Here is a 115,343-nt window from a genome sequence, read left to right as displayed (position 1 = left end):
CTGTGGTGTTCGGCTATTCCAAGTTCTTCTTCCTCTGCGCTCTGCGCCGAAAGCGGCTCCTGCAATCAACACGTAGGCACAAGCAAATGCTGGCACCAGGCATTAGGGTAATTACCTTAGTGTTAAGGACTATAGCTGCCTTACCTGAAAAAGCTAAACAGCTTCTGTTTAATCTAGCCCTGACATATGATCATAGCTGCTTCAGAACAGTTGTACAATAAAAAAGCCCCGGTTATACCGGGGCTTTGTACGTCAGTCTATTTCTGGAAGCTAGCTGTTGATAAACTTCGGATGGATCAGGTTTTCGAGGGAGAACACTTCATTCCATTTCTCCTGCGTGATACGTTCTCTTTCAATTACAACGATATCATGTATAGATTTACCGGTTTGTAGTGCTTCTTTGGCAATAGAGGAGCATTCTTCGTAGCCAAGTATAGGATTAAGCGCTGTAACAATGCCGATGCTGTTCATTACCATGTTCTTGCAGATCTCCTCGTTGGCCGTAATACCATCCACACATTTACTTTGCAAAGTATAGCAGGCATTTTCCATGTAAGTAAAAGAACTGAACAGGCTAAAGGCAATAACTGGCTCCATTACATTAAGCTGGAGCTGGCCGGCTTCGGCTGCCATCGTAATGGTGACATCGGTACCTATAACATAATAAGCGGTCTGGTTTACTACCTCCGGAATAACCGGATTTACTTTGCCAGGCATAATTGAGGAGCCGGGCTGCATCCGGGGCAAATTAATTTCGTTTATACCTGCCCTTGGGCCAGAAGAAAGCAAACGTAGGTCGTTACAGATCTTCGATATCTTTACGGCAGAGCGCTTTAACACACCCGATATCTGCACATAGGCACCTGTGTCACAGGTGGCCTCGATCAGATCTTCTGCCAGAACCAGCGGAATATCCGTTAGCTCCCGTAAATGCTCTGTTACTCTAACAGGGTAATCTGCAGGAGCATTAATAGAAGTACCGATTGCGGTGGCGCCCATGTTGATCTCGCAGATCAGCATTTTAACTTCATGCAGCCGCTGGATATCTTCTTTGATAGTGGTAGAAAAGCCATTGAACTCAGCACCCAGCGTCATTGGAACAGCGTCCTGCAATTGGGTACGGCCCATCTTCAGCACATCCTTAAACTCTTCGGCTTTGCGGGCAAATGCTTGCTGCAAGGCTTCCAGGCTCAGGATGTACCGCTCGATCTTATGGTATAAAGCGATCCGGAAAGCTGTAGGATAGGCATCGTTAGTGGATTGCGAAAAGTTAACGTGGTTATTCGGATGCAGGTAATCGTAAGCTCCTTTTGGGTGGCCAAGTATCTCCAGGCCAATATTGGCAATAACCTCGTTCACGTTCATGTTCACCGATGTGCCCGCGCCACCCTGAATCATATCGGTCACAAACTGGTCCAGGTACTCTCCGGCTATCAGCTGGTCGGCGGCCTGGCAAATAACCTCTGCTATTTTCGGATCAATTACCCCGCAGTCGCGGTTGGCCATGGCAGCTGCTTTCTTTACATACCCAAACGCCTGGATAAAAAGGGGCTCTTTTGAAACAGGTATTCCGGTGATGTGGAAGTTCTCTAAAGCGCGGGCCGTTTGTATGCCATAGTATGCGACATTGGGGATCTGTTTTTCTCCTAAAAAGTCGTGTTCTGTTCTGAATTCACTCATGTGCTGTTTTCTATCTTTTATAGTGCAAACAACTATTTATACTTGCCTACAAGGGTAGGGGTAGGTAAAGGTATACCAAGCTCCTGGGCTGTGTTCATCACAATGTCCGTGGCATATTGCTTGGTGCAGCGCAGTTGGCCTGTCTGGCTATACTCCGTAATCAGGCTTTGGTTGATGATGAGGCGGGAAGTGAACTCGCCATACTTCTCTATGATTGCTTTTTGTACCTGGGTAAGTGCCTCTTTGCGCTGCTCTGTTTCAGGCGTGCGCAGGGGCCGCTGCCAGCGGTTATCTGCAAAGTCGTGCGGAATGTTTAACTCTTGGGCTTCGTGCTGCGCCTGCTCCAGGGTTTCTTTCAACAGTTTCTCGTTACGAGGCTTTTTCAGGCCGCCGTGGATACCTTTGGTATGATGTAGCCATTCGTGTACGGCTACATCCGGTGTGCTGGCCAGCTCTACCAGGGCTTCGTTTCCGATCACGTATGAAGAGGGTTTGTTGAAGGCCTGCGCCATTTCATCCCTGAATGCGAATAACTTCTTCAGAATGAACTGCTGGTAAGTAGTAAGGCGGAAAGCATTGCGGAGCTTGAGGTGCGGGTTTTCCGGCTCTGAATAAGAGATCTGTTCCAACAGATGATCTTCCTCCTCCAGCCACGACAAGCGCCCTTTTTCCGCTAACTGGCTTACCAGGCGTTGCATCACCTGGTGCAGGTAGATCACATCGATGGCGGCGTAGCGGAGTTGCTCTTCGGTAAGCGGGCGCTTGTTCCAGTTGCTGGACTGCTGCGACTTATCAATTTCCTTTTCAAACTCTTCCTTTAAAACCGTGGCCAGCGAGGAGCGTTCGTAGTTCAGCAGTTTTGCCGCTACATCGGTATCCAGCACGCCCTTGATGTTGCAGCCCATCTTATTGAGCAACATAATATCATTATTGGAGTGATGGATGATCTTGGTGATCGCCGGATTTTCCAGCACTGTGTAGAGCGGCGCCAGCGTGGTCAGCGTAAAGGGATCTATGATATAACAGGTGCCACTTTCGTCGGCAATTTGTATCAGGCACAGGTTGAAGCCATACGTAAAGCGGTTCTGGTCAAACTCAAGGTCCAGCGCCAGCACCTTATTCTGCTGCAGCACTTCCACGGTGCGCAGCAAAGCTTTGTCCGACTCAATGAGCTTAATGGCCATGCCGTCGTGCATTAGCGGTGTATTTTCCATTCCTAAAGTTAAAATGTTTACTGCACATAAGCACCCTCTGCACTTTATTCTTTTGTACTCTTCCCACGGCCCTATTCGTTCTGGTGGGCACAAAAAAAGTCTCTGCCCAGGCGGGCAGAGACTTAGGGAATGGTAATGTAAAAACTAGGTTATTCTACAGGAGGCTGCTCCTCTTTAATGTTGTCTATAACGCCATCGTTTACAGTAGAGTCCTGCACCACAGTCGTATCAGAATCCATGTTGCTATCCGTAGTAGTCGTATCTACCTGATCAGTGGATTCCATTGTATCAGATTCGGTTGCATTATTGTTATCGGTGCCACAAGCCGTAAATGCAAAAACTGCAAAGGCGGCAAAGGCTAATTTCCATGTCTTTTTCATAAGAATATCAATTTGTGTACAAATTAATTTTTGTACTCTTTATACTCCCATACGCGTCAGGTAACCCCCGGAAGGAAGTATAACTGTGTTTTTAGAAGTTAACGGTACTTATACTTACGTAAAGGGCCCTTAATTCGGGATGGAAGACATGCGCCGGGCAAACAAGTATAAAGTTATAGTAAAGGCAGGAGTTTACATAGTATAAAAATTTATAATTAAAGTCACAATATGTAACTTGATGATATGCTAAGCCGGGCCGGCAGTATGCCCCGTGAGTTAGCAGTAAATAATTTCGCATCACTTTATAAAATCAAAAGCTATGAAACAACCAATGTACCGCAGTATCTGGGCTTTCTCACTTGCCCTGTTTTTCCTTTCACTGTCTGGCTGCGACAGACTGGATGATGTTATTCCAGGAGGCGACAAGGACCACGCCAGAACTTATTACGGCCCTTCTACTACGGTAGGGGATGGCTATGCCAAAGCCTGGGTTAAGCTGGACAAGGATGGAAAACCGGAAGCGATCGGGATGAACGTATCGGTAAAGGCAGTGGAAAGCCTGGCCAAGCAGCCGGATGCCATGTTTACGCTGCCCTTACCGGAGCAGGGTGCTAAAACGCCTTTTAAAACCATCTCGCTGGATTGGAACAGCATGGGGCACCCGGAAGTATACTTTGTCCCTCACTTTGATGTTCACTTTTACATGATCTCCGATGAAGAAAGGGCGAAGATCACCGGGGGGCCGCAGGAGAATACGGACAGCTTTAAAAAGAACTACATGCCAGAAAACTACTCCTCCGGCATGTTTGCCGTGCCGAATATGGGCGTGCACTGGGAAGACTTGCATGAACCGCAGCACAATGGCGGCGAATTTACAAGAACCTTTATCTATGGCGCAAATAACAACAAGGTGATCTTTTTTGAGCCCATGGTAGCCGTTACCTACCTGCAGCAGTTAGCACCTAACGCCGTGATGAAGATGGATGTGGCCCAAGCCCCAAAAGTGCAGAAGTCCGGCTATTATCCGTTAACCTATACTATTGTGCATAATACAGCAGCCAAGGAGTATAGCGTATCGTTAACCGACCTACGCTATAGAAAAGCAAAGTAAGTATAGCCATAAGTAAAAGAGCCCCTGCATACAGCAAAGTATGCAGGGGCTCTTTTATGAAATAGGCAGGCTACCGGGAAGCGCTGGCGCTATTGGTGCCGGAAAGCGAAGCGTCGCGCTTTGCTTTAAACTCGGTCCCTTCTTTCCATTCAGGATATTTCGGGGTATTTGCCACTCGCAGGCCAACCCGGAAAAAGAGCTGCAGGTCCTCCACGGCGCCGTCCAGGTTCCAGTCGTCCCGCACCTCGTCGCTTACTTTGTGGTAATCTTTGGCTGTATAGTTTTCCTGCCATTTCTTCACATAATCGGCAGGCTGGTTGCGGGCCACTACCCCCGATTCGGCATACAGGGCCGGAACGCCCTGCTTGGCAAACTCGAAATGATCGGAGCGGTAAAAAGAGCCGTTCTCCGGTGAAGACTCCGGCACAATGTGGCGCTTCTGTGATTTTGCTTCCTGCGCCAGCACGTCTTCCAGCGTAGAGTTTCCATAGCCGATCACGGTCACATCCTCTGTCGGGCCATAGGCATTCAGCACATCCATGTTGATATCGGCCAGTGTTTTATTCAGCGGGTACAGCGGGTTAGTGGCGTAATACTTAGAGCCCAGCAATCCTTTTTCCTCGCCGGTTACTGCCAGAAACAGGATGGAGCGCTTAGGCTTCTGAGGCAGCTTGGTGAATGCTTCGGCCAGTTCAAGCAGGCCGGCAGTGCCGCTGGCGTTGTCCAGGGCCCCGTTGTATACCTGATCGCCTTTCAGGGAAGGATCTTTGCCCAGGTGGTCCCAATGGGCAGAATAAACCACATACTCCTCTTTCAGTTTTGGATCAGCGCCTTCGAGCTTGGCAATCACATTGCGGGACTGGATCTCACGCAGCTTGTTTTTAATACTGAAGTTGGCTTTGGCATTTAGCGGCACAGGTTTAAAGTCCTTTTGAAGGGCAGCCTGCTTCAACTGCGCAAAGTTCTTGCCGGCCGCTGTGAAAAGCTGCTGTGCCTTATCCGTAGTGATCCATGCCTCCACTTTGGCGCGATCCATGTTTTTGTTAGGGTTATTGATATCGAAGTTCTCCCGGCTGTGGCTCCCTGAGATCACCTCATAGGGATAGCCGGCCGGGCCCGTTTCATGAATGATGATTGCGGCAGCCGCGCCTTTCTGGGCAGCAATCTCATACTTGTAGGTCCAACGGCCATAGTAGGTCATGGCTTTGCCACCGAAGATGGTGCTGTCCAGTTGCCCTGCATTGCCGGGAGCGGGTACCGGCGGGTCATTGATCAGCATGACGATTGTCTTGCCTTTCACGTCCACATCTTTGTAATCGTCCCAGCCATACTCAGGTGCTACAATGCCATAGCCCACAAACACCATATCGGAGTTCGTTACGTCGATGCTGGGAACAAAACGCCTGGTGAGCGCTACGTAATCTGTGGGGAAGGTAAGGCTGATTGTTTTGCCGCCCGCCTCGAACGATGCCTTGGGCTGCGGGGTAAAACCAACCATGGGTACGTTCTGCACATAGGTGCCATCAGGGTTGCCAGGCTGCAGGCCCAGTTGTTTAAACTGGCGGGTAAGGTAGTTAACCGTCGAATCCTCGCCTGCACTACCCGGTGCCCGGCCTTCAAAGGCATCAGAGGCCAGCACTTTGGTGCGCTTTAAAAGATCCGCAGCCGTTATACTTTGTAACGCGGGCTTTAAAACAGTGCTGGCGACCGTTGTGGTTGCTGCTGCTTCGTCGTTGGTATCGGCTACCTGGCGGGCGCTTTCGTTGCAGCCTATTGCCAGCAGGCCCAGCAGGGTGAGCAGCGGAAGGTTATTTTTCATAGAGCATACTTGTTTAGTCTTGCTGAAGATAAGAACAATTCCCGGACCTGCTGCGCAGGGGCAAACAAGCCACTGCAACCGGCACATGCCGGCAGCAGCTTCAGGACATCCCATCTTATACGTGGAGGCGGTGTGCGGGTATGGCACGGGTAAAAGCCCAGTTTGTTCCGATGATCTTTTACCTGCCGCAAGGGCAGGTAGTTTTCATAACTTGGAGAGGCGGCGCAAAAGGAACATTCTAAGCTTTTACTGGTGCATTAAATACGGTAATAAATGCGTGTCATGGTGTTTTCATAGGGGTCGTAGCCCGGGCGTTTATGGCTAAAGCGGTCATCGAGCAGCTTCAGGTTTTTAATTTTGCTGAACAGAAAACAGCGCCATACTCCTTTTATACCTGTCTCTGCCGTGTTGCTTGTTTGCCAGGCATGCAGGCAGTCTTCGCCATTTTTGTTACAACCCAGCAGGTGTGGCTCTACAATGCAGCTTTCAGCATCATAGTCGAACGCAACAAGTAGCCTTGCTCCAATTGCATTCGATAACTCTTCCAACAGGTAACTATACATAAGTATAAATGGTTAGTCAACAGGAACATCCGCCTACGATTTGAGCACATCGTGCTGGTAAGATCACTTAAGAGTAAGTTAAAGATAGTATGTTGCGGCAGCATTAAACAGGAAACCAAACGTATGAAAGTAACATGCCTTTTTAGCTGATTAGGCCTCCTGCAGCGCAAGTAAACTTAGTATATACAGCGTGAAAGTGTATTGTGTGTTATTTCATACCTAACAAAAGTAACATGGCAGTTATTTTGAAAATGAGGCGATGGCATAACAATGCAGCTTAAAATGCGTTGGCCTGCTGCTGCTCCTGCCTGGCAGAGCGGATTACTTGAGCAGGTAGGAACCTGCGTAGGCAGGTATAATTTCAGCAGGCGATTACGTACACTTTAAGCAAGATGCCCGTTAAGCAAGTAGGTAGCACAGCAGAAGTAGTACCCAATTGGTTGCTATAGTCTTGTTTTTAAGGGTTATTTGCGTATGCGAATACATGAAATTTGATTTGTAAGAAATACTACTAACTTTGCCTTTACACACAGTCGTAATACCTATGGATAAATATAGCTATATCGCCAACGCGCACGGCGACTACATTGATAAGCTGTACAAAGCTTATCAGCAGGATCCGGAATCAGTTGATTTCGGGTGGCGCAAGTTTTTTGAGGGATTTGATTTCTCGGCCGCCTATAACGGCAACGGCCACGAAGCAGCACCAGCGGCAGCTCCTGCTCCGGCCAAAGGCGCGGAAGCCACAGGCGAGTCAGCGAAAGAAGTAGCGGTGCGTAACCTGATCCACGCTTACCGCACCCGTGGCCACCTGCGCTCCAAAACCAACCCGGTGCGTATGCGCAAAGATCGCCGTGCAAGATTAGACCTGGCCGATTTCGGCTTATCAGAAGCAGACCTGGACACCGTGTTCCAGGTAGGCGATGTGATCGGTATCGGGGCGGCTACGCTGCGTGATATTGTTGCTTCGCTGCAAAAGATCTACGAAGGTCCGATTGGGTTTGAGTACATGTACATCCGCGACCCGGAGGTATTGGAGTGGTTCAAGCAGAAAGTGGAAACCGAGTCGCTGAACTTTAACCCCTCCATCGACTTTAAGAAGCGCATTCTCTACAAGCTGAACGAAGCCGTGGTGTTCGAGAATTTCCTGCACACCAAGTTTCTGGGCCAGAAACGCTTTTCACTCGAAGGGGGCGAAACAACCATTCCCGCGCTGGATGCCATCATCGACCGCGGCGCTGAACTGGGCGTAGAGGAAGTGGTGATCGGGATGGCACACCGTGGCCGCCTCAACGTGCTGGCCAACATCATGGGCAAAACCTATGAGCAGATCTTCTCTGAATTTGAAGGCACCGCCGTTCCGGACCTAACCATGGGCGATGGCGACGTGAAATACCACATGGGCTACTCTTCGGAAGTAGTGACGCCATCGGGCCACAAAGTTAATCTGAAACTGGCGCCCAACCCCTCGCACCTCGAGGCGGTAAACCCGGTAGTAGAAGGGTTTGTGCGTGCTAAAATCGATACGCTTTATAACAAAGATGCCGATAAAATATTACCCATCCTTATACATGGCGATGCTGCCCTGGCAGGGCAGGGTATTGTGTATGAGGTAACGCAGATGTCGAATCTGGAGGGGTACAACACGGGCGGTACGATCCACTTTGTGATCAACAACCAGGTAGGCTTTACCACCGATTTTGAAGATGCCCGTTCTTCTATCTATTGTACGGATGTGGCCAAAGTTATTGATGCGCCGGTGCTGCACGTAAACGGCGACGATCCGGAGGCCGTGGTGTTTGCTATGCGCATGGCCATGGAATACCGTCAGCGCTACAACAACGATTTCTTCATTGACATGGTGTGCTACCGCCGCCATGGCCACAACGAGTCGGATGAGCCGAAGTTTACCCAGCCGCAACTTTATAACCTGATCTCCAAGCACGCTAACCCGCGCGAAGTATACAACAAGGAGCTCATCAGCCGCGGCGAGGTAGATGCCGAGCTGGCCAACAACATGGACAAGGAGTTCCGGCAACTGCTGCAGGACCGCCTTGACATGGTAAAGCAGAAGCCGCTGCCTTATAACTACCAGTCGATGGAAATAGAGTGGCAGTCGCTGCGCCGTTCCACGCCGGAAGATTTCAACCAGTCGCCTGAAACCGGCGTGCCGCTACAGGTGATAGAGCAGGTGGGCCAGGCGCTGACCACGTTGCCGCAGGGCTTCAAACCGCTGAAGCAGATCGAGAAACTGCTGAAAGAGCGCAAAGACATGTTCTTTGAAACAAAGCAGCTCAACTGGGCAGCCGGCGAGTTGCTGGCTTACGGTTCGGTGCTGTTAGACGGCCATATCGTTCGCTTCTCGGGCCAGGATGTGCAGCGGGGTACTTTCTCGCACCGCCATGCCGTGTTGCACGATGCCGTGACCAGCGCTCCTTATAACAACCTGAACCACATGGCCGAGAAGCAGGGCTCGTTTGAGATCTACAACTCGCTTTTGTCGGAGTATGGTGTGCTGGGCTTTGAGTTTGGGTATGCCATGGCAAACCCCAATGCGCTGGTTATCTGGGAAGCCCAGTTCGGCGACTTTGCCAACGGCGCTCAGGTCATGATCGACCAGTTCATCACAGCTACCGAATCGAAGTGGCAGCGTATGAACGGCCTGGTGATGCTGCTGCCACATGGCTACGAAGGCCAAGGGCCTGAGCACTCGAATGCCCGTCCGGAGCGCTTCCTGCAGCTGGCTGCCGAGAACAACATCTTTGTGACCTACATTACCACACCGGCAAACTTCTTCCACTTTATGCGTCGCCAGCTCGCGCTGCCGTTCCGCAAGCCGGCAGTTAACATGTCGCCAAAGTCGTTGCTGCGTCATCCGCTGGTGGTTTCTCCGGTAGAAGACTTTACGTCCGGAAGCTTTAAAGAAGTGATCGGAGATGATTATGCAGTTGCCAAATCAGTAACGAAAGTGTTGCTGTGCACCGGCAAAGTATACTTCGATCTGCTGGAAGAGCAGCAGAAAAACAAGCGCAAGGACGTGGCCATCATACGCCTCGAGCAGCTGGCACCTTTCCCGCAGGTGCAGCTGGAGGCAGAACTGCGCAAATATCCTAACGCCAAAGTTTACTGGGTACAGGAAGAGCCTGCCAACATGGGCGCCTGGACGTACATCCTGCGCCTGATGCGTAAGAGCATAGAAGACGTAGTAGCCCGTAAAGCCAGTGCCTCGCCTGCTACCGGTTACATGAAAGTGCATGTAAAAGAGCAGCAGGATATTGTGGACAGAGCATTTGCTGTTTAATCAGAAGTTAAAAATTAGACATTATATAGGAGGGAAGCCATCCAAAGGCAAGTCTTTCATGGTCTCCCTTCTTTATAATTCGTAATTCATAATTCGTAATTCCTAATTGAATAAAATATGAGCTTAGAAGTAAAAGTGCCTGCTGTGGGTGAGTCGATCACCGAGGTAACCATAGCCCAGTGGCTAAAGAAAGACGGCGACCGCGTGGAGATGGATGAGGTGATTGCGGAACTGGAATCTGATAAAGCCACGTTCGAACTGCCCGCCGAAGCTGCAGGAATTTTACGCATTGTAGCCCAGGAAGGCGACACAGTGGATGTGGGGGCTATTATCTGCCGCATCGAAGACAATGGCGCTGCCACCAGCCCAGCCGCTCCCGCAGCTGCTGCCCAGGCATCAGCTCCTGCTGCTCCGGCAGCGGCCGAGCCTGCCCAAGCATCTGCCACGCCAAGCGGTGCCGGCGAGGCCGTGGAAATGAAAGTGCCGACTGTAGGCGAATCGATTACAGAAGTTACCATTGCCAACTGGCTCAAACAAGATGGTGACCATGTAGCCATGGATGAAGTGATCGCGGAGCTGGAGTCTGATAAAGCTACCTTCGAGCTGCCGGCAGAAGCGGCTGGTACCCTGCAGATCGTAGCCAAACAAGGCGATACAATTGAGATCGGTGCCACCATTTGCCGCATACTGCCAGGTGCAGGCGCAGTGCAGGCAAACGCACAGGCTGCTGCCAAGCAGGAGGCGGCTACCCAGCAGGTAGCCGCTGCGCAGCCAGCCGCCGCTACGTCTGGTGCCCAGACTTATGCTTCCGGTACGCCATCGCCGGCGGCCGGTAAGATCCTTTCCGAGAAAGGCATTAACCCCGCTCAGGTACAGGGCACAGGCCGTGATGGCCGCATCACCAAAGAAGATGCCCAGGGCGCGCAGGCCAGACCGGTTGCACAGCCAGCTGCCGCAGCTCCTACTAAACAAGAGGCTGCTGCCCCAGCTGTAGCCGGCGAGCGCAACCAGCGCCGCGAGAAAATGAGCTCGCTGCGCAAAACCGTTTCCCGCCGCCTGGTGCAGGTGAAAAACGAAACGGCCATGCTCACCACCTTCAACGAGGTAGACATGAAGCCGATCATGGACATCCGCGCCAAGTATAAAGACAAGTTCAAGGAGAAGCACGAGGTAGGCTTAGGCTTTATGTCGTTCTTCACCAAGGCGTGTACTGTAGCCCTGCAGGAGTGGCCGGCCGTCAATGCGCAGATCGATGGCAATGACATGATTTTTAATGATTTCTGCGATATTTCCATTGCCGTGTCGTCACCTAAAGGCCTGGTGGTACCGGTTATCCGTAACGCCGAGCAACTGACGCTGGATGGCATCGAAAAAGAAGTAGTGCGCCTTGCCAAAAAAGCCCGCGATGGCAAGTTGTCGATCGAGGAGATGACGGGCGGTACCTTCACTATCACCAATGGTGGTGTGTTCGGTTCCATGATGTCTACGCCGATCATCAACGCGCCGCAGTCGGCTATACTTGGTATGCACAACATCGTGCAGCGCCCGGTTGCCATCAACGGACAAGTAGAGATCCGCCCGATGATGTACCTGGCCCTGTCTTATGACCACCGCATCATCGACGGCCGTGAGTCGGTAAGCTTCCTGGTGCGTGTGAAGGAGCTCATCGAAGATCCGATGCGCTTGTTATTAGGCGTCTAAGCTAAATTATGAATTAGAAATTAGAAATTAGAAATTGTGCGGGAGGAGAAGAAGGAGAATGTCATTTGCGACAAGAGCTATGCTTTTGCCCTTCGTGTAATCAAGCTTTATAAATTCTTAACAGGAGAACATAAAGAGTTTGTACTTGCAAAGCAACTGCTACGAAGTGGTACTTCCATTGGGGCAAATGTAGAGGAAGCCATTGCTGCAAGTTCTAAAGCTGATTTCATTCATAAATTAAACATAGCCGCAAAAGAGGCTAGGGAAACCTCATACTGGCTGCGCCTGCTTAAGGACAGCCAGTACATTCCCGAAAATGCGTTTGATTCCACACATGAGGATTGCATGCAGTTAAGAAAGATCATCAGCAAAATCCTTATCACAATGAAGTCAAACTCATAATTTCTAATTTTTAATTTCTAATTTGAAAGAAATGAAATACGATGTAACCGTAATCGGTTCTGGTCCTGGGGGCTACGTGGCAGCGATCCGTTGCGCGCAGCTGGGCCTGAAAACTGCAATCATAGAGAAGTATAACGTGCTGGGCGGCACCTGCCTTAACGTGGGCTGTATCCCGTCCAAAGCGCTGCTCGATTCGTCGGAGCATTTTCACAATGCCGCGCATTCCTTTAAGGAGCACGGCATCGAGCTGGAAAACCTGCAGGTGAACATGGAGCAGATGATCACGCGCAAAGCAGGCGTGGTAAAGTCGAACAACGATGGCATTGCGTTCCTGATGAAGAAGAACAAGATCGATACCTACTTCGGCCTGGGATCTTTTGTGAACAAGAACACGATCAAAATCACCGACGCCGAAGGCAAAGAGCAGCAGATCGAAACAGACAGAACTATCATCGCAACGGGTTCCAAGCCAACCTCCTTGCCGTTCCTGCCTGTTGATAAAAAGCGCATCATTACGTCTACAGAGGCGCTGACACTCACCGAGGTTCCGAAAAACCTGATCATTATCGGGGGTGGTGTGATCGGCCTGGAGCTGGGTTCGGTGTATGCACGCCTGGGAGCAAAAGTACAGGTGATAGAGTACATGGATTCCATCATCCCGACCATGGACCGCGCCCTGGGCAAAGAGCTGATGCGCATCCTCAAGAAAACACTGGGCTTTGAGTTCTTTATGAGCCACAAAGTGACTGGCGCTACCAACGAAGGCGAAACAGTAAAAGTAACAGCCGAGAATCCGAAAGGTGAGGCTGTGACGTTCGAAGGCGACTATGTGCTAGTATCGGTGGGCCGCAAGCCCTACACCGAAGGCCTGGGCCTGGAGAACGCCGGCGTGCAGATGGGCGAGCGCGGCATGATTGCCGTGAACGATCACCTGGAAACCAACGTACCCGGCATTTTCGCCATCGGCGACGTGATCCGTGGAGCGATGCTGGCGCACAAAGCCGAAGAAGAAGGCGTGCTGGTAGCCGAGTATATGGTGGGGCAGAAGCCGCATATCAATTATAACCTGATCCCAGGGGTGGTGTATACCTGGCCGGAAGTGGCTGGCGTAGGCTTTACCGAAGAGCAGCTGAAGGAGCAGGGCCGCGCTTACAAAACCGGTTCGTTTCCGTTCAAAGCTTCGGGCCGTGCCAAGGCATCCGGCGATACGGATGGCTTTGTGAAAGTGCTGGCCGACCAGGCGACCGATGAGATTCTGGGCGTGCACATGATCGGCCCGCGCATTGCCGACCTGATCGCAGAGGCAGTAACGGCCATGGAGTTCCGGGCTTCTGCCGAAGACGTAGCCCGCATGAGCCACGCGCACCCGACCTACGCCGAAGCCATGAAAGAAGCGTGTCTGGCAGCCACCGAGAATCGCGCCATCCATATATAAGCGGCTATTCACGAGCTATACATGCAGCGCCACCCTCCAACAGGGTGGCGCTGTTTGTTTTTATACCTCCCAAAGTATGGCCTGGCAGGTGCGCGTTTCTGATGCCTGGTTCAAAGCTGCGCGCAGGCCTGTAAGTTGCTGTGACTCTTTGAGTAGCCACAGCTGATGAACTGCCTTTTATACTTGCAACAGCCTCTGTATGACCTCTAAAAAATATTTATACTAAAATAGTTGGTATTTCTGAATCATTATATACATTTGTAGTGTACTAGATAACTAATACACCACACGAATAAAACTATGATAAAACTATCAGACATTCACTTCAGGTATAAAAAGAAGAAGCCGCTCTTCGATAACCTGAATCTAACCCTGCAGCCGGGTTTTATCTATGGCCTGCTGGGAAAAAACGGTGCCGGCAAGTCATCGTTGCTCAAACACATCAGCGGCTTGCTTTACCCCGACAGCGGCCACTGTAATGTGTTTGGGTATGAGGCATCGGCGCGCAAGCCCGAGATGCTGCAGGACGTGTACCTGATTCCGGAGGAGTTTAACCTGCCACCCCTTAGCATGGCCAGCTTTGTAAAGATCAGCGCGGTTTTCTACCCCAAATTCAGCCACAACCAACTGCAGGCCTACCTGGCAGAGTTTGAGCTGGACGAGGCGGCCAGGCTATCGACACTGTCGTACGGGCAGAAGAAGAAGTTCCTGATCGCCTTTGGCCTGGCTACTAATGCCCGCGTGCTGCTCATGGACGAGCCCACCAACGGCCTGGACATTCCTTCCAAAAGCCAGTTCCGCAAAATTATGGCCGCAGCGCTCGACGAAGACAAGATCATCATCATCTCTACCCACCAGGTGCGCGATTTGGAGAACCTGATCGATAACGTGGTGGTGCTGGAGAGCGGCCAGATCATCTTTAACCACAACATTGCCGAGATCTCCGAAAAGCTGGCCTTTGAACACAACCTGGCAGGCATACCGACCGACGAGGTGCTGTATGCTGAAGAGATGCAGGGCCGCAAAGCAGGCATTGTGAAAAACCTGGCCGGTCAGGACAGCCGCATCGACCTAGAGCTGCTGTTTAACGGCATCGTGAAAAACGCAGCAAGTATAAACGACCACTTTGCCAACTACAAGTATGAATACTAAACCACTTCGCTTCAGGCTAAAGCAACTATGGCTGCCTGTCGGTTCGCCGCTTATTGCCGTTATGGCCATTGGCTGTGCCTTGCTGGTAGAGACCCGGCCCGTAGATTATACCCAAACGTTGGAACTGGTGCTGAAAGGCATCGTCAACGATTCCATACTTCTAACCATTCCTACAAAATAGAACGATGACTACTGACCTGAACCTGAAACGGCTGGGCTTCTTTTTAAGAAGGCAGCTATACTTAAATTTTAGCACCATGTGGATGGCGCTGGCAACCATCCTGGGCCTGCTGTTCCTTATCTCGGCCATTGTGCTCTATGCCCGGCCCGCTATCGTAATGGGGCTGCCCGGCCTGATGGGACTGCGCAACTTTTACCTGGTGGTGTTTATGCTGGCTGGCTACGTGTTCACCAGCAAGGTGTTTGACGAAATGCACGCGCCGCAGAAAAGCTACATGTTCCTGACGCTGCCCGTGTCGGCTACAGAAAAGCTGCTGAGCGCCTGGCTCATCACGTCGCCGGTGTATGTACTGTTTTTCGGCCTGGTTATGCTGCTGCTTTCCCTGTTCGCCTCCCTGTTTTCCGGGCAATTGCATGCGCTGCCCTACCTTTTCGACGAGCATTTCTTTAACTGCATCAAAGTATACCTGGTGACGCAAGCTGTATTTTTGCTGGGCGCTACTGCCTTCCGGGGCAACAACTTCCTGAAAACACTGCTGGCCCTGATCGTGGTGGCATTCGCCATTGCTGCCTACACCGGCGGGCTCGGCTACCTGCTGTTTGGGCAAAGCAACTACCGGGGAGGCCCGAGCGATGAGTTTAAAGATACGGCAGAGTACATCTTTAAAAATATTATCCCGCTGCTGTTCTGGTGGCTGCTGGCGCCTTTTATGTTGCTGGTTTCTTATTTCAAACTAAAAGAAAGGCAGGTGTAAGATGGAGTATAAAGAGAATCAAGCCATTTACCTACAGATCGCCAACCGTTTTTTCGAGAACATCCTGCAAAAGAAATGGGACAGCGGCGACAAAATTCCCTCTATCCGCGACATGGCCGTGGAGTTTGAGGTGAACCCCAATACCACGATGCGCACCTTCAATTACCTGCAGGACAAAGGCATTATTTACAACAAACGGGGCATCGGCTACTTTCTGGCAGATGACGGTTTTGAGCGCACCATTGCCATTAAAAAAGAGCAGTTTCTGGAAGAGGAGTTGCCGGTGTTCTTCAAAAATATGCAGTTGCTGGGCCTCTCGCTCGACGACCTGAAAGCCTATCACGAAAAGGTAGCCCCCAGCCCGCAGCAGTAAGTATAAACTTATTTGTTATGACTAAAGCACGAAACACGATGAATACGAGTAATAAACTTTTGCTGGGCCTGTTGCTAACGGTGGTGGCCTTTATAACCGTGATGATCGGTACTGCTAAATTTTACGAACAGGAAAGAAAAGCGCAGGAAGGATCAGGCCGGGAACTTATAGCGCCGCCTGCACCTCCGGCACCACCCGCTACGCCGCCTGCGCCTGCGCTACCGGGAAATTAAACAGCCGGGCCGCACCCAGATTTATAGTGGGGGAAGTATAAATTTAGGTGGGGCCCTGCAACCTTTGCGCTTTTGCTTCCATCTCTTAGGCACAATAAAAGTATAACTCCTAAGAAATAATATGATGAAAAAGCTACCCCTGATACTGGTTATTCTGTTGCTGCCCCTCCTGTCTTTTGCACAAAGCAGTGTGAATGCCGCCGACATTGTGGCAAAGATTAACCGTGGTGAGGCCGTCTCTTATAAGAACGTGGTTATAACGGGCGATCTGAATATGACCAAGCTCAAGAACATGAAACAGAAGGGCAATAATGGCGATAACAGCTCACGGGAATTCCTGAGTGTGGTTACCGTTCCGCTCACGTTTGTGAACTGTACTTTCCGGGGCGATGTGCTGGCTTATTTTAACCCTGATAACGGCCGCAACATGGTACGCTCTATAAACGAAGTATACAACACCGACTTTGCAAAGGAGGTCCGCTTTGAGAATTGCACCTTTGAGCAGGAAAGTGCCTTCAAGTATTCTGCGTTTAAAGGGGGCGCTTCTTTCGCCGGCAGCCGTTTCGCTGAAGAAGCTCTTTTCAAGTATAGTGACTTCGATAAACTGGTAAATTTCAGCCAGGCCCGCTTCAGCGACGACGCAAACTTTAAGTATGTCAGCTTTCCGGTAACGGCCAACTTCAGTGGCGCTGTGTTCGGGGGAGAAGCTAACTTTAAGTATGCCAAATTTGCGGAAGGGGTAAGTTTTCAGAAAGCTGTATTTGATGGACTGGCCAACTTTAAATATGCCAAGCTCTCGGAGCCGTTTAACCTGCGGGGCGCCTCCTTTAAAGGCGACGACGACTTTAAGTATACCAGCCTCAACAACCAGTCTGTCACCCTCTCGAGCCTGCAACAGGACAACCAATAACCTATTTCCTGCTACAAAAGCGCCACCCCACTCAGGTGGCGCTTTTGATTTAGCTACCCTGCAGCATGGCCAGCAGCCTGCCGGTGCCGTCTGCCGGACTATATGCTTTTACCGGCGGTAAGCCCAGCCACGCTGTGCGCACCTCGTTTACCACCGCCAGTGTTACTGGTGGCTTTAAGCGTTCGGTTGCCAGGGCAAGGGCTACAGCCGTTTTCAGCACATTGGCTTTCACCCGGATAGTATGCGCCGCGTAGCGGGCCGGGTGCAGGTGCACATGCCGGCCCGCCACCACGCCCCAGCGCAGCACCCAGGTTGTTGTATCCGACAGCGTAAGGAGCTGGTAAGCGCTTTCGCCTGAAAGAAGGAATTGCTGAAAGGCCTCCGGCGCCAGCAGGTTGTGTTGCTGCAGGTATAAGATCACTTCTTCGGAGATTTGCTGCAGCGAAAGCGGGCCCGTGTACAGATCCAGCTGCGAGGCGGTGCCGATGGTTAAAAGTGCTGCCTGCAGCTCCGGAAACGGCGCCCCGCTACCTTGCCGGACAAACGCCTGCAGGTAGCCCAGGTGGTGTTTGAGCGGGTGCAGGAGAATGGGTTCGGGCAGCTCTGGCAACAGCATCTTATCAACCCTATACTTATACTTGACGGGGTGGGTTGGCGTAATCACTTTCAACAATTTTTTTCCGGACCGCAGGCAACCTGCCGCCGCTTTCCTGCATCTGTCATCGTACAGGCGCCTCTGGAACCCTGGTGGTATTAGGGTGCCAGCAGCGGTTATCCTGCCTTGCCGAAGCATAAGCGCGTTTTTCCGGCTTTAGTAGAGGAAGAAATGCTGTAAGTCGATGGATATACGTTGTAAGTATAATCTTGCCAAGAAATAATTAAACAAGTGGTACCTTGTATAACCTACTAGCGTACACACTAAGTACAGTCACTTTATGCCAGGCCTATGATCCAGTTAAACAACATCCATAAGTATTATGCGATGGGGCACAACAAGTTGCATGTGCTGAAAGGGATTGATGTGCATGTTCGTGAGGGAGAGCTGGTGTCGATCATGGGCTCTTCCGGCTCGGGTAAATCCACGTTGCTCAACATCCTGGGTATTCTGGACGATTACGATGCCGGCGATTATACCTTGGCAGGCACCCCCATCAAAAACCTGTCGGCAACAAAGGCAGCTTATTACCGCAACAAGTTCCTGGGCTTTGTGTTTCAGTCCTTCAACCTGCTTTCATTTAAAAATGCGATGGAGAATGTAGCCCTGCCGCTTTACTACCAGCAGGTGGGCCGCAAACAACGCAACAAGCTGGCGCTGGAGTACCTGGATAGGGTAGGGCTGAAAGACTGGGCAGAGCACTCGCCCAGTGAAATGTCGGGCGGGCAGAAGCAGCGCGTAGCCATTGCCCGGGCCCTGATCTCACAACCCAAATTGATACTTGCCGATGAACCTACCGGTGCCCTCGACACGCAGACTTCTTACGAAGTGATGGACATTTTTAAAGAGGTGAACCGCAAAGGCATGACGGTGGTGATCGTAACGCACGAGAACGACATTGCCGCCCAGACCCACCGCGTCATCCGCCTGAAAGACGGCCTGATCGTGAACGACGACCACGGCTTGCCCGAGCCTGTTGTTACGGAAAGCGAAATTCTAAATGAGCGAATGCGAAATTGAGTGAATTTATACTTCGTGTGCCCAGACATCTATTCCGGAAGAATTCAGAAAGTATAGAATTGTCAGTAATTAACAACCAGCAATTAGCAATTAAGTCATTCAACAGTCAACCCATTCGCGCAATCACTCATTCACCAGTTCATACTTAAAACAGGCAGATGTTCGACATAGATAAATGGCAAGAGATACTGGGCACGATGCAGAAGAACAAGCTGCGCACGTTCCTGACGGCTTTTGGCGTCTTCTGGGGAATCTTTATGCTGGTGCTGCTGCTGGGAGCAGGCAAGGGCCTGGAAAATGGCGTGTATAACCGCTTTGGCGATGGGGCCAAGAACAGCCTTTACCTGTATGGCGGCAAAACGGCACTGGCAAACCGGGGCCTTGCACCGGGCCGCGAAATAACCCTGACCAACGAGGACCTGAAAGCCATCGACCGCCAGATAGCCGACCTGAACATGCTGGCGCCCCGCAACCGCATAATGGGCGAGTATACCATCAACTATAAAAAGCAGAACGGCTCTTTCCAGGTGTTCGGCGCCGAACCGGATTTTCTGGACCTTAATGGCGAGCGGGCTTTCCGGGGCCGGCTGCTGAACAGCTTTGATGAGAAGGAGCGCCGCAAAGTAGTGGTAATAGGCGAGCAGGCGGCGACTGTGCTGTTTGCCGGCGAGGAACCGGTAGGGAAGTATGTGAACATCCGGGGCATTTATTTTAAGGTGGTGGGCACGTTTAAGGTGCGCGGCAACAACGGCAGCCGCCGCGAGGAGCGTGCCTACATCCCGTTTACCACGCTGCAAGCCACCTTTAACCAGCCTAACCAGGTGCAGATGATGGCCTTGGTGGCGCAAAACGGGGTGCCTGCTACTGAGATGGAAGCGCGCCTGCGCAAGCTGCTGGCACAGCGCCACAAGTTCTCGGAAGACGATGACATGGCCCTGGGCATTGAGAACACCGAAACCGAATACCTGAAAGTGCTGGGTTTGTTCAGCGGCATCCGCCTGTTTGTCTGGATCGTGGGCATCGGTACCTTGATAGCGGGCGTAGTGGGCGTGAGCAATATCATGATGATCATTGTAAAGGAGCGCACCCGCGAAATTGGTGTCCGCAAAGCATTGGGGGCCACGCCATTTTCTATCGTGAGCCTTATTCTGCAGGAGTCGGTGGTGATCACGGCTTTCTCGGGCTACCTGGGGCTGCTCACGGGCACGGGCATTCTGGCAATCCTGGAATACCTGATGGCCTCTTCCGGACAAGAGGCGCCTTTCTTTGCAAATCCCGAAGTAGACCCCGGTGTGGCCGTGGCCGCTACGGTGGTGCTGGTGCTATCGGGTGCGTTGGCCGGACTGATGCCTGCCCTGAAAGCCGCCAACATCAAGCCGATCGAGGCGCTAAGGGCGGACTAAGTATAATTTTGAATAAATGAATAACTGAATTCTGAATAAGTGATGCGTGAATACTACTAACCGGTACTGTCATCCTGGAAGGAACTTGTTGGCGAGGTGACAAAGCTTAAATAAGATGAATATTAAGTACTCTCTTATTCAATAGTAAGTTTTTCAAAATTAAAAAGCATGATCGACATCGATAAATGGACCGAGATCTATAACACCGTAAAAAAGCACAAGCTGCGTACGGCGTTAACGGCCTTTGGTGTGTTCTGGGGCATCTTTATGCTGGTGGTGCTTTTGGGTGCCGGCAAAGGCCTGGAGAATGGCATCGTCGGCGAGTTCAACATTGCCAAAAATGCGGTGTTCGTCTGGACGCAACGGACCAGCGTGCCGTATCACGGGTTAAAGGCGGGCCGCTTTATTCAGCTCACCAACGATGACATTGAGGCCATCAAAGCAAATGTGCCCGAGGTAGCCGTCATCGCGCCCCGCAACGAGATTGGCGGCGACTTTGCCGTGACTTTTCAGAATAAAAGTTCCTCCTTCAGCGTGCAGGGCGAAACACCGGCCATGCTGCTGGTGCGCCCTACCAAACTGCTCACCGGCCGCTTTATCAACCAGAAAGACCTGGACGAACGCCGGAAGATAGCTGTTGTGGGGCCGCGCACCCTCGAGCTGCTCTTCAAAGAAAAAGGCGACCCGCTCGGGCAGTACATCAACATCAAAGGAAATTACTTTCAGGTAGTGGGCACTTTTACTCCGGTGGGCAAAGACGAGGACGTAGTGGAGGATGCCAAGGTGATCTATATTCCGAACACCACGCTGCAGCAGACTTTTGATCAGGTAAACCAGATAGGCTTTTTTGCCATGACGCCCCAACCCGGCATAGCCGCCGAGGTGATAGAAACCAAAGTAAAAACGCTGCTGATGAAGCGCCACACAGTAGCCCCGGACGATTTGAAGGCCTTTGGCTCGGCCAACGTGGAGAAAGAGTTTCAGGATGTGCAGGGTATGTTTGCGGGTATTTCGGCATTCAGCTGGCTGGTGAGCATCGGCACTATCCTGGCAGGTATAATCGGGGTAGGCAACATCATGCTGATCGTGGTGAAGGAGCGCACCAAGGAGATCGGGGTGCGCAAGGCACTGGGTGCTACCCCCTGGTCTATCATCAGCCTCATCATTCAGGAGTCGGTGGTGATTACCGGCCTGGCGGGCTACCTGGGGCTGCTGGCAGGCACGGGCGTAGTAGCCCTGATAGAGTACCTGATGCACCGATTTAACATCAAGGCGGGCTTCTTTGGAGCTCCGGAGGTCAGTCTGCCCATTGCGCTGTCGGCCACTATCCTGCTGGTGCTTGCCGGCGCTGTGGCCGGCCTGATCCCGGCGGCCAAAGCGGCCCGCGTAAACCCGGTGGTAGCGCTTCGCGACGAGTAAGGGAGTGGCAAGTATAAACCAGTTCCTTTTATCATCCTGAAAGGATCTTTTGAAGGATAATAACTTTTAAGGATGATAAAAGGAAGTGCAGTGAAGTATGGCAATCGATAAATGTTAATTGATAAATAAAACAGCAATGAAAAAGGTTTTATTAGGACTGTTCGGGTTAGTGTTTGTGGCCTTGTCGGTATGGCTGGGCTACTACTTCTATAAGAAAGCGAATACCGATCCGGTGGTGTACAAGACAGAGGCGCCCTTTACCACGGATATCGTGAAAAAGACGGTGGCTACGGGTTCCATTGTGCCCCGGCGCGAAGTACAGATCAAGTCGCAGGTGTCGGGTATTGTGGAGGAGCTGTATGTAGAAGCCGGGCAGCGCGTAAAAAAAGGACAGCTGCTGGCTAAGATCCGTATCGTGCCTAACATTGTGAGCGTCAACAACGCCGAGAGCAGCGTGCAAACGGCCCGCATCAATTACGAAGAAGCCAAACGCGAGTTTGAACGCTACCAGCAGCTTTATGAGCAGAAAGTGATTGCCGAACAGGAGTACCGCAAGTATAAAGCAGACTTTGACCTGAAGCGCGAGGCGATCCAGTCGGCAGAGAACAACCTGCAACTCGTGCGCGAAGGCGCCTCCAAGCGTAGTGGCCAGTCGTCGAATCTGGTCTACTCCACCATTGATGGCATGCTGCTGGATGTGCCGGTAAAAGTGGGCACCTCCATTATCGAGCGCAACAACTTTAACGAGGGCACCACCATTGCCGCCGTGGCCGACATGGGCAGCCTGGTGTTCGAGGGCAAGATCGACGAATCGGAGGTAGGCAAGCTGAAAGAGAACATGGACCTGCTACTCACCATCGGTGCCATCGAAGGGCGGGTGTTCAATGCCAAGCTGGAGTACATCGCTCCCAAAGGCGTGGAAGAGGAAGGCTCCATCAAGTTTCCGGTACGGGCTAAAGTGATGCTCGACGACAAAGATTTTATACGTGCCGGCTACAGCGCTAACGCCGACATTGTGCTGGACAAGCGCGAGAAAGTGCTGGCCATAAAAGAAAGTATGCTCAAGTTCGACAAAGAAAAGTCCTACGTGGAAGTGGAAACAGCGCCGCAGGTGTTTGAAAAGCGTCAGGTGATAACCGGTCTCTCGGATGGTATTAACATCGAAGTAATTTCCGGTTTAAAGAAAACCGAGAAGCTGAAAGTGCCCGATGCCAACCTGGCGCAGAATATGTAAGCTACAACCCCTTACCTGCTTTGCCGGAGCCTCGTATGCAGCTCGCCCGGCACGAGGCTATACCTGCGTATTTTTCTGATTGGTTAGCTGTTTTTAGTAACTCACGGAATAACAGAACGAAGGAGTAAACTTTTGAAGAGGGCAGCAGTAAACTATACTTACCCAAGTGTATATGTTTATAAACGAGACCTTTTATGAAAGCTAAAAAACTTACTTACCGCAATTTACCTTTGTTCTGCCTGATGCTATTAACCACTTTTATGTGGGGATGTAACCAGGACGATGACGAGATCCAGCTGGACCTGGTGAGCTTTAATAATGTGGCGCTAAGCAGCCACAACGAAGTGCCGGAATTTAACTCCATCGGCACAGGGCAGTTTAACGGCGTCTATAACAGGCAAACCAAAAAGATAACCTACAATGTTACCTGGGTGCTGAGCGACCTGGATGATAACACCGTAGGCATGCACTTCCACGGCCCGGCTTCACCAAATGAAAGTGCGCCAGTTGTGATTCCGGTAACCGGTTTCTCCGATAACAGCGGCGGCACCTTTTCCGGAACTACCCGCGCATTAACCAAAGATGAGGAAGAACAACTGCTGAGCGGCAAATGGTATTTCAACATACATAGTACCACCCACCCAACCGGTGAGCTGCGGGGCAACCTGCTGCGCAAGAAATAACGATACTTATAATTGTAACAGGAACCCCTGCCATAGCAACAACTATGGCAGGGGCTTTTTTATACTTACGGCAGTAAGCCAGGTGGCGCCATGTGCCCTGATTTATTACCTTTGCAGCCTGCTTATACTTTTAGCGCATCCTTATGGCACAGCATTATAACACACCTTCTGCAATACAGATTGTAGATTTCAACCTGTTTTACGCCAAAGCTTTCTACGACCTCAACCACGAGTGGATCTCCAAATACTTTGTGATGGAGGAAGCAGATACCAACTCGCTCAGCGATCCGCAGGGCTATATCATCAACAAAGGCGGTTACATTCTGATGGCGCTTTTTAATGGTGAGCCGGTGGGCACCTGTGCCTTGGTAAAAGAGGAGGAAGGCGTGTTTGAGCTGGCAAAAATGGCTGTAGCGCCTAAAATGCAGGGCATGAAGATCGGCCGCATGTTGGGCGAAGCAGCCCTGGACCGCGCCCGCCGTGCCGGAGCGCACAAAGTATACCTAGTCTCTAACCGGCGCCTGCAAACGGCCCTGAACCTGTACGAGCGCCTGGGTTTTGTAGAAGTGCCCATGCCGCCCAGCATCTATGAGCGTGCCGATATCCGGTTGGAACTGGACTTAACGGAAAAGTAGGCGCGACGCCTTGCCTGCACTTTGTGTCAGGTGAGGCTGGTTTCTGGCTGTGGTGCCATGCGGGCCACTCCTTCGGTCATCCAGCAGCCTTTGTAGCTGCCTTTGCGCTGCCGGGCAAGTATAAACAGGAACGGGGTTTGCTGGCCGTCGCGATCCGTGATCACCACGAGCTGGTAAGCCATATCGCCGGTAACAATCAGTTTGCCTGCCTTGTATTTTCTGAAGTTTAACATGGGGCTGTACGCCGGGTCGCGCACCAGCATCCGGAAATGATTGATGGGCCCTAAGTGCATTTTGTTGACCGGCGAAGAAAAATTAAAGACCGTGATCACGCCACTGTCATCGGGGTCGTTCTGTTGCAGCGCCAGCAGCTGAATACGGATCACTTCGCGCGGGGTGAGAGCCTTGTCTGGCCGGATCTGTGTCCATTTGGCCGTATAACCTGCGCCGGGCTCGGTGGTGATAGCGATCAGGTCCTGGTGCCTGTCCGGGGTGGGAGCCGGCGGAAACTTGGCCCACAACCACACCAGCAACAGAATCCCTGTAGCCAGCATTACTCTATCGAACACCCGATCAAGCCCCTTCATAAAAATATGTACTTTAGATAGGTGCCGAATGTTGTGGTCAGGCCTTGTTTAAGGGTATAACCACCTCCTGGCAAAGGCAAGGGAACGAATAGCGAAACAAATCACCGGCGCTGCGTATATGTTCAGCAGTTAGTCCGCCATGAAAAACATCCTGAGCCATTATGTCCGGCAGTTCCTTGCCTGGTTTCTGCACCTGCGGCCGGTGCAGCGGTTCCGGCAGCGCAATCCCCTTACGTCCAGGTTTATCGCCAACAGGTTTGATCCCAAAGCGTTTACAGGCTTACCCCTGAGCCTTATGATTCTTGCCTTTGGCATCAACATCGCGCTGCTGTCCGAGCTAACAGAGAACGTGTTGGAATCCGAGAGCATCGTAACCATTGATAAGAATTTTACAGCCTTCCTCTTTAGTATGCGTAGTGAGTGGCTCAGCCAGGTACTGTATGTTTTTACGCAGTTAGGCGAGCAGTGGGCGGCCCTGGGAGTAGGAGGCATTTTGTCGCTCATCTTCCTGTTCCGGAAAAAATATGTTGCCCTGATCGCTTTCTGGATAGCGCTGGCCGGTGTGGGCATCACCACCAGGTATGGGAAAACCTATATTGCCCGCGACCGCCCGAGTGAGGTAGCCTATTACAAAGTAGAGCATTTCTCCTTTCCCAGCGGGCACGCCACCACCGTCATGGCTGAGTATGGGCTGATCGCTTATTTTCTTTTCCGCCATTACCGCAAGCGGCGCCAGCGCCGGGTTTTACTTGGGGTCGCCGCCGTGCTGATCCTGATCGTTGGTTTTAGCCGGATATACCTGGGGGTGCATTATCTATCGGATGTGCTGGGAGGTTTTTTGCTGGGCGCACTCTGGCTACTGGTCGGGGTCAGCCTGATGGAATTAATGGCCTACAGGCGGCAGAAGCAGGAGGTAGGCAACCATACATAGTTAAACAAGTATATGGAGCTAAACCTATACTTCTGCGTGCATCGGTACGCAGGTTCTGTGTTATGGAAAAAAAGAGTTGCCGCATCCTCGCTTGTCTTTTCTTTTTAGTGCTGTCAGGCACCTTTGCCGCTCCGGTAGCTGCTGCTTACAGCGTACTTACCCACCAGGCCGTGATCGACGCTGCCTGGGCAAAAGGCCTGCAGCCCTTGTTGCTGCAACGTTTTCCGAAATCGACCGCTGAAGACCTCCGGAAAGCCCATGCCTTTGCCTACGGCGGGGCCATTGTGCAGGACATGGGCTATTATCCTTTCGGCAGCACCTTTTTTACGGATCTGACGCATTATGTCCGTAGCGGCGACTTTGTGGCGCAGCTGCTTCGCCATGCCAAAACCCAGGAGGAATATGCCTTTGCCCTGGGCGCGCTGGCTCATTATAATGCCGATATCTTTGGTCATCCGATCGGTACCAACCACGCAGTGCCGCTGGTGTATCCGAAGATAGGCGCCAAGTATGGCAACACCGTAACCTATGCCGAAGATCCTCTTTCGCATATCAAAACAGAGTTTGGCTTTGATGTGCTGGAAGTGGCGCGTGGCAACTATGCCCCAGAGTCGTATCATGATTTCATCGGTTTTGAAGTAGCGGACGAGCTCCTGGAAAAGGCTTTTTTAGAAACGTATGGCCTGGAACTGAAAGAAGTGTTTGTGAGTCTTCCGCTGGCGGTGGGCACGTACCGTTATACCATCAAAAACATATTTCCGGAGCTGACCAAAGCTGCCTGGCAGGCCAAGAAAAACGAGATACAACAGGCCAAACCTGGCGCCACGCGCCGTGCGTTTGTGTACCGCATGAGCCGGGCCAGCTACCGGCAGCAGTGGGGGCGCGACTACGAGCGGCCCCAGTTCTATGCCCGGGCGCTTGCCTGGGTCATTAAAATGCTGCCTAAAATAGGCCCCCTGCGCCCGCTGGCCTTTGTGCCTCCTACGCCGGCGGCAGAGGAAGTATACTTTAAAAGTTTTAATGCCACGGTAGATGCCTATAGCGCCATGCTGCAGCGCATGCGGAAAACGGATGCTGCGCCACACCTGCGCAACCTGCAACTCGATACCGGGCAACCCACAGCCCCGGGCACCTACAAGCTGGCGGATGAAACATACGCCAAACTACTTGCAAAGCTGTCGGTTGACGAGTTTAAACACCTGACGCCTGCCTTGCGCCACAACATCATGGCTTTTTATAAGCAGGTGCAAACGGCAAAGCAGGTAAACGAGAAAGCAGAAGCCTGGAAGGAAACACAGCAGGCACTTGCCCGCCTGGAGGCCGCAGAGGCATTATAACGCGATGGGAATGGGCCGCAGAAATTGTACAAAATAGATTCTTTTAAACAGCGTGTCAGGTAGTGAAAGAAGCCTGAGGATGAAAAAAATCAGGTGTAATACGCAACTATATACGCTGTTCTGCGATAAAAGAAGTCAGACTACCTCCTAAATAGCCGGTAATTAAGCAAGGCGAGGTATTGTGGTAGAATTGTACTAATATTTTAATTGCACTACAAATTATGGAAAACAACACGAATAAAAACCCGCAATCACAGGCGCAAGCCGGAAACAATACATCTGCTCAGAGTGGCCAGCAAGCGCAAGGTGCAAGCCATACTTCTACCTCCGGAAAAAGCAGCCAGCAAGGCACTTCCGGTAAAGGTGGCTTAAACGATATCACCGGAAACCTGACAAGTAAACTGCAGCAGTTCGGAAGCACAGCTGCTGAGAAAGTAAACAACCTGAGCACTACCCAGAAAGTTGTAGGCGGCTCTTTGCTGGCCCTGGGTGCCGGCTGGATTGCCATGAACCAGATGAACAAAAAGGGCGCTATTGGTTCTTCTTCCAAAAAGATGAAAGGCAGTGGCTCTTACAATGGCCGCTAGAAATATAACGGAATAACGTTAAAAAGCCGGGCTTACCTGTAAGCCCGGCTTTTTTGTTGCCCCAAGGGTGCTGCGCGTACTTATACGGCAGCTGAATCCGGGGCAGGAGCAGCGGCAAATGTAACCTTCTGCCGGGCAACAGGCTATACAGACAAACTGTTCTGACCAACATATAACCTAATACAAACAGACTATGGGAATACTGAGATCAATGGCAGCAGGCTTTGCCGGCGCCTGCGTGCTTACAATGGCACACGAAACGGCAAGAAGACTGTTTTCTGATGCCCCGCGCATGGATATACTTGGCATGCGGGCAATTTCTAAAACAATGGAGAAACTAGGTGAGGAGCCTCCGCAGGAAGATGAATTGCACACCTGGGCCCTGGGCGGCGATATTGTCTCTAACGGGATCTTCTATAGCTTTGTCGGCACCGGCGAGGATGCGCTCTGGAAAGGGGCTTTGTTAGGGGCTGCCGCGGGCGCCGGGGCTATTTACCTTCCCGGCCCGATGGGGCTTGGCGAAATGCCGAGCAACCGCACCCCGGTAACGCAGGCTATGACGGTAGGCCTGTACCTGCTTGGGGGCTTAACGGCTGGTACCGTGGGCCACTTGCTGGCAAAACGCTAGCTGAAAGTAAACGAAAACAAAAAGAGCAGGTATGTATTACCTGCTCTTTTTGTTTTCGAACGGAGCGTTCTCTTAAAACTTAATCGGTTGTGCCACCGCCAGTAGTACCACCTGTTGTCGTGCCGCCAGTCGATCCTGCAGTAGTGCCTGCTGTAGTACCGCTCGTAGTCCCGGTTGTTGTGCCACTAGTGGTAGAGCTTGTTGTCGTTCCCATGGTTGTCGTACCTGAAGTGCTTCCGGCGGTGGTGCTCATTGTGTCAGCGTTCATGGTATCGGTGCCCATGTTGCCCGAATTGTCCATACCAGCGTCATTGCCATTCATGTTTGTTCCTTCGTCCGTAGTAGTTTTGGTATCCGTACCTGTTGTGGAGTCTGATGAACAGCTAACCAGGCACGGCGACAGTAGCAAAGCCCCGGCTACCAGGTATACATAAGTCTTTTTCATAAAGTAAGTGTTTTAATGGTTTAAAGTTTGTTTTAAGTATAGGTAATTGTTTCTGTTTCAGGTCTGAAGCACACTTTGGGTAAGTGTTAATGTTGTTGCGGCTGGTTGGCACAGCCGCAGAGTACCTCGCGGGTGGGCTCGGCTACCTGGTAGTCAGGCAAAGAAGGTTCTTTCATGTAGATCACCTCCAGTTGCCGGATGGGGCGTTGCGGGTGCGCTTCGTTCCAGCGGCGCATCAGGTAATTGCAGTAATACGGGCGCATGTATGCATTTCGCACAAACAGGTAGTTTTCGGAGTATTTACGCCAGCGGTCATTTTTAAAGAGCGATACCACCGAGGCTGGCTTGGTATAAGTGGCCGCTTCTCCTTCGTGGTTGAGGTCGATCGTTTTGCCGCTTGCGGTTTGCCCCTCCAGAATATACCAGCCATCATCTTTAAAAACCACCGGCGCAAACATGCCCCAGTGCTGGTCCAGGCGCAACAGGTATCCAAACCAGCGGCTACTGTCGGGTAATTGGGGTATGCGTAGCGCTGTGCCGCTCAGGTTCCACCAGATGCAATACAGGAGCACCACGCTTACAAACCCGTTGCGAAACTGGGGCCACAAATGCCGCGGCACCAGTGGCCTGTGCAGGCGCACCTGTATGCTGACCAGCGAAGGCCTGCGGATCTGCTCAAAGAGGCGCTTAAAGTGCCCCGTATACGGCCGTCGGAAAGAGGCAAGCAGCCGCCTGTCCAGCCAGTCCATGACGGGGCGTGGAAGCAAACCTGCTATCGAGGCGATGTTGATCAGGTAAAATAAGCCTACAAACAACGTCAGGCTGATGCCGATATGAAAACCAAGGAGCACCGCTACCACCACCATCCGGAAAAAATTATTGTAAAAAGGGATGAGCAGCAGGAAGGGCAGCAGCAACTCTACATAATAAGTGGTGAGGGTGAGGGTATGGAGTAGTTCCGGGTAAGGGTAGATCAGCCGTCCGCCGGGCATTAGGATCTGGTCCAGGCTGAGGGCATAGTATAAAGCGGTGCCTTCGGTGCGCCATTCCGGCGAGTTTTTCAGCAGGGCGGTACAAAAGTATACGAGGCAGATCTGCAGAATGTAGGCAACTGTGGCAGCGCTGAAATAAGTCGTGTCTGCTGCTAGCGGTTGCTTCTGTTGCGTGGCATCGTAAGCGTAATAGCGGCCCCAGGGCAGAAACATGCCCCAGAAAAGCAGCATCCGCAGCAGATCATCGCCCCCTTGTGTAATGAGCGTGTTGCGGTTTTGTAACGAGACCAGCAGCAGCCAGCTAATAACCGTTGCAAGCCGTGTTTTATACCCTATCAGCAGGCAGCCTGCAAACGCGGCTGCAATGATAAACAGCAGCACTTCGAACTGCCACATACCGCTCAGGGCATGAAAGGAAAAAAATTGCGCAGGCCAGAGGTACTCGTGCAGGACATACAGGGGCAGCACGCCCATATTGGAGTAATGGGCCTCCAGGTCGGTGGCTCTGATGGCCAGATCGGTTAAGATGATGCCCGCCAGCCAGATCCGCATGATAGCGAGTGCCCGTAAATCGACGGTAAACACTTTCCGGAAGTATAGCTCAACGTACGTCATCATTTCCTAACTAGTAGCATGTATAAAAACAAAAAGGCAATTACCAGTGGGTGGTGCTTGCCTTTTTGCTTTTCAGTTGCACATAATGCGCTTATACTACATCGTAGTTGTTCCGGTTGTAGTACCGCTAGTGGTTGTTCCGGTAGTAGTACCGCTGGTAGTACCAGAAGTAGTGCCCGAGGTTGTACCGCTTGTAGTGCCGGAAGTAGTGCCTGATGTGGTACCGGATGTAGTGGTTCCGGTTGTTGTACCAGAGGTAGTGCCGGAGGTGGTACCGTAAGTGGTAGTACCAGTTGTAGTGCCGCTGGTGGTTGTTCCTGTAGTGGTACCGGTTGTAGTACCAGTTGTTGTACCGTAGGTGGTCGTGCCGGTGGTGGATTCTGTTGTTGTACCTGTCGTAGTGCCGCTGGTCGTGCCTTCCGTGGTGGTACCTGTTGTTGTGCCGCTCGTTGTACCGTCATCCATGGTGTCGGTTCCATTGTCCATGGTGTCACTGCCCGTAGCAGTATCAGACGTAGAGCAGCTTGCCAATAAGCCTGCTACAATAAATGCCGAGGCGCAAATGTTTACAAATGTCTTTTTCATCGCTTTCAAGTTTGTTTAGAGAGTAAAAATTCTAACTCTAGATGTCTTTTACGGGGCAGGCATAAAAATGTCACAAAAAAAATCGTTAATCGCTGATAAACAAGTATAAACGCCTCTTTGGCAGGTATAAATACATGGTGTAAATACAAAGCAGAATGGCTTTTTTTACCTGTGCGGGAGGTACAAAAGCCACCTTGTATTATGCAATTAGCTAAGCAGCAGGATGGTTATGAAACAGGCTTTTGTCTTTCCTGCAGGTATTCCAGCCGGCCCTGCTCCAGTGTTTCCCTGATTGCCTGCCGCTGGTGCAGCAGGCGGTTTACCAGCGGTTGGCGCTGAAAGAACAGGCGCAGCAGGGCCAGGTGCTCCTGCGTGTGCACAAGCTTATGCCAATAGTGCAGCGCGAAAAAACCCGAAGCCGGAAGGCTCAGCCCATAAAGCAACAGCACCACAAGGGAGGGATGCAACACCTCAGAGCACAGCCACAGCGACAGGGCATACGCCAGCGGAAACGTAAAAATGCCCACCGTCAGCATAATGGGCGCATACCATTCTTCTTCGTGGGTTGCCGCCCGGGCTACTTTAGCCGGTAGTATGTAGGGCACATAGTTGTGCAGCAGCCCGAACGCATAGACCGGCAGGCCGGCCACCAGGTATAACAAGGAGAGAATACTCTGCTGCAGCACCACGCGCTTGCCCTGCCCCAGCAAGGCATCGTGCAGGTGCAGGCGCTGCAATTGCCGGCTGTAAGCTTTGATTCTTTGCTGCAAAGCGGCAATCCGTTCCGGCTGGGTCTGGCTAAAGTAATGGATACTTTTCACGATGCCTTTGGTCAGCAAAAACTCCTGTTCGTGGGTCGCTTTGGGGGCGTTGGCCAGCAACTCTTCTTTATATAAGCCCTCGATGAGGCGGGCCAGCTCGTCTTCCTCCTCCGTCGGCGTGTTGATGATCAGGTGCTCGAGGCGGTGGCGGATCTCCTCGGTAAGCGCCAGCACGGCGGCCGTACCATCAGCAGCATAGGCGTCCATGTAAGCTGCCACGCTGATGGGCTGGCCGACATTCACAAACACGCTGCTCCGGAAGCGGGTGGGTGCTGTATAGTTAAGCCCTACGGGTAGTATCTGCACCCCCAGGCGGGCGGTTGCTTCGGCGCTGAGGGCAATGCGGGCTGCACCGGTTTTTATTTTGCGCAGCCGGCGCTCGTTAAAGCTGTTGCCTTCCGGAAAAATAAGGAGCGTTTTTTTCTGCGCCAGCGCCTTAAAGCTGGCTGCAAAGGCTTCCTCGTTGCTGATGGGCTGGTCGGGGTTGTCTTCGCGGCGGTGAATGGGGATGAGGTGCATCTTGCGGAGCATCCAGTTGCGGAAGCGGGAGCCGAAAACTGTTCCTTTGGCGATAAAGTAGGCTGGTTGTTTCAGCTGGGCAGCAATCACGACCGGGTCCATAAAAGTATTGGGGTGGTTTGCTACGATCAGGAGCGGTCCCTGCTGCGGCAACAATCCCTGGTTATGGACTTCCTGCTTTCGAAAAAATACCCGCAGGCCAATTAGGTAAATCACTTTAAGGATGGCGTAGAGCATGTATGGACGTTGTTAAGCAGCAACTGCGTGTTTGCACAATGCGGCTTCTAATATATACTAATTGGCTGAGTTTTGTGCTGTGCCGGCAAGCAGCTATAGTTTATGGTATACTTAAGTATAAACAGCCGGCTCAGTGTGCGGCCCGAGAAGCACTGCTGCTGCCGGGGCAAGACCCGGGCAGCCCATGTTATTACAACGATAGTTTCAGGGCATGAGCCGGTAACTGTGCTATACTTCCCTAACGGCGGTAGCTTTTGGCGGCAATGCGGCTTATACCTGTAAATACCGGAAGCCGGCAGTTTTGCCTGCCAGAACTGCACAACGGGAAACGTGGTTTGCCCCTAGGCTGCTTTGGCTTCTACCAGCCAGTCGTACGCAGAGGTCAGGTCCTCAAACAGGTGGGTCTCAAAAGGAAGTGGCGGCGAGGGGTTATACAGGAATTGCCTGGTCTGCTCCACTGCCTGGTCGTTAAAAGAGTTGATGATGGCAAAGCGCCGGAGGGGCATCTTGCAGAAAATATCGCGAAAGTGATGTTGTGTCCAGTCGTTGTCTTCCGGCGAAAGTTGCGGCAGCAGGCGTCTGTCCGAAATAACGTAATTGATGGTATGCTCCTGGATAATGTCCACTATAAAAAGCATGGCATCACGGTACTGTTTGCTGCTGCATTTATCAAACCACTGCGACACGAGCACGCCGGTGGCAGTATAATACTCTACATGCAGATATTCTGTATGGAAGCAAACCATCTCTCCGCAACATTTAAGGTGAACTGTAGAGTAAGTATACTCACTTATTGTTGATAATCAAAGTCTTTGGCTAAATATAACAAAAAATTAACAAGATAAAAGGCTATTACTCTCGGGCATCCAAAATAGAGCAGGATCAGCGCTTGGCTGCTGTAGCGGATAAGGGTTTACAGTATCCTTGCTAAAGCCGCCAAAATGGGCCCGGCAAGGTGAAAAACCTTGCCGGGCTTAAGTATAGCCGGTTATTTGGTGCGCAGGTTGTTGGCATTGCTACCATCCAGCTTACGGGTATCTTCCTCATTTTTAGCCCCCACGTTGCCCGCTTTCTCTTTGCCCTCATACTCGGTGTCATTTATATCTACTTCCTGTTTCTTCACGCCGGTAAGGGGTTCTGGGTTTTCGTCGGGCAGGCGCTTGCTCTCGTCTGCATTCGTAATAAAGTCATCTTCTTTGGGCGTTTCCATAAGTGTGTGTCGTTAGGTTATACCTGTACTTACGGATGCCGCGCCTGTTTTGCTGTTATTTTGTCTGGCTGCGCACAAACTCGGGCAGCTTCTGCTGGTCGGCCGCTTTCTCCATCTTTTCCAGCAGCTTGTTTCTGGCCTGGCTGTCTTTTGCCTTGATCTGCTTGTAGAGCGTTACCATACTTTGCACGCCACGCAGGTTGGCCTCGTACTCGTTCTGCTCGCCCTTGTGTTGGATCAGGTACAAGCCTTTGCCAAAAAGAAACTGCGGCACCATCATATCTTTGTAGGCAAACTTTTTATCAGCTACGATGCCCTGCAGAAATGTGGCGTCGATGTTGACCATATAAGGTGCTCCTTCCAGCCATTTAAAGGCATAAGCTGCTTTCTCCTCGCGTTCGCTGAAAGGCTCGGGAAAGGGATGTTGCTCGAGCCATAAAATAGTTTGCGCCACCTGGGCGGTGTCGCGCAGGTAATCTTCTTTTGTTTTCCAGTCGGTGCTTTGGGCAGCGGCCGTGAGGGTGAGCAGCACCAGGGTGCAGAGTATGTAAAGTTTTTTCATGGTATAATAAGGTTAAATTATATAGAAATATAGCTTTTTATTCTGACTAACCAGCACGTTTCTCCCGGAAAAAATAGCTTTAGGCAAGCGGGAATTCTGAACATTTTGTGCAATCCGGTCAATTTTAGGTTGTAGCCCTTAACATTTAGCCTTAACTTTGGGCAATTTATACTTACCACAACATGCCGAAAGACAATAGCATTAAATCCGTTCTCATTATTGGCTCCGGTCCCATCATCATCGGCCAGGCCTGCGAATTCGATTATTCCGGCTCTCAGGCCGCCCGTTCTCTCCGGGAAGAGGGTATCGAGGTAACCCTCATCAACTCCAACCCCGCCACCATCATGACGGACCCCGTGACGGCAGATAATGTTTATCTGAAACCGCTGGAGAAGAAGTACATCGTTGAGATACTGGAGAAACATAAAATTGATGCGGTGCTGCCAACCATGGGCGGACAGACGGCGCTGAACCTGGCCATTGACTGCGAGAAAGCAGGCATCTGGAAGAAGTATGGCGTGCGCATTATCGGGGTGGATATCAAAGCCATCGAAACCACCGAAGACCGCGAGCAGTTTCGTCTGAAAATGCTGGAGCTGGATGTAAATGTGTGTAAAGGCGAAACGGCCACCTCGTTTCTGGAAGGGAAAGAAATAGCCCAGGAGATCGGGTTTCCGCTTGTGATTCGCCCCTCGTTTACGCTGGGCGGCTACGGCGGCGGCTTTGTGAACACGCCTGAAGAGTTTGATGCGGCGCTGACGCGCGGCCTGCATGCTTCGCCTACGCACGAAGTGCTGGTGGAGCAAAGCATCATGGGCTGGAAGGAGTATGAGCTGGAGCTGCTGCGCGACAACCTGGGCAACATCATCATCATCTGCTCGATCGAGAACTTCGACCCGATGGGCGTGCACACCGGCGACTCGATCACGGTAGCGCCGGCCATGACGCTGCCCGACACCGTGTACCAGAAAATGCGCGACCTGGCCATCAAAATGATGAACGGCATCGGGCAGTTTGCCGGCGGTTGCAACGTGCAGTTCTCGGTAAACCCGCTGGACGATACCATTATTGCCATCGAGATCAACCCGCGGGTGTCTCGCTCGTCGGCGCTGGCCTCTAAAGCTACCGGTTACCCCATTGCCAAAATTGCCGCCAAGCTGGCCATTGGGTATAACCTGGATGAGCTGAAGAACGCCATCACGAAAACCACCTCGGCTTACTTTGAGCCTGCGCTGGATTATGTGATCGTGAAGATACCGCGCTGGAACTTTGATAAGTTTCCGGGAGCCGACCGCCGACTTGGCCTGCAGATGAAATCAGTGGGCGAAGTAATGGGTATTGGCCGCACGTTCCAGGAGGCGCTGCAGAAAGCCTGCCAGAGCCTGGAAATCAAGCGCAACGGCATTGGCGCCGACGGCAAAGAAAAAACGAACTATGACGAGCTGATCGACAGCCTGGCCAACCCGAGCTGGAACCGCCTGTTCAGTATAAAAGATGCCATGCGCATCGGCATTCCGACCAGCACCATCCAGAAACTCACCAAGGTCGACCCCTGGTTCCTGGCGCAGATCGAAGAGCTGGACGTGATGGAAAAGGAGATCGAGAAGTATACCCTGGCTACCATCCCAGCCGAGCTGCTGCGCGAAGCCAAGGTAAAAGGCTATGCTGACCGCCAGATCGCCCACCTGCTGCGCTGCAAGGAAAGCGAAGTGCACAGCGTCCGCACAGAGCTGGGCATCCGCCGCGGCTATAAAATGGTGGATACCTGTGCTGCCGAGTTTGAGGCAAGCACCCCTTACTATTACAGCACCTTTGATGGCGAGAACGAAAGCATCGTTTCCGATAAGAAAAAGGTGGTGGTGCTGGGTTCGGGGCCTAACCGCATTGGCCAGGGCATCGAGTTCGACTACAGCTGCGTGCATGGCGTGCTGGCTGCAAAGGAGTGTGGCTACGAAACCATCATGATCAACTGCAACCCCGAAACGGTGAGTACGGATTTTGATATTTCGGACAAGCTATACTTTGAGCCGGTATTCTGGGAGCATATCTACGACATCATTCTGCACGAGAAGCCCGAAGGCGTGATTGTGCAGCTGGGTGGTCAGACCGCCCTGAAGCTGGCCGAGAAGCTGGAGCGCTACGGTATCAAGATCATGGGAACGAGCTACAAAGCGCTGGATCTAGCCGAAGACCGTGGCTCTTTCTCCGCTTTGCTGCGCGACCTGAACATCCCATACCCTCCTTTTGCGGTGATCGAAACAGCCGAAGAAGCACTGGAACTTAGCAAAGAGCTTAAATTCCCGCTGCTGGTGCGGCCAAGCTATGTGCTGGGCGGCCAGAACATGAAGATCGTGATCAACGACAAGGAGCTGGAAGCCCACGTGATCGACCTGCTGAAAGACCACCCGGGTAACAAGGTGCTGTTAGACCACTTCCTCGACAACGCCATCGAAGCCGAAGCCGATGCTATCTGCGATGGCGAGGACGTGCACATCTGCGGTATTATGGAGCACATCGAGCCGGCCGGCATCCACTCCGGCGACTCGTACGCCGTGCTGCCGCCCTTTGACCTGAGCGAGAACGTGCTCCGCCAGATAGAGGAATACACTAAGCGCATTGCCGTAGCCCTCGAAACAGTAGGTGTGATCAACATCCAGTTTGCGATTAAGAACGAGATTGTCTACATTATCGAGGCCAACCCGCGTGCTTCGCGTACCTTCCCGTTCATTGCCAAAGCGTACCGGGAGCCTTACATTAACTACGCGACCAAGATCATGCTGGGCGCCAAGAAGGTGAAGGACTTCAACTTCAACCCCTACAAGCACGGCTATGCCATCAAGGTGCCGGTATTCTCTTACAACAAGTTCCCGGAAGTGAACAAGGAGCTCGGGCCAGAAATGAAATCCACCGGCGAGGCGATCTACTTTATCGATGACCTGGAAGATGACTACTTCACCAAAGTATACTCCGAACGGAATTTATACCTGAGCAAGTAAGCCCTTCAACTAACCCCTTCTTGGCAACAGGAGGGGGTTTTTGTTTTTAGAAGAATTTTGCAGCACCGGTTCCAACCACCCCTGACTCCTCCTTGGTTAAGGAGGGGCAGGAGGTGGTTGGTTCTTTTTGAAGTATAGGCGTTGTAGTTTTGGATTGAACAGCTTACTCACAAGATTCTTTCAGGATGACAAAAGGAAAAGCGAGCTGTTTTAACAGAGACAAGTATAAGCAGCATAGTTTAGGTGATAACATCCCCCTACCCCCTTCAAAGGGGACTTTGGGCTGATGGAGGAAGAGAACGCTTGCATAGCAAAAGCTTAACCTCCCTTCCACCAAGATCCTTTCAGGATGACAAAAAAATGAAGAGGCACGGAGAGGAGGATCATGCTTATACTTATACTGAAGCTTCATAGCGGGCGCCATTGCGCGGACAGGTCGCGACCTGTCCCTACAGGGGATCCACAAGCAAAGGCAGCAGCTATCGAAATCTTCCCAGTCCTTGGGTTGAGCGCCTTGGTGTGTTGCGGTGCCGCGCATGCGGCAGCCCGCTAGGGCAGCTTCACGCCACAGTGCGATGCCCAAGGACGAGGCCCCGCGGGCTTGGAGCGCTCCAAAGTATAAGATGAAACTAGACAAGTATAAAACTGAGGAATACAAGTATCTAGTAAGTATAGCCGCAAGTATAGAGAGCATCTACAGCAGCTACTAAGTATAGCCAAAGTATAAGCCCGAGCATCAACCAAGTATAGCTGGATTATTATACTTGAAGAACAGGCGCACCCAAGTATAGCCAAGTATAGATCGAACATTTACGACACCTACCAAGCATAACCTAAATATAAAACACACAATAAAGCCACTATCAGCTATAGCTCAAAGTTATAAACCAGTAGAAAGAAGTATAACTGAACTAAAGTCCGAATAACCCCACTGCAAACAAGTATAACCGTTTTAGTCCCCTGCCCGGCAACATGACTTTCTAACCGGAACTAACCCGATCCCTTCAGCATTTACCAAGTATACTCCCTATCTTTGCACTACTCCGGCCAGAACGTCATACAACAAAACGTTGGCAAACGAGTTGATTAGAAGTATAGGTACTGTTTTTGCAGGTACATTATTAAGCAAGAAAGCATTAACATGATCAAATTCATATTCACCACACTCCTCATTATCTTTATTATGCGCACCATTGCGCCGGTACTTTTCCGCTGGCTGCTGGGGGCTTTTGTGAAAAAAAGCATGCGCAACGGCACCTTCTTTTATCCCAACCAGCAACAGCAGCAGCGCCCCTACCAGGAGCCTGGCCGAAGCAACGGGCAGCCCAACGGCCGCAGCACGGGCCACGTCAAAATCGATTACATTCCGGACCAGCCGGGGCAGCGGCATTTCGATGGCGGCGAGTACGTGGATTATGAAGAAGTAAAATAAAACCGCTATCTTTCAAGCTCTATTTGGGTTTTTGAAAGATATGACAACTACGCTCAATTTCAGGCGCGATGTGTTGCCGCACATCGTGGCGGTCGTGATTTTCCTGCTTTTAACGGCAGTATACTTTGCCCCGGTGCTCTTCGAAAACAAAGGCATGTCGCAGCACGACATCCAGCAGTTTCAGGGGGGCGCCAAAGAGATACAGGACTACCGCGACAAAACCGGCGAGGAAGCCCTCTGGACCAATTCCATGTTCAGCGGCATGCCCTCTTACCTCATCAACACGCACTATTCCGGCGACTGGTCGGGGGCCATCCACTCTGTTTTAACCCTGGATATGCCTGCGCTAGCCGGCAATATCTTTATCACACTACTCTGTGCTTACATCCTTTTGGTGGCCTTAGGCATGAGCCCGTGGCTGGCGACCATCGGGGCTATTGCCTTTGGGTTCAGCTCCTACAACATTATTATCCTGGAGGCAGGGCACAACACCAAATCCCTTTCCATTGCTTACATCCCGATGGTGCTAGCCGGCATGCTGGTCGCGCTGCGGCGCAATGTATGGCTGGGCGCTGCCCTCTTTGCACTGGGTCTCGCGCTAAACCTGCACTTCAACCATCTGCAGATGACCTACTACATGCTGCTGCTGGTGCTGGTGTTTGCTGTGGTAGAGATCATCTTTGCTTTTAAGAACGGCACTCTAGCCGACCTGCTGAAGCGGGGGGCGGTGCTGCTGGTAGCTGCCATTCTGGCGGTGGGCGTCAACTTTGGCCGTTTGTATACCACTGCCGAATACAGCCAGTACAGCATCCGCGGAAAATCGGAGCTTACCACCAAAAACAGCGGCGATAAAACCAGCAGTGGCTTGGACCGCGGATATGCTTTTAACTGGAGCTACGGCGTAGGTGAAACCATCACCCTGCTGATCCCGGATTTTTACGGCGGCAGCAGCTCAGCCTCCCTCGGCACCGACTCCGAAACCTATAATGCCTTTCTGAAGATGGGTGCTGCACCGGCCCAGGCCGAGCAGATCATCAGCCAGGGCTTGCCGTTATATTGGGGGCCGCAGCCCATGACCAGCGGACCGGTATACGTAGGCGCCATCATCTGCTTTTTGTTTGTTCTGGGCATCTTTATCGTCGATCGCCGCTGGACGAGCTGGCTGGTAGCTGCTACTATTCTTTCGGTTGTGCTGGCCTGGGGCAAGAACTTCGAGGCGTTCAACTATTTCATGTTCGACCACTTTCCGGCCTATAATAAATTCCGGGCGGTTTCTTCGGCGCTGGTTATTGCGCAGATCACTATGCCGCTGCTGGCTATGCTGGCCCTCTGGAAACTGCTCAAAGAAAAAGGACACATACAGGACCTGGAGAAAAAACTGCTGCTTTCGGGCGGTATTACAGCCGGTATCTGCCTGCTGGTATGGCTATTTGCGGGCATGGCCAGCTTCACCTCGGCTACCGACCTGCAACTGGTGCAGGCGCAATTCCCGATCGATGCCATCCGTGCCGACCGCGAAGGCCTGATGCGCTCTGATGCACTCCGCTCGCTGGTGTTTATCGTGCTGGCGGCAGGCGTGCTATACTTCTATCTGAAAAATAAACTAAGCGCCACGGTGGTGATGGCGGCTATTGGCGTGCTGGTACTCGTGGATCTCTGGTCGGTGGACAAGCGCTACCTGAACAACAGCGATTTCCAGGCCCAGGTGGTCGCCACGCATTTTGCCCCTACCAAAGCCGACCAGGCCATCTTACAGGACAAAGACCCGAGCTACCGGGTGCTCTACCTGCCAAACCCGTTTAACGATGCGCGCTCGTCTTATTTCCACAAATCCATTGGTGGTTACCATGGTGCCAAGTTGCGCCGTTACCAGGACGTGATTGACAGCGTGATGAGCAACGAACTGCAAGCCCTAATCAACACGTTCCAGAATAATCCGACATCCGAATCGGTTGCGCTGGCGCTGCAGAATGCCCCGGTGCTGAACATGCTCAACACGCGCTACATTATTTACAACGATGAAGCCGCGCCGCTGAAGAACCCGGCGGCGTTGGGCAATGCCTGGTTTGTGGAAGATGTGCGCAAGGTGAACACGCCGGATGAGGCGCTGCTTGCCCTCCGCAATTTTGATCCGTCCACCACCGCGATTGTAGAAGCTCCGAAATTCCAGGTACCGGCTACTTCCTTCAGCCCGGGCAGCTCTACCATTAAGCTAACTGCTTACAGTCCCAATGAGCTGACCTATGAGGCAAATGCTATCGGAAATGAACTGGCGGTGTTCTCTGAGATCTACTATGCCGAAGGCTGGCAGGCGTACCTGGACGGCCACCCGGTCGATCATATCCGGGTGAACTACCTGTTGCGGGCCTTGCCGGTACCGGCGGGCAAGCATACCATCCGGTTCGAATTTGCACCTAATTCATACACCCTAGGCAATACCATTTCCATGATTTCGTCTGTTCTGCTGTTGCTGGTGATCATCGGGGCCGTGGTATATGTTGTAAAGCGACACCCCCAGGCAGCGCCAGCCGAAGTATAGCTGGAGTTAAGAGTTAAAAGTTAAGAGTTTAAAGTATAACTCAGAAGTATAAACCGGAGCCTCAGCCCATGCTGGGGCTTCTTTTTGAACAATGGAGGCACCGCTGCAACAACTTTACGACCCGCTGCTGCAAGCGCAGGAAATTACGCTTTGGCTGAAGCGCGAAGACCTGCTGCACCCGCATATTTCGGGCAATAAGTGGCGCAAGCTCACCTATAACCTGCAGGAGGCAAAACGGCTTCAACACCATGCCTTGCTTACCTTCGGCGGGGCTTACTCCAACCACATTGCCGCCACGGCAGCCGCCGGAAAGGAATATGGCTTCCAGACGATCGGCATCATCCGGGGTGAAGAACACCTGCCCCTGAACCCGACGCTGGCCTTTGCCACTTCCTGCGGCATGCAGCTGCACTACATCAGCCGGGAAGCGTATAAGCAGAAAGATGATCCGGCTTTTCTGGAACAACTACGGCAGCAGTATAAGCAGCCCTACATACTTCCCGAAGGCGGCACGAACCTGCTGGCCGTAAAAGGCTGCACCGAAATCGTGCAGGACATAGCGGTGGACTATGATTACGTATGCTGCGCAGCAGGCACGGGCGGCACCGCGGCAGGCCTAATTGCCGCGTTGGCAGGAGAGAAGCAGGTGCTGGTATTCCCGGCGCTGAAAGGCGGCGAGTTTCTGCAGCCGGAGATCGAAGAACTGGTTTTACAGTACAGCGGCCGCACATATAGCAACTGGCAATTAGTTACGGCATATCATTTTGGCGGCTATGCCAAAGTAAAGCCGGAACTACTCGCGTTTATCCAGGGCTTTCAGCAGCAGCACCACATCCCGTTGGAGCCCATCTATACCGGTAAGATGCTGTATGGCCTGTTCGACATGATCCGGCAGGGGTATTTCCCGAAAGGGAGCCGAGTGGTGGCCGTGCATACGGGTGGGTTGCAGGGCAATGCCGGTTTTAAAGAACGGCTGGGGCTGCAAGTATGATCAGGCGATGGCGTGCTGTTTCCGGGCCGCCTGCTTCAGTAGGAGCCAACTCAGGCCCACACTGCCGAACATAAACACAAAAGCGATTACGCTCATTAGAAAACGTCCGATGGGGTCTTCGCTGGTCACCGTGGTGATAAACGCCTGTTGCAGCAATAAGAAGGCTACAAAGGCGCGCAAAGGCAATCGGATCCGGCCCTTCAGCATCGCTGCTCCCGTGAAAAAATAAAGCGGATAAAGGACCACAACGACCACCAGGTTGTGCAGCACCGAGAAGTATGGCTTCACATTACCCCAGAACAAAAAGAAACGCCAGCCCGACATCCGGAAGAAATATGTAGGGTTATCGTGCACAAACAAGTATAACTTGGTGAGCGGCGAGGCATCGGCTAGCGGCATGAGCACCTGCTTGTCAGCAGATATAAGCAGGCCTTTATAGCCGAAGATTACTTCTCCTTTGGCATACGTTTGCACAATATCGAATTCCTGCAGCAGGTATTGGTCTACGAGCAGCAGCGTAGCCAGCGGCACCAGTATTACCGGCAGTACAAGTATAACTTTGGCGCGTGGGCTAGGAGCGGCAGTATAGGCCCCAAAAAATAGGTAGCCCAGGTAAGCCACAACCGCAATAAAGCCATTGGGCCGCACCAGCGCCACCACCAGCAGCAGCGGCAGTGCCCACAACGATTGCCTGACCGTTCGGGCCTTCACCAGCAGATAAAAAGCAAGCAGCAGCAAACTTATGTACAGCGATTCGGTCAGGATAAAGGCATGATACATCTGCAGGTCGTACCAGCCGATGAGCAGGAAAGTAGCCAGCAGAGGGGCAAACACATTGCCTGCGAGCAGCCGTGTCGCTTTATAAAAGTAAATAGTTGCGATGCCGGAAAGCAACGTTTGCACAACTACAATGCCTTTCAATCCGAAGCCTATTTTAAACAGCAAAGCCAGAAAGGTAGGATAGCCTGCATACTTGAGCCGGTAATCCGCGGCAAAATGGAAGTTGTCCAGAATAGCAGCAGCATACGTAAGATAGCTTTCTGAGTCGCTGGTATGGCGCACGCCATGAATAGAGAACAGCACCGTGTGCAGCGCCAGCCATGCCAGTGCCAGCATCACCTGCGCCCTGCGCTCATACATCGGACTGATCTTTGCTGGTATAGAAAGCATCTGCAACTAAATAAACCTGAACTGAGTTTTGATAGCGTAAATTAACCAGATTAATCTTCTTATCAAGCTCACCAACCAAGCGAACTCATGCCCTTACTCCGTTTCCTGCTCAAGCTGCTTCCCTGGATACTTGTACTTACTGCCGGCCTCTACATCTGGCGCACCGTGAAAGATTTTTTGAAAGAACCCGAAGCGAAGAAGGCGCCCGAAGTGGTGGTGAACTATAACACGATCCTCACTTCGGTGGAGGAACTGGGGCGTATGGAGCTGGTGCGCTATAATTTTAAGGATGTGGTGGAGTATGAAAAGAATGTGTCGCGGTTTGTGCCCAACTCTAAATTAGTGCTGATCGTGGCCGGAGAGGCGGTGGGCTGCCTGGACTTTTCTAAAATAACCCAATCCGATATCCAGTTCCTGGGCGACTCGCTGGTGCAGGTAGCCCTGCCCGCGCCGCAGATCTGTTACTACAAAGTAGACCACAGCAAATCGAAGGTCTTCAGCAAAGAAAATACCTATTTCCAGGATGCCGAACTGGTAGAAGAAGCGTACCGCTATGCCGAGCAGAACGTGAAAAAGGCCGCCCTGAATTCGGGCATCCTGCGGCAAACACAGGTAAATGCCGAGAAAATTCTAAAGCCTATGCTGGAAGAGATAACCGGCAAGCGCGTGGTGCTGGTGCCGCATCGCCGCATCCAGAACCCGGCGCTGCCGCCGAAACGCTAGTTGTGGATTGTTGATCGTTGTTTGTTAAAGACCTATTTCTAGTAATGCCTGTTGTGCATAGTTCCAGACACCCTTACTTTAAAAACCAAGTATAAGCTAATCATTCAGCAAGGCTAAGTTGTTAGTCAGAATATACATCGAAAGCATCCTATACGCACCATTCGTAATTCGTAATTCTTCATTCGTAATTCTTTAAAGCATCCTGCACCAGGTCGTTTTCATAGCCTTTGCTCTGCAGGAAATAGCTAAGCTTCTGGCGGCGGGCGAAGGGGTTCTTTTCTTTTTCGGTGGCGTTCTTTTTCTCCAGCAGCTGCAGCAGGTGTTGCTCGTATATGTCCGGATCAATCTCTTTCAGGCCTTGCTTAATGCAATAATCAGAAATGCCTTTGCTCTTGAGGCCCTGCATTATTTTGCGGCGGCCCCACTTCTTCAGGCCATACTTGCCCCGCACGTAGCTTTGGGCGTACCGCTCCTCGTCCAGTAACTTTTCCTGGCCCAGGCGCACGATCAGTTCCTCCACATCATCCGGCTCCAGTCCATAAGAGTAGAGCTTGGTGCGTACCTCCTGGTGGGTACGTTCCTGGTAGGCGCAGTAGGCCGCTATTTTCACTAAGGCTTCTTTGGGAGTATAAAATTTCTGTTTCTTTTGTCGCTCCAAAATGATGGTTGTTGATGTTCTAGTATAACAAGTATACGCAAAGGAGAGTTGCTTTAGAAAGGCGGGCATAAGAAAGTTAAAAGCAGGTTTGGTGGTTATACTTTGACGTATGTATAGTGCACCCAACCAGCCATGGCGGCAGGTAAGCCTAAAATATAGTAATTAAAATATATTTAAGTGATATCATATTGTGTTAGCTTTAACGTTAGCTGGTTAAATTGCAAGAATATACGGATGAAGTATAAGCCCTGGCACATGCGCTACCCTCTTCTTTTGCTGTTGCTGCTTCTGTTTTTGCCTGCGCTAAGTATGGCCGGGGCCCTGCATGGCCGCATTACCGACGAAAACAACAAGGGTCTGCCGTTTGCCAGCATTTACATCAAAGAAACGGCCAGCGGCACCGCTTCCAACGAGCAGGGCAGCTACCAGCTGCAGCTCAGCCCCGGCACCTATACGCTGGAGTTTAAGTATGTGGGCTACCGCGCCCGCACCGAAACCGTGACGATTGGCGAGGCCCCGCAGGAGCTTAATGTACAGTTGCTGCCCGAAGTGCTGAACCTGAAGGAAGTGGTGGTGCGTGCCGCCGACGAGGATCCGGCTTATGCTATTATGCGGCAGGCCATCCGGCTGCGCAAGTATCACCGCGACGAGGTAAATGCCTGGAGCGCCCGCGTATACATGAAAGCCGTGGGCCGCATGGACAAAGTGCCTTCCAAGGTGCTGGGCATAAAAATGGTAGATGTGGACACGGGCATCGTATACTTGTCGGAATCGGTGTCGGAGCTGCGCTTTAAAAAGCCCGACAAGGTGCACGAACGCATGATCTCGAGCCGGGTGAGTGGCCAGAAGAAAGGCTTCAGCTTTAACCAGGCCTCGGAAATGGACATCAGCTTTTACGATAACCTGCTCAAGGTGCAGGGCCTCAGCGAGCGCGGGTTTGTGTCGCCGCTAGCTAACAATGCCTTCTTTTATTACCGCTTCGAGTATCTGGGCACTTTCCAGGAAAACGGCCGCACCATCAACAAAATAAAAGTCATTCCGCGCCGCGCCCACGACCCGGTCTTTGCGGGCAGCATCTACATTGTGGACGGCAGCTGGCGCATCCATAGCACCGACCTGAAACTGACAAAAGCGGCCGGTATCGATTTTGTGGATTTTATACGCGTACGGCAGGTGTATGCGCCAGTAGCCAAAGAAGTATGGATGCCCGTATCGCAGCGGTTCAGTTTTGAAGGGGCTGGGCTGGGCTTTAAAGGCAGCGGTTACGTTACGGGCGTATACTCTAATTATAGCGTGCAGCCGGCCTATACCACGCCGCCCAGGGTAGAAGAAATAGCGCCTGAGCCGGCGCCGGATGCGACGCTGGCCGATGCACGGCCTGCCAAAAAGCCAAAGCTCAAAGTGATAAAGCCCCGCGAGGCAGCGCCTGAAGCTCAGCCGCAGGCCTCCAACGACAAGATGTTCAGCAAAGAGATTTTGGTGGTAGAGAGAGAAGCCAACAAGCGGGACTCTGCTTACTGGGCGGCCATTCGGCCCGTGCCGCTCACCCAGGAAGAAGTAACTGATTATCACAAAAAAGACAGCCTGGAGGTCATCAAAAATTCACGGCCTTACCAGGACTCGCTGGACCGGGTGCGTAACAAGCCTTCTTTTGGCAGTTTCCTGGTAGGCGGCTATACCTATTCCAATTCCTTCCAAAACAGGTACTTCAGTTTCGATCCGCTCCTGAGTTTAACAGGTGGCTCCAGCATCCTGCAGTATAATACTGTGGAAGGTGTGGTGGCCGACCTGCGCGTAGCCTATAGCAAACGCTTTGAAGACCGCCGCAGGTATAGTATAGCACCGGCCGTGCGCTACGGCTTCTCTAACCAGAAATTAAACGCCCGGCTGCAGCTCAGCTATCTTTACGAGCCGTTTAAGAACAGCACCATTTCGGTGGAAGGCGGCCGTTACGTAGAGCAGATCAATAACCTGAACCCGATCTCGCCTTTTGTAAATACCGTGTACACGCTGGTGGCCGGGCAAAACTACATGAAGCTATACCAGCGCGACTATGGCCGTGTAAACTGGCGAAGCGAGCTGTGGAATGGCGTCTCGCTTAGCGGTATCCTGGATTATGCCCACCGCCTGCCGTTGCAGAACACGGCCGAGTATACTTTGCGCGATGCTTCGGGGACTCATTTTACCTCCAACGTGCCGGTAAACGCCGAATTGACCGATGCCACTTTCCTGCCGCACCAGGCGCTTACGCTCGCCCTCAACCTTAGCCTGCGGCCAGGGCAGGAGTACATGAGCCGGCCGGATGACAAAATTAACCTGGGCTCGCGCTACCCTACCATAGCGTTGGGCTACCGCGCAGGTATAAACGCGTTGGGCGGCGATACCAGGTTCAGCACGGCGGCCATCCGGGTGAGCGACGATATGGGTTTTGGCCTTTTGGGCAGCAGCAGGTATAGCCTGGGAGGCGGCACCTTCTTTAGCCGCGACAAGATGTACCTGATGGATTACAAGCATTTTAATGGCAACCGCACCCTGTTTGCCGGCACCTACGAGGGCTTCCAGCTACTGGATTATTACCGCTACAGCACCAGTCACAGCTACCTGGAGGGGCACTACGAACATCATTTCAACGGCTTTGTGTTCAACAAGATCCCGCTGTTCCGGCGGCTGAAGTGGCAGGAAGTGGTCAGCCTCAATTACCTCAACACCCGCGCATCGGGCAATTACCTGGAGCTGGGGCTGGGCATCGAGCACATCTTTAAAGTAATGCGCATCGATTTTATTACCTCGTTTCAGGAGGGTAACCGCGCCCGAACAGGCCTGATGGTGGGAGTTGGCTTCTGAGTTTTCATACCGCGGCAGGATTAGTAAAAGCAGGTGCGGCCTTGAAATTGCACCGGAATGAGGCCGGGCACAAAGTGGCATTGCCTACGCGGGATAACCATAACGCCTTGCTGGCCGTTAAAAATAGCTCAGGACTAAACTTAAAACAGACATGAAAACAACAGCACATATACTTAAAACCGGCGTAGCAGTGGCTTTTGCAGCTGTGGTTGGCTTTGGCTGCAATGGCGGCGAACGACCTGAATCGAACCCGACAGACGATACCAGCACTTCCGAAGCCATTGTAGACGAAACCGATGCGGAGCATTTAAATGAGCCACGTCCGGCAGCCATTGGCGATACATCGGTTACCGGCGAGCAGGCCGACCAGTTTGGCAACGAGATGAAGTCCAACCAGGACTCAGCTAACCGGGCCATGCACGAACTGGATGAGCAGAAAGCGAAAGAGAACAGCCAGCAGCCTAAGCCAAAGCAGTAAAAGACAACTAAAAGCAAAAATCCCCGCCAGCATACGTTGGCGGGGATTTTTTATGGCCGGATGGCGGTTGTGCCCACAGGCGGGATCACCAACCCGTCGCCGCTTTTCTTGCGGCCTTTCAGGTTAATATTATAGAGGATCACCGAGATGAAGATGAGCACATAAGCAGCCACTTTTGTTGTCGTGGTATGTTCATTAAAGTATAAAAAGGCCATCACAAAGTTCAGGATCGGGTTGATATACATCAAAATGCCAATGGAGCCGGAGGTAAGCTCTTTGAGCGCAAACAGGTTCAAAAACAGCGGCAGCACGGTAAAGACTAGGCTCAGCATACCGATGTTCAGGAAAAAATGAGTATCTAACATGACCATGCTATCGCCTTTGAAGTAGCTGTAAAAAGGGCCGATCAGGGCGAAGGAAAGCAACAGCTGCAGGGTAAGCAGCACAATTTTATCGTAGTTCTTCAGAATACGCTGCGTGATGAGGTAAAAGGCATAACTGAAGGCGGTCAGCAAACTAAACACCAGGCTTGTCAGCTCGCCGGAGCCTATCAGGGCGCAGCTCAGCGCACTCAGGCCGATGGCCAGCCACTGGTTTAGCCGCAGCTTCTCTTTTAGCAGCAAAAAGCCCAGCACCGCCGTGATAATAGGGCAGAGCAGGTAGGAAAAAGAGCCGGTCTGGATGTTGATGTGGTTGATTATGTAAATGAACGTAAGCCAGTTAATTGTCAGCAGCAGGCCGCCCAGCAAAGTATAACCTATAAAGGTGCGCTTCTCCCGCGGGCCGGCGGTTTGCAGCGCGGCAAAGGTACTCAGCAGCTTACGGCGGCGGAAAACCAGCGAAATAACCAGCAGCACGACCAACGCGGAGGCTACCCGGAAGTATAAGATCTGCCCGCTGGGGTAAGCAGCCAGGGCCTTCAGCGGAAACGGGATAAAGCCCCAGATAACGAATGCCGCAATGCCCGCTGCAAAGTAGGGTCGGGTGTCTGTTGGTTTCATAGGTAAAAATGCAGGTAAAAGGTGTGCAAAGGTAGAGAATTGCCGGTTGTTAATTGTTGCGGTTAGCTAAATTGCTGAAAGGTTGCCTGGCTGGCTACTTGCCCGTAACAGTTCGTATAGCTCAAGGGTAATCCCTGTTACATTGCCTCTGTTTCACTTCTCACCTGCTAACTTTTTAACTTTCTAACTTCTTAACTTTCTAACTTTGTAGCTCCCCCGCCTATCTTTGGCGCAGGAATAAATCCGTAGCCATGCTCTCTTTTCAGCAGCTTTCATCTATTACACAGGGCCGGGAGGTGCAGGTGGTGCAGCCCCAGCCGGTGGTGCATCTGCTCACCGACAGCCGCAAGCTCTCGCAGCCGGCGGGCACGGTGTTTTTTGCCATCCGGGGCAAGTATAACGACGGGCATAAGTACTTGTCGCAGCTATACCGGCAGGGCGTGCGCACCTTTGTGGTGGAGCAGGGCGAGCCTGCAGCGCTAACGCACCTATACCCCGAAGCATCCATTTTGCTGGTGAAGGATAGCCTGCAGGCGCTGCAGCAGGTAGCCGCCTGGCACCGGCAGCAGTTCCAAATCCCGGTGATCGGGGTAACAGGCAGCAACGGCAAAACGATCGTAAAGGAGTGGCTTGCACAATTGCTGAGCCCCGATGAGCTGGTGGTAAAAAGCCCGCGCAGTTACAACTCGCAGCTGGGCGTGCCGCTGAGTGTGTGGCAGCTCAATGCCAATCATACCCTGGCTATTTTTGAAGCCGGCATTTCGCTGCCCGGCGAGATGGAAAAGCTGCAGCAGATCATCCGGCCTACCCTGGGCCTATTTACCAACATTGGCAGCGCCCACAACGAAGGCTTTGCTTCTCTGGAGCAGAAGGTAGCTGAAAAGCTGAAGCTGTTTGCCCACGTGGAGCTGCTCTTTTACTGTGCCGATCATACGCTCGTGCACCAGGCCGTGCAGCGCCAAAGTATAAATACCTTTACCTGGGGACGCCGGCAGGAGGCAGACGTCACGATAAATGCCACGACTACTGCCGGCCACCGCACCATTGTGGTGTATACTTACCTGGGCCAAAAACAGCGGCTGGCCCTCCCGTTCACCGACGAAGCCTCGGTGGAGAATGCCCTGCACTGCCTGGCGGTGCTGCTGCAGCGGAGCCTGCCGCTCTCCGAAATACAGGACCGCCTCGACCGCCTGCACCCGGTGGCCATGCGCCTGGAAATGAAAGAAGCCATTAACGGCTGCTACCTCATCGACGATACCTATAACAACGACCTGGGAGGCCTGGCCATCGCCCTGAACCTGCAGGCCAGCCAGCCGCAGCGCGGCGCTCATACGCTCATACTTTCGGATCTGCTAGAGTCGGGCCTGGCGGAGGAAGCCTTGTATAAGCAGGTAGCGGAGTTGGTGCAGCCGCACCGCGTGCAACGCCTGATTGGCATCGGCCCGGTCATCAGCAAGTATAGGCACCTTTTCGGGGAGGCCGTTTTTTATACTTCCACAGCTGATTTTTTGAAAGCCTTTGATTCAGCGAACTTCCGCAATGAGGTGATCCTGGTGAAAGGCGCGCGCGTGTTCGGGTTTGAGAAGATCGTGCAGGCGTTTCAGCAGAAGGTGCACGGCACGGTGCTGGAAGTAAACCTGGATGCGCTGGTGCATAACCTGAACTTTTACCGCTCCAGGCTAATGCCCGATACCAAACTGATGGTGATGGTCAAAGCCTTTGCTTATGGCAGCGGCAGCTTCGAAGTGGCCAACCTGCTGCAGTTCCACCGTGTGGATTACCTGGCCGTGGCTTACGCCGATGAAGGCGTGATGCTGCGCGAGCACGGAATCACGCTCCCCATCATGGTCATGAACCCCGCGCCCGACAGCTTTGCCAAGCTGCAGCAGTATACCCTGGAGCCGGAAATATATGCCCTGGAGCAACTGCAGGCCTTTGTGGCGTCGCTGGAGGAGGGCAACAAGTATAAGATCCACCTGAAGCTCGACACGGGCATGCACCGGCTGGGATTTGTCAGCGAGGATTTCGAAGCCCTTTTTGACTTGCTGCAGCAGTACCCGCAGGTACAGGTGGTGAGCGCCTTCAGCCACCTGGCCGGTGCCGACGAAGCCCTGCACAACGATTTTTCGCAGCAGCAGATTGCCACTTTCAGAAGTATGGCTACGGAAGTGGAGGCAAGGCTGGGGTATTCGGTCACGAAGCACATTCTAAATTCGGCAGGCATTGTGCGCTTTCCGGAACACCAGCTGGACATGGTGCGGCTGGGCATCGGCCTGTACGGCGTGGAGGCAACCGGTTCGGAACAGGAGGCGCTGCGGCCGGTCAGCACACTCAAAACCACCGTATCGCAAGTGAAAAGTATAAACGCCGGTGAAACAGTGGGCTATAGCCGCAAAGGCATTGCTGATGTGGCTAAAACCATTGCTACCATCGCCATCGGGTATGCTGATGGCTACGACCGCCGTTTCAGCAATGGCGTGGGTCAAGTACTTGTGCAGGGGCAGCGCCGCCCGCTTATCGGCAATGTGTGCATGGATATGTGTATGGTAGATGTTACCGGGCTACAAGTAAAAGCCGGCGATGAGGTGATCGTGTTCGGGCCACAGCTCACGCTGGTAGAGCTGGCCAACGCTATTGGCACCATTCCCTACGAGCTGCTCACCAACGTGAGCACCCGCGTAAAACGGGTGTTTTTCGCAGAGTAGCGGTTTTCAGATTTGAAGATGTGAAAATGATTTCCTCCTTGGTGCAAGCAGAGGCTCGCGCCAGGAGAGAGTTATACTGCTATAGGGCCTCGTTTTCAGTTTATACTTACTACATCGGCACATTATCCCATTAACCCCTCAGTACATTAACTTAAAACTTTTGCTTTAAAGGTGAACACCTTGTAACTTGCAGTTGTTTATAAACAGTCTAAATAAAAACAACGAGCGGTGCGAAAAAGGGCAGAAGAGCAAAAAGAACAGAAAAGCGTGCGCGACCTCAAGATCGGGGAACGCGGTGTGATCTGTTGTCTAAGCGACCCGGAAATGGGTCTTAAGCTTTTGGAAATGGGCTGTATTCCTGGTACGGAAGTAAAACTGAACAGCCGCGCTCCTTTTGGTGATCCCATCACCATTATTGTTAACGATTATACCCTGTCGTTGCGTTTAGACGAAGCCGAAACCATTTTGCTGAAGAAGTAATCCCCCGCGCCTCATGACCACTGCCACGATCCAGCCACAAGAAGTGCAGGCCAAGCAGGCTGCAGTTCCTCCTTTAGTCTCCAAAGTAGCGCTGATCGGGAACCCGAACTCCGGTAAATCGTCTCTTTTTAACCAACTGACGGGCCTTAACCAGAAGGTGGGCAACTTTCCGGGGGTAACGGTAGATAAAAAAACAGGCTATTGCCAGCTTTCGCCTACCCACAAAGTGCAGATCATTGACCTGCCGGGCACCTATAGCTTATACCCTAAGTCGCTGGATGAGCGCGTGATCATTGACCTGCTTTATGATCCGGCCTCGCGCCATTTTCCAGACCTGGTCATCGTAACGGCCGACGCCTCTAACCTGAAGCGCAACCTGCTGCTGTACACCCAGCTAGCTGATCTGAAGATTCCGGTGGTGCTGGCGCTGAACATGGTGGATGTGGCCGAGAGCGAAGGCGTTAAGATCGACGTGCCTGCCCTGCACCGTGAGCTGGGCGTGCCCATCATCCCGATGAATGCCCGCAAGGGAATAGGCATTGCCGCCCTCAAGATCATCATGTCGCAGCAGCTGGAAGCCTCCCGGGTTAGCTTTTATGAAATCCCCGACGAGCTGATTCCTGTGGTGCAAAGCATACGTCAGCGGTTTCAGCTCCGCAACGATTACCAGGCCCTGCACTACGCCCATCAGTATAAAAGCCTTAAATTTTTATCGGAAGAGGATGTCGCCTGGATCGCGGGTGTGCTGGAGGCCGTGGATTTCCACTCGCATGCTCAGCAGGCCAACGAAACCATTGCCCGTTATACCCGCATCAACGAGCTGCTGCTGGATGTGGTGCGCGTGGAGAAAGTAGACAAGGACGAGAAGTTCAGCAACCGCCTCGACCAGGTGCTCACGCACAAGGTATTTGGGTACCTGATCTTTTTTGCCATCCTGTTCCTGATCTTCCAGGCTATCTTTGCCTGGGCCAGCTATCCCATGGACCTGATCGACCGGGGAATTACCAGCCTTAATGGCCTGATACAGGATAACTTTGATGGCCCGCTTATTAACCTGCTGACCGAAGGCGTAATTGCCGGACTGGGCGGTGTGCTGGTATTTGTGCCGCAGATCGCCATTCTGTTCGCGTTTATATCCATTCTGGAGGAAACCGGCTATATGGCGCGCGTGACGTTTATGATGGACAAGATCATGCGCAAATTTGGCCTGAACGGCAAAAGTGTGGTGCCGCTGATCTCGGGGGTAGCCTGTGCGGTGCCCGCCATCATGTCGGCGCGTACCATCGAGAACTGGAAAGACCGCATGATCACCATCTTTGTGACGCCGCTGATGAGCTGTTCGGCCCGCATTCCGGTATACACGGTGCTGATTGCCCTGGTAGTGCCCGACAAATACTACTTCGGGTTTATGAACCTGCAGGGCCTGGTACTGATGGGGCTTTACCTGATCGGCTTTCTAGCGGCTATTTTCTCCGCGCTGCTGCTCAAAACCATTCTCAAAGCCCGGGAACGCAGCTACTTCATTATGGAGTTCCCGGTCTACAAAATGCCGCGCTGGAAGAATGTGGGCATCACGATCATAGAGAAATCCAAAGCTTTTGTTTTTGAAGCAGGTAAGGTCATTGTGGCTATTTCGGTTATACTTTGGGTGCTGGCCTCTTATGGGCCTGGCAACAATTTTGAGCAGGCCAGAGTGCAGGCGATAGCCGAAGCCAAAGCAAACAACCTGACCCCACTACAGACCGAGAATAAGATAGCCTCTTACCAGCTCGAGAGTTCCTATGCCGGTATCATTGGCCGTACCATAGAGCCTGCTATCCGCCCGCTGGGTTACGACTGGAAGATCGGAATTGCCCTGCTTACTTCTTTTGCTGCCCGCGAGGTGTTTGTGGGCACGATCTCGACCATTTATAGTATAGGCGAGGAGGAGAACGTGAGCACGATAAAGGAAAAGCTGATGTCGGAGAAAGATGCCAACGGCGATCCTTTCTTCACCCCGGCCCGTAGTTTCTCGCTGATGATCTTTTACCTTTTTGCCATGCAGTGCGTGAGCACGCTGGCCATTGTGCGCCGCGAAACAAAGAGCTGGACCTGGCCTGCGGCGCAGCTCTTATACATGAGTGGCCTTGCCTATGTGATGGCTTTTATCACCTACCATATTTTTAGCTAGCCCACCCGTTTTATACTTTATGCAATAAACCCTTGTGCCTTGTCAGGCACAAGGGTTTATTGGTATGTGCCTGCCAGGTGTTTTTTAATGCTGACTTCCGGTACAGGTTCCTAATTCTTTATTTCCGGTCGCTTACTCATTCTTCATAAGTATAACCAAAAATAATCTGCAAAATTTTATACCTACTACGGGTTTATACTCGTAACAAACATACAGTCTGATATTTTCTGAAAATACATAAGTATGTTAATATTGAAGGTCGTGTTTATAGGCTCTTTATAAGGGCTTAATCGCCTTTAAAGCCCTGTAGTATCTGACAAATTTTATATCATTATATAGGTTATGTTGAATTATATAAAGAATAAATAGTTGTAAATACTTGATAAACATAGTATTAGTTTTTATATTTAATAAGTGTACAACTTTAAACGTGTTGTTGAATGATAAAAATTGTACTATTTATAGTTGTCTTGCATAAGCGTGGTATGCCTACTGATCTGCTGTGTTAAAGCTTGCCTTTTAATACAAAAAGTTTTCACCACATCTCTCCAGGTTACTGCACACTGTAAGGTTTTGCCTTGCTAAGTGACTGATTATAAAGGCTTCTTCTTTAATTGTGCGCATCTCTTCATAAGCGTAAGTTTTACAGGAAGCCAAGCAAAAGCGTCCGCTAAAATCGCAGGGTTTCACATCTCCACCGCATACTTACTTCCCCGCCCAGGAATGCCACCGGCTACCTGCACTTTAATTCTTAACCATACACTTACCTTAAACAAACAGCACAATGAAGAAAATTCTATTTCTTAGTTTCTTGCTGGTGACCGCCCTGCTGCAGCAGGCGATGGCCCAAGTAAGAGCCGTCTCCGGCACGGTGACGGATGCTTCCACAAAACAGCCCCTGCCTGGGGTTACGGTACTGGTAAAAGGTACTACTGTTGGCACTGCTACCGGTGCAGACGGTACTTATTCAGTTGGCGTGCCCGATGGCAGCAACACGCTCGTTTTTAGTTTTGTTGGCTACGCTACCACGGAACGGGCTGTTGGTAATGCCACAACCATTGATGTTGCCCTGCCGCTGGATACCAAGCAGCTCAGCGAAGTAGTGGTAACAGCCCTGGGTATTGAAAAGACAAAGAATGAACTTCCGTATGCCGCCCAGAAAGTGGGGGGTGATGAAGTGAGCAAAACAAGAGAGACAAACTTTGTGAATGCCTTGTCAGGCAAAGTATCGGGTGTTCAGATCCAGCGCAACAACAACCTGGGTGGCTCTACCAACGTGGTAATCCGGGGCTCCAAATCCATTGGGGGTAGTAACCAGGCGCTGTTTGTGGTAGATGGGGTGCCTATTGATAACTCGAATACAAATAGCAACGGTGCCGCTGACCCGCTCCGTAACCAGCAAACCGGCCGTGGTGGCTACGACTACGGTAATGCTGCAGCCGATATTAACCCGGATGATATTGCTTCGATCACAGTGCTGAAAGGAGCTGCGGCCTCGGCGCTTTACGGCTCCCGTGCTGGTAATGGTGTGATCATGATCACTACCAAAAAAGGCTCCAAGAATAAAGGCATCGGTGTTACCGTAAATGCAGGCGCTAACTGGGGCATTATTGATAACAGCACCTTTGTGGATTATCAGAAACAATATGGTGCCGGTTATGGTCCTTTTTATGGTCCTAACAGCGACGCCTACTTTAACGAGGCTGATATTGATGGCGATGGTGTGGTGGATTTTCTGCCTCCTTACCAGGAAGATGCCTCTTTTGGTGGCGCATATGATCCTAATATCCAATATTACCCGTGGTCGGCATTTGATCCGACAGCCCCGAATTACCTTCAGAAAAGACCTTGGGTGGCCGCCGAAAATGACCCGAGAACTTTTTTCAGAAACTCGCATGGTACGGCTAGCAGTGTAACAATTGATGGCGGAGGAGAGCAGGGTTACTTTAAATTGGGCTATTCCAGAAATACAGATTATGGCATTCTGCCAAACAGCCGCATCCTGAAGGACTATGTGAACTTTGCCGCATCTTATAACCTGAACACCAAGCTCACGGCTTCGGCTTCCATCAACTATACTGATATAACCGGAAAAGGCCGCTACGGAACAGGGTATGATGACAAGAACGTGGCAACCAACTTCCGGCAGTGGTGGCAGACAAACGTGGATATCCAGGAACAGGAGGATGCCTACCGAAGAACAGGCCGCAACATGACCTGGAACATCAAGAGTGCCACAAACCTGTCGCCAGCCTATTGGGATAACCCCTACTTTACCCGCTATAAGAACTATGAGAACGACAACAGGGGCCGCTTTTTTGGTAACGTAAGGCTGGATTACAAATTTGCAGAATGGCTGAATGTGATGGGGCGCATATCATTGGATACCTATGAAGAGCTGCAGGAAGAGCGCTATGCGGTCGGATCGCTTTCGCCATCCGAATACTCCAGGTTTAACCGTAATTTCAGCGAGTATAACTACGACCTGATGGCGAATTTCAACAAGGACCTGTCAGAGTTGTTCAATCTGAAAGCTACCATTGGTACCAACATCAGGAAAACGCATACCCAGTCCATTTTTGCTGTTACAAATGGCGGTTTGGTGGTGCCGGACTTATACTCACTGTCTAACTCCTTGAACCCTTTAAATGCGCCCTACGAAACGGATGAGCCGCTTCAGGTGAATGGTTATTTTGCAAGCGTTACACTAGGCTACAAGCAGCTGGCTTTCGTGGACGCCTCTTACCGGGTAGACCAGGCCTCAACCCTGCCGTCGAATAACAACACATTTACCTACCCGTCCATTTCCGGTAGCTTTGTGTTTTCTGAGCTGATGGAACCCAATTACTGGTTAACCAGTGGTAAGATCAGGGCAAACTATGCAGAAGTAGGCCAGGGTGCTCCGTTTGCCTATACCCGGGATGCGTACTTTAAGCCGGACCCTTTTGGTGGCAACACCCTGTTCTCTGTGCCCGGAACCAAGTCTAACCCAGACCTGAAGCCGGAGCGCTCCAAGAGCTATGAAATTGGTACGGAGATGTCGTTTATGGATGGCCGGGCCGGTTTTGATCTGAGCTACTATAAAACTAACAGCGTAGACCAGATCCTGCCAGTGCCGGTGTCCCGCTCCACCGGGTATGACTTCCTGGTGATCAACGCCGGGGACGTGGAGAACAAAGGTTTTGAGCTGTCCGTGTATGGTACGCCGGTAAAAACAGATGCCTTCTCCTGGACCATCAATGCCAACTGGACCCGCAACCGAAACCTGGTAAAAGACTTAGGTCCGATCCAGAATTACCAGATCGGCGCATTTCAGGGTGGCGTATCCATCAACGCTGCTGTTGGGGAGTCTTACGGTACCATTAAAGGCCGCAGCTTTGTTTACAACGACCAGGGACAGCGGGTGGTGGACGAGGATGGCTACTACCTGACAACCGCCACCTCCAACAACATTATTGGCGACCTGAATCCGGACTGGATCGGAGGCATTAGTAACACTTTCCAGTTCAAAGGGGTTTCGCTGGGCTTTTTGATCGATGTGAAGCATGGCGGCGATGTGTTCTCGCTTGATCAGTACTATGGCCAGGGTACCGGGGTGAGTAAACTGACGGCCTTTACCAACGACCTGGGTAACCCGGTCAGGAATCCTGTAGTTATAAATGCCGATGGTACTTATGCCCCAAATAGTGGGGGTTACATCTTTCCGGGTGTAAAAGAGGATGGCACGCCAAACGATACCAGAGTAGAGGCTTATACGGCCTTTGGTTACAACAGCCTGCCGCCCGCAGAATTTGTGTACGATGCAGGCTTTGTGAAACTCAGAGAAGCGACGCTTTCTTATAGTTTGCCCGAGTCTGTGGTGTCTAAATTCGGTTTGATCAAAGGCATCGATATATCCGCCTATGGAAGAAACCTGTGGATAATCCATAAGAACCTGCCGTATGCCGATCCGGAAGATGGCCTGAGCTCTGGTAACCTGACAGGCGGCTACCAAGTGGGTAGTTATCCTACCACCCGAAACATTGGTTTTAATGTTAGAGCAAGATTTTAACCCGTATCAAAATGAAAAAGCTATTTATATTCCTAGGGATCGCGCTTGCTATAGCGGCCTGTACGGATAACTTCGAGGAGATGAACATCAACAAGAAGCAGGCCACGGAAGTGCCTGCAGCCACCTTGTTATCGAATGCGCAGCGCAACCTGGTAGATGCCTTAACCACGCCCAACGTGAACAGCGGTATTTTCAGACTGCTGGCCCAACAGTGGACGGAAACTACTTATACCGAGGAATCGAACTACGATTTTGCTACTCGCAACATTCCGCAGTTCTTCTGGCATTCGCTCTACCGGGATGTATTAAGAGACCTGAAAGAGTCGAAAGACATCATTGCTGCAGACGAGTCCTTTACGGATCCGGCCTTGCAGAAGAATCAGCTGGCGATAGTAGAAATCATGGAAGTATATACCTGGACGGTCTTAGTAGATACGTATGGGGACATCCCTTATTTTGAAGCGCTGGATTATAAAAATGTGGCCCCGAAGTATGATGATGATGCTGCTATTTATGCCGACCTGTTTACCCGGCTAGATAACGCCTTGGCTTCGCTGGATACAGCCGGTTCGGGCAGCTTTACGCCTGGCGCCGACCTGTATTATAATGGTGATGTAGCGCAGTGGATCAAGTTTGGAAATTCTCTTAAACTTAAAATGGGGATGACCATTGCCGATGTGGACCCCGCAAAAGCGCAGGCCGCTGTAACTGCAGCAGCTCCGAATGTGTTTACCTCCAATGCCGACAATGCCACCCTGGATTACCAGGAAACAACCCCGAACACGAATCCCGTGTGGGTGAACCTGGTGCAAAGCGGCAGGGATGACTTTGTTCCGGCAAATACCCTGGTAGACAGGATGAATGAGCTCAAAGATCCGCGTCGGGCAGCTTACTTTACCGAATTCGGGGGTGCCGGCCAGTATAAAGGAGGGGTTTATGGGGCAAGTAACAACTTTGCCAACTTCTCGCATGTAAGCGATGCCATTCAGGCACCCGGCTACGATGCTACTATTCTGTCGTATTCAGACGTAGAGTTTTACCTGGCTGAAGCAGCTGCAAGAGGCTTTATATCAGATGATGCGGCTAGCCATTACAATGCTGCCATAACCGCTTCGATGGAAGAATGGGGCATACCTGAGGCGCAGGTAAAAACTTATCTGGCGCAACCCTCCGTTGCCTATAACCCGGGAGGGGATTTCAGGCAGCAGATCGGGTTACAGAAATGGATAGCCCTATATAACCGCGGCTTTGAAGCATGGACCGAGTATAGGAGATTGGATTATCCGCAACTTGTAGCACCCAGTACTGCCGAGTTTGATGTAGTGCCAACCCGATTCCCTTACCCGGCAAATGAGTCTCAGCTTAATAGCAGCAATTATACTACCGCCGCCTCCGCCATGGGGGGCGACCTGGCGACAGTAAAGGTGTTCTGGGACGTAAACTAACAACGCTTCTTAGCAAAGAAAAGCAGATAGATAAGAAAATACTAGGTAGTAGTCTTCTTCATTGGATAAAGGCCCCCGGTTTCCGGAGGCCTTTTCTTTTTTAAAACCATGCGTACTAGGCCTTTTACCAGAGCGAAGCCGAGAAGTATGTAAGTGCTTTTAAGAAGGAGAGGCAGAGGCCTCATATAGTTATTGATCAGAGCAGCCTTTTTCTTCTAAACAGTAGGAGCTGAAGAATATATGACAGTCATTCAAAGCAAGTAGTATGAGGTAGCGGAGGCTAAACTTCGCATGTTATTTATTTGACAAAGCGAAAGACGTGAGAAAGCATTAAATTTTATTTTTTTACAAAGCGCTGATAATTAATCGACTATATATTAAAATTTCGATTTTGTATTATGAGAATTATTTGGTGCAATTTTTTTTTGAAGGATAGGCTTGGTAATATTTTTATTATTGATTAATCTTGGTTTAAGTATTACCCTATACAGATAATATATGATAAGAATTATACCTCTTTTTACCTCTCTCCAGGTTCCCTGCTTACATGCATTCACGTCAGTTTCAGTGGCTTCTTAGATGATTCTTTTCATTACCGCTGCTTAGTAGCAGTCCAAAATTCTGGTATTTGGGTGCAAAAACCTGCTCATTTTCTGATGAATTCAAGTATGGGTGTGCATCCTGCATTATTACTTTTAGCTACTGGAAAGCGGCAGTAGTAAAGGTGCAACGTACCAGAATTTCTTTATAAAAAGCCAAAGTCATAATATGCTGCCATTATATTCAGAATGCTATGAAATGTTTATTGCGAACATCTATTGGCAGGTAGTTTTTTCCAAAATTTTCTCCATACCTGAGTTCAAGTGCTTATAATATTCATTTGCAACTGCCGGTTCATATGCTTTGCCAACAAGGTGGCCTTTGGTTACCTGTGTTTTTTTATTAATAATTTTTAACACTTACCTTAAACTAACAGCACAATGAAGAAAATTCTATTACTATGCTTCTTGCTGGTGACAGCCCTGCTGCAGCAGGCCATGGCACAAGTAAGAACCATCACCGGTAAGGTGACGGATGCCTCCACAAGTCAGCCCTTGCCCGGGGTAACGGTACTCGTTAAAGGCACAACGGTGGGTACAGCCACAGGCGGTGACGGGTCGTATACTGTTAATGTGCCACAAGGCGGTACGACTCTCGTTTTTCGTTTTATTGGTTATGCTACAACAGAACGTGAAATTGGAAATGCTACAACTGTAAATGTTGGTTTAGGTGTAGATTCAAAGCAACTAAGTGAAGTTGTTATTGTTGGAGCAGGTGGTATTGAGCGACAGGTAAAAGAGCAGGGTTATAATACAACCACAATCAAAACCCAGGAGCTAACGCAAGGTAAAACTCCAAACATTGCTACTGGCTTAACAGGTAAAGTTGCTGGTTTACAGATCAACGCGATCGGCAGTGGTGTAAATCCAAACGTTCGGGTTACCCTACGTGGTATGCGTTCATTGACTGGTAACAACGAAGCTCTCATCGTATTGGACAATGTAATTGTGCCAAACGAAGTTCTGGGAAATCTAAACCCAGAGGATATCGACGCTGTTACTGTGCTTAACGGTGGTAATGCTGCCGCTCTTTATGGTTCTGATGCATCCAATGGTGCAATTCTGATCACTACTAAGAAAGGAAAAGCAGGCGTAAACAGCGTGACGGTTTCTCACACTACTACGTTAGAAGAAATAAGCTTCTTCCCTAAACTGCAAAATAAGTTTGGATCAGGTTCTGCTGGTGGTGAGCAGACGTATGTACCTTACGAAAACCAGCAGTATGGTCCTGCTTTCGATGGTTCAATGGTACAGATCGGTAAGCCATTAGCAGATGGATCAATTCAAACTGTCCCTTACTCTGCACGAAATGATAAATACGATTTCTGGGATACAGGTGTGCAGAATCAAACAGACTTCTCACTTTCTTCTGGGAATGACAAATCTACGTTCTATGTTGCCGGACAACGCCTGGATGTAACAGGTACTACACCCGGAGACAAGTTTGATCGTACTTCCGTTCGTATCAATGCAAGCCATGATCTGGGTAACAAATTAAAGTTAAACTTTAATAGTAACTATACTCAGAACAACTATGATATAACTACGCAAACAGCAAACATGTTCGATGCGTTGTTACAGACACCTGCACACATTCCTCTTACTCAGTATAAGGATTGGAGAAATAATCCTTATGCAAACCCTAACGGTTATTACAATGAATATTATGATAACCCTTATTTCCTGATTGATAATTACCGTCAGGATGTGCGCAATAATTACCTGATTGGAAATGCAGAGCTAAAGTATGCCCCCCTCAACTGGTTGGACTTAACTTACCGTGTTGGTATAACAAACAGAGTATCCAATACCAAAAATAAGGTGGATATGTTTACGCTTTCCGATTATACAAAGGGTATCTCTTCAAGTAAGTATGATGAAGCCGGTTCTGTGTCTGATAATACTTACAACTCAACCCAGCTTAACTCAGACTTCCTGGCCCAGTTCACAAAGGATGTTAATGACTTCTCTTTCAAAGTGATTCTTGGACAGAGTATCCGATCAAACTATTCTAAGTCAATAGGCATCTATGGTAATGGCTTAGTAAACCCAGGTCTGTTCAACATAAGCAATCGTGTTGGTGAACCAGGGGCTTCCGAGGGTAACTATGAGGCTCGCCAGATAGGTGTTTTCGGAGATGCAACTATTGGATTTAAAGATTATTTGTTCCTGCACTTTACAGGACGTAATGACTGGACTTCTATTCTTGCAAAAGAAAACAGATCTTTCTTCTACCCTTCCGTTGACATTGCTTTCACCGCAACAGAAGCAATTTCTGCTTTACGAGACAATGAGATCTTAAATCACTTAAAGTTAAGAGCCGGCTGGTCTAAAGTAGGTCAGGTGAACTTAACTTCTTCAAGAACCACATTTGGTGCTTACCAGTTACAGCCTACATTTGCTCCAACAGGAGGTTTCCCATACGGAAGCCTAACCGGCTATTCACTTGATGATAGAATTGTTTCTCCTAACCTGAAGCCAGAAATGACGACAGGGTATGAGTATGGTTTTGATGCTTCATTCCTGAATGATCTTGTTTCAACAAAGTTTACTTATTATCAAACAAATACAGTAGATCAGACTGTTGCGACAGGAGTGTCAAGGGCTACAGGTTACTCCAGCTACCTTGTAAACACTGGTGAGACGCAAAACAGAGGTGTAGAAGCTTCCTTAAATGTAACTCCGATTAATACTGAAACTTGGGGACTTACTTTAGGTGGTAACTATACTTATAACAAGGGAGAAGTGCTTTCAATCTCTTCCGACCTAGATAATATCCAGTTATCCACCGGTGGAAATGCTCAAGTTTATGCCGTTGCTGGTCAGGCTTTCCCTGTTATTATGGGTACTGACTATGTGCGCGATGAGCAGGGTAGAATTATTGTAGACCGTGTTACTGGTTATCCTACAGCAGCAACGGGGTTGAAGATGCTTGGACATACCGAACCGTTGCATCGTTTAGGCCTTAATATTGAGGCAAGATTTAAAAGCTTCCGCTTTACTTCCCTTTTTGAGCACAGAGGTAACTTCTACAGATACCACAATGGTGGCTCAACATTTGACTTTTCAGGTTCTTCCGCCAGAAGTGCGCAGTATAACCGTGACCGCTTTGTAATCCCTAATTCTTCTTTCTTAAATCCTGAAACTGGGCAGTATGAAGCTAATACAAACATAACTGTACAGGATGGTGGTGCCGGGTTCTTCGCAAATGGTGACTACAACATGTCTGTAGCTTCAAACTATGTGACCAGAGGTGATTATTGGAGATGGCGTGAAGCTTCCCTGTCTTATGATTTACCAACCAGCATATTGGGAGCTGTAAAGTTCGTAAAAGCTGCCAGCATCAGTGTACAAGCTCGTAACTTAAAACTTTGGTTACCTGAATCTAACCAGTATACAGACCCTGACTACAACTTCTCAGATGGTAATGCCATTGGTATCACCACTTTGGGTCAAACGCCGCCAACACGTTACTATGGCGCAACAGTTTCAGTAACATTCTAATTAGAAGACTATCATGAAGAGAATATTTAAATTTTTTATACTAGGAACGATAGCTCTGTCAACGGTTTCATGTGAGCATTTTTTAGATATCAACGAGAACCCAAATCAGGCTATTGAATCTACACCGCAGCAGGTACTTCCTAATGCATTAACAAATACTGCTGCTACAACGGTTACTTATAATGACTATGGCTCATGGCATGTAGGTTACATCGTGAATGCTGGTGGTTTTGGTGGTTGGGGATCTGTACTAACCTACAATTATACTACAAGCGACTATAATAACCTTTGGAGTACAGCGTACGATAATTTGAATGACTACAAGTATATCGAAACTACGTCTCAAGGTAAAGAAGAGCTAGCTTATTATGATGCAATTGCTAAAATCATGATTGCATATAATTATCAACTTCTGGTTGATACTTATGGGGATGTTCCTTATACAGAAGCACTGCAAGGGAGTAATAAAGTTACTCCTGCGTATGATAAAGCTGATGCCATTTATCAGGATCTTATTGCAAATAAATTAGATTCGGCACTTTATCTAATCAATAACTCCGAGAATGCAGGTGCTATCAAATCAGGCGATGTAATGTTTGGAGGAGATATGCAAGAATGGGAGCGTTTTGCCAATACATTGAAGCTAAAGGCATTGGTTCGTATTTCAGAAGTACCTTCTTTAGCCTCTTTTGTTAATCAGGAGTTTGCTTCATTCAACGCAACTACTAAATTCCTGGAGGAGGATGCAATTGTAAACCCTGGCTATGCTGCTAGTGCAGGAAAGCAGAACCCGATGTGGGAACGCTACCATAGCAGCGCAACCGGTACTGCAGCAGGTAGCGGGCGCTCACGCATCCCAAGCAATTTTGTGTTGGATTTCTATGATGGCACCAAAATAGAGGATGAGGCTAGAGGTGCTGTAACGTACATTAACTTCCCAAAGCCACCAACCAATACGCTGGGCGATGAAGATGCTGATGCTCCAACAGCGCCTTCTAATAATATTGCATGGTTTGTAGGGGCTGGTACAGGTAGCAACGCAGCTAATACAGTCGGTATCTTTAAAGGCCGGTCCATGGGGCAGCCTTTGATGTTAGCTGCTGAAAGCTACTTCTTGTTAGCGGAAGCCTATGCAAGAGGCCTGTTAACAGGTGATGACCAGGCTGCTTTCAACACAGGAATTGAGCGCTCTTTTGAATATCTTTATAAGAACGTGAACGGAAATGTGGAAAGTGGGTATGATCCTGCTGGTGATGCTGCGGCCTACATTGCGGCTAACGCTGGCGAGCCGTTAGTGGATTATACAGCTGCAGGATCTGTGGAGAAGAAAATTGAGGCTATTATAACACAGAAGTATATAGCGCTTAATTTTATTCATGGCCATGAAGCCTGGAATGAGTATAGAAGAACAGGATATCCTGCAGTAACTACTGGTTCTACATTCGCTTCTATTAAATCTGCTTCATCAAGAGCTGATAAACTTCCAGTGCGTGTATTGTATCCAGCTTCAGAGTACCAGGTAAACCCTAAAAATGCTCCTTCTGGTGTTAACGCATTCAATACTCCAATCTTCTGGGATTTAGATTAACCAAATTAAGATCTATCAAAATGAAAAAATTCAAAAATATATTCTTAGTTCTGCTGGCTGTAATAGGACTTTCATCCTGTGTTGATGAAGATCCTGTGTTCAATCCTGACGATTCAGCTAATGTAGTAGAGTTTTATAGCGCTACTCCAATCAAATCGTCATTAGGAGCTGTACATCCATTGTATGTGAACTCCTTTGAAATAAAGCCAGAGGTGGACTTTCCTGTAGTGATCAGTTATTCCGGTGCTGAAGTGGCATCAACAGATATTACAGTTAATTTGACTGTTGATCCTGCAGCGTTAGACCGTTACAATGCATGGGATAATGAAACCAATGACCCTGATGATGAAGCTCTGGATTTCGAGGTATTGCCGGCAAATTTTTATAGTATGCCAACCACAACGGTTACCATACCTAAAGGTGAGCGCAGAGTTACCCTTAATATCAAGCTAAAGACCGATCAGTTTGACTTGACTAAAAAGTATGCTTTGCCACTTACTATCTCAGCAACTAACCATGGAATAATAAGCGGTAATCACCAGACTGCAATTTATTCAGTTGGGGCGAAAAATAAGTATGATGGTGTATATGCTGTAACTGGAACAATGGTGGATGCAACCAATGCGGCCTTTGTTGGATATTATCCCAAAGAGGTTGAATTGATCACAGTAGATGCAAACACAGTAGAATATAATGACTCAGGAGAACATCTCGCGGGACATATATTCGATACAGGAGCTGGTGCAAGCTATTATGGAAGCTTCTTGGCACAGTTTAACTTCGATGCACAGGATAATGTGGAAAGCGTTGTAAATGCTTATGGACAAGGCGCCGGAGCTAACCTAAGAGCTGGTAAAGTAGGTGTTGGTGTGAATAAAATGACATTCAAAGCCGATGGTACTCCTGATAAATTAGAGGTAACCTATATCATGGTTCAACGCGGAGCGGATAGAACCACCTGGACTGAAACGTATAAATACCTAGGGCCTAGAAAATAAGCTCTAAGTACATTCCCTTAAAAGAAACTGCCCAGCATGGGCAGTTTCTTTTTGTATACTAACTAATAAGTCTCTGCAGGATATATGCCTGACTTGCATTCACTGAGTTAAACCTACAAAGGAGGTTGCTTGTGTAGGTCGGGTCGTTGATGTTTACAGTCGGCAGTGGTTTTGATTATAATGAGTTAACAGAGGCTAATGTATGGAGACAGAAGATCGGTGCACAAAAATGGATCGCTCTTTAAAATAGAGGGTATGATGCCTGGACTGAGAAGATTAGATGCACTAACTTTATTACCTCCAATTGCTGATCTCATAGTTCCTACCAGAGTAATCTATCCAATCAATGAGTAGGCTCTTAATGGTGCTAGCCGTTCTGCAGCTGCTTCAGCGGTTGGTGGTTATGCAAGCGCTACAAAGCTGTTCTGGGATGTTTAGTAGATAAAATTAAAGTAGATAGATAAGATTACTAGGTAGTAGTTTTCTTCAATGGACAAAGGCCCCCGGTTTCCGGGGGCCTTTTCTTTTTTGAAACAGAATGGGAGCTATGCTAAAACCTAAGTCAGGCTATCTTAGAGAAAGAACGCTTGCAGAGATAGGATTCGCAAAGGAGGATAAGCGCAAATGACCTGCCTATAAAGAAGCTCTTTTCTACACCTTTTGTTTATAAAGTCAAAAAAATATTATCTAAATTATACTTATTCTCGTACAAGCTACCAAAATTTACCGCCGGGTTGCTTTCTGTTAATATCCTTTGCCTAGCAAATATTAACAAAATTGCTTTCATGATTTAAAGATCTAACAGTCAATAGGTTGCATTTTATAAAAAAGATTTACTGTAGCTATATTCGCTTTTCAGGATATTTTTTTTTGGTTTATTGGCTTGGTAATAATTTTTTTATTGATTAATCTTGGTTTATATCTCACCTTAAACAAATAACTCATGAACAGAATTATACTCCTTTCCACCGCTCTCCGAGTCCACTGTTTTCAGTCATTTCAAGGACTTTTTAGCTAATTCTTTTTCACGTTTGCTGCGCAACAGCATGCTGATGTTCTATTTTCCTGGTGCATAACATCTGTTCATTTTCCTGTTCAGGAAGGAATGGCTGCTATCCCGAAATACGACTTTAACGGCCTGAAAGCAGCAACAAAAGGACAAACTAACCGCATTCTTATAAAGCCATTTCAAAGACCGCTATTAATTAGTAAAGGGTGCTAAAAACTGCAGTTTAGCTGCAGGAATCCTTTTGCCTGGCAGCCTTTGATGCTTGATTCTCCCTGTTTAAATACAGGGGAGGATACCTGTTTGTACCTACCTGTTCACATGCTTTGCCAACAAGGTAGCCTTTGGCTGCCTGTGTTTTAATAACCTTAACACTTACCTTAAACAAACAGCACAATGAAGAAAATTCTATTATTATGCTTCTTGCTGGTGACCGCCCTGCTGCAGCAGGCCATGGCACAAGTAAGAACCATCACCGGTAAGGTGACGGATGCTTCCACAAGTCAACCGTTGCCCGGGGTAACGGTACTGGTAAAAGGAACTACGGTGGGTACTGCCACCGGGGCTGACGGTACATATTCTGTTAACGCGCCGGAAAATAGTACCACGCTGGTATTCCGTTTTATCGGTTATACTACTACTGAGCGGGCTATTGGCAATCAGACAAACGTTAACGTAGCGCTGCCACTGGACTCCAAGCAACTGGAAGAGGTTGTGGTAACAGCCTTGGGCGTAAAGCGCGAAGCCAGAACCATTACTTATGCTACGCAGGAGGTAAAGGCGTCTGACCTGAACATCACCCAGGATGCCAACATCAAGAATGCCCTTGCCGGTAAAGTGGCGGGTGTTCAGATCAATGGCCAGGCCGGCTCCAAGCTGGGCGAATTTGGCAAGATCCGTATTAGAGGTGCTATCTCGCTTACCAGCGATGCTGACCCGCTGTATGTAGTGGATGGTGTGCCAACCGCTGACCCGAACGACATTGACATGAACAACGTGGAGTCGGTGAACGTGCTCAAAGGCCCGAACGCAACTTCGCTTTACGGCCAGCGTGCAGAAGCCGGTGTGGTCGTAATTACCACCAAAAAAGGTACTGGCGCCCTTTCTGTAGAGCTTACCAATGCAACTACCTGGGACAAAGTAGCTTACCTGCCAAAATATCAGAACCTGTACGGACAGGGATATGAAGGAGAAGGCTCTTTCGGAACTTTTGATTTTAATGCAGGTGCAGTATATGATCCTGATGAACCAGCTATACCTTATCCATCTGAATGGAGTGTTTTTGATGGAGCGCGATATGTTCTGTGGGATAACAACTACGCAGACGAAAGCTGGGGCCCTAAATTTGACGGACAGGATTATGTGCCTTGGTATGCCTGGTGGCCGGGAACAGCTGAAAACCCAAACCCTTATTTTGGAAAAACTGTTAAGTATGAGGCGCAGCCTGATAACATTAAGAACTTCTACAACACAGGCCTGACCAAAAAGAACGGCATCTCTATTAGTGGTGGCGGCGAGAAGTTTAACGCCCGTTTAGCTTATACAAACCTGCAGCAGGACGGTATTACGCCTTCTACAGATTTAACAAAGCATTTTATCAACACGAACTTTGAGTTTAATGCTACTCAGAAGCTGAAAGTTTCTTCTAACATTCGCTTTACTACCTCTGAGATCACAGGTGATTATGACGACGATTATGGCAACCAGACATCCGGTTCATTCAACTCCTGGTTTGGCCGTAACGTTGACTCGGATAAATTAAGAGAGTTAAAGAACCTGACCACACCGGACGGTTACTCGACCTCCTGGAACTGGTGGGGACCTGATTACTATACTGCTTACGGATTGCTTTCTACAGAAGGGTACTATAAACCAGCTTTCTGGTTCAACCCTTATACGTTCATGGATCAGTATCAACAAACCAGAACGAACAATAACCTGTCCGGTAACTTAACGGCTACCTACCAGTTCGACGATCATTGGGATCTGTCTGTTACCGGTTCCAGAAACCAGACAGAATACAGATATAGTTTCCAACTTCCGTTCTTTCTTTCCAACTCTGCGGCGCCAGAGCTGTACAACGCCTGGTCTAACAGTTTTGGTAAATACAACAGATCGCAGGCGGAGAATAACTTCAGTTCTGTGTTGAAGTACCAGAATGAATTCGGCGAATTTGATGTGACTGCTTTTGTAGGTGGCAACATCAGAAAGAACGATTACAAAGTGCTGTCTGCAGAGATGAACCCTGGCGCAAAAACAGGAGGCCTTATTATTCCGGACCTGTATGACTTCTCTAACGCCGGCCAGGTGCCAACGCCTTCTACTTACATGTATAACAAAGAAGTACGAAGCCTTTATGGTAACGTATCGCTTGGCTTCAGAGACATGCTTTATGTAGATGCGAGCTACAGAAAAGACTGGAGCTCGGCTCTGCCAGCTGATAAGAACGGTTATGGTTACCCATCCATCGGTACCAGCTTTATCTTCACTGAGCTGATCGACAACCATAACATCCTTTCTTTTGGTAAACTGAGAGCCGGTTGGGCCCAGGTTGGTAACGATGTGGATGCCCTTCGTATCAACCCGATCTTCCCGATCGCGGCTAAGCCATTTGAGGGGACCAGAGTGCTGATGTATCGTCCGACTATTCTGGTTGACCCGAACATTGTGCCATCCAAGAACACGTCTGTTGAAGCGGGTGTGGATCTGAAGTTTATCGACAACAGAATTGGCCTGAGCTTGACGTACTACGACGAAAGCCGAAAGAATGAGATCATTCCGGTAAGTATCTCCCGGGCTTCCGGTTACGACCAATACCTGACCAACGCGGGCGAGTCATCCAGAAAAGGTGTTGAAGTTGCGCTGGATGGTGACATCTTCCGCTCGGAGGATGGCTTTAACTGGAATGCTGCTATCAACTTTGCGAAAAATAATACCACTGTTGAGGCGCTTCCTGGCGACCTGAAGGCGATCACTGCCCCAGGCGGATCGGATGCCTATGGCTTTGCCACTGTTATTCATGAGTTAGGAAATGAATGGGGCCAGCTGAGAGGAACCGGTTTTGCACGAGATGAGAACGGTAACAAAATTCTGCAGCCAAACGGATTGTACCAGACACAGGTAAACACGTATTTCGGTAGCGTGCTGCCAGACTTTACAGGTGGCTTCCTGAACAGATTCAGCTACAAAGGCGCAACTTTAACAGCTGCTTTCGACTTCCAGAAAGGTGGCAAGTTCTTCTCCCTGACAGAAATGTGGGGCGAGTCTTCCGGCCTTTTAGAAGAGACTGCTGACCTGAACGACAAAGGAAACAATGTGCGTGATGCTGTTGCCGATGGCGGTGGTGTGCATGTGGTAGGTGTTGATGAGAACGGCGAAGCAGTAGATACTTATGTAGAAGGATACGATTACTTCACTCAGTTCTACGGTAACAGATTAGCAGAGCCATTCATCCATGACGCCAGCTACCTGAAGTTGCGTGATGTGAGCTTGTCTTATGATGTTTCTAAACTCATCAACAACAAGTATCTGAAAGGCGCAACGATAGGCGTAGTAGGTAGAAACCTGTGGCTGATGGCGGTATCCGGTGATAACAGACACCGTTGGGACCCCTCTGAAATGTCGCATACTTTTGGCGAGAACGGCCAGTTGCCAGGTACCAAGAGCTACGGCGTAAATGTTAAGCTTACTTTTTAATTAAAGAATAATGAAAAAGATACTATATGTACTACTAAGCGTTTTGCTGGTGCAAAGTCTTGTTGCCTGCGAAACCGTAGATTTCGATGATATCAACGCGAACCGGAACGGGGCTACAAAACCTTCTCCTGCGGGCTTGTTGTCGAGTGCGATCATGTCGTTCTCTAACATAACGGGAAGAGACGGTTTGATGCGGCCAACGCTGGCTGTGCAGTACCAGGCGCAGGTAACGTATACCGACGAAATGCTTTACTCAGAAGCTCCCTCTTCGTGGTATACTTACTACATCAATGTGATGGCTCCTTTGGACCAGGTTATCAAGTATAATCAGGACGAAGCCAACCAGGGCGCTGAACTGAACGCGCAGGGCGCACCAAACAACCAGATCGGAGTGGCCATGATCTTCAAAGCCATTGCCATGAAGCGCGTAACCGATACTTGGGGCGATGCACCGTATTCGCAGGCTTTCCAGGGTTTGGAAGGTATCTCACCTGCTTACGACAAGCAGGAGGATATCTATAAGACGCTGATCGAGGAACTGAAAGCAGGCCGCGATATGCTGGATGCAGGAAATGCGCTTCCTACAGGTGACATTCTTTATAATGGGGATGTAACGAAGTGGAAGCAACTGGCTAACTCGGTTCTGTTGCAAATGTCGCTACAACTGTCCAAGCGTTACCCTGAACCTTCTGGCTATGCAGCTACAGAGTTCAACAGCGCCTTAGCTGATGCGAACGGTGTAATTGATGATGTGGCCGAAGAGGCTTGGTTCCGTTTCGAAGATCAGGTAGGTTTTACAAACCCCTGGAATGCGAACAGAACGCGTGACTACTTCCTGACTGCAGAATTTGTTGATGCCATGCAAGGTGATCCGAAGGCCACTTCGTATAACCCAACCTCCAATACTACGCCGGATGCGCGTATCAATGTGTATGCTAAATCTGCTACACTAGAAGGTGTTCCTTATGGCTTCAGAAATGGCTCCGGTTCCGGTAAAAACCAGGTTTCTACCAAGAACTACTGGAATAACACCTCCACACTGCCATTGATGACTGCCTCTTATACTTACCTGAACAGAGCCGACGCTGCTGCCATGGGTTGGACAACGGAAGATGCGAAAGTGATGCTGACAAAAGGTATTGAAGCATCTTTTGCAACCTTAGAGGCACATTACGAAGTGGCAATTGCCGACAAAGCGGCTGCTTACGCAGCTAAAAGAGTTGCCGATGCTACTACAGTAGGAATCGGACAGGTAATAGCGGAAGAAAAATGGGTAAGCTTGTTCGGAATGGGCTTTGATGCCTGGGCCGAGTGGAGAAGAACCGGTATTCCGACCCTGAAGCCTGCCGCTGACTATCAGAATGCCGGCCAGATACCAAGAAGATACCTGTACCCGGTAGAGGAAGCTACCTTGAACGGAGGCGCTTATCAGTCCGGAGTAGCGGGCTTAGCGCCAGCAACAGATAACAACACCGCCAGAGTTTGGTGGGATGTTGAATAGTCTGTCCTGTTGCTAGACCTTACAAAGTAATTGGTTAATTAAAGTAGATAAACAAGAATACTAGGTAGTAGTCTTCTTCATTGGATAAAGGCCCCCGGTTTCCGGGGGCCTTTTCTTTTGTAAGAAATAAAGTTGTTCCTGCGGATAAGTTATAAAGTACAGAAAGCCTGTAAAGTGTCTAGGAGAGTGGGAAAAAGAAAGTATATGAAAGTGTAATGTTTTAAAAATCAGAAATATATTATATATTAGAGAACTATCTCACCTTAAATAACTAATACATGGCAAAACCATTACTATTTATCCTTTCCAAGGAATACTGCTAAAGCAGCAACTGGCTTACTATAAACCTGAAAGCCACCTCATCTATATTTCTGATATGATTTGAATGGGAATGCCTGTAAGCATTATGCTTTATGGCCTTGTACATTTTATTGCCTTTTGTAGGGGCATTATCTCTAGGTTCTTCAAACATAGTAGCTGAGGCAGGACGCTTGTTGCCTATAGAATACTTTCTAAAGGCACACGCAGATGTTTATACATCAAAATTAAGCCAAAAAATTTGCTCCCCTGAACGGCAGCGAGAAGCCGGGCATTTTACTCTTACTCATCTCAAACAAAGCTTACCTTAAACAAACAGCTAAATGAAAAAACTTTTAATGCTAAGTTTCTTGCTGCTCACGGCCTTGATTAATGAGGCCGTTGCGCAGGTAAGGACTATCACCGGTAAGGTGATCGATGCGACCTCTAACCAGCCTTTGCCGGGTGTTACAGTCTTGGTCAAAGGCACTACAGTAGGTACTGCGACCGGGGCAGATGGTACGTATACTGTTAACGCGCCGGAAAACAGTACCACGCTGGTGTTCCGCTTTATCGGGTATACCACCATAGAGCAGGCAGTTGGTACACGCTCCGTTATAAATGTAGCGTTACCGCTGGATAACCAGCAACTGGAGGAAGTAGTGGTAACAGCACTGGGCTTTAAAGAGGACAAAGACAAGGTTGGTTCCTCTACCAGCCAGGTATCTGGCGCTCGCGTGGCACAATCAGGTGAAACAAGTGCTGTAACCGGTCTGTCTGGTAAAGCTTCCGGTGTTCAGATCACAAGATCATCCGGTGACCCGGGTGCCGCTGCTTACATTCAGATTCGCGGCCAAAGTACCATTACAAACTCTGTGCAACCACTGGTTATCATCGACGGTGTACCAGTAAGCAACAGCTCGCTAGGCTCAGGCGTTGGAGGTGTTGTGCAGCAGTCTCGCTTGAATGATATCAACCCGAACGATATTGCTTCTGTTCAGATCCTGAAAGGAGCATCTGCCGCGGCTCTCTGGGGATCGCGTGCGGCTAATGGTGTGATGGTAATCACTACTAAAAAAGGGGCCTCCGGTAAAGGCAAGATCAATATCGGGTATGATGCGACCTACTCCCTTGATAAGATCAGCTACACGCATGACCTGCAGGACACTTACGGACAGGGATTCGGAGGGGCATATTCCCCAACGTCAGCGTACTCTTTCGGCGACAAGATCGCTAACAGAGCCGGAGGTGCTGACGTAGTGGACATGACAGGCCAAAAATTTGTGGCACAGGACGGTACGGAGTATTACCCTATCACACAAAGAAACGATCGCTCTTCTTATCTGGACGAGAACTTCGATGCTGTATTTCAGGACGGACACTTCTTTGAGCAGAACCTTAGCTTCAGTGGTGGAGACCAAGACGGCAACTTCTTTGCCAGTATTTCTGATCTGAACCAGGAAGGTATTATCCGCAATAACAGCGACTACCGCAGAACAACTGCCCGTATCAATGCTGAGAAAAGACTTGCCCCAACATTTAAGGCAAGTGGTAACGTTACCTACTCCAAAATTGGCTCTAATCGAATACAGCAGGGGTCAAACACTTCTGGTTTATACTTAGGTTACCTGCGCAATGCACCGGACTTCGATATCAGAGACTACAAGGGTACCTACTTTAGCGCGAATGGGGATGCTTTTTTAGGTAGACATCGCTCCTACAGAAGATATCTCGGACAAGGAACGGATACCTATGCAAATCCGGTTTATAACAACCCGCTCTGGACAATTAATGAGCAGCATAACACAAGTGATGTTGACCGTGTGTTAGGTTCATTTGAGTTGAACTATGAGCCTTCCACCTGGCTTAACTTTATTGCCCGCGCAGGTGCTGACCATTACACTGACCAGCGTTTAACTTTCTTCCCGGTTAACTCTGCAGAAAACGCAGGTAACGGATTGGGCACAGAGCAAACCATTGCTGAGACGCAGTTGAATGCAGACTTCATTGCGCGTGCCAACCATTCATTTGGTGAAAAATTCACCGGATCTTTCCTGCTAGGTATGAACCTGAACCAGCGTACGTACAATGAAGTTGGTGGTACATACCGTAACTTTATTCTGGGGCAGGACATCAGTAACTTCTCTAATGCCACAAACGAGAATACAACACCATTCGATTTTGAATCTACCCGCCGTAACTCTGCCGGTTATGCCACCGCTACATTTGGATTTAATGACATGTTATACCTGAATGCATCGGGCAGACTGGAAGCGGCTTCTACGTTTGGTTCACAGGCAAAAAGCGCATTTTTCTACCCTTCTGCTGATGTTGCCTTCCAGTTCAGCAAACTTGCCCCTTTTGCAGACAGTAAGTTCCTGAGCTTTGGTAAATTACGTGCCGGCTATGGTGAAGTGGGTGTGGAGCCCGGCCCGTACCTGACCACAGACGACTGGGTGCCTGCTTTCTTTGGTGAGAGCTGGGGACCTGGTTTGGATGCCAATGCCTATGCAGGTGCATTTATCAGAAATGATGTGCAAGGCAACCCCGAACTTAAGCCGGAGCGTAAGAAAGAACTGGAATTTGGTACCGATCTACGCTTCTTCGCTGACCGCTTGACCCTGAGTGCCACTTATTACAAAAATGAGACAGTAGATGCCATCTTTAACCTCCCTGTTTCTCCTTCTTCTGGTTACTTGTTCAAAACTGCCAATGCAGCGACGCTGGAGAACAGAGGTGTCGAATTAGATTTTAATGGCATTGTTTTAAAATCAGAAGACTTTTCCTGGAACATCGGTGGTAACTGGTCCAGAAACCGAAACGAGGTAACAGACTTGAGAGGAGTGGAGTCCCTGTTCCTTGCTGGTTTTACCGGTGTGTCTTCCAGAGCTGTTGAAGGCCAGCCGGTAGGTGTGTTGTGGGGCGGCAGATACGAGCGCAACGAAGATGGCAGCATCGCTACCGATGAGTTCGGCTTCCCGCTTACGGCTGCTACCGAAGGTGTGATTGGTGATCCGAACCCGGACTGGAGAGGAGGCCTGAACACAAGATTGAACTACAAAGGGTTTAGCTTCTATACCTTGTTTGAGTTCTCGCAGGGAGGTGATATCTGGGCAGGTACAGAGGGCGTGCTGCGCAACTTTGGTACTTCCGCCTACACCGATGTTGAGACTACCTTATCTGCACAGGATGCTGGCGCTACCTACTTATATGGTGGCAGCTTAGTGTCTGATGTATACACGCCTAATGCTGATGGTAGCTATACGTTCCGTGGCAAAATAGATGATTTTGGAGGAGGGCCGGTAGCACTGGATCAGAGTTACTTTACATCTATTGGTGGTGGCTTTGCCGCTAATGGGGAACAGTTTATCCAGGATGCCTCCTGGTCCCGCATCAGAGAAATGACCCTTTCTTATACCCTGAACAGCGAAGGCTTCAGAAACTTCACCAAGCTGCAATCTGTGCAGTTCTCTTTGACTGGCCGTAACCTGGCCATCTGGTCTAAAGAGTTTAAAGGCGTAGACCCCGAAACCAACCTGACCGGTACGGGTAATGGCCGCGGTCTGGAGTACTTCAACAACCCGGGTACAAAGTCGTTCCTGGCATCGATCAGGCTTAATTTCTAATACATCAATTAAAGACATTTATGAAAAAGATATTTAGATATATTTCCATCTTCTCTCTGGCCGTGTCTGTGATGGGATGCAAGAGCTTTGTGGATGATTTAGAGGAAGATCCAAATAACCCCAGCGGGAAATCTGTTGATGTAAACAACATGATCCAGGGGGTGATGCTTGCCGATGCACTGCTTCATGAAGGTGAAATGGCGCGTATGGCCGGTATGTGGACGAACCAGTTTACCGGTGTTGACAGACAGTACGTGAACTTGAACCAGTACCTGGTTACTGCCGGTGATTTTGACAGCCCGTGGTCTACCATGTATTACGGTACCATTACGCAGGCTCGTTTAGCTAAGAAAAAAGCGAAAGCAGAGTTAAATCCGAAAGTCGAAGGGGTGGCGCAAGTGCTGGAAGCGCATGCTGCCGGTACGGCTGCCGCTTTGTTTGGGGATGTACCGTTTTCAGAGGTAACAGTATCAGAAACTCCTGCTTTTGATCCGCAGGAGGAAGTATATGCCGACCTGCAGGTACTCCTGGACTCCGCCGTTGCAAACCTTGAGCTGAACAAAGGTATACTTAAAGGAGAAAAGGACCTTTACTATACAGGGGGGGCACAGCAGTGGGCCCGGGTTGCTTATACTTTAAAAGCGCGCTATTACATGCATACCGGCGACTATGCGAAGGCAGAAGAAGCAGCCTTAAAAGGTATAGCTTCTCCTGAAGGAAACATGGTAACTCCGCATGGTGAAGCTTATTACAGTCTGAATGTTTACTATTCGTTCGGGCAGTCTGAGCGGGTGGGGTATATGACGGCCGAAAATGCATTTGCTCCGATGTTGATCGACCCGGCTCAGGAAGGGGCGTTTGCTCAAAACCGTAATAACGCAAAAACGGATGAGTCAGCTCGTTTCAACTATTACTATACTGGCGAGGCAGGCGCTTATGACCTTAATTATGCGGATGAAGCAGCTTTTGGTTATAACATGGGCTTCCCGATGGTGACTTATGCAGAAACGCAGCTTATCCTTGCAGAGGCTCGTGCCAGACAGGATAACTTAGCGGGTGCAATCGAGGCACTAAACGCCCACAGAAGCAAACTCAATGAGCAGTTTGGAGAGGGGGCATATCAGCCATACCTGATTACTGACTTTGCCATCGGTGGTATAGAAAACAATGGTTCGCTTGCGGCTAAAGATGCTCTGTTAACCGAAATTCTGGAGGAACGTTACGTAACATTTATTGGTAATATAGAAGCTTTCAACGACGCCAGAAGAACGGATAACCTGCTTGGTATTCCGGTTAAAGGAACGGCCAGCAAATTGCCGGAGCGTTTCCTGTATCCACAGGATGAGGTGAACTCCAACCCAAATACGCCAAACCCGCTACCTGATTTGTACGAGCCGACTGCGGTGAACAAGTAGCGGTTGTTAATAGCCGGAAAGATTAAAGTGAAAGATTTTAATAGGTAGTAGTATTTTTCTTCATAGCGAAAAGGCCCCCGGTTTGCGGGGGCCTTTTCTTTTAGCATCAAACAAAGAAAAGCCGCAACTATAAGTATAGCTGCGGCTTTCGCTGTTTGATATTGGATATTTACTTATAGATTAAAAATACGGCGGGCTGTTTATGGATATCAGGTAGTTTGCCGCGCCATTGCTGTATGGTTTTGGTCTGGATAAACTCGTGCTCGGGCGAGGTGATGTTGGCGGCAATGCAAAGCTTTGTGTCCGGGTGCAGCGTGGCCAGCAAATCTTCGAGCAGCTTGTTGTTGCGGTAAGGCGTTTCCATAAAGATCTGTGTGCGGCTTTGCTGCTGCATTTCTTTCTCCAGCTGGCGCAGCGCCTGCACGCGGGGGCCACGTTCGATGGGCAGGTACCCGTGAAAGCAGAACTGCTGCCCGTTAAAGCCGCTGGCCATCAAACTCAGCAGTATGGCCGAAGGACCGGCAAAAGGCACTACCCTGATTCCTTTCTGGTGTGCATACTTTACCACCTCGGCCCCAGGGTCGGCCACACCGGGGCAGCCCGCTTCAGAGATAATGCCGGCATCTTTGCCTTTTTCCAGCAGCGGCTTAAGCGAGGCCTGCACCTGGGCAGCGGGCGTGTCTTTGTCTACCTGCACAAACGTAAGCTGCTCGATCACCAGCTCCGGGCAAATGCTTTTCACAAAGCGGCGCGCCGTGCGTAGGTTTTCCACAATAAAATAGGTCAGATGGCGCACGGTTTCCTTTACCTGCGGTGAGATAACCTGATCAGCTGTTTCTTCTGCCAGTATAGTAGGAATGAGGTATAAAGTGCCGGTCTGTTTCATAAATGCAAAAGTATGAAGTATAACGCAGGTATAAACAAAAAGCTGCCGGCACTATACTAGCGGCGGCAGCTTTTTGGCCTTTCACGTGGCCTGAATACGAAACAGCGTTAAACGCTAATCAGTTATACTTATACTTAGTGCGCCAGAAAAGTGCTTACCAGCTCGTATACTTTATCGGGCGCCTCGGCATGTACCCAGTGGCCCGCCTCGGGTATGGTTTCGATCTCCACGAGCGTAAACAGGTGCTCGATAGAGCCAAACAGGTCTTCGGGTTTGATGTAGCCGGACCTGCCGCCTTTTATAAATAAAGTGCTTTTCTTGAAAGGCACATCCGATGTGACCGCGGCAGCCACCTGTGCATAATTTCTTTCGATAGCATCCAGGTTCATACGCCAGCCAAATGTGCTGTCCTCTTTGCGGTACAGATTCTTCATCAGGAACTGGCGCACGGCCTCTTCCTTGATGGTTTTGGCCAGCTGCGCATCCACTTCGCTACGACTGGTTACAGTGCCCAGGTCCACCGACTGCAACGCATCAATGATCTCATCGTGATGCGGCGGGTAAGCTTTGGGAGCGATATCCACCACGATCAGCTTGGTCAGGCGGGTAGGGTACCGAAGCGCATAGGTCATGGCTACTTTGCCACCCATCGAGTGGCCCATGATAGCTGGGGTAGGTATGTTGAGGTGATCTACCAGTTCCAACACATCAGCCGCCATGGCCTCGTAGTTATGCTCCTCGGAGTGCGGTGAGCGGCCATGGTTGCGCAGGTCCACCAAAAATACGTTATAATGTTCGGCAAGCCGTTTTGCCAGCGTCTGCCAGTTATCCAATGTGCCAAACAGCCCGTGCAAAATCAGCAGCGGCTGGCCATGGCCCATTTCCTTGTAGTGTAGTTTCATATCTTGATGCTTGTATCAATTAACAATATCAGGTTTACCTTACGTAAGTATGGCGAAGGTGATTTTATACTTTGTAATGTTTACCTGGCTTTAGCATGGTGCGAGTTTTCAAACTCGTGTCTTTAATGGATGGAGTCACCAGCTTCACTGAAGCCACTGGCTTTAAACGGATGGCTGCGGCAAAGAACGGAAGCGACAGTACTTCAGTACAAGTATAACTCCGTGGTTAGCAGTTCCCGTCCTATGGGCGCAGTGAAGTCTCCTCAAGTCCTAGGTCGTGGACCCGCGCCAGATGGGGTAGATGGAGAAAGTATTAGTCTGCATACTTTCATTTCCAAATCGCCACATCCTCACATCCCTACATCTTCCAATCTCCAAATCTTCAAATCACCCACATCTCCACATTCTCACATCACCTTTATCAGCTGCTCTCCGTTTTCACGCTCCTTCAGCACACCGAACGGCTCCAACTGCAAGCCATACTTGGCAAACACCGCCAGCACTGCCTCGCGACCGGCCGGGTCTACGGCTACCAGCAGGCCGCCGCTGGTTTGCGGGTCGCAGAGCAGGTGCTTCTGGACGGGCGTGAGGGCAGCAATCTTGTGGCCGTAGCTGTCGAAGTTGCGGTGCGTACCGCCCGGAATGGCTTTCTGCGCCAGGTATGTCCGTGCTTCGGGTAGTACGGGTACTTTATCGAAGTATACCTCCGCGGCCAGGTTGCTGCCTTCACACATTTCGGAAAGGTGGCCCAACAAGCCGAAACCGGTCACGTCGGTCATGGCTTTTACCTGCGGCAGCTGTCCCAGTTCCGCGCCTATTTTGTTCAGTTGCATCATTTGCTGCGGCGCCAGGTGCGCGTGCTCCGGCTGCAGAATCGCTTTCTTCTGCGAGGTAGTCAGGATGCCCACGCCCAGCGGCTTGGTCAGGTATAGCTCGCAGCCGGCAGTGGCAGTGTCGTTCTGCTTTAAATTTTTGATATCCACCATACCCGTTACTGCCAGCCCAAAAATCGGCTCGGGGCTGTCGATGCTGTGGCCGCCGGCCAGCGGAATGCCCGCTTCGTGGCAGATGCTACGACTTCCTTCCATCACGCGTCGGGCTACTTCGGGGGGTAGCTTATCAATTGGCCAGCCAAGTATGGCAATAGCCATCATCGGCGTGCCGCCCATGGCATACACATCCGAAATGGCGTTGGCCGAGGCAATGCGCCCAAAGTCATAGGCATCATCCACGATGGGCATAAAAAAATCGGTGGTACTGATCAGCGCGCGGCCCTGGCCAATGTCGTAAACGGCGGCGTCGTCGCGGGAATGGTTGCCCACCAGCAGGTTTTTGTCTTCGGGGTAGCTGATATGTGAGTGCAGGATGGAATCCAGCACTTTAGGCGATATTTTGCAGCCGCAGCCGGCGCCGTGGCTGTATTGGGTTAATTTTATGTCTTGGATAAGAGGTTCTTCCATGGTTATAGTAAATTATGTTGTTTGGCGAACTGCAGCACTTGCGCCGCATTTTCTTCAGGGTCTAATTGTTGTAGCGGAAGCGGGAGCACCTGCTGTTTTTTAACTATTTCGAAAGTATAGGCTTTGTCGTAATAGGTGAGGGCGATCGCCACCATCTTTTCCATATCGCCTTCGGCAATGGCAGCCAGGGCCTGGTTGGTAGCTAGTCCGCCCAGGCGTTTCTTTATTTTGAGGATGGACGTGGCAAGCAGCGCTTCGTCGGTGTGGCAATACTCTTCGGCCAGCTTCCGGATGCGCAGCTTTAGTGGCACCTGCAGCACGATCGTGGGCGAGGCCTGCATCTGGTCGTACAGCGGTTTGGGCATCACCACGCGCCCGATGGTTATACTTTCATCTTCCAGCCACAGGGGCAGTTGCTCGTCCAGTTGCAGCAGCGCCATGCCCAGCAGGTTCTCGAAATGCTCGGTGCTGGGTTGCGGCGCCATGCCGATGCTCCCGAAAGCGGAGCCTTTGTGGCTGGCCAGTCCTTCCAGGTCGATGGTTTGCTGCCCCAGTCCCTGCAGGTAGGGCAGCAGGTCTGTTTTTCCGGTGCCCGTCAGGCCGCCAAGTATAAGCAGCTTGCGGGGTTTGGCAAACTGCTGCTGCATCAGGTGGCGGTAGGTTTTGTAGCCGCCTTCCAGCAGGTATACTTTAAATCCTGCAAAGTCGAGTAGCCAGGCCATGGCCCCGCTGCGCATGCCGCCGCGCCAGCAGTGCACCAGCAACTCCTTGTTCCGGGCCAGCTTTTTGGCTTCTTTCACAAAGCCGGCCATGCGCGGGCCAAACGAATCCAGCCCAAGCAGCACGGCCGGGTCGTGGCCCTGCTGCTTATAAGCCGTGCCGATTAGGGCGCGTTGGGTGTCATCAAAAATAGGGAAAGAATGCGCTGCCGGAATGTGACCCACAGCATACTCCTGGGGGGCACGTACATCCAGCACCGGCAGTTGTGCTGCCCGCTGCAAAAATTCCTCTATACGTATGGTATGTACCATTTATTTAAGTTGACGCAGGTATAGCTGTATCGTGTTTTCCAGGCCAAAGTAGAGTGCATCGCAGATCAAGGCGTGACCAATGCTCACCTCATCAAGCTGCGGCAGGCTGTCTTTCAGGTACTTGAGGTTGTCCAGGTCCAGGTCGTGGCCGGCGTTTATACCCAGGGCAAACTCCTGCGCCCGCTTCACTGCCCGGATGTAGGGCGCAATAGCCTGTTCTTTATTCTGGTGATAGCCCTTTGCGTAGGCTTCGGTGTACAGCTCGATGCGGTCAGTTTCTACCAGCGCAGCGCCTTCCACCAACCCTTCGTCCGGGTCTACAAAAATAGAAACGCGGATGCCGTGGGATTTCAGCTCCAGGATGGTCTGCGTCAGGAAGTCCTTGTGGTGGATGGTGTCCCAGCCGGCATTGGAAGTGATGGCATCCGGGGCATCGGGCACCAGCGTTACCTGCTCGGGCTTTATTTCGGTGACTAACTTTATGAATTCCGGCGTAGGATTCCCTTCAATGTTGAATTCGGTAGTTACGACTTCTTTCAGCTCATATACATCGCGGTAGCGGATGTGGCGCTGGTCGGGGCGCGGATGTACCGTAATACCTTGTGCGCCGAAGCGCTCGCAATCTTTCGCCGCTTGCACTACATTTGGTCGGTCGCCGCCCCGAGCGTTCCGAAGCGTGGCTATTTTGTTTATATTTACACTCAGTTTGGTCATTGGTGTGAGGTTTAACGTGTCTATAAAGTAGGTATACGTTACTTTCTAAATGACTAAATTAGTGTAATTTTAGTTAGGATGTAAAACAATAGCGCGGGCGCCGGCAGCGTATACTACCGTAGCTGCCGGCTAACGGGCAGCCATTCAAACCATAAACTTCTAGCAATTCAGAAACTATGACATTAAAAGAAAGCGTTGACGCCGGTATTAAACAAGCCATGCTGGCCAAAGATAAAGCACGTCTGCAAGCCCTGCGAAGTATAAAGTCGCAGGTACTGCTGGCCGAAACAGAAAAGGGCGGTGCTGATGGCCTCTCGCAGGACACCGAAATAAAGCTGCTCACCAAAGCGGCCAAGCAGCGGCGCGAATCAGCGGAACTGTATGCCGCCCAGGGCCGCACCGACCTGGAAGAAGTGGAACTGGCCGAGCTGGCTGTAATCGAGGAATTTCTGCCCCAGCAGCTCGACGAAGGTGATCTTCGCGCGCGCCTGGTCGAGATCATTCAGCGCGTGGGCGCCACCGGCCCTTCGGACCTGGGTAAAGTGATGGGTATCGCCTCGCGCGAGCTGGCCGGCCAGGCTGATGGCCGTGCCATATCGCAGACCGTAGGCGCGCTGCTGAACAATACCGATTTTTAAAGTATATCATCAACTATTGCAAGCCGGAGCAGCTTAGTAACTGCTGCCCTGGTTTACCCTTAAGCAAAAAGTATAACCGGATGTAAGAAGCAAAAGTCTTGTATCTTGCATCTTACATCCGGTTTCTTAAAATACATGAGTACGTTTGATTTTTTTCTGGCCATTCCGATCGCTTTCGGTGCTTTTATGGGGTTTAGAAAAGGGCTGTTGCTGGAATTGGTATCGTTGGTGGCGCTGGTGCTGGCCATACTTGGCGGCCTGAAGCTGCTGAACACGGCCCTGCCCGTAATGGAAGGTTTTATAGGCGATGTGCATGGCCTGCTGCCGTTCGTCACGTTTCTGGTCGTATTTGTCGGGATCATTCTGCTGGTGCGCCTGGTCGGGCTGCTGCTCAAAAAGGTCATCGACTTTACCCCTTTCGGCTTGTTCGACAATGTGCTGGGCGCCATACTTGGCGCGCTGAAGTGGTGCGTGGCCCTGAGCCTGTTGCTTTATGTGGCCAGCCTGGCGGGGATCAGTATTTCAAAAGAGACCGCCGATGCATCGGTAGTATACCCGGTGGTGCTTAAAACCACGCCTTATGCCCTGGATATCCTGAGCTATGTGCTCCCGTTCGTAAAAGCGCTCATCTTCTCGCTAAAACAAAACTTTTAGCAGTTAGAAAGTTAGAACGTTAAAGAGTTAGAAAGTTGACAGTGTAAGGACGCAGTAAGTAACTCTCTAACTCTTTAACTCCTAAACTCTCTAACTCCCAAACTCTCTAACTTTTTACAGTTGCTTCTGCTGCTCGATAATTTTGATTCCTTTACCTATAACCTGGTTGATTACTTTGGGCAATTGGGAATAGCGGCCACGGTGGTGCGCAACGATGTGCCGCTGCACGAGATTACCCGCTTGCCTGTAAAAGCGGTGGTGCTCTCGCCGGGACCCGGGGCACCGCAACAGGCAGGCAACCTGATGGCCGTGATCGAGCATTACCACCAGCAGGTGCCTATGCTGGGTATTTGCCTGGGGCACCAGGCGCTGGGGCAGTACTTCGGGGCCACGCTGGCGAAAGGGCTGAAGCCCATGCACGGTAAACTATCAGAAATATGCTGCCAAAAAGATGCAATTTTTGAAGGCCTGCCAACCACGATGCCGGTGGTGCGTTATCATTCATTGGTGCTGCAGCAGCTGCCCGAAAGCCTTAAAGCGCTGGCACATACCCCGGAAGGGGAGCTGATGGCCTTCCGCCACCGAGAACTGCCGCTGTATGCGCTGCAGTTTCACCCGGAGGCGGCCTTAACCACTTATGGGTTGCACATGCTCCGAAATTGGGTTAGTATTGCTAATATTGCAGTGTAAAGTACGGTTTACTTTTAAATTACGATTCTTTTACATAGCTTCTCATATCAAATGGATCTACAGATAAAACAAGAAGGCGATTTTCAATATATAGACGAAGGTGAAGGTGATGTATTGTTGCTGCTGCACGGCTTATTTGGTGCGCTCAGTAACTGGAACGGTGTAGTAGATCATTTTTCAAGCAAATACCGCGTGATCATACCCCTGATGCCGATCTATGAAATGGCCCTGCACAAGGCCGGCGTGCCGGGGCTGGTCTCGTTTGTAGAAGATTTTGTAGCCCTGAAGAACCTGTCCAGGCTCACGTTGCTGGGCAATTCGCTGGGCGGCCACGTGGCGCTGGTGTATACCCTGAAAAATGCTGCCAAGGTAAAACGGCTGGTGTTAACGGGAAGCTCCGGGCTGTTTGAAGATTCCATGGGCGGATCTTTTCCGAAGCGAGGCAACTATGAATATGTAAAAGAACGTGTAGGGTATACGTTCTATGATCCGAACACCGCCACCCAGGAACTGGTAGACGAGGTGTTTGGCATCACCAACAGCAACGCCAAGTGTCTGCGCATCATTGCCATTGCTAAATCCGCCCAGCGGCACAACATGGCCAAAGATATTACAAACATCCAGGTACCAACGTTGTTAATATGGGGACTGAACGATACCATAACGCCGCCGTTGGTTGGGCATGAGTTTAACCGGCTGATGCCTAACTCTGAGTTATACTTTATCGACCACTGTGGGCACGCGCCCATGATGGAACATCCGGAGAAGTTTAACAGTATCTTAGAGAAGTTTCTAGAGAAAACACCTATAACCGAACACGTCACATGATCGCAGAAGAACTCATCAACCAAATGATTCCGCCGCTGAAGTTGTATGATACCGTGGAGAAGGCTTTGCGTTGGATGGATGAGTTCCGTGTAAACGAGCTGCCGGTGGTTAGCAACCGCAAGTACCTGGGCCTGGCAACCGAGCTGAGCCTGATCGAGCTGAGCGACCGCGCACAGCAGCTGAAAGAAATTCCGCTGGAGTACCAGGACGTGCATGTGCAGCAGCACCAGCACTTTTACGATGTGATGGAGGCGGCCATCAAAAACAAGATTCAGGTAGTGCCCGTGCTCGACGAAGAGCATGATTATATAGGCATCATCACCATAAACGATACCCTAGCAGCCTTTGGCCAGATGTCGGCTTTGCAGGGGCAAGGCAGCATTCTGGTGCTGTCGATGGCCGAGCGCGATTATTCACTGAGCCAGATCAGCCGCCTCATTGAGGAGGAGAACGTCAAGATCCTCAGCGCCTATGTATCGCCTGACGAGCTGGACCCATACCAGATCAAGCTCACCTTGAAGCTCAATGCCAGCGACCTTACCCGAATCATCGCCACCCTCGAGCGCTTCGAATACCGCATTACAGCCCAGTTTAACGATGGCAGCAATTACGATGTGGGCCGCGACCGGCTGGACATGCTCTTAAAATACCTAGATATTTAACCTGCCAGGCCGCGTGGTGCAACTGCGTTCCGTTTTGCTTATTGGGTTGCTGTTGCTCTGCCGCATCGCCGCAGCGGATCCCTGCCAGGTGCCGGCCGTTGTGATGGCGGGCGTAACGCTGCAAGGCAACGAAACCACCCGCGACCAGGTATTGCTGCAGGAGCTGACCTTTGCCCCCGGCGATACGGTGGCAGCCGCTGCGCTGGAACCCCTGCTGGAAGACAACCGGAAGCGCCTCTATAACCTGCGTCTTTTTCATCACGTCACCTATACCTATACTTGCCAGGAGGGGCGGGTGCAGGTTACCTACCAGGTGCAGGAGCGGTTTTACCTTTATCCCATCCCTGTGTTTGATTATGCCGACCGCAACTTTAACGCCTGGCTGGAGAAGAAAGACTGGCACCGCATTGATTATGGCGTAAACCTGATCAGGCGCAATTTCAGGGGCCGTAACGAAGATGTGCGCCTGCGGGTGCAGCAGGGCTTTAACCGCCGCCTGGAACTGGTATACCGTGTGCCGTATATCAGCCGCAGCAAGGGGCTGGGCCTGGAAGTAGGCGCTTTTGATTACCGCAGCCGCACCATCAACTATACCAACAGGCAAAACAAACAGGCTTTTTACGAGCAGCAGGAAGGCTTGCCGATCCGGCGTACCTCTTTTGCTGTGGCGCTGCTGCAGCGGCAAAGCGTACAGCGGCAGCAGGCCCTCACCCTGGGCTATGGTACCGAGCACATCTCTGACTCGGTGGCGCACCTGAACCCGGCATACTATGGCAAAGGGCTGCACGAGCGGCAATACCTGCGGCTGGAGCTCTCTAAAGTGATCAATCTACGCAATACGTTTGCTTATCCGTTATCGGGCAGCTACTTTGAGGCAGCCCTTGGCCATACTTTTTTCCTGCACAACAGCGGCACGCCTTATACTACGCTGCGGGCCAAGTATGTCAATTATACCCGCCTGGCCGATAAGCTATTTTATACCGTAGGGGCAGAGGGACAACTGCGGCTGGCCCGCCAGTATGCCTTTGCCGATAATGTGGCACTTGGCTTCCGGTCGCTGGTGCGGGGCTACCAGCTTTATGTGGTAGGCGGCCAGCACTACGGTTTGTTTAAACAGGGTTTGTCGCGGCAGCTGGTGGATATTAAAAGCATAAAGCTTAACTTTATCGATAATCCGAAGATTAACAGTCTGCCGCTGGCCGTATACCTCAATGCCTTTACAGATGCCGGCTATGTGGTGGATAAGGCCTTTGAGGAACACAACCCGCTTACCAACCGCCTGTTAGTGGGCGGCGGCCTGGGCCTGCATGTGGTCACTTTTTACGACCTGGTGCTGCGGATGGAGTATGCGGTGAACCGCGAAGGAGACCGCGGCCTTTACCTGGGTGGGCGTTTCCCGTTCTAACACAATCAGTACTTATGAAGATAGCTATACTTGGCAAGCCTTTCAGCGACAACATCGCTCCATTTATACAGTCCCTGTTCGATGAGCTGCACAACCGCGGCGCTGACCTGATCGTGGTAGAGCATTTTTACCTTTACCTGCGGAACACCATCAGCCTGCCGGCAGGCATTCAGACCTTTAACCGGGGCGATAAGCTGGTGGGCGTAGATGTGGTGCTCAGCATTGGCGGCGACGGTACCCTGCTGGATACGGTGACGTATGTGGGCGCCCAGGAGCTGCCTATACTTGGTATTAACACCGGGCGTCTGGGCTTTCTGGCCACCATTCCGTTCGACAGCATTCCGGTAGCGCTCGATGCGTTCTACAAAGGCCATTATACGCTGGACGACAGGGCGCTGATCCGGGTAGATGCGGACCAGGAAATCTTTGATGGCATTAATTTTGGCCTCAATGAGTTTAGCCTGCAAAAACGGGACACCTCGTCCATGATTGTGGTGCATACGTACCTCGACGGCGAATACCTTAACTCTTACTGGGCCGATGGCCTGGTAGTGGCTACTCCTACGGGGTCTACCGGCTATTCGCTTAGTTGCGGGGGGCCGCTTGTGCTGCCACAAACCAACAACTTTGTTATTTCCCCCGTCTGCCCGCATAACCTTAATGTGCGGCCCATGATCGTATCAGACAAAAGCGTAATCTCCTTCGAAGTGGAAGGCCGCAGCAGCAGTTATCTAGCTTCTCTGGATTCCCGGTCCATCCCCATTGACATGCATGTGCAGCTTGCCGTACGGCGCGAAAGCTTTGTGGCCCGCCTGGTAAAGCTTAACCATGTCAACTTTTTATCTACGTTGCGAAATAAATTGAATTGGGGCTTAGATAAACGCAATAATTTATTAACGTAATACAGAAAATACCGTAGATACAGTTTCTTTAATACAGGATTATCTTTATTTTTGTCCCAGTTTAACTTGGGATAAGTATAAATCCGGTAGGGCGCCATCCTTTTAGATTCCTTTGCTTATGAAGCGATTAGTTACTCATGTGCTGCTGATGACGTTTGTGCTCAGCTTCGTTGCCATTCAGGCAGATGCACAACGCTATACCGCTAAAAAGCGCTACGGCTCGTGGGGAATAACCATTGGCGCTATCAATTACTTTGGCGACATTGTGCCGCAACCGGATTTTACCAGCCTGCGCTTTAAGTCTACCCGGCCCAATGTAGGCATCAACTATACGTACCGCTATGCGCCGCGGGTGTCTTTTCGCGGGGCGCTGCAATGGGGCCGCCTTTTAGGTTCCGATGCCCTGAGTGCCTCCGTGAACGAAGGCGAGAACATCGGCCGTTTTAAGCGCAACCTCTCGTTCCGGAACGATCTGAAAGAAGTAAGCGCCGTAGCTATCATCGACCTGTTCGAGAACCGCCAAACTTACCTGCGCCGCCCTGATTTTGTGCCTTATGGCTTTGTGGGCATCGCAGTCTTTCATCATAATCCCCAAGCTTACTATGAGAACGGTTCGCGCCCCGGCCTGGACCCTGCCTACGATATCCCCACGGGCTGGTATGAGCTGCAGCCGCTTGGCACCGAGGGCCAATATGCCAGCAGTGGCGGCGACTACCCCGAAGCCTACAAGCGGGTGCAGATTTCAATCCCGTTTGGCCTGGGCGTTAGGTATAAACTGAACCGCCACTGGGACATGAGCCTGGAAGTAGGGTGGCGCAAGACGTTTACCGATTACCTGGACGATGCCAGCTCGGCGTGGGTAGATAAAAGCGTGTTTCTGAACGAATATGGCGGCAGTAACCCTATTGCAGCGGTTATACTTTCGGACCGTAGTGCGGAGAGCGGGTTTAATACGCAGCCCGATCCCAGCGGCACGGTCTATGATATTGTGCCCGGCTATGGCACTTCGGCCAACAAGAAGCGGGGTACCAAATCAGATATGGACTGGTATATTACCAGCAACCTGAGCCTGAATTATATCATACAACCAAGAGTCAGAAGTCCGAAGTTTAGATAATAGAATAACGAACTCATCGTTGTTGACTAAACTCCGTATAAGCGTTCCATGACATTACAGCATATCAAGCAGGCACTCCTTATTTGTTGCATACTACAAATCGGGGGTGTTTTTTTTAGCGGTTCTACTTACGCCCAAAGTTCCATGACCACCAGCGAGCTGGGTCTGGGCCTGGGGGGCGCCAATTACAAAGGTGATCTGGCCCCGGATTACCGATTTCTGAGCAACCAGCCGGCCCTGACGATCTTCTATCGCCGGGATATCTCTAACCCGATTACCCTACGCGGCGGACTGATGCTAAGCCACCGCATTCTGGACGATAATACCCTGGGCGACCCCGCCTACGATTTACCTTACCCTAACTACCGGCAGGCCGAGCTGCGCCTGAGTATGGGCGAACTATCAGCGGTGATGGAGTACAACTTCCTGGATTATTATGACCTGAAGCAGCGCCCGCGCTTCTCGCCTTATTTCTTTGCCGGCGTAGCAGGCCTGGTGTACGGTGCCCGGCTCTCTTCAGAAAACGTAACGCTGCAGCCAGAGCTCGACAAGCCTTCTGACACACGCCTGGCCCTGGCCATTCCGTTTGGCGTGGGTATAAAGTATGCCCTGAGCAAGCACTGGAACCTGGGCCTTGAGTTCGGAGCCCGCAAAGTGCTGACCGATAAGCTGGATTACCTCACCGAACAGGACAGCAAGCGCCTGGCCAATCCCAACGACAAAGACTGGTATTACTACAATGGTGTAAGTATTTCTTATACTTTCTACCGAATTAATTGCCCTCCAGGGTATAAAGCCACGCCCGGCATTTTAGATTAGATAAGGAATGTTAGCTAAATTTATCTTGCTTTTTGTAACTTGCAAGGAAATTGTGGTTTAATGAATCTTAGGGAGCAAGTAGATTTAGACAATTTACCCAAACACATTGCCGTTATCATGGACGGCAACGGGCGTTGGGCAAAGCAGCGGGGCGGGTTACGGATATTTGGCCACCAGAATGCCATTAAAGCAGTACGCGACACAGTAGAAGGCGCCGCTGAACTGGGGGTGGAGTATTTAACACTTTATGCATTCTCGACAGAGAACTGGAAACGACCTGCCGGCGAGGTAACTGCTCTGATGCAGCTGCTGGTATCCACTATCCGCAAAGAAACCGCTACCCTCAACAAAAATAACATCCGGTTAAAAACCATTGGCAATACCGCCAGCCTGCCCGGGGCTTGCCAGCGCGAGCTGCAGGAGGCCATGGACATGACCAAAGACAATACCCGCATGACACTGGTGCTGGCGCTTAGCTACAGTGGCCGCTGGGATATTACGCAGGCCATGCAACGGCTGGCAGAGGATGTGGGTCAGCATAAAGTAGAGGCCGGTGCCATTAACGAAACCGCTATCAGCCAATACCTTTCTACGGCAGGTATGCCGGATCCGGAACTGCTTATCCGCACCAGCGGCGAACAGCGCATCAGCAACTTTCTGCTTTGGCAGTTAGCTTACACCGAGCTGTATATAACCGAGTTGCTGTGGCCGGATTTTCGGAAAGAGCACCTTTACCAGGCTATTGTAGCTTACCAGCGCCGCGAGCGCCGGTTTGGCAAGACAAGTGAACAACTAATAAAGTAACCATATTAATGACAAGATGCATCTGGGTGCTTGTGTTGCTGCTTTGGGCAGGCACAGCTTCGGCTCAAATTCTGAATAACCCTTCCCAATCGAACCCTGTCGACTATTCGCAGCCGAAACAGTACCGCATTGGGGACATCAAGGTGACCGGCACAAACTTTCTGGACCCCAATGCCCTGATCTCAGTAACAGGACTGAAAGTGGGCGATGAAATCACGGTGCCTGGCGAGGATATCAGCCGTGCTATCCAGAAGCTCTGGGACCAGGGCATCCTGGGCGATGTGGAAGTATACGTGACCAAGATAGAGGGCAACGAGATCTTCCTGAACTTTGAGTTGAAAGAGCGTCCGCGTCTTTCCCGCTTTACCATTACGGGTGTCAGCAAATCGCAGCAGGAAGCGCTACAGGGCAAAATCAGCCTGCAGCGCGGCAAGGTGGTGACTGATGCCGTGCTGAACAGCACCCGCAACGTGATCCGGAACTATTACCTGGAGAAGAGCTACCTCAACGTAAAAACCAATATCACCCAACGCCCCGACTCCCTGCTGCCTAACAGCGTGGTGCTGAATGTGGCCATTGATAAAGGGAATAAAGTAAAGATTGCCAACATTGATATTGTGGGCAATGAGGCATTCCCGGATAAAAAACTGAAGCGCCAGCTGAAAAAGACGAAAGAGAAACGCTTCTACAAGATCTTTACCTCCTCTAAATACCAGAAGAGCGAGTACGAGGCCGATAAACAAAAGCTGATCGACTTCTACAACACGCAGGGTTACCGCGACGCGACCATTGTTTCTGATTCTGTTTACAAAGTGAGCGATGACCGCCTGGCAATCCAGATCACAGTGGATGAAGGCCAGCGCTATTACTACCGCAACATTACCTGGAAAGGCAACTACATCTACGACGATGCTTACCTGTCCAGGGTGCTGGGCATTGAGAAAGGCGATGTTTACAACAAGGAAGAATTGGACAAGCGCCTGAACTATAACCCGACTGGCATCGACGTATCGGCGCTGTATCAGAATGACGGTTACCTGTTCCAAAGTATAGACCCGGTAGAAGTAGCCGTGGTAGGCGACTCGATTGACATCGAGATGCGCGTATTTGAAGGCGCGCAGGCTACGATCGATAAAGTAACGGTAACCGGCAACGATAAGACGAGCGATTACGTGATTCTGCGCGAGTTGCGTACGCTGCCTGGCCAGAAGTATAGCCGCGACGATCTGATCAGATCACGCAACGAGCTGGCTGCCTTAGGCTATTTCGACCCGGAATCGATCGGCCTGAATCCGGTACCAAACCCGGTAGAGGGCACAGTAGACATTAACTACAGCGTGGTGGAAAAACCAAACGACCAGATCAGCTTATCCGGTGGTTGGGGTGGCCCGATCGGCGCGGTAGGTACCGTTGGCCTTACGCTCAACAACTTCTCTACCCGTAAGTTCTTCGATTGGAGTGCCTGGCGGCCAATACCAAGCGGCGATGGGCAGCGCCTGTCGCTTAACGTGCAGGCCAACGGTAAGTATTACCAGTCGTACTCGTTGTCATTCACAGAGCCGTGGCTGGGTGGCCGTAAGCCAAACTCCTTAACGGTGAGTTTGTACAAAACTGTCCGCACCATTCCGGATGTAGAGCAGGAGCAGCGCCTGAACGTGGATGGCGCCTCTGTAAGTTTGGGCCGTCGCCTGAACTGGCCGGACAACTACTTCCAGATGAGCCACTCGCTGTCGTACAACCGCTATAACTTGAACAACTTCCCGTTATATCCCGGCTTTACCGATGGTACTTCAAACAGTATCTCTTTTATTAACACCATCGCCCGCTCCAGCATTGATAACCCGACATTCCCAAGAAGTGGGTCGTCGCTGTCGCTGAGCCTGAACTTAACCCCGCCTTACTCGCTGTTTACAGACAAGAAGAACAACTTTGAGTATGTGGAATTTAACAAATGGATGTTTGATGCCTCGTACTTTGTAAATCTGGCAGGGAATTTGGTATTAAATGCCCGGGCACACTTTGGCTTCCTGGGGTCTTATGGTTCTGCTAACGTAGGTCCGTTCGAGCGCTTTAAGATGGGTGGTTCCGGCCTGGGAGGTGGTAACATCCTGGTAGGTACCGAATACATTGGCCTGCGTGGCTACGATGATGAAAGCGTGGTGAACACGGCGAATCAGACATTGCGCTCAGCTGGTGGTGTGGCCTACGACAAGTATGTGCTTGAAGCGCGCTACTTGATATCGCCTAACCCGGCAGCTACCATCTATGGCCTGACGTTCCTGGAAGCTGGTAACAGCTTTGGCTCGCTGCAGGAGTACAGTCCTTTTAAGCTGTATCGTTCGGCGGGTGTGGGTGCCCGTATCTTTATGGCCGCTTTTGGCTTGCTGGGCTTTGACTATGGCTGGCGATTGGATGATGTACCGGGGCAACCAGATATGAAGCGTGGTCAGTTCCACTTTATCATTGGCCAGCAGATACGCTAAGTGAGGAATTAGTATGAAAAAGTTTTTGTTCATCTTTGTAACCGGCTTTTTGCTTGCAACTGTTTCGCAAGCACAGAAGATTGGTTATATTGACTCAAATTTTATCCTGAGCAAGCTGCCCGACTATAATAAAGTGCAGCAGGAGATGGATAAGTATGCCGAGAACTGGCAGCGCGAAATTGAGGGAATGCAGAAAGACCTGGACAAACTTAAACAGGATTACAAAGCCGAAGAGGTACTGCTGACCGAGGAGATGAAGCAAAAGCGGCAGGCCGAGATAGCTAAAAAAGAAAACGAAGTACGCGATTACCAGCGGAAAGTGTTTGGCTACCAGGGCATGATGTTTAAGCGGCGCCAGGATCTAATGCGTCCTATCCAGGACAAGGTTTTTACAGCGGTAGAAAAAGTGTCCAAAGCCAAGGGGGTGCAGATCATGTTTGATAAATCCGGCGACCTGGTGATGATCTATACCAACCCGGTGCACGATTATACTGAGTATGTGCTCGAAGAGCTGGGATTGGCACCAGAGCAGAATACAGCAGGAAAACAGGCAGGCGGCACGCTGGTTGATAAGCCGGAAGATCTGCCGCAAACAGATTCGTTAGATCAGCAACAAGAGAGTGCGCCGGAGCCGCAGCAGAAAACAAAGCCAAAACCGGCATCAAAAAAGAAGTCTAATAACTAAACCCTGAATTATAATTAACCAACCAATGATGAACAAAATCAAAACCTTAGTAGCAGCGTTTCTACTGATCAGCTTTGCGTCTTTTGCACAAAGCGGTGGCCAGCCTCTAAAATTTGGTTATACGAACGTAGAGTACATCCTGCTGCAGATGCCAGAGAGCAAGCAGATAGAGTCTGAGCTGAAAACACACAGCACCCAGCTGGAGAACCAGCTCCAGACCAAGTATACGGAGTACCAAGGCAAAGTAGACGCGTATCAGAAAAGCGCTGCTACCATGGACAAAACCATCCGTGACGACAAAGAGAAAGAGTTGATGAACCTCAACAACTCTATCCAGGAGTTCCAGCGTAATGCGCAGGCTTCTTTGCAGGCAAAAGAAAAGTCGCTGGTAGATCCGGTTATTGCTAAAATCGACAAAGCCATCAAAGATGTGGCCAAAGAGAATGGCTATACTTACGTGATCAGCAACCAGGCTTTACTGGCTGGTCCTGAGGATGGTGATATCTCGCCGCTTGTACTGAAGAAGCTGGGCGTAGACCCAACAAAAGTACAGCCTGAGCCAGCTCCGGCAGCATCAAACCCGGCCGCTTCGCCAGCGAAAACGCCTGCTAAGTCGCCAGCTAAAACACCGGCCAAGTCTTCTAAGAAGAAGAACTAAGCAAACATCACCTTCATAAGTATGAGAAAGCCGTTGTTTCTACTACGGCTTTCTTTTTTGTTTAAATTTTAGAGTAGTGCCGTGATTGAGAATACCGATCTGGAACAAGATAGCGCCGAAGACTCAGACGACCTGTACGAGCACCACCGCATTGTGGTAGATAAAGGCCAGGCCCTGTTGCGGCTGGACAAGTTTCTGATGGACCGGCTGCCAAATGTTACGCGTAATAAGCTGCAAAGCGCCATTCGCTCTGAATCGGTGCAGGTAAATCAGCAGCCCGTAAAGGTAAGCTACAAGGTAAAGCCGCAGGATGTGATCACCATCACCCTGGCCGAACCCCCGCGTGACACCAATGTTGTCCCTGAGAACATCCCGCTTAACATACTGTATGAAGACGACGAGCTGCTGGTCGTAAACAAAGAAGCGGGCATGGTGGTGCACCCGGCCTATAATAACTGGAATGGTACCCTGGTAAATGCCCTCACCTATTACCTGCAGAACCTGCCCACAGCGCGCAACGGCGAAGGACGGCCCGGCCTGGTGCATCGGATTGACAAAGATACTTCCGGCTTGCTGGTGATAGCGAAAACAGAGTATAGTATGGCTTACCTGGCCAGGCAGTTCTTTGATCACAGCATCGAGCGGACCTACATAGCCCTGGTATGGGGCTCTCCAAAAGAAGATGCCGGCACGATTACAGGCCATGTAGGACGCAGTGCAAAAGACCGCAAGGTCATGACGGTCTATCCGGAAGGTGATTATGGCAAGCATGCTGTGACGCATTATAAAGTGCTGCGGCGCTTTAAGTATGTCTCGCTGCTGCAATGTAACCTGGAAACCGGGCGTACGCACCAGATCCGGGCGCATATGAAATACCTGGGCCACCCGCTTTTTGCTGATGCTACCTATGGCGGGGATAAGATCCTGCAGGGCATGCCCACTGGCAGCTATAAAACCTTTGTAGAAAATGCTTTTAAGCTGATGCCGCGGCAGGCACTACATGCCAGGTCGCTGGGATTTATACATCCTGCAACAAAAGCGTTCATCCAGTTTGATTCCGAACTGCCCGAAGACTTCAGGAATGTGCTTGAAAAGTGGGCTCTTTACGAAGAGCAATAGCAAACCTGTCTACATTTATTCTTTAAGGCAGATAACAGGCATAAAAAAGGGCCGCTCTTTGAAGAGCGGCCCTTTTCTTATTCGGAAGGAGAAAGAATTACTTCTTTTTCTTATTAGACTTATTGATTTCAGCGAGTGCAGTAGCTGCCTGCTCGTTGGCAGGGTCCAGCGTCTTTACGGACGTCCAGTACTTAACCGCGTTGGCTCTGTCGCCTTTCAGGTAATAATAGTAACCTAAGTAAGAGTTCGCCTCAATCAGGTCACGCTTATACTTGTCGGGCTCAGCAGAGGCAAGTTTAATAAACTCCTCGTAGTATGGCTTAGCCAAGCCTTGCGTAGTTTCAGGGTCCTGGCTGGCGCTGGCACGTGCTCTCCAAAGGAAACCGTAAGCGTACGTCGGGTTACTCTTAGTAACGTTCGCATACGTCTCGTCGGCCTTCTGGAAGTACTCGTTCGCTTTCTGCGTATTGTTGGCTTTCGCCATATCCTCACCGGCCATCATATAGATGTTACCCATGTAGTAGAAGTCAGCATTAGATGGCTCAACCGCTTCACGCTTTTTGTTAAGCACATCAATCGCCTGGTCATACTTGCCATTCTTGGCTAAGGAAGTGGCCAGCTCCTGGTACAGCTCTACTTTAGTTGGGTCCATCTGCAGGGCTTTCTGCAGGTTTTCAACAGCTTTGTCAGGCTGGTTGTTCTTAGACAGGATTCTGCCATAGTACTCATAGTCCTGAGCGATCATCTTGTTCGGGCCAACGGTCTGCAGGTACTGCTCCATGGCTTGCAGCGCTTTCTCAGGTTGTCCCAGCTCCAGGTATGAATAAGCACGCAGACGGTTCATGGTTACGTTGCCTGGGTCTTTCTGTAACACCTGCTCTACTTCCTGCAAGGTCTGATCATAATTTTTGGTCAGGAACAGGAAGGAAGCATACTTCGCTCTGGTCTCCGGCGTATTCTCAGCCATGTCCACATACTTCTTGAAAGTAGAGAGGGCTTTGTCGTACTGGCCTGCAAAGTAGTATAGCTCGCCCAAATCACGGTAAACCGGAGCAAAGTTCGGATCTATCTCAATGGCTTTGTTGAAAGCAGCCTCTGCCTCCGGGAAGTTACGGGAGCTGGTAAACAACTGACCTTTTTTCAAATAGGCAACAGCATACTTATCATCCAGCTGCAGCGCTCTGTCATAAGCTGACATGGCCTCGCCACCTTTTTTAATCTTCAGGTACGCATCGCCCAGAATAACATTGGCTACAGCATTTTTGCTGTCACGCTCCAGTGCCTGCTTCAGGTATTCGATGCCTTTGGTAACCTGTGCTTCTGTTGCATTTGGCGCATCCGCATAAGCCTCCCCAATCATGGTAAGCACATAAGGATCTTTTTTGCCCTTGCCTTTGGTTGCCTGGTCAAAGTAGCCTTGCGCTTTCGCCTCATCGCCACTTTGCAGGGCAAGCTTTCCTAAACCAACATAGTTGATATAAGATTTAGAGTCGTTGGAAATACCCTGGTTAAAATAGTAAGCGGCTGAATCAGGCTTGTCTGTTCTCAGATAAATATCACCCAAAGCAAAATAAGCGTTGTCAGCTTGTTTTTTGTTGTTCAGCTGCGCTTTATAAATGGACTTTGCTTGTTGGTATCGCTCTAAATCAACGGCTTTTCTGCCTGCATCACCTGACTGCGCCAGCGCTGCTGTCGTAGGCAAAGCTACCCCCATTAGCACGATGTACTTCCAGTTATTCGTCATTGTAATTAAAGTTTAGTTGGTTGCAATTTAAATTAGTCGAAGAAAAAGAATTTAGTTACTCAATCCGATCACGCGTATGGGCATTGTTGCCGGTACCAGACCAGATTTTAAAAATATACGTTGTCCTTTGTCTCCTGCAACAAAGGATGCAAAACCTGTGCCAAGTCCTGCACGGCCCTCTGTACTAATGATATAGATAAAACGCAGCAGGGGATAAGTGCCCTGGGCAATATAAGCCTGGTAGGGTTGGTAATAGCTCTCTGTTGAGGTAGGGTTGGGCTCTTTGCTGATACCCATTACTTTTACCTTGTCCAGGAAACCGACAGCGGTGGAGTCGTCCAGGTCACTGATCCAGTTTACGCCGATCACTCCCAACGCATTCTTATTTTGCGATACGTAATCTATCAGGGCTTCATGCGAGTTAGAGGCAAAGGTATTGGACGGCAATTTATGGTCCGCCGCTAATGAATCCCTTACGTAACGACTGGTGCTAGAGTTATTATTGTCGAATACGATGGTGATATCTTTTAAGCTGCTTGCTTTGTTCAGTTCCTGCCAGCTTTTAACTTTTCCGCTGAAGATCGCTTTTACCTGGTCAAGCGTCAGAAGAGAATCCGGGTTATCGTTATTCACAATCAGAGCCACAGCATCAATCGCAATTTTGGTAATCCGCGGTATTATTTTGCGCTTATCAAAAATGGCCTTTTCCTGGGGCGTCAGTTCCCGTGCTACTACGGCAATCCTAGTGCTGTCTTTTGTCAGATCATCAAACACAGCGCCTTCGGATTTATAAGAAGGATCTATTTGCGCATACTTATAAATGCCTTCAAAGGTATTGACCTGGCTTTCGATTATGGGCTTAAAGGACTCATCCGCGCTTACCGTAATATGGCCTGAAGTAGGCGTATCCGCTATCTCGCCGGATCGGTTACAAGCCATGAGCGTTACCAGGCCTAAGGCCGCAAAAATATTGAGCGCATTAATCTTCATACCTTTTCTTTTGTTTTGAGCCCTGGTAAACCCGCACAAAGCGCAGCACACCATAAAGTATCAGTATTCCTCCCAGAATAGTTTTTACCGTTTCCGGAATCGTCAGGTTTAGTCGTTGTTCGTCAGCCAGTAAAATAAACAAGCCCAGGGCCACATATAGCAGCGTCATGAGCAAAGCAAAACCCCGTGCGAACTTATTGAAGAACTTCACGGACGAATTCTCCTCTCTTCGTCTCTGCATGGTGTATCCTTTCTGATTTAGTGTTTAACCCTTAAAAATAAGTCTATTGCTACAAAAAAGAAAGCAGAAGCTTACAAAACTCATTTGCCGCTTCTGCCTTCTCCTCCCATAAATTAAATATTACTGCATATTAAACCTGATAGGTAAGGTATAGCGCACCGGTACGGCCCGCCCGTTTTGGCGGCCAGGGCTCCAGGAGGGCATTTTCCGGATAACTCTTACCGCTTCTTCTTCCGTGCCATATCCGAGGCCTTTTAAAACCGTCACATCCTGTATCTCACCGGTTACGGCTACTACAAACGTAACAATCACCAGTCCTTCCACATTAGCTTGCCTGGCCCGGACTGGGTACGTAATATTCTGGCTCAAAAATTTAAACAGCGCTTTTTCGCCACCGGCAAACTCGGGCATTTTTTCTACACTTACATACGGCTCGTCTGGCTTTGCAGGTGCAGTTGTTCCCAGCTCGGCAGGTGGCGCATCAGGAAGCGTTATACTTGGCACCTCCGGTGCTATTCCTTCTATATCCGCAGTGCCGATATTCGCATTTTTCAGATCATCCTGCGTGGCTAGCTGTTTTACCGGGTCGGGTGCATTGTCCGGAATTACCTTTGTAGTAGCATAAGCTTTGGTTTTAACCGGGGCTTTGGGTTGCGCCACGGGCTGCGCGGCTTCTTTGGGCTTTGCTGCCGGTGGGGCAGGAGGTAACTCCAGTACGAAAGGTTCATAAATATCATAAACTGGCTTTTCATAAGGTACGGCCTTCCCAAACAGCTTCTCCTGGAGCAGCGGCGCGACCAGGGCACCTGAAAAAGTAGCGGTTGCAAGTATGGCGGCCAACGTCAGGTTTCTACCATACTTCATGCGTAACTCATAAGCGCCGTAAGCTTTGTTGCGGCCTTTAAACACCACATTATTAAAGGTGGTGCTGAATAAGTAGCTCTTTTCCATGGGCTGTTTGGATTTAGGTTTATGATCTAACTGTACTGCATTCGGGTATAAGGGCTTTAGTTTGTATATGATTTGGTATAAGTATTTTAATATACGATTTTATACTTAGATAGTATGCATGCTTACTATTTAATTTATCATGTAAACAAAAAAGCCCCGCCAGTACTGGCAGGGCTTTTTTGTTTTGCAGTGTTGCTTACTTAATCGTGAAGCGAACTGGTAAAGTATAGCGTACAGGTACAGCTCTACCGTTTTGCTTACCGGGCGTCCACTTTGGCATTGATTTTACAACGCGCATTGCTTCTTCGTCGGTACCAGCTCCCAGGTTTTTGATAACCTGGATCTCGGAGATCTCGCCTGTTTTACCTACTACGAACGATAAAACTACCAGACCTTCCACGCCGGCACGCTGTGCAGCGGCTGGGTAGCGAATGTTTTTGGCCAGGTACTTCAGCATTTCCGTCTCACCACCAGGGAAAGTCGGCATCTGCTCTACGTATGTGTAAGGCTTTTCTTCTACTACTTCGGCTACTACGTCGCTTGTTCCGTCAATATCGCCAAGGTCAGGTGGTGCGTTCTTATCGCCTTCCACAGTTTTAACACCGGCGTCTATTTCTTCCAGCTTTTCAACGTCCGGAACTTCTTCTTCTGTTCTAACCTCCTCGTCACGCTTAACAACCGGCGGGGTATACTTTACAGTAGAGCGCACGGGTGGCGGTGGTGGTGGCAGATCAGGCGGCGGTGGCGGCGGTGGCGCTTGTTCTTCAAGCGGTGGTGGTGGTGCCAGGTCTACTTCGGTTACAATTCGTTCAACCACTTCTTCCTTCTCATCGCCTACGATCATTTTTCGGATCAGCGGAATGCTGATAAAAAGGAAAAACAAAAGGGTAGCAATAATTGCGGCCTTAATGATATGCGAGTTGTAAATCCGGCGAAGTAGGTAGGCGCCGTATGCTTTGTTCCGTCCGTCAAAGACGATATCGTCAAGCGATGCGTTTGCTAACTTACTTGCGTCCATATTTTATTGTCCGATTTTGTTCTGTACCAATTGCTTGTCGTTGTCGGTAATTTCAACAAGGGCAAACTTCTTGGTATCTGTGATTTTCAGTTCATCCAGAATGTCTACTACGTTCTTGTAGCGCGAATCAGCCATTGGCTTGATCATAATGGTCATCTTATCGTTGCCTTTAATCTTTGGAGATGTAAGCACTTTACGAATACCATTTGAGGAATAATCAGACTCTACTACTTCCGGGTTATCGGCAGGGTTGCCAAGGCCGTAGTAGTAAAAGATCTTATCATCCTTTGCCAGGATAATTGTCATCGCGTTACTGGCTTTCAATTCAATTTGCTCTTCTTCCTTGTCAGGTTTCACAGGCATGTTAATTTCCATGGTCTGTGGCTTTGCAAATGTGGTTGTAAGCATAAAGAAGGTCAATAGAAGGAAGGCAAGGTCTACCATCGGCGTCATGTCGATTTTGGTAGACATTTTCTTGGCGCGTTTCTTACCTCCCTTACCGGAGTCAGCTTGCTGTTGTACTTCTGCCATTTCTTTTTCCTTTCTTTTAGAGGTTCTTTGGTTTGGCTTCCATGTCGGTAATCAGGTTAAACCTGTTTACCTTCTTATCCTGAAGCGTTTCAATAACCTTCTGTACAGTCTCATAATTGACGTCTACGTCTCCTTTGATGGCAATAATTACCTTCGGATTAGTAAGACGCGTCTGTAGTACCCAGTCTCCCAGCTCATTGCCAACCGAGTCGATTGGAATACCAGGGGCTCTTTTGTCATAGTCTTTACGCTGCTTAGACGACATGTCTAAGTATTGCTTTAACTGCGCCACCGGTACGCCGAACTCACTTAGCAGAGAGAAAGTCTTTTTCTCCTCTTCGTTAAAACCAACGCCGTACTTGCCCGCTATCTTGTCTAGTACTGCTGCTTTCGTATTCTGCCCATCTACTCCGAAAAATACCCGGTTGTCTTTGTCAATGGTGATCGTGATCACATTGGAATCCGGAATTTTTAACTGTGATACAGACGAAGGGGTATCAACGATAACCGCCTTGTCTGGCGTCATGGTAGCAGTCAGCATAAAGAAAGTAACTAGCAAGAAGCCCAAGTCCACCATTGGCGTCATGTCCAACGAAGGGTTGTTTCTTTTTACTTTTACTTTAGGCATTTTCTTGAATTAAATTCAATTATACAGTTTGTTGTCTTACCGGAGCGGCATCGTGCTGTGCTGCAAAGGTAGAGATGATGCTGAAACCAGCTTCGTCGATGCTGTAGGTCAACTCGTCAATCTTGCTTGTGAAGTAGTTGTAAGCAATAATGGCAAGTGCAGAACCTGTAATACCGATCGCTGTGTTGATCAAGGCCTCAGAGATACCGTTAGAAAGCGCTGTTGCATCTGGGTTACCTGATGTTGCAAGGGCCGCAAACGCTTTGATCATACCAAGTACCGTACCGATCAAACCTGTCAGGGTAGAGATAGAAGCGATAGTAGAGATAACAACCAGGTTTTTCTCCAGCATTGGAAGCTCCAAAGAAGTAGATTCTTCGATTTCTTTCTGGATAGCAGCAACTTTCTCAGCTTTCAGCAGCTCAGGCTCGTTCTGCATTTCTTTGTACTTCAGCAGACCAGACTTTACCACGTTTGCAACAGAACCTTTTTGTGCGTCGCAGGCAGCCAGAGCGCCGTTGATGTCACGCTGGTTCAGTTTAGCAGAGATTGTACGTACGAACGCTGTTACGCTCTTAGTACCTTTTGCTTTGCTGATCGTCAGCACACGCTCGATAGAGAAGATAAACACCATAAGTACAAGCGCCATCAGAATTGGCACCACAAATCCTCCTTTATATACAATGCCCAGGTAGTTGCCTGGCAGCGGGTGGCCTTCATTGCTACCGCCTTCAAAGTTGTTGGGGTTACCCAGAACAAAGATATAAATCAAGACACACGCAATTACCGCCAGTGGAATTACGATAGTGGCAAATAAGGAGCCAGCAGTGCCGCTCTTTGCTTCTACATTAGCATTTTTGCTTACTACTGCAGTCTTTTTTTCCATTTTTTTAAAGTTTAAAGTTTAGTTGTTTGTGTTGTAATTTAAATTGTTTGTGTTACTGTAAATGTTATGGTTTTAATTTTAGTTCTTTATTGAATTTGCAATTTCTGCTTTTTCTACAATTTTCAAATATAACGAATACGAAATTTTTGTAATTCCTGCTGAAATGTGACCCGTTATAGACGTTTTTATTTTACTTAAAACTGCATAAGCGACAGACTCCTCTTTACAAACATATCAGTTTTACCCCTTTATTCAAAGTTAAAACAATCTAAACAGCCTTTATTATTCTCTTGTACGCACTCATTTCAATACGGATAGCAAGGTTTCGCGGCTTTTTGCAGCTTCGTATACACGTAGGTTCCAACAAAAAAGCCTGTTTGTTTACTACTTGCGGGCACTGTTATTACGGATGCGGGAAAGAGTAGCAGTTAAATAAAAAGTGTTTGTAACCTGCATCTGATCCTGAATTTCAGAAAAAGTGGTTTAAATATAGCGAAGTTTCATTCAGGTTGTATGCGTTTTTACAGCTTTTTTGCCTCGTTCCAGTAGAAGTCCATTTCTTTCAGGCTCATGTCCTGTAATGACTTGCCGTCTTTGGCTGCCTGTTGCTCTATGTATTGGAAACGGGCTATAAACTTGAGGTTAGTACGTTCAAGGGCCTCTTCCGGGTTTATCTCAATAAAGCGGGCGAAATTTATAAGCGAGAAAAGCAGGTCGCCAAACTCGGCCATTGCCAGGGATTTGTTTATGCTGGCTGTGTCTTGCTGGTTAAACTCTGATTCGAATTCGGCCAGTTCCTCCTGCACTTTCTCCCACACCTGTGCTTTCTCCTCCCAGTCGAAACCGGCTCCGCGGGCCTTTTCCTGAATGCGCATGGCTTTTACCAGGGCAGGCAACGAACCGGGAACGCCGCCCAATACAGATTTATTGCCTTCTTTGAGCTTCAGCTTCTCCCAGTTTTGCTTTACTTCTTCTTCTGTTTCGGCTTTGGTGTCGCCGTAAATGTGCGGGTGCCGGAAAATGAGCTTCTCACATTGGGCATTCAGCACGTCGGCAATATCAAAGGCGTTTTGCTCGGACGCAATCTTGGCATAAAAGATCAGGTGCAGCATCACATCCCCTAATTCTTTTTTTATTTCAGGCAGGTCATTTTTAAGAATAGCGTCCGAGAGCTCATAGGTTTCTTCTATGGTTAGGTGGCGCAGGCTTTCCAGTGTTTGTTTGCGGTCCCAGGGGCATTTGGCGCGCAGATCATCCATCACATCCAACAAGCGGTTAAATGCCTGCAACTGTTTGCCGCGGGGGCTATCGTCAAATACTATGTTGTTTTCCATACAGGCAAATATACTAAAAGGAAGCCACTGCTGTTTTAATTGCGCAATACTGAAACCTTTAAGTATATATATAAGTAAATATTCGATAACTACAACGCCCTGCATCAAGAGGAGAAAATTGCTATAAGTAAAACTTAAATCACTACTTTTGTCAGGCTTAAACATTACAGCGAGTGACTCTAATAAAATCAATTTCAGGAATACGAGGAACAATAGGCGGCAAGGTGGGAGAGGGTTTCACGCCTGTCGATATTGTGAAATATGCCGCGGCCTTTGGCACCTGGGTGCTGCAGACAACCGGCAACAATGTGTTGGTAGTAGGCCGCGATGCCCGCCTCTCCGGCGAAATGGTAAACAAGCTGGTATGTGCTACCCTGCAGGGGTTGGGCGTTAACGTAATTGACGTAGGCCTCTCGACTACCCCGACCGTGGAAATGGCGGTGGTAGATAAAAAAGCCGGCGGCGGCATTATACTTACGGCCAGCCACAACCCCAAGCAATGGAACGCGCTAAAGCTGCTTAACCAGCACGGCGAGTTTATTTCGGATGAAGAGGGCAAACAGGTGCTGGAGATTGCCGATCAGGAAAGCTTTGCTTTTGCGCAGGTAACAGAACTGGGCAAGTATAAGCAGAGCGAAAACGCCATCAAAAAACATATCAAAGCTATTCTGGAACTGCCCCTGGTAGATAAAGCGGCTATCAAAGCCCGCAACTATAGTGTGGCCATCGACTGTGTGAACTCTACCGGAGGAATTGCCGTGCCGATGCTGCTGGAAGCCTTGGGTGTGACCAAAATCGAAAAGCTCTACTGCGAGCCGGACGGCAACTTTGCCCATAACCCCGAGCCGCTGCCCGAGAACCTGCGCGAGATCTCGAAAGTGATCGAAAAAGGCAAGTTTGACCTGGGCATTGTAGTGGATCCGGATGTGGACCGTTTGGCACTGATAAATGAAGATGGCAGCATGTTCGGCGAAGAATATACGCTGGTAGCCGTAGCGGATTATGTGCTGCAGCATAAAGTGGGCAACACCGTTTCGAACCTGTCTTCTACCCGTGCGCTGCGCGACGTGACTGAGAAGGCTGGAGGCGAATACAATGCCGCTGCCGTAGGCGAGGTGAACGTGGTAAACAAAATGAAGGAAACCAACGCGGTGATAGGCGGCGAGGGCAACGGGGGTATTATTTACCCTGAACTGCACTATGGCCGCGACGCGCTGGTGGGTATCGCGTTGTTTCTGTCGCACCTGGCTAAATCAGGCAATAGTATGACGCGCCTGCGGGCTACTTACCCGAGCTACTACATCTCTAAAAATAAAATAGAACTGACGCCGGAGGTGAACGTAGACGAGGTGCTGCGCCAGATGCAGGAACGGTATGCCAAGCAGCCGATCAATACCATTGATGGGGTAAAGATAGAGTTTGATAAAGAGTGGGTGCACCTGCGCAAATCAAACACCGAACCTATTATCCGCATCTACGCAGAGTCGGACAGCAATGCCACGGCCGAGCACCTGGCCAATAAAATCATTGCCGATATTAAAGAGATTATCTCTGTTAAAGCATAAATATATGTGTTGTTGTAGCAATACGTACAAACCATAGCACAAGCAGTTGCGCCACAGGAAATGAGAGCTTCTCGTCCTTTGGCGCAACTTTTTTTTATACTTTAGCAGTTGAGTTAAAACAGAACTACTATTAAAGCTTACCCAATGCGTGTTTATTTAGATAATGCTGCCACTACGCCTCTGGACAAAGAGGTTTTTGATGCCATGGCTCCTTTTATGCTGGAGCACTTCGGTAACCCCTCTTCCATTCACTCTCATGGGCGCGAAGTAAGGGCGGCTATTGAAAAAGCGCGCCGTACCGTGGCGACCCTTTTAAATACCTCGCCTGCCGAGGTCTTTTTTACCTCGGGCGGAACAGAGGCTGATAATGCGGCCATCCTTTGCACCTGCCGTACCCTGGGCATCAGACACGCCATTACCACCCAACTGGAGCACCATGCGGTGCTGCATACCATGGAACTGTTGGAGAAGCAGGACGGCGTGCAGGTAAGTTACCTGCGCCATGATGAGCGTGGCAACCTGGACCTGGCGCACCTGGAAGAACTGCTAAGCAGCCAGCCGCAGACGCTAGTTTCGATCATGCACGCCAACAACGAGATCGGCAACCTGAACAACATCGAGGCGATCGGGGCGCTGTGTAAGAAGTATAACGCCATTTTCCATTCGGATACGGTGCAGACCATGGGCCATTACAAACACGACCTGCAGCAGCTGGGCGCTAACTTTATCGTGGGTTCGGCACATAAATTTCATGGCCCCAAAGGCGTTGGCTTTTTATATTGCGATGCCAACGTTAAAATTCAGCCCCTGATCCAGGGTGGAGCGCAGGAGCGCAACATGCGGGGCGGCACCGAGAACGTTTATGGCATTATCGGGCTGGCCAAAGCGCTGGAAATTGCCTACCGCGATATGGAAGAGCACACCCGCTATATTCAGGGGCTCAAAGACAGGATGATCTATCAATTGAAAGAGCAGCTGGAGGACGTGCACTTCAACGGCATGTCGGCTACAGCCGATAAGAGCCTTTACACGGTGCTTAACGTGAGTCTGCCGGCTTCGGACATTAATGAGATGCTGCTCTTCAGCCTGGATATAAATAAAATTTCGGCTTCGGGAGGCAGTGCCTGCAGCAGTGGCGCCAACACCGGCTCGCATGTGCTGCGTGCCCTTGACGTGGATCCTACGCGCGGCTCTGTGCGCTTTTCGTTCAGCAAGTATAATACGCCCGAAGAAATTGATTTTGCCGCTGAAACACTGGCCAAGCTCTATAAAAAAGTATCGGCCTAGCCATAGCAGTGATAACAGCAGTAAAAAGGCTCCAGCAGCAAGGTTGGAGCCTTTGTTTTTTACGCCTGTTTTGGTGTTCAATAAGTATATAAAGTATAAGTATAGATCGGAGAGAGAACAAGTAACGATGAAAAGTATAGGTGTTTTTTGTGGCGCAAATACAGGTGTGAATGAAGTATACAGCCAGTTTGCCGCGCAACTCGGGGAGATGATGGCTGCCCAGCGGGTGAAGTTGGTATATGGTGGCGGCAACGTAGGCCTGATGGGCGTGATTGCCGATGCCGTGCTGGCAGGCGGTGGCGAAGCCATTGGTGTTATTCCGCAGAGCCTGGTAGACCGCGAGGTGGCCCACAGAGGAGTGCAGGAACTGGTGGTGGTGGAAACCATGCACGAGCGCAAAGCCATTATGGCGGCCCGCTCCGACGCGTTTGTGGCCATGCCCGGTGGTTTCGGTACCTTCGATGAGATTTGCGAGATCATTACCTGGAATCAGTTGGGCATCATCCGAAAGCCTGTTGCCTTTTTCAACATCAACGGCTACTACGACCGATTCTTTGATATGATCGACCACACGGTAAGCGAAGGGTTTGTAAAGAAAGATCAGCGGAACAACATTATCGTGGAAAGTGATCCGGCTATACTGCTGGAGAAACTCAGAGCCTATTCCGACGCTACCTCCGATTACTGGATCGACTTCAAACGGATCTAAGTCAGTAACGATATATGTATACACCCCATAATGCGGCATCCCATCCTGGATGGAAGAAGCTGCTGTTGTTATTGCTCCTGTGCTTTATAGGTATAGTAGAAGCTCGCGCGCAGGATGTTTTTTCAGCTGGCCCTATGCTGCACTATAACTTCGGAGACAAGAAGCCAAAGATCAGTTGGGGTGTAGAAGCCGCCGTGTGGTGGTATGAAGGTGGTTTCCCGATAAGTGCCAACATCGGTTTTGACCGCAGAAAAGGCAGCACCATACTTTACACGCAGGCACAGACAGGTATCGCGGTGGCGGGTTTATCTGCGGGGCCCTACCTGGAGTTACTTAAAGATGAACCTGCTGTCCTTGGTCTGCAAACCGATTACTGGATCAACAATTACCTGGGCTTGAACTATAGGATAAGGTTTGGCGGCGGGCAAAAGCAGAAAGCATTGGGAGGGTATGTAAAGCTACCGGTTTCCCTGATTCCAGAGGAGGAGCGAGAGGATGATGATTTTGACTGGGATTGGGACTGATCCTAAAGTACAAAGTATAAAGTATAAATAAAGGAGCCGCTATGATCATAGCGGCTCCTTTATTTATACTTCTGCTGATATGACTTTTAGATTTTTAGTGTTGCAGTACCAAGTCCTTTACCGCTTCCACCCAGGTGTCGCTGGAGTTTAGGCTTTCTACCAGTTGCCATTTCTCGCCGCCGGCATGCTCAAACATCTCCTTAAATTCCACGCCAACTTCGATGGTGGTCTCGAGGCAGTCGGCCACAAAGGCAGGGCTGTAGGCCAGCACTTTCTTGATGCCTTTGGCAGGCAATGTTTTCAGCACTTCGTCGGTGTAAGGCTGCAGCCACGGGTCTTTCAATAGCCTGGATTGGAAGGTGACAGTGTATTGATCTTCGCGCAAGCCTAGTTGCTCGGCTAGCAAACGCGAGGTAGCAAAACAGGCCGCACGGTAGCAGTATTTGTTACGCTTGTTATATGTGTTGCAGCAGGCGCCCAGCTGGCAGTAGCCTTTGTCACTTCCTTTCAGCACCTGGCGCTCCGGCAAACCATGGTAACTGAAGATCACGTGGTCATAGCTGTCCTGTGCCATGTGCTGTTTGCCCAGTTCCGCAAAAGCTTTGATAAAGCCGGGATCGTCGCAGAAGGAAGAGATGAAATTTATACTTGGGATCACCCACCAATCCTTCACGATCTCCATGATCTTGTCCTGCACCGAACCGGTTGAAGCCGAGGCATACTGCGGGAACAGCGGCAATACGATGATGCGGTCCACGCTTTGCTCGCGCAGTTCTTCTAGCGCATTTTTTATACTTGGGCTCTGGTAGCGCATGCCAAACGCCACGTGGTAGCCGTTGCCCAACGCCTGCTGCAGCTTTTGCTGCAGGTCCAGGCCGTGGTAAAGCAGCGGCGAGCCGCGGTCTGTCCAGAGTTGCTGGTATATTTTGGCAGATTTAGGCGCGCGGAACGGCGCGATAATGCCGTTAATCAGGCCGTAGCGGGCCACAGGATGTATGTCGATCACGCGCTTGTCCAGCAGGAACTCGCGCAGGTATTTCCGGACGTCAGGCGTGTTAGGCGTATCCGGCGTACCGAGGTTTACCAGCAGCACCCCTATCTTACCAGTGTTTTTTTTGCTCATTTAAACTGTCTGTGCTTTTCTACAGGCAAATATACAAAGTATAAACAGTACTTGTTGATTGATACTATCTATCAGGCCATAGCGGGTTAACGGAGTGTAAAGCAATAAGTAGGAAAAATGTTTTGAGCTGCCGGGGCCAACCACCCCTAAACATCCTTGGCTAAGGAGGGGAGCTAGTTATTGCTGCTGGTGAAGTATAAGCGGTGTAGGTTTTATACCGGTGATAAAAGCGTTACTCTCTCCTTATTATCATCTCGACGCAAGGAGAGATATGTTCAGGATAAAGCAAGAAGAGAAAATTTATACTTGAAATGAAGTATAAGCTGTGTGATTTAGTAGGAAGAAGAACATCCCCCAATCCTCTGCAAAGCGGGGCTTTGAGCTGATGGAAGAGCAGCAGCATGCTTGCAAAAGCTTAACCTCCCTTCCACCAAGATCCTTTCAGGATAACAAAAAGGGGCAATAAGAGGAGAATAAAGGAAATCGGATTACAGAAGGATTTATACTTAAACTGAAGTATAAACATTAGCTATCGAATTGATCCCAGTCCTTGGGTTGAGCGCCTTGGTGTGTTGCGGTGCTGAGTTTACTCAGCAGCCCGCAGCGCCAGCGAGGAGCAGCTTCACGCCACAGCGCGATGCCCTTGTCGGGGGCCCCTGCACCCCCAGGACGAGCCCCCGCGGGCTTGGAGCGCACCAAAGTATAAGATAAAACAAGGCAAGTATAAGACTAAGGAATACAGCCAGCTACCAAGTATAGCCGGAATATCTTTCTTAAAGAACATCCACTACCAAGTATAACATCAAGTATAAAATAGCGCCTTATAACAGCTGGTAAGTAGTACCAAACATAAACCGCAAACAGCTATGGAACTCTACCTGAAAAGCACAAGGGGACGCTTGCGCCAGGAATACCTCCATCGCCATAAAAAAATTTTTAAGGAAGTATAACCCTGTTTCTTTCTTTCCTCATTCACAAATAATTAGACATTCCGCCGCCGTCTCGTAAAAAAGAAGTAATTTTGCAACCTCAAATTTAAACCTATGGCCGAGACACCGCATAAAGCCGGATTTGTAAGTATCGTGGGCAAGCCAAATGTGGGCAAGTCTACGCTGATGAACGCCTTGGTGGGGGAGAAGCTCTCTATCATTACCTCCAAAGCACAAACCACGCGCCACCGCATCATGGGCATCCTGAACGGTGACGACTTCCAGATCGTCTACTCCGACACGCCCGGCATCATCAAACCGCAGTATGCGCTGCACGAATCAATGATGAGCTTTGTGCGCACCTCGCTCGAGGACGCGGATGTGATCCTGTTTGTGACCGACATCTATGAGAAGCACGACGAAGAAGATGTGATCAAGCGCCTGCAGTATGCACAGGTGCCGGTATTGCTGCTCATTAACAAGATAGACCAGGCCACGGAAGAGGAGCTGAACGAAAAGGTAGCTTACTGGCAGGAGAAAATGAACCCGACGGAAATACTGCCTATTTCGGCGCTGCATGGCTTCGGACTGGAACATTTGTTCTCGCGCCTGCTGCATTTCCTGCCCGAGCATCCGGCTTATTTCCCGAAAGATGAACTGACCGACAAGCCCGAGCGTTTCTTCGTGTCGGAGATGATCCGCGAGAAGATCTTCCTCAACTATAAAAAGGAGATCCCTTACAGCTGCGAAGTAGTGGTAGAGGAATTTAAAGAAGAAGAAGAGATCATCCGTATCCGGGCCGAGATCAGCGTGGAGCGCAAAAGCCAGAAAGGCATTGTGATCGGCCACAAAGGCGAAGCCCTGAAAAAAGTTGGCACGCAGGCCCGTGTGGATATGGAAGAGTTCTTCCAGAAAAAAATATTTCTTGATTTATACGTGCGCGTGAACGAGAACTGGCGAACCGACCAGAAGCTGTTACGCCGATTCGGCTACAGCGAGTAAGTATAAATCTGAACACAATATTGTAAATCCTGAACAGCCGGTAAGAAGATAGCTTTTGCCAGGTGCAGTATTTGACGATTCGATGTTTGAGCGTTCAGCGAGTTTCGAATTGTCTTGATTCTTTTGCTTCCTTTTCTCATCAAGGAGAAAAGGAAGGCCCAGCCGGCGAGGCGAAAACTGGCAGAAAGTTAAAGCCATAAAGTTCGCTAAGGTACTGGCAAAGTATAAAAATTATTTTAGCGGTACTGGAGTTTAGTACCGCATAAAGCTTCGGGGCAAGGTGCTCCGGGGGCACTTTAACTATTTTTACCAAGTATAGATGTCAAACATCATTGCTATTGTAGGCCGCCCCAACGTGGGCAAGTCTACCCTTTTTAACCGCCTTGTGGGCCATCGGCAAGCCATCATGGACAATGAGAGCGGCGTTACCCGCGACAGAAGCTATGGCCATGGCGACTGGTGCGGCAAGTATTTTACCGTGATCGACACCGGCGGCTACGTGCACGGCTCCGACGATATTTTTGAAGGCGAGATAAACAAGCAGGTGCAGCTAGCCATACAGGAGGCTGACGTGATCCTGTTTATGGTAGACGTGGATGCCGGCCTGACCGGGCTCGACGAGGAGTTTGCCAACGTGCTGCGCCGCTCGGACAAGCCTATTCTGCTGGTAGCCAACAAATCCGACTCTACGGCGCGCATGCACCAGATGGGCGAGTTTTATTCGCTGGGTATAGGCGAGGAAATTTTCCCGATCTCGTCGCAAAGCGGCTCCGGCACCGGCGAGTTGCTGGACGAAGTGGTGAAGCATTTTAAAGACGAAGGCGTAGAAGACCCGGATGCCGGCATTCCGAAGATTGCCGTGCTGGGCCGCCCGAATGCGGGCAAGTCGTCGTTTGTGAACCTGCTGCTGGGTGTGGAGCGCAACATCGTAACCGAAATTGCCGGCACGACCCGCGACGCGATCCACTCGCGCTACAACGCCTTTGGCAAAGAGTTTATACTAGTGGATACGGCCGGATTGCGCCGCAAAAGCAAAGTGAACGAAGACATTGAGTTTTACTCGGTTATGCGCTCGGTGCGCGCTCTGGAAGATGCGGACGTGTGTATTGTAATGCTGGACGCCACTCGTGGCATTGAAGCACAGGATGTGAACATCATTACGCTGGCTGAAAAAAACCGCAAAGGCATTGTTATTCTGGTAAACAAGTGGGACCTGGTGGAGAAAGACACCAACTCTACCAAAGAGTTTGAGGAGATGATCCTGGACCGCATTGCCCCGATCAAGTATGTGCCTGTTGTCTTTACATCGGTAATAACCAAGCAGCGTATCCACAAGGCTGTGGAGAAAGCCATGGAGGTGTATGAGAACAAGACCCGGAAAATCTCGACATCCAAGCTCAACGACCAGTTGCTGCCCGATATCGAGCGCTATCCGCCGCCCGCTATCAAAGGCAAGCTTGTTAAGATTAAATACATTACGCAGCTGCCTACGCACAACCCGACCTTTGCCTTTTTCTGTAACCTGCCGCAGTACATCAAGGAGTCGTATACGCGCTACCTGGAAAACAGATTACGGGAGCACTTTGGCTTTGAGGGCGTGCCGATAAAACTGGTATTCCGTAAAAAATAAATTTATAAAAAATAGGGAATTCAAATATAGTAGTATATTTGCCCCTCATTTAAAAACATCAAAACAACATGAAAAAAGTATTTGGTTTACTTTTCGTTGCTGGTCTTTTCGTTTTCGCATCTTGCAACAACACTGAAGAAGCAGCTACTGAGTCTGAAACTACTGAAACTACAGTAGACGAAACTACAACAACTGTTGACACTACTGCTGTAGAAGTTGATTCTACTGCTGCGCCAGTTGATTCTGTTCAGTAATCAGCAACAAAAAACCACCCGGCGTATGGCCGGGATCTGAAAGAGGCACCTGCATAAGGTGCCTCTTTTATTTTATTATAAGTAAACTATATTCAGCTATACCCGTATTTGTTCGCATGCATTCGGTGCCACGGGTTTATACTTACCGGCACTGCGTGTAAAACCTTAAAACAAATACATCATGAAAAAACCAATTTATCTCTTCCTGACGGCTGGCCTGCTGACATTTGGTATGGCAACTTTCTCTTCCTGTGATTCTGCCGCTGAAAACCAGGCAGAAGAAAATGCCGACCAAGTAGAAGAAGCCGGCGAAGCACAAGGTGAAGCCGTAGAAGATGCTGCTGAAAACAAAGCTGATGCAATGGAAGAAGCTGCAGACAATGCAGACACAACTACTGTTGTAGAATAGGCGAACAGCTATACTTTAAAATAAAACGAGCCCGGGATACTTCCGGGCTCGTTTTATTTAAGCCCCGAGGCGCTTCTGGATCATGCCGTTTACATGGGTAAAAAGGCGTTTGGGCGTATAAGTGCGCCAGGGAATCTCGTCGAGGCTGCCGCCATAGTTAATGTAATAATCCAGGTTGTAGCTGCGCATCTCGCTGAGCACAAAGTCCTGGAAGCTGAGCGCTGCGATCCAGCCATCCTCCACGTCCTCAAACCATTCTTCGTAATAATCGTCTTCCGAGCCGTGGAAGTTAAACACATTTTCGCCGATGAGGATAAAGTGCTTAATGCCCTCGTGGATGAGCGGGTCGATGATGTTGCGCTTCAGCATCATGATGTCGTTGTGCAGCGCATCGTTCCACTCGCCAATGAATTCTATTACCGTAAAGTGGAGGTTATAGTCGGTGAACAGGATCTTGAGGAAGAGCGTTTCCGAATCCATGTCGTCCCACTGCGGATGGATGTAGTAGCCGTAGATGGTGTTGGTATACTGGGTGAGGCTGTTCTCGGCACCATACAGCGGCGAGCGCGGGTCTTCGGAGGCGGTATAGTGCTCCAGCCAGTTATAAAAGGGTTCTATGGTATGCATATCAAAGGTAGGTCTGAAGTAAAGGACTATAGCCGCCGGTTTTCTGTACTAAAAAGCCTGCGCAAAGTTGGCACTTTTAGCCGGAAAAAGCAGGAGCGCCTTACCTGAACAGCAAGTGCCGCTAATCGATTCCAACCAAAGCCGTTTTTTAAAGTATAGGTGCTGAAACAGCAGCTTTTGCAAACTGCTTTGTAGCTTACCATGTATTTTATCGCCTCACTTATACGTTATACTTGCAGCGCATACGTTTATAAACCATGTTCTTGTCCTCTTTTCA

Annotated in this window: 98 protein-coding genes (1 of these 98 running past the window's edge); 65 read left to right on the top strand and 33 right to left on the bottom strand. The window is 50.1% G+C overall.

Features of this window, described 5'->3' with window-relative positions; genetic code table 11:
- Window positions 1–270 precede the first annotated feature (270 nt).
- The 3 genes from aspA to LWL52_RS20440 form a co-directional block, all read right to left on the bottom strand.
- The gene (gene aspA, locus LWL52_RS20450; RefSeq protein ID WP_242923813.1) at window positions 271–1,680 is read right to left on the bottom strand and encodes an aspartate ammonia-lyase; all 1,410 of its coding nucleotides are present in this window, start codon (window positions 1,678–1,680) and stop codon (window positions 271–273) included.
- A gap of 32 nt (window positions 1,681–1,712) precedes the next feature.
- Window positions 1,713–2,894, bottom strand: coding sequence for a ribonuclease D (locus LWL52_RS20445; protein ID WP_242923812.1), 1,182 nt, complete (start codon window positions 2,892–2,894; stop codon window positions 1,713–1,715).
- 149 nt (window positions 2,895–3,043) lie between these two features.
- Complete coding sequence (locus LWL52_RS20440; protein WP_242923811.1) at window positions 3,044–3,274, bottom strand: hypothetical protein; 231 nt, start codon at window positions 3,272–3,274, stop codon at window positions 3,044–3,046.
- Between the two features lie 319 nt (window positions 3,275–3,593).
- On the opposite strand from LWL52_RS20440, the gene LWL52_RS20435 reads away from it, so the two are divergent.
- Window positions 3,594–4,385 carry a DUF5602 domain-containing protein gene (locus tag LWL52_RS20435; protein WP_242923810.1) on the top strand — a complete coding sequence of 264 codons (792 nt, stop codon included), beginning with the start codon at window positions 3,594–3,596 and terminating at the stop codon, window positions 4,383–4,385.
- Between the two features lie 70 nt (window positions 4,386–4,455).
- Here LWL52_RS20435 and LWL52_RS20430 read toward each other — a convergent pair whose 3' ends face one another.
- Window positions 4,456–6,204, bottom strand: a complete 1,749-nt coding sequence (locus LWL52_RS20430; RefSeq protein WP_242923809.1) for a M28 family metallopeptidase — start codon at window positions 6,202–6,204, stop codon at window positions 4,456–4,458.
- A 257-nt stretch (window positions 6,205–6,461) separates the two neighbouring features.
- Window positions 6,462–6,767 (bottom strand): WYL domain-containing protein, encoded by a 306-nt coding sequence (locus LWL52_RS20425; RefSeq protein ID WP_242923808.1) that lies wholly within the window; start codon window positions 6,765–6,767, stop codon window positions 6,462–6,464.
- 544 nt (window positions 6,768–7,311) lie between these two features.
- On the opposite strand from LWL52_RS20425, the gene LWL52_RS20420 reads away from it, so the two are divergent.
- From LWL52_RS20420 to LWL52_RS20375, 10 genes are all read left to right on the top strand, one after another.
- Window positions 7,312–10,068, top strand: coding sequence for a 2-oxoglutarate dehydrogenase E1 component (locus LWL52_RS20420; RefSeq protein WP_242923807.1), 2,757 nt, complete (start codon window positions 7,312–7,314; stop codon window positions 10,066–10,068).
- A 117-nt stretch (window positions 10,069–10,185) separates the two neighbouring features.
- A complete protein-coding gene (gene odhB / locus LWL52_RS20415) occupies window positions 10,186–11,769 on the top strand; it encodes a 2-oxoglutarate dehydrogenase complex dihydrolipoyllysine-residue succinyltransferase (RefSeq protein ID WP_242923806.1) in 1,584 nt (527 codons plus the stop codon).
- 36 nt (window positions 11,770–11,805) lie between these two features.
- Complete coding sequence (locus tag LWL52_RS20410; protein ID WP_242923805.1) at window positions 11,806–12,171, top strand: four helix bundle protein; 366 nt, start codon at window positions 11,806–11,808, stop codon at window positions 12,169–12,171.
- Between the two features lie 31 nt (window positions 12,172–12,202).
- Window positions 12,203–13,606, top strand: coding sequence for a dihydrolipoyl dehydrogenase (gene lpdA, locus LWL52_RS20405; RefSeq protein ID WP_242923804.1), 1,404 nt, complete (start codon window positions 12,203–12,205; stop codon window positions 13,604–13,606).
- 300 nt (window positions 13,607–13,906) lie between these two features.
- On the top strand, window positions 13,907–14,758 hold the full coding sequence (locus tag LWL52_RS20400; protein WP_242923803.1) for an ABC transporter ATP-binding protein: 852 nt from the start codon (window positions 13,907–13,909) through the stop codon (window positions 14,756–14,758).
- Window positions 14,748–14,939 carry a hypothetical protein gene (locus LWL52_RS20395; protein WP_242923802.1) on the top strand — a complete coding sequence of 64 codons (192 nt, stop codon included), beginning with the start codon at window positions 14,748–14,750 and terminating at the stop codon, window positions 14,937–14,939. Before LWL52_RS20400 ends, LWL52_RS20395 begins: the two co-directional genes overlap by 11 nt.
- A gap of 4 nt (window positions 14,940–14,943) precedes the next feature.
- Window positions 14,944–15,693, top strand: coding sequence for a hypothetical protein (locus tag LWL52_RS20390; protein ID WP_242923801.1), 750 nt, complete (start codon window positions 14,944–14,946; stop codon window positions 15,691–15,693).
- A 1-nt stretch (window position 15,694) separates the two neighbouring features.
- Entirely contained in the window at window positions 15,695–16,066 is a 372-nt protein-coding gene (locus LWL52_RS20385; RefSeq protein WP_242923800.1) for a GntR family transcriptional regulator, read from the top strand.
- A gap of 38 nt (window positions 16,067–16,104) precedes the next feature.
- A complete protein-coding gene (locus LWL52_RS20380; RefSeq protein WP_242923799.1) occupies window positions 16,105–16,299 on the top strand; it encodes a hypothetical protein in 195 nt (64 codons plus the stop codon).
- Window positions 16,300–16,420: 121 nt separating this feature from the next.
- Window positions 16,421–17,209, top strand: coding sequence for a pentapeptide repeat-containing protein (locus tag LWL52_RS20375; RefSeq protein ID WP_242923798.1), 789 nt, complete (start codon window positions 16,421–16,423; stop codon window positions 17,207–17,209).
- Window positions 17,210–17,258: 49 nt separating this feature from the next.
- On the opposite strand, the gene LWL52_RS20370 is transcribed toward LWL52_RS20375, so the two are convergent.
- On the bottom strand, window positions 17,259–17,873 hold the full coding sequence (locus LWL52_RS20370; protein WP_242923797.1) for a hypothetical protein: 615 nt from the start codon (window positions 17,871–17,873) through the stop codon (window positions 17,259–17,261).
- Between the two features lie 282 nt (window positions 17,874–18,155).
- Between LWL52_RS20370 and LWL52_RS20365 the strand changes: the two genes are divergently transcribed.
- From LWL52_RS20365 to LWL52_RS20340, 6 genes are all read left to right on the top strand, one after another.
- Entirely contained in the window at window positions 18,156–18,884 is a 729-nt protein-coding gene (locus LWL52_RS20365; RefSeq protein WP_242923796.1) for an ABC transporter ATP-binding protein, read from the top strand.
- A gap of 158 nt (window positions 18,885–19,042) precedes the next feature.
- Entirely contained in the window at window positions 19,043–20,287 is a 1,245-nt protein-coding gene (locus LWL52_RS20360) for an ABC transporter permease (protein ID WP_242923795.1), read from the top strand.
- 168 nt (window positions 20,288–20,455) lie between these two features.
- The gene (locus LWL52_RS20355) at window positions 20,456–21,706 is read left to right on the top strand and encodes an ABC transporter permease (protein WP_242923794.1); all 1,251 of its coding nucleotides are present in this window, start codon (window positions 20,456–20,458) and stop codon (window positions 21,704–21,706) included.
- 136 nt (window positions 21,707–21,842) lie between these two features.
- A complete protein-coding gene (locus tag LWL52_RS20350; RefSeq protein WP_242923793.1) occupies window positions 21,843–22,940 on the top strand; it encodes an efflux RND transporter periplasmic adaptor subunit in 1,098 nt (365 codons plus the stop codon).
- A 194-nt stretch (window positions 22,941–23,134) separates the two neighbouring features.
- Window positions 23,135–23,623 (top strand): CHRD domain-containing protein, encoded by a 489-nt coding sequence (locus LWL52_RS20345; protein ID WP_242923792.1) that lies wholly within the window; start codon window positions 23,135–23,137, stop codon window positions 23,621–23,623.
- Between the two features lie 143 nt (window positions 23,624–23,766).
- Window positions 23,767–24,258, top strand: coding sequence for a GNAT family N-acetyltransferase (locus LWL52_RS20340; RefSeq protein ID WP_242923791.1), 492 nt, complete (start codon window positions 23,767–23,769; stop codon window positions 24,256–24,258).
- 26 nt (window positions 24,259–24,284) lie between these two features.
- Here the strand turns inward: LWL52_RS20340 and LWL52_RS20335 are convergent, their stop codons facing one another.
- A complete protein-coding gene (locus tag LWL52_RS20335) occupies window positions 24,285–24,845 on the bottom strand; it encodes a DUF4864 domain-containing protein (protein WP_242923790.1) in 561 nt (186 codons plus the stop codon).
- Between the two features lie 139 nt (window positions 24,846–24,984).
- On the opposite strand from LWL52_RS20335, the gene LWL52_RS20330 reads away from it, so the two are divergent.
- The 4 genes from LWL52_RS20330 to LWL52_RS20315 all read left to right on the top strand — a co-directional run bounded on the left by LWL52_RS20330 (window position 24,985) and on the right by LWL52_RS20315 (window position 28,328).
- Complete coding sequence (locus LWL52_RS20330) at window positions 24,985–25,776, top strand: phosphatase PAP2 family protein (protein ID WP_242923789.1); 792 nt, start codon at window positions 24,985–24,987, stop codon at window positions 25,774–25,776.
- A 62-nt stretch (window positions 25,777–25,838) separates the two neighbouring features.
- Entirely contained in the window at window positions 25,839–27,113 is a 1,275-nt protein-coding gene (locus LWL52_RS20325; RefSeq protein WP_242923788.1) for a zinc dependent phospholipase C family protein, read from the top strand.
- 221 nt (window positions 27,114–27,334) lie between these two features.
- Window positions 27,335–27,700, top strand: coding sequence for a hypothetical protein (locus LWL52_RS20320; RefSeq protein ID WP_242923787.1), 366 nt, complete (start codon window positions 27,335–27,337; stop codon window positions 27,698–27,700).
- Between the two features lie 193 nt (window positions 27,701–27,893).
- Window positions 27,894–28,328, top strand: a complete 435-nt coding sequence (locus LWL52_RS20315) for a hypothetical protein (RefSeq protein WP_242923786.1) — start codon at window positions 27,894–27,896, stop codon at window positions 28,326–28,328.
- A 79-nt stretch (window positions 28,329–28,407) separates the two neighbouring features.
- On the opposite strand, the gene LWL52_RS20310 is transcribed toward LWL52_RS20315, so the two are convergent.
- From LWL52_RS20310 to LWL52_RS20280, 7 genes are all read right to left on the bottom strand, one after another.
- Window positions 28,408–28,773: a hypothetical protein gene (locus LWL52_RS20310; RefSeq protein ID WP_242923785.1), complete on the bottom strand. Its 366-nt coding sequence runs from the start codon at window positions 28,771–28,773 to the stop codon at window positions 28,408–28,410.
- Window positions 28,774–28,859: 86 nt separating this feature from the next.
- Window positions 28,860–30,383 (bottom strand): HTTM domain-containing protein, encoded by a 1,524-nt coding sequence (locus tag LWL52_RS20305; protein ID WP_242923784.1) that lies wholly within the window; start codon window positions 30,381–30,383, stop codon window positions 28,860–28,862.
- Window positions 30,384–30,476: 93 nt separating this feature from the next.
- Entirely contained in the window at window positions 30,477–30,965 is a 489-nt protein-coding gene (locus LWL52_RS20300; protein ID WP_242923783.1) for a hypothetical protein, read from the bottom strand.
- 227 nt (window positions 30,966–31,192) lie between these two features.
- A complete protein-coding gene (locus LWL52_RS20295; protein ID WP_242923782.1) occupies window positions 31,193–32,542 on the bottom strand; it encodes a lysophospholipid acyltransferase family protein in 1,350 nt (449 codons plus the stop codon).
- A gap of 341 nt (window positions 32,543–32,883) precedes the next feature.
- Window positions 32,884–33,288: a hypothetical protein gene (locus tag LWL52_RS20290; RefSeq protein ID WP_242923781.1), complete on the bottom strand. Its 405-nt coding sequence runs from the start codon at window positions 33,286–33,288 to the stop codon at window positions 32,884–32,886.
- 242 nt (window positions 33,289–33,530) lie between these two features.
- The gene (locus tag LWL52_RS20285; protein ID WP_242923780.1) at window positions 33,531–33,752 is read right to left on the bottom strand and encodes a hypothetical protein; all 222 of its coding nucleotides are present in this window, start codon (window positions 33,750–33,752) and stop codon (window positions 33,531–33,533) included.
- A gap of 55 nt (window positions 33,753–33,807) precedes the next feature.
- Window positions 33,808–34,314 carry a hypothetical protein gene (locus LWL52_RS20280; protein WP_242923779.1) on the bottom strand — a complete coding sequence of 169 codons (507 nt, stop codon included), beginning with the start codon at window positions 34,312–34,314 and terminating at the stop codon, window positions 33,808–33,810.
- Window positions 34,315–34,496: 182 nt separating this feature from the next.
- Between LWL52_RS20280 and carB the strand changes: the two genes are divergently transcribed.
- From carB to LWL52_RS20260, 5 genes are all read left to right on the top strand, one after another.
- Window positions 34,497–37,310, top strand: coding sequence for a carbamoyl-phosphate synthase large subunit (gene carB, locus LWL52_RS20275; protein ID WP_242923778.1), 2,814 nt, complete (start codon window positions 34,497–34,499; stop codon window positions 37,308–37,310).
- A gap of 575 nt (window positions 37,311–37,885) precedes the next feature.
- Window positions 37,886–38,020, top strand: a complete 135-nt coding sequence (locus LWL52_RS20595) for a hypothetical protein (RefSeq protein WP_255749845.1) — start codon at window positions 37,886–37,888, stop codon at window positions 38,018–38,020.
- Window positions 38,021–38,451: 431 nt separating this feature from the next.
- Window positions 38,452–38,742 (top strand): DUF4834 family protein, encoded by a 291-nt coding sequence (locus tag LWL52_RS20270; protein WP_242923777.1) that lies wholly within the window; start codon window positions 38,452–38,454, stop codon window positions 38,740–38,742.
- A gap of 40 nt (window positions 38,743–38,782) precedes the next feature.
- Entirely contained in the window at window positions 38,783–41,281 is a 2,499-nt protein-coding gene (locus LWL52_RS20265; RefSeq protein ID WP_242923776.1) for a YfhO family protein, read from the top strand.
- A 91-nt stretch (window positions 41,282–41,372) separates the two neighbouring features.
- Entirely contained in the window at window positions 41,373–42,272 is a 900-nt protein-coding gene (locus LWL52_RS20260) for a 1-aminocyclopropane-1-carboxylate deaminase/D-cysteine desulfhydrase (RefSeq protein ID WP_242923775.1), read from the top strand.
- On the opposite strand, the gene LWL52_RS20255 is transcribed toward LWL52_RS20260, so the two are convergent.
- A complete protein-coding gene (locus LWL52_RS20255; RefSeq protein ID WP_242923774.1) occupies window positions 42,273–43,442 on the bottom strand; it encodes a hypothetical protein in 1,170 nt (389 codons plus the stop codon). It lies immediately after the preceding gene.
- An 87-nt stretch (window positions 43,443–43,529) separates the two neighbouring features.
- Here LWL52_RS20255 and LWL52_RS20250 point away from each other — a divergent pair, with 87 nt between their 5' ends.
- Window positions 43,530–44,165 carry a DUF4230 domain-containing protein gene (locus LWL52_RS20250; protein ID WP_242923773.1) on the top strand — a complete coding sequence of 212 codons (636 nt, stop codon included), beginning with the start codon at window positions 43,530–43,532 and terminating at the stop codon, window positions 44,163–44,165.
- 178 nt (window positions 44,166–44,343) lie between these two features.
- Here LWL52_RS20250 and LWL52_RS20245 read toward each other — a convergent pair whose 3' ends face one another.
- The gene (locus LWL52_RS20245; RefSeq protein WP_242923772.1) at window positions 44,344–44,823 is read right to left on the bottom strand and encodes a regulatory protein RecX; all 480 of its coding nucleotides are present in this window, start codon (window positions 44,821–44,823) and stop codon (window positions 44,344–44,346) included.
- A gap of 255 nt (window positions 44,824–45,078) precedes the next feature.
- Here LWL52_RS20245 and LWL52_RS20240 point away from each other — a divergent pair, with 255 nt between their 5' ends.
- Both LWL52_RS20240 and LWL52_RS20235 read left to right on the top strand, forming a co-directional pair.
- Window positions 45,079–47,667 carry a DUF5686 and carboxypeptidase regulatory-like domain-containing protein gene (locus LWL52_RS20240; protein ID WP_242923771.1) on the top strand — a complete coding sequence of 863 codons (2,589 nt, stop codon included), beginning with the start codon at window positions 45,079–45,081 and terminating at the stop codon, window positions 47,665–47,667.
- Between the two features lie 151 nt (window positions 47,668–47,818).
- A complete protein-coding gene (locus LWL52_RS20235; RefSeq protein WP_242923770.1) occupies window positions 47,819–48,145 on the top strand; it encodes a hypothetical protein in 327 nt (108 codons plus the stop codon).
- Window positions 48,146–48,195: 50 nt separating this feature from the next.
- On the opposite strand, the gene LWL52_RS20230 is transcribed toward LWL52_RS20235, so the two are convergent.
- A complete protein-coding gene (locus tag LWL52_RS20230; RefSeq protein WP_242923769.1) occupies window positions 48,196–49,146 on the bottom strand; it encodes an EamA family transporter in 951 nt (316 codons plus the stop codon).
- Window positions 49,147–49,397: 251 nt separating this feature from the next.
- On the opposite strand from LWL52_RS20230, the gene LWL52_RS20225 reads away from it, so the two are divergent.
- The 13 genes from LWL52_RS20225 (at window position 49,398) to LWL52_RS20165 (ending at window position 78,227) form a co-directional block, all read left to right on the top strand.
- Window positions 49,398–51,851, top strand: a complete 2,454-nt coding sequence (locus LWL52_RS20225; protein WP_242923768.1) for a bifunctional UDP-N-acetylmuramoyl-tripeptide:D-alanyl-D-alanine ligase/alanine racemase — start codon at window positions 49,398–49,400, stop codon at window positions 51,849–51,851.
- Between the two features lie 228 nt (window positions 51,852–52,079).
- Window positions 52,080–52,331, top strand: a complete 252-nt coding sequence (locus tag LWL52_RS20220; protein WP_242923767.1) for a FeoA family protein — start codon at window positions 52,080–52,082, stop codon at window positions 52,329–52,331.
- Window positions 52,332–52,344: 13 nt separating this feature from the next.
- Window positions 52,345–54,501 carry a ferrous iron transport protein B gene (feoB, locus tag LWL52_RS20215; RefSeq protein WP_242923766.1) on the top strand — a complete coding sequence of 719 codons (2,157 nt, stop codon included), beginning with the start codon at window positions 52,345–52,347 and terminating at the stop codon, window positions 54,499–54,501.
- 784 nt (window positions 54,502–55,285) lie between these two features.
- Entirely contained in the window at window positions 55,286–58,552 is a 3,267-nt protein-coding gene (locus tag LWL52_RS20210; RefSeq protein ID WP_242923765.1) for a SusC/RagA family TonB-linked outer membrane protein, read from the top strand.
- An 11-nt stretch (window positions 58,553–58,563) separates the two neighbouring features.
- The gene (locus LWL52_RS20205) at window positions 58,564–59,997 is read left to right on the top strand and encodes a SusD/RagB family nutrient-binding outer membrane lipoprotein (RefSeq protein WP_242923764.1); all 1,434 of its coding nucleotides are present in this window, start codon (window positions 58,564–58,566) and stop codon (window positions 59,995–59,997) included.
- Between the two features lie 980 nt (window positions 59,998–60,977).
- On the top strand, window positions 60,978–64,100 hold the full coding sequence (locus tag LWL52_RS20200; protein WP_242923763.1) for a SusC/RagA family TonB-linked outer membrane protein: 3,123 nt from the start codon (window positions 60,978–60,980) through the stop codon (window positions 64,098–64,100).
- 13 nt (window positions 64,101–64,113) lie between these two features.
- Complete coding sequence (locus LWL52_RS20195) at window positions 64,114–65,688, top strand: SusD/RagB family nutrient-binding outer membrane lipoprotein (protein ID WP_242923762.1); 1,575 nt, start codon at window positions 64,114–64,116, stop codon at window positions 65,686–65,688.
- Between the two features lie 20 nt (window positions 65,689–65,708).
- Entirely contained in the window at window positions 65,709–66,686 is a 978-nt protein-coding gene (locus tag LWL52_RS20190) for a DUF1735 domain-containing protein (RefSeq protein WP_242923761.1), read from the top strand.
- A gap of 1,402 nt (window positions 66,687–68,088) precedes the next feature.
- Window positions 68,089–71,388: a SusC/RagA family TonB-linked outer membrane protein gene (locus LWL52_RS20185; RefSeq protein WP_242923760.1), complete on the top strand. Its 3,300-nt coding sequence runs from the start codon at window positions 68,089–68,091 to the stop codon at window positions 71,386–71,388.
- A gap of 10 nt (window positions 71,389–71,398) precedes the next feature.
- Complete coding sequence (locus LWL52_RS20180) at window positions 71,399–72,889, top strand: SusD/RagB family nutrient-binding outer membrane lipoprotein (RefSeq protein ID WP_242923759.1); 1,491 nt, start codon at window positions 71,399–71,401, stop codon at window positions 72,887–72,889.
- A 413-nt stretch (window positions 72,890–73,302) separates the two neighbouring features.
- Window positions 73,303–73,518, top strand: a complete 216-nt coding sequence (locus LWL52_RS20175; protein WP_242923758.1) for a hypothetical protein — start codon at window positions 73,303–73,305, stop codon at window positions 73,516–73,518.
- Window positions 73,519–73,530: 12 nt separating this feature from the next.
- Entirely contained in the window at window positions 73,531–76,812 is a 3,282-nt protein-coding gene (locus LWL52_RS20170; RefSeq protein ID WP_242923757.1) for a SusC/RagA family TonB-linked outer membrane protein, read from the top strand.
- A 20-nt stretch (window positions 76,813–76,832) separates the two neighbouring features.
- The gene (locus tag LWL52_RS20165) at window positions 76,833–78,227 is read left to right on the top strand and encodes a SusD/RagB family nutrient-binding outer membrane lipoprotein (RefSeq protein ID WP_242923756.1); all 1,395 of its coding nucleotides are present in this window, start codon (window positions 76,833–76,835) and stop codon (window positions 78,225–78,227) included.
- A 169-nt stretch (window positions 78,228–78,396) separates the two neighbouring features.
- On the opposite strand, the gene LWL52_RS20160 is transcribed toward LWL52_RS20165, so the two are convergent.
- The 5 genes from LWL52_RS20160 to LWL52_RS20140 all read right to left on the bottom strand — a co-directional run bounded on the left by LWL52_RS20160 (window position 78,397) and on the right by LWL52_RS20140 (window position 83,220).
- Window positions 78,397–79,113, bottom strand: a complete 717-nt coding sequence (locus LWL52_RS20160; RefSeq protein WP_242923755.1) for an SAM-dependent methyltransferase — start codon at window positions 79,111–79,113, stop codon at window positions 78,397–78,399.
- A 134-nt stretch (window positions 79,114–79,247) separates the two neighbouring features.
- Complete coding sequence (locus LWL52_RS20155; RefSeq protein ID WP_242923754.1) at window positions 79,248–80,015, bottom strand: alpha/beta fold hydrolase; 768 nt, start codon at window positions 80,013–80,015, stop codon at window positions 79,248–79,250.
- Between the two features lie 407 nt (window positions 80,016–80,422).
- The gene (gene selD / locus LWL52_RS20150; protein ID WP_242923753.1) at window positions 80,423–81,475 is read right to left on the bottom strand and encodes a selenide, water dikinase SelD; all 1,053 of its coding nucleotides are present in this window, start codon (window positions 81,473–81,475) and stop codon (window positions 80,423–80,425) included.
- Window positions 81,476–81,477: 2 nt separating this feature from the next.
- On the bottom strand, window positions 81,478–82,506 hold the full coding sequence (mnmH, locus tag LWL52_RS20145; protein ID WP_242923752.1) for a tRNA 2-selenouridine(34) synthase MnmH: 1,029 nt from the start codon (window positions 82,504–82,506) through the stop codon (window positions 81,478–81,480).
- The gene (locus tag LWL52_RS20140; protein WP_242923751.1) at window positions 82,507–83,220 is read right to left on the bottom strand and encodes a pyridoxine 5'-phosphate synthase; all 714 of its coding nucleotides are present in this window, start codon (window positions 83,218–83,220) and stop codon (window positions 82,507–82,509) included.
- 176 nt (window positions 83,221–83,396) lie between these two features.
- Between LWL52_RS20140 and LWL52_RS20135 the strand changes: the two genes are divergently transcribed.
- From LWL52_RS20135 to LWL52_RS20070, 14 genes are all read left to right on the top strand, one after another.
- Window positions 83,397–83,858 carry a GatB/YqeY domain-containing protein gene (locus LWL52_RS20135; RefSeq protein WP_242923750.1) on the top strand — a complete coding sequence of 154 codons (462 nt, stop codon included), beginning with the start codon at window positions 83,397–83,399 and terminating at the stop codon, window positions 83,856–83,858.
- 135 nt (window positions 83,859–83,993) lie between these two features.
- Window positions 83,994–84,512: a CvpA family protein gene (locus LWL52_RS20130; protein ID WP_242923749.1), complete on the top strand. Its 519-nt coding sequence runs from the start codon at window positions 83,994–83,996 to the stop codon at window positions 84,510–84,512.
- A 120-nt stretch (window positions 84,513–84,632) separates the two neighbouring features.
- Window positions 84,633–85,202, top strand: a complete 570-nt coding sequence (locus tag LWL52_RS20125) for an anthranilate synthase component II (RefSeq protein ID WP_242923748.1) — start codon at window positions 84,633–84,635, stop codon at window positions 85,200–85,202.
- Window positions 85,203–85,253: 51 nt separating this feature from the next.
- Window positions 85,254–86,030, top strand: coding sequence for an alpha/beta fold hydrolase (locus tag LWL52_RS20120; protein WP_242923747.1), 777 nt, complete (start codon window positions 85,254–85,256; stop codon window positions 86,028–86,030).
- Window positions 86,027–86,692: a CBS domain-containing protein gene (locus tag LWL52_RS20115; protein WP_242923746.1), complete on the top strand. Its 666-nt coding sequence runs from the start codon at window positions 86,027–86,029 to the stop codon at window positions 86,690–86,692. The genes LWL52_RS20120 and LWL52_RS20115 overlap by 4 nt, the downstream gene beginning before the upstream one ends.
- A gap of 13 nt (window positions 86,693–86,705) precedes the next feature.
- Entirely contained in the window at window positions 86,706–88,097 is a 1,392-nt protein-coding gene (locus tag LWL52_RS20110; RefSeq protein WP_242923745.1) for a BamA/TamA family outer membrane protein, read from the top strand.
- A 14-nt stretch (window positions 88,098–88,111) separates the two neighbouring features.
- On the top strand, window positions 88,112–88,999 hold the full coding sequence (locus tag LWL52_RS20105; protein ID WP_242923744.1) for an NAD kinase: 888 nt from the start codon (window positions 88,112–88,114) through the stop codon (window positions 88,997–88,999).
- Window positions 89,000–89,117: 118 nt separating this feature from the next.
- Entirely contained in the window at window positions 89,118–90,116 is a 999-nt protein-coding gene (locus tag LWL52_RS20100; RefSeq protein WP_242923743.1) for a DUF6089 family protein, read from the top strand.
- A 48-nt stretch (window positions 90,117–90,164) separates the two neighbouring features.
- Window positions 90,165–90,935 carry a type IX secretion system protein PorG gene (gene porG, locus LWL52_RS20095; protein ID WP_255749843.1) on the top strand — a complete coding sequence of 257 codons (771 nt, stop codon included), beginning with the start codon at window positions 90,165–90,167 and terminating at the stop codon, window positions 90,933–90,935.
- Between the two features lie 60 nt (window positions 90,936–90,995).
- Window positions 90,996–91,739 (top strand): undecaprenyl pyrophosphate synthase, encoded by a 744-nt coding sequence (uppS, locus tag LWL52_RS20090; RefSeq protein ID WP_242923741.1) that lies wholly within the window; start codon window positions 90,996–90,998, stop codon window positions 91,737–91,739.
- A gap of 8 nt (window positions 91,740–91,747) precedes the next feature.
- A complete protein-coding gene (gene bamA, locus LWL52_RS20085) occupies window positions 91,748–94,222 on the top strand; it encodes an outer membrane protein assembly factor BamA (RefSeq protein ID WP_242923740.1) in 2,475 nt (824 codons plus the stop codon).
- A 13-nt stretch (window positions 94,223–94,235) separates the two neighbouring features.
- A complete protein-coding gene (locus tag LWL52_RS20080; protein ID WP_242923739.1) occupies window positions 94,236–94,907 on the top strand; it encodes an OmpH/Skp family outer membrane protein in 672 nt (223 codons plus the stop codon).
- A 25-nt stretch (window positions 94,908–94,932) separates the two neighbouring features.
- Window positions 94,933–95,565, top strand: a complete 633-nt coding sequence (locus LWL52_RS20075) for an OmpH/Skp family outer membrane protein (protein ID WP_242923738.1) — start codon at window positions 94,933–94,935, stop codon at window positions 95,563–95,565.
- Window positions 95,566–95,646: 81 nt separating this feature from the next.
- Entirely contained in the window at window positions 95,647–96,684 is a 1,038-nt protein-coding gene (locus LWL52_RS20070; protein ID WP_242923737.1) for an RluA family pseudouridine synthase, read from the top strand.
- Window positions 96,685–96,781: 97 nt separating this feature from the next.
- On the opposite strand, the gene LWL52_RS20065 is transcribed toward LWL52_RS20070, so the two are convergent.
- From LWL52_RS20065 to mazG, 9 genes are all read right to left on the bottom strand, one after another.
- Window positions 96,782–98,428 carry a tetratricopeptide repeat protein gene (locus LWL52_RS20065; RefSeq protein WP_242923736.1) on the bottom strand — a complete coding sequence of 549 codons (1,647 nt, stop codon included), beginning with the start codon at window positions 98,426–98,428 and terminating at the stop codon, window positions 96,782–96,784.
- Between the two features lie 51 nt (window positions 98,429–98,479).
- Complete coding sequence (locus tag LWL52_RS20060; RefSeq protein WP_242923735.1) at window positions 98,480–99,418, bottom strand: PstS family phosphate ABC transporter substrate-binding protein; 939 nt, start codon at window positions 99,416–99,418, stop codon at window positions 98,480–98,482.
- Window positions 99,408–99,659, bottom strand: a complete 252-nt coding sequence (locus tag LWL52_RS20055; RefSeq protein ID WP_242923734.1) for a hypothetical protein — start codon at window positions 99,657–99,659, stop codon at window positions 99,408–99,410. Before LWL52_RS20055 ends, LWL52_RS20060 begins: the two co-directional genes overlap by 11 nt.
- A gap of 120 nt (window positions 99,660–99,779) precedes the next feature.
- On the bottom strand, window positions 99,780–100,610 hold the full coding sequence (locus LWL52_RS20050; RefSeq protein ID WP_242923733.1) for an energy transducer TonB: 831 nt from the start codon (window positions 100,608–100,610) through the stop codon (window positions 99,780–99,782).
- 196 nt (window positions 100,611–100,806) lie between these two features.
- On the bottom strand, window positions 100,807–101,628 hold the full coding sequence (locus tag LWL52_RS20045) for an energy transducer TonB (RefSeq protein WP_242923732.1): 822 nt from the start codon (window positions 101,626–101,628) through the stop codon (window positions 100,807–100,809).
- Between the two features lie 3 nt (window positions 101,629–101,631).
- The gene (locus LWL52_RS20040) at window positions 101,632–102,099 is read right to left on the bottom strand and encodes an ExbD/TolR family protein (RefSeq protein ID WP_242923731.1); all 468 of its coding nucleotides are present in this window, start codon (window positions 102,097–102,099) and stop codon (window positions 101,632–101,634) included.
- Between the two features lie 76 nt (window positions 102,100–102,175).
- The gene (locus LWL52_RS20035; RefSeq protein WP_255749842.1) at window positions 102,176–102,787 is read right to left on the bottom strand and encodes an ExbD/TolR family protein; all 612 of its coding nucleotides are present in this window, start codon (window positions 102,785–102,787) and stop codon (window positions 102,176–102,178) included.
- A 19-nt stretch (window positions 102,788–102,806) separates the two neighbouring features.
- Window positions 102,807–103,673 (bottom strand): MotA/TolQ/ExbB proton channel family protein, encoded by an 867-nt coding sequence (locus LWL52_RS20030; protein WP_242923729.1) that lies wholly within the window; start codon window positions 103,671–103,673, stop codon window positions 102,807–102,809.
- A gap of 521 nt (window positions 103,674–104,194) precedes the next feature.
- Window positions 104,195–105,007, bottom strand: a complete 813-nt coding sequence (mazG, locus tag LWL52_RS20025; RefSeq protein ID WP_242923728.1) for a nucleoside triphosphate pyrophosphohydrolase — start codon at window positions 105,005–105,007, stop codon at window positions 104,195–104,197.
- 173 nt (window positions 105,008–105,180) lie between these two features.
- Here mazG and glmM point away from each other — a divergent pair, with 173 nt between their 5' ends.
- From glmM to LWL52_RS20005, 4 genes are all read left to right on the top strand, one after another.
- The gene (glmM, locus tag LWL52_RS20020; RefSeq protein ID WP_242923727.1) at window positions 105,181–106,572 is read left to right on the top strand and encodes a phosphoglucosamine mutase; all 1,392 of its coding nucleotides are present in this window, start codon (window positions 105,181–105,183) and stop codon (window positions 106,570–106,572) included.
- 144 nt (window positions 106,573–106,716) lie between these two features.
- Window positions 106,717–107,859, top strand: coding sequence for a cysteine desulfurase family protein (locus LWL52_RS20015; protein ID WP_242923726.1), 1,143 nt, complete (start codon window positions 106,717–106,719; stop codon window positions 107,857–107,859).
- 127 nt (window positions 107,860–107,986) lie between these two features.
- Entirely contained in the window at window positions 107,987–108,568 is a 582-nt protein-coding gene (locus tag LWL52_RS20010) for an LOG family protein (protein WP_242923725.1), read from the top strand.
- Window positions 108,569–108,702: 134 nt separating this feature from the next.
- A complete protein-coding gene (locus LWL52_RS20005; RefSeq protein ID WP_242923724.1) occupies window positions 108,703–109,092 on the top strand; it encodes a hypothetical protein in 390 nt (129 codons plus the stop codon).
- A gap of 94 nt (window positions 109,093–109,186) precedes the next feature.
- Here the strand turns inward: LWL52_RS20005 and hemH are convergent, their stop codons facing one another.
- A complete protein-coding gene (gene hemH / locus LWL52_RS20000; RefSeq protein WP_242923723.1) occupies window positions 109,187–110,215 on the bottom strand; it encodes a ferrochelatase in 1,029 nt (342 codons plus the stop codon).
- Between the two features lie 1,043 nt (window positions 110,216–111,258).
- Between hemH and era the strand changes: the two genes are divergently transcribed.
- From era to LWL52_RS19980, 4 genes are all read left to right on the top strand, one after another.
- Window positions 111,259–112,146 (top strand): GTPase Era, encoded by an 888-nt coding sequence (era, locus tag LWL52_RS19995; protein WP_242923722.1) that lies wholly within the window; start codon window positions 111,259–111,261, stop codon window positions 112,144–112,146.
- Between the two features lie 319 nt (window positions 112,147–112,465).
- A complete protein-coding gene (gene der / locus LWL52_RS19990) occupies window positions 112,466–113,776 on the top strand; it encodes a ribosome biogenesis GTPase Der (protein WP_242923721.1) in 1,311 nt (436 codons plus the stop codon).
- Window positions 113,777–113,844: 68 nt separating this feature from the next.
- Window positions 113,845–114,030, top strand: a complete 186-nt coding sequence (locus tag LWL52_RS19985; RefSeq protein WP_242923720.1) for a PG1828 family lipoprotein — start codon at window positions 113,845–113,847, stop codon at window positions 114,028–114,030.
- Window positions 114,031–114,211: 181 nt separating this feature from the next.
- Window positions 114,212–114,439, top strand: coding sequence for a hypothetical protein (locus tag LWL52_RS19980; protein ID WP_242923719.1), 228 nt, complete (start codon window positions 114,212–114,214; stop codon window positions 114,437–114,439).
- A 57-nt stretch (window positions 114,440–114,496) separates the two neighbouring features.
- Here LWL52_RS19980 and LWL52_RS19975 read toward each other — a convergent pair whose 3' ends face one another.
- The gene (locus tag LWL52_RS19975; protein ID WP_242923718.1) at window positions 114,497–115,066 is read right to left on the bottom strand and encodes a hypothetical protein; all 570 of its coding nucleotides are present in this window, start codon (window positions 115,064–115,066) and stop codon (window positions 114,497–114,499) included.
- 257 nt (window positions 115,067–115,323) lie between these two features.
- On the opposite strand from LWL52_RS19975, the gene LWL52_RS19970 reads away from it, so the two are divergent.
- Window positions 115,324–115,343 carry the beginning of a hypothetical protein gene (locus tag LWL52_RS19970; RefSeq protein WP_242923717.1) on the top strand. It continues 1,066 nt past the right edge of the window, so the window shows 20 of its 1,086 coding nt (coding positions 1–20); it begins with the start codon at window positions 115,324–115,326; its stop codon lies beyond the right edge, outside the window.

The organism is Pontibacter liquoris (genome assembly GCF_022758235.1).
Classification (GTDB): Bacteria; Bacteroidota; Bacteroidia; order Cytophagales; family Hymenobacteraceae; genus Pontibacter; species Pontibacter liquoris.
Note: the sequence above shows the minus strand (reverse complement) of the source record. Positions and strands in the feature narration are given on the sequence as shown.

What these genes read in the sequence shown, in the direction of transcription:
- aspA (WP_242923813.1), bottom strand. Translation starts at nt 1,680, where the DNA reads ATGAGTGAATTCAGAACAGAACACGACTTTTTAGGAGAAAAACAGATC.
- LWL52_RS20445 (WP_242923812.1), bottom strand. Translation starts at nt 2,894, where the DNA reads ATGGAAAATACACCGCTAATGCACGACGGCATGGCCATTAAGCTCATT.
- LWL52_RS20440 (WP_242923811.1), bottom strand. Translation starts at nt 3,274, where the DNA reads ATGAAAAAGACATGGAAATTAGCCTTTGCCGCCTTTGCAGTTTTTGCA.
- LWL52_RS20435 (WP_242923810.1), top strand. Translation starts at nt 3,594, where the DNA reads ATGAAACAACCAATGTACCGCAGTATCTGGGCTTTCTCACTTGCCCTG.
- LWL52_RS20430 (WP_242923809.1), bottom strand. Translation starts at nt 6,204, where the DNA reads ATGAAAAATAACCTTCCGCTGCTCACCCTGCTGGGCCTGCTGGCAATA.
- LWL52_RS20425 (WP_242923808.1), bottom strand. Translation starts at nt 6,767, where the DNA reads ATGTATAGTTACCTGTTGGAAGAGTTATCGAATGCAATTGGAGCAAGG.
- LWL52_RS20420 (WP_242923807.1), top strand. Translation starts at nt 7,312, where the DNA reads ATGGATAAATATAGCTATATCGCCAACGCGCACGGCGACTACATTGAT.
- odhB (WP_242923806.1), top strand. Translation starts at nt 10,186, where the DNA reads ATGAGCTTAGAAGTAAAAGTGCCTGCTGTGGGTGAGTCGATCACCGAG.
- lpdA (WP_242923804.1), top strand. Translation starts at nt 12,203, where the DNA reads ATGAAATACGATGTAACCGTAATCGGTTCTGGTCCTGGGGGCTACGTG.
- LWL52_RS20400 (WP_242923803.1), top strand. Translation starts at nt 13,907, where the DNA reads ATGATAAAACTATCAGACATTCACTTCAGGTATAAAAAGAAGAAGCCG.
- LWL52_RS20395 (WP_242923802.1), top strand. Translation starts at nt 14,748, where the DNA reads ATGAATACTAAACCACTTCGCTTCAGGCTAAAGCAACTATGGCTGCCT.
- LWL52_RS20390 (WP_242923801.1), top strand. Translation starts at nt 14,944, where the DNA reads ATGACTACTGACCTGAACCTGAAACGGCTGGGCTTCTTTTTAAGAAGG.
- LWL52_RS20385 (WP_242923800.1), top strand. Translation starts at nt 15,695, where the DNA reads ATGGAGTATAAAGAGAATCAAGCCATTTACCTACAGATCGCCAACCGT.
- LWL52_RS20380 (WP_242923799.1), top strand. Translation starts at nt 16,105, where the DNA reads ATGAATACGAGTAATAAACTTTTGCTGGGCCTGTTGCTAACGGTGGTG.
- LWL52_RS20375 (WP_242923798.1), top strand. Translation starts at nt 16,421, where the DNA reads ATGATGAAAAAGCTACCCCTGATACTGGTTATTCTGTTGCTGCCCCTC.
- LWL52_RS20365 (WP_242923796.1), top strand. Translation starts at nt 18,156, where the DNA reads ATGATCCAGTTAAACAACATCCATAAGTATTATGCGATGGGGCACAAC.
- LWL52_RS20360 (WP_242923795.1), top strand. Translation starts at nt 19,043, where the DNA reads ATGTTCGACATAGATAAATGGCAAGAGATACTGGGCACGATGCAGAAG.
- LWL52_RS20355 (WP_242923794.1), top strand. Translation starts at nt 20,456, where the DNA reads ATGATCGACATCGATAAATGGACCGAGATCTATAACACCGTAAAAAAG.
- LWL52_RS20350 (WP_242923793.1), top strand. Translation starts at nt 21,843, where the DNA reads ATGAAAAAGGTTTTATTAGGACTGTTCGGGTTAGTGTTTGTGGCCTTG.
- LWL52_RS20345 (WP_242923792.1), top strand. Translation starts at nt 23,135, where the DNA reads ATGAAAGCTAAAAAACTTACTTACCGCAATTTACCTTTGTTCTGCCTG.
- LWL52_RS20340 (WP_242923791.1), top strand. Translation starts at nt 23,767, where the DNA reads ATGGCACAGCATTATAACACACCTTCTGCAATACAGATTGTAGATTTC.
- LWL52_RS20335 (WP_242923790.1), bottom strand. Translation starts at nt 24,845, where the DNA reads ATGAAGGGGCTTGATCGGGTGTTCGATAGAGTAATGCTGGCTACAGGG.
- LWL52_RS20330 (WP_242923789.1), top strand. Translation starts at nt 24,985, where the DNA reads ATGAAAAACATCCTGAGCCATTATGTCCGGCAGTTCCTTGCCTGGTTT.
- LWL52_RS20325 (WP_242923788.1), top strand. Translation starts at nt 25,839, where the DNA reads ATGGAAAAAAAGAGTTGCCGCATCCTCGCTTGTCTTTTCTTTTTAGTG.
- LWL52_RS20320 (WP_242923787.1), top strand. Translation starts at nt 27,335, where the DNA reads ATGGAAAACAACACGAATAAAAACCCGCAATCACAGGCGCAAGCCGGA.
- LWL52_RS20315 (WP_242923786.1), top strand. Translation starts at nt 27,894, where the DNA reads ATGGGAATACTGAGATCAATGGCAGCAGGCTTTGCCGGCGCCTGCGTG.
- LWL52_RS20310 (WP_242923785.1), bottom strand. Translation starts at nt 28,773, where the DNA reads ATGAAAAAGACTTATGTATACCTGGTAGCCGGGGCTTTGCTACTGTCG.
- LWL52_RS20305 (WP_242923784.1), bottom strand. Translation starts at nt 30,383, where the DNA reads ATGATGACGTACGTTGAGCTATACTTCCGGAAAGTGTTTACCGTCGAT.
- LWL52_RS20300 (WP_242923783.1), bottom strand. Translation starts at nt 30,965, where the DNA reads ATGAAAAAGACATTTGTAAACATTTGCGCCTCGGCATTTATTGTAGCA.
- LWL52_RS20295 (WP_242923782.1), bottom strand. Translation starts at nt 32,542, where the DNA reads ATGCTCTACGCCATCCTTAAAGTGATTTACCTAATTGGCCTGCGGGTA.
- LWL52_RS20290 (WP_242923781.1), bottom strand. Translation starts at nt 33,288, where the DNA reads ATGGTTTGCTTCCATACAGAATATCTGCATGTAGAGTATTATACTGCC.
- LWL52_RS20285 (WP_242923780.1), bottom strand. Translation starts at nt 33,752, where the DNA reads ATGGAAACGCCCAAAGAAGATGACTTTATTACGAATGCAGACGAGAGC.
- LWL52_RS20280 (WP_242923779.1), bottom strand. Translation starts at nt 34,314, where the DNA reads ATGAAAAAACTTTACATACTCTGCACCCTGGTGCTGCTCACCCTCACG.
- carB (WP_242923778.1), top strand. Translation starts at nt 34,497, where the DNA reads ATGCCGAAAGACAATAGCATTAAATCCGTTCTCATTATTGGCTCCGGT.
- LWL52_RS20595 (WP_255749845.1), top strand. Translation starts at nt 37,886, where the DNA reads ATGCCCAAGGACGAGGCCCCGCGGGCTTGGAGCGCTCCAAAGTATAAG.
- LWL52_RS20270 (WP_242923777.1), top strand. Translation starts at nt 38,452, where the DNA reads ATGATCAAATTCATATTCACCACACTCCTCATTATCTTTATTATGCGC.
- LWL52_RS20265 (WP_242923776.1), top strand. Translation starts at nt 38,783, where the DNA reads ATGACAACTACGCTCAATTTCAGGCGCGATGTGTTGCCGCACATCGTG.
- LWL52_RS20260 (WP_242923775.1), top strand. Translation starts at nt 41,373, where the DNA reads ATGGAGGCACCGCTGCAACAACTTTACGACCCGCTGCTGCAAGCGCAG.
- LWL52_RS20255 (WP_242923774.1), bottom strand. Translation starts at nt 43,442, where the DNA reads ATGCTTTCTATACCAGCAAAGATCAGTCCGATGTATGAGCGCAGGGCG.
- LWL52_RS20250 (WP_242923773.1), top strand. Translation starts at nt 43,530, where the DNA reads ATGCCCTTACTCCGTTTCCTGCTCAAGCTGCTTCCCTGGATACTTGTA.
- LWL52_RS20240 (WP_242923771.1), top strand. Translation starts at nt 45,079, where the DNA reads ATGCGCTACCCTCTTCTTTTGCTGTTGCTGCTTCTGTTTTTGCCTGCG.
- LWL52_RS20235 (WP_242923770.1), top strand. Translation starts at nt 47,819, where the DNA reads ATGAAAACAACAGCACATATACTTAAAACCGGCGTAGCAGTGGCTTTT.
- LWL52_RS20230 (WP_242923769.1), bottom strand. Translation starts at nt 49,146, where the DNA reads ATGAAACCAACAGACACCCGACCCTACTTTGCAGCGGGCATTGCGGCA.
- LWL52_RS20225 (WP_242923768.1), top strand. Translation starts at nt 49,398, where the DNA reads ATGCTCTCTTTTCAGCAGCTTTCATCTATTACACAGGGCCGGGAGGTG.
- feoB (WP_242923766.1), top strand. Translation starts at nt 52,345, where the DNA reads ATGACCACTGCCACGATCCAGCCACAAGAAGTGCAGGCCAAGCAGGCT.
- LWL52_RS20210 (WP_242923765.1), top strand. Translation starts at nt 55,286, where the DNA reads ATGAAGAAAATTCTATTTCTTAGTTTCTTGCTGGTGACCGCCCTGCTG.
- LWL52_RS20205 (WP_242923764.1), top strand. Translation starts at nt 58,564, where the DNA reads ATGAAAAAGCTATTTATATTCCTAGGGATCGCGCTTGCTATAGCGGCC.
- LWL52_RS20200 (WP_242923763.1), top strand. Translation starts at nt 60,978, where the DNA reads ATGAAGAAAATTCTATTACTATGCTTCTTGCTGGTGACAGCCCTGCTG.
- LWL52_RS20195 (WP_242923762.1), top strand. Translation starts at nt 64,114, where the DNA reads ATGAAGAGAATATTTAAATTTTTTATACTAGGAACGATAGCTCTGTCA.
- LWL52_RS20190 (WP_242923761.1), top strand. Translation starts at nt 65,709, where the DNA reads ATGAAAAAATTCAAAAATATATTCTTAGTTCTGCTGGCTGTAATAGGA.
- LWL52_RS20185 (WP_242923760.1), top strand. Translation starts at nt 68,089, where the DNA reads ATGAAGAAAATTCTATTATTATGCTTCTTGCTGGTGACCGCCCTGCTG.
- LWL52_RS20180 (WP_242923759.1), top strand. Translation starts at nt 71,399, where the DNA reads ATGAAAAAGATACTATATGTACTACTAAGCGTTTTGCTGGTGCAAAGT.
- LWL52_RS20175 (WP_242923758.1), top strand. Translation starts at nt 73,303, where the DNA reads ATGGCCTTGTACATTTTATTGCCTTTTGTAGGGGCATTATCTCTAGGT.
- LWL52_RS20170 (WP_242923757.1), top strand. Translation starts at nt 73,531, where the DNA reads ATGAAAAAACTTTTAATGCTAAGTTTCTTGCTGCTCACGGCCTTGATT.
- LWL52_RS20165 (WP_242923756.1), top strand. Translation starts at nt 76,833, where the DNA reads ATGAAAAAGATATTTAGATATATTTCCATCTTCTCTCTGGCCGTGTCT.
- LWL52_RS20160 (WP_242923755.1), bottom strand. Translation starts at nt 79,113, where the DNA reads ATGAAACAGACCGGCACTTTATACCTCATTCCTACTATACTGGCAGAA.
- LWL52_RS20155 (WP_242923754.1), bottom strand. Translation starts at nt 80,015, where the DNA reads ATGAAACTACACTACAAGGAAATGGGCCATGGCCAGCCGCTGCTGATT.
- selD (WP_242923753.1), bottom strand. Translation starts at nt 81,475, where the DNA reads ATGGAAGAACCTCTTATCCAAGACATAAAATTAACCCAATACAGCCAC.
- mnmH (WP_242923752.1), bottom strand. Translation starts at nt 82,506, where the DNA reads ATGGTACATACCATACGTATAGAGGAATTTTTGCAGCGGGCAGCACAA.
- LWL52_RS20140 (WP_242923751.1), bottom strand. Translation starts at nt 83,220, where the DNA reads ATGACCAAACTGAGTGTAAATATAAACAAAATAGCCACGCTTCGGAAC.
- LWL52_RS20135 (WP_242923750.1), top strand. Translation starts at nt 83,397, where the DNA reads ATGACATTAAAAGAAAGCGTTGACGCCGGTATTAAACAAGCCATGCTG.
- LWL52_RS20130 (WP_242923749.1), top strand. Translation starts at nt 83,994, where the DNA reads ATGAGTACGTTTGATTTTTTTCTGGCCATTCCGATCGCTTTCGGTGCT.
- LWL52_RS20120 (WP_242923747.1), top strand. Translation starts at nt 85,254, where the DNA reads ATGGATCTACAGATAAAACAAGAAGGCGATTTTCAATATATAGACGAA.
- LWL52_RS20115 (WP_242923746.1), top strand. Translation starts at nt 86,027, where the DNA reads ATGATCGCAGAAGAACTCATCAACCAAATGATTCCGCCGCTGAAGTTG.
- LWL52_RS20105 (WP_242923744.1), top strand. Translation starts at nt 88,112, where the DNA reads ATGAAGATAGCTATACTTGGCAAGCCTTTCAGCGACAACATCGCTCCA.
- LWL52_RS20100 (WP_242923743.1), top strand. Translation starts at nt 89,118, where the DNA reads ATGAAGCGATTAGTTACTCATGTGCTGCTGATGACGTTTGTGCTCAGC.
- porG (WP_255749843.1), top strand. Translation starts at nt 90,165, where the DNA reads ATGACATTACAGCATATCAAGCAGGCACTCCTTATTTGTTGCATACTA.
- uppS (WP_242923741.1), top strand. Translation starts at nt 90,996, where the DNA reads ATGAATCTTAGGGAGCAAGTAGATTTAGACAATTTACCCAAACACATT.
- bamA (WP_242923740.1), top strand. Translation starts at nt 91,748, where the DNA reads ATGACAAGATGCATCTGGGTGCTTGTGTTGCTGCTTTGGGCAGGCACA.
- LWL52_RS20080 (WP_242923739.1), top strand. Translation starts at nt 94,236, where the DNA reads ATGAAAAAGTTTTTGTTCATCTTTGTAACCGGCTTTTTGCTTGCAACT.
- LWL52_RS20075 (WP_242923738.1), top strand. Translation starts at nt 94,933, where the DNA reads ATGATGAACAAAATCAAAACCTTAGTAGCAGCGTTTCTACTGATCAGC.
- LWL52_RS20065 (WP_242923736.1), bottom strand. Translation starts at nt 98,428, where the DNA reads ATGACGAATAACTGGAAGTACATCGTGCTAATGGGGGTAGCTTTGCCT.
- LWL52_RS20060 (WP_242923735.1), bottom strand. Translation starts at nt 99,418, where the DNA reads ATGAAGATTAATGCGCTCAATATTTTTGCGGCCTTAGGCCTGGTAACG.
- LWL52_RS20055 (WP_242923734.1), bottom strand. Translation starts at nt 99,659, where the DNA reads ATGCAGAGACGAAGAGAGGAGAATTCGTCCGTGAAGTTCTTCAATAAG.
- LWL52_RS20050 (WP_242923733.1), bottom strand. Translation starts at nt 100,610, where the DNA reads ATGGAAAAGAGCTACTTATTCAGCACCACCTTTAATAATGTGGTGTTT.
- LWL52_RS20045 (WP_242923732.1), bottom strand. Translation starts at nt 101,628, where the DNA reads ATGGACGCAAGTAAGTTAGCAAACGCATCGCTTGACGATATCGTCTTT.
- LWL52_RS20040 (WP_242923731.1), bottom strand. Translation starts at nt 102,099, where the DNA reads ATGTCTACCAAAATCGACATGACGCCGATGGTAGACCTTGCCTTCCTT.
- LWL52_RS20035 (WP_255749842.1), bottom strand. Translation starts at nt 102,787, where the DNA reads ATGCCTAAAGTAAAAGTAAAAAGAAACAACCCTTCGTTGGACATGACG.
- LWL52_RS20030 (WP_242923729.1), bottom strand. Translation starts at nt 103,673, where the DNA reads ATGGAAAAAAAGACTGCAGTAGTAAGCAAAAATGCTAATGTAGAAGCA.
- mazG (WP_242923728.1), bottom strand. Translation starts at nt 105,007, where the DNA reads ATGGAAAACAACATAGTATTTGACGATAGCCCCCGCGGCAAACAGTTG.
- LWL52_RS20015 (WP_242923726.1), top strand. Translation starts at nt 106,717, where the DNA reads ATGCGTGTTTATTTAGATAATGCTGCCACTACGCCTCTGGACAAAGAG.
- LWL52_RS20010 (WP_242923725.1), top strand. Translation starts at nt 107,987, where the DNA reads ATGAAAAGTATAGGTGTTTTTTGTGGCGCAAATACAGGTGTGAATGAA.
- LWL52_RS20005 (WP_242923724.1), top strand. Translation starts at nt 108,703, where the DNA reads ATGCTGCACTATAACTTCGGAGACAAGAAGCCAAAGATCAGTTGGGGT.
- hemH (WP_242923723.1), bottom strand. Translation starts at nt 110,215, where the DNA reads ATGAGCAAAAAAAACACTGGTAAGATAGGGGTGCTGCTGGTAAACCTC.
- era (WP_242923722.1), top strand. Translation starts at nt 111,259, where the DNA reads ATGGCCGAGACACCGCATAAAGCCGGATTTGTAAGTATCGTGGGCAAG.
- der (WP_242923721.1), top strand. Translation starts at nt 112,466, where the DNA reads ATGTCAAACATCATTGCTATTGTAGGCCGCCCCAACGTGGGCAAGTCT.
- LWL52_RS19985 (WP_242923720.1), top strand. Translation starts at nt 113,845, where the DNA reads ATGAAAAAAGTATTTGGTTTACTTTTCGTTGCTGGTCTTTTCGTTTTC.
- LWL52_RS19980 (WP_242923719.1), top strand. Translation starts at nt 114,212, where the DNA reads ATGAAAAAACCAATTTATCTCTTCCTGACGGCTGGCCTGCTGACATTT.
- LWL52_RS19975 (WP_242923718.1), bottom strand. Translation starts at nt 115,066, where the DNA reads ATGCATACCATAGAACCCTTTTATAACTGGCTGGAGCACTATACCGCC.